General features: G+C 70.0%; 116 protein-coding genes and 1 tRNA gene (2 of these 117 running past the window's edge). 78 read left to right on the top strand and 39 right to left on the bottom strand.

The window, feature by feature from the left end:
- On the bottom strand, positions 1–1,194 hold the 5' portion of the coding sequence (locus tag ASF76_RS02285) for an NAD(P)-binding domain-containing protein (RefSeq protein ID WP_327037545.1). Its footprint begins 168 nt before the window's first position; 1,194 of the gene's 1,362 nt are visible here — the first part of the coding sequence; it begins with the start codon at positions 1,192–1,194; the stop codon falls past the left edge of the window.
- Between the two features lie 41 nt (positions 1,195–1,235).
- Here ASF76_RS02285 and ASF76_RS02280 point away from each other — a divergent pair, with 41 nt between their 5' ends.
- The gene (locus tag ASF76_RS02280) at positions 1,236–1,586 is read left to right on the top strand and encodes an ArsR/SmtB family transcription factor (RefSeq protein ID WP_055952295.1); all 351 of its coding nucleotides are present in this window, start codon (positions 1,236–1,238) and stop codon (positions 1,584–1,586) included.
- Here the strand turns inward: ASF76_RS02280 and ASF76_RS16920 are convergent.
- The 3 genes from ASF76_RS16920 to ASF76_RS02265 are packed head-to-tail and all read right to left on the bottom strand — an operon-like array spanning position 1,583 to position 4,886.
- Complete coding sequence (locus ASF76_RS16920; protein ID WP_156459083.1) at positions 1,583–3,544, bottom strand: DNA repair protein RecO C-terminal domain-containing protein; 1,962 nt, start codon at positions 3,542–3,544, stop codon at positions 1,583–1,585. The two genes, ASF76_RS02280 and ASF76_RS16920, sit on opposite strands and share 4 nt — an antisense overlap.
- Complete coding sequence (locus tag ASF76_RS02270; protein WP_055952290.1) at positions 3,541–3,867, bottom strand: helix-turn-helix domain-containing protein; 327 nt, start codon at positions 3,865–3,867, stop codon at positions 3,541–3,543. Before ASF76_RS02270 ends, ASF76_RS16920 begins: the two co-directional genes overlap by 4 nt.
- Positions 3,864–4,886, bottom strand: a complete 1,023-nt coding sequence (locus tag ASF76_RS02265) for a tyrosine-type recombinase/integrase (RefSeq protein WP_156459082.1) — start codon at positions 4,884–4,886, stop codon at positions 3,864–3,866. The genes ASF76_RS02270 and ASF76_RS02265 overlap by 4 nt, the downstream gene beginning before the upstream one ends.
- A 382-nt stretch (positions 4,887–5,268) precedes the next feature.
- Between ASF76_RS02265 and nrdH the strand changes: the two genes are divergently transcribed.
- The 5 genes from nrdH (at position 5,269) to ASF76_RS02240 (ending at position 7,477) form a co-directional block, all read left to right on the top strand.
- Positions 5,269–5,505 carry a glutaredoxin-like protein NrdH gene (gene nrdH / locus ASF76_RS02260; protein ID WP_055953359.1) on the top strand — a complete coding sequence of 79 codons (237 nt, stop codon included), beginning with the start codon at positions 5,269–5,271 and terminating at the stop codon, positions 5,503–5,505.
- Positions 5,502–5,696 (top strand): hypothetical protein, encoded by a 195-nt coding sequence (locus tag ASF76_RS02255; protein WP_055952287.1) that lies wholly within the window; start codon positions 5,502–5,504, stop codon positions 5,694–5,696. The genes nrdH and ASF76_RS02255 overlap by 4 nt, the downstream gene beginning before the upstream one ends.
- 154 nt (positions 5,697–5,850) lie before the next feature.
- Positions 5,851–6,237, top strand: coding sequence for a single-stranded DNA-binding protein (locus ASF76_RS02250; protein WP_055952285.1), 387 nt, complete (start codon positions 5,851–5,853; stop codon positions 6,235–6,237).
- A gap of 71 nt (positions 6,238–6,308) precedes the next feature.
- Positions 6,309–6,800 carry a hypothetical protein gene (locus tag ASF76_RS02245; protein ID WP_055952283.1) on the top strand — a complete coding sequence of 164 codons (492 nt, stop codon included), beginning with the start codon at positions 6,309–6,311 and terminating at the stop codon, positions 6,798–6,800.
- Positions 6,797–7,477, top strand: a complete 681-nt coding sequence (locus ASF76_RS02240) for a DUF6036 family nucleotidyltransferase (RefSeq protein WP_200936066.1) — start codon at positions 6,797–6,799, stop codon at positions 7,475–7,477. The genes ASF76_RS02245 and ASF76_RS02240 overlap by 4 nt, the downstream gene beginning before the upstream one ends.
- A 121-nt stretch (positions 7,478–7,598) precedes the next feature.
- Here the strand turns inward: ASF76_RS02240 and ASF76_RS02235 are convergent, their stop codons facing one another.
- The 6 genes from ASF76_RS02235 to ASF76_RS02210 form a co-directional block, all read right to left on the bottom strand.
- Entirely contained in the window at positions 7,599–8,147 is a 549-nt protein-coding gene (locus ASF76_RS02235) for a hypothetical protein (RefSeq protein ID WP_055952281.1), read from the bottom strand.
- Positions 8,148–8,255: 108 nt separating this feature from the next.
- A complete protein-coding gene (locus ASF76_RS02230; protein WP_156459081.1) occupies positions 8,256–9,077 on the bottom strand; it encodes a hypothetical protein in 822 nt (273 codons plus the stop codon).
- A gap of 133 nt (positions 9,078–9,210) precedes the next feature.
- Positions 9,211–10,017, bottom strand: a complete 807-nt coding sequence (locus tag ASF76_RS02225; RefSeq protein ID WP_156459080.1) for a hypothetical protein — start codon at positions 10,015–10,017, stop codon at positions 9,211–9,213.
- 657 nt (positions 10,018–10,674) lie between these two features.
- Positions 10,675–12,189, bottom strand: a complete 1,515-nt coding sequence (locus ASF76_RS02220; RefSeq protein ID WP_055952275.1) for a CoA-acylating methylmalonate-semialdehyde dehydrogenase — start codon at positions 12,187–12,189, stop codon at positions 10,675–10,677.
- Between the two features lie 197 nt (positions 12,190–12,386).
- On the bottom strand, positions 12,387–12,713 hold the full coding sequence (locus tag ASF76_RS02215; protein WP_055952272.1) for a hypothetical protein: 327 nt from the start codon (positions 12,711–12,713) through the stop codon (positions 12,387–12,389).
- A 120-nt stretch (positions 12,714–12,833) separates the two neighbouring features.
- Positions 12,834–13,343, bottom strand: coding sequence for a hypothetical protein (locus ASF76_RS02210; protein WP_055952269.1), 510 nt, complete (start codon positions 13,341–13,343; stop codon positions 12,834–12,836).
- Positions 13,344–13,509: 166 nt separating this feature from the next.
- Here ASF76_RS02210 and ASF76_RS02205 point away from each other — a divergent pair, with 166 nt between their 5' ends.
- From ASF76_RS02205 to rpsN, 11 genes are all read left to right on the top strand, one after another.
- Positions 13,510–14,538 (top strand): metal ABC transporter solute-binding protein, Zn/Mn family, encoded by a 1,029-nt coding sequence (locus ASF76_RS02205; protein ID WP_055952267.1) that lies wholly within the window; start codon positions 13,510–13,512, stop codon positions 14,536–14,538.
- A complete protein-coding gene (locus ASF76_RS02200) occupies positions 14,535–15,350 on the top strand; it encodes a metal ABC transporter ATP-binding protein (RefSeq protein ID WP_055952264.1) in 816 nt (271 codons plus the stop codon). The genes ASF76_RS02205 and ASF76_RS02200 overlap by 4 nt, the downstream gene beginning before the upstream one ends.
- A complete protein-coding gene (locus ASF76_RS02195; protein ID WP_055952263.1) occupies positions 15,347–16,207 on the top strand; it encodes a metal ABC transporter permease in 861 nt (286 codons plus the stop codon). Before ASF76_RS02200 ends, ASF76_RS02195 begins: the two co-directional genes overlap by 4 nt.
- 110 nt (positions 16,208–16,317) lie before the next feature.
- On the top strand, positions 16,318–16,731 hold the full coding sequence (locus ASF76_RS02190; RefSeq protein WP_055952261.1) for a Fur family transcriptional regulator: 414 nt from the start codon (positions 16,318–16,320) through the stop codon (positions 16,729–16,731).
- Positions 16,718–17,746, top strand: a complete 1,029-nt coding sequence (locus ASF76_RS02185) for a permease (RefSeq protein ID WP_055952259.1) — start codon at positions 16,718–16,720, stop codon at positions 17,744–17,746. Before ASF76_RS02190 ends, ASF76_RS02185 begins: the two co-directional genes overlap by 14 nt.
- Positions 17,739–18,596 carry a TIGR03943 family putative permease subunit gene (locus tag ASF76_RS02180; protein ID WP_055952256.1) on the top strand — a complete coding sequence of 286 codons (858 nt, stop codon included), beginning with the start codon at positions 17,739–17,741 and terminating at the stop codon, positions 18,594–18,596. The genes ASF76_RS02185 and ASF76_RS02180 overlap by 8 nt, the downstream gene beginning before the upstream one ends.
- Positions 18,586–19,992, top strand: a complete 1,407-nt coding sequence (locus ASF76_RS02175; RefSeq protein WP_055952253.1) for a hypothetical protein — start codon at positions 18,586–18,588, stop codon at positions 19,990–19,992. Before ASF76_RS02180 ends, ASF76_RS02175 begins: the two co-directional genes overlap by 11 nt.
- Complete coding sequence (locus tag ASF76_RS02170; protein WP_055952250.1) at positions 19,989–20,690, top strand: DNA-3-methyladenine glycosylase; 702 nt, start codon at positions 19,989–19,991, stop codon at positions 20,688–20,690. The genes ASF76_RS02175 and ASF76_RS02170 overlap by 4 nt, the downstream gene beginning before the upstream one ends.
- A 138-nt stretch (positions 20,691–20,828) precedes the next feature.
- The gene (gene rpmB, locus ASF76_RS02165) at positions 20,829–21,065 is read left to right on the top strand and encodes a 50S ribosomal protein L28 (protein ID WP_055832508.1); all 237 of its coding nucleotides are present in this window, start codon (positions 20,829–20,831) and stop codon (positions 21,063–21,065) included.
- On the top strand, positions 21,065–21,235 hold the full coding sequence (gene rpmG, locus ASF76_RS02160; protein ID WP_013584775.1) for a 50S ribosomal protein L33: 171 nt from the start codon (positions 21,065–21,067) through the stop codon (positions 21,233–21,235). Before rpmB ends, rpmG begins: the two co-directional genes overlap by 1 nt.
- A gap of 4 nt (positions 21,236–21,239) precedes the next feature.
- Positions 21,240–21,545, top strand: a complete 306-nt coding sequence (rpsN, locus tag ASF76_RS02155; protein ID WP_013584776.1) for a 30S ribosomal protein S14 — start codon at positions 21,240–21,242, stop codon at positions 21,543–21,545.
- Between the two features lie 123 nt (positions 21,546–21,668).
- Here the strand turns inward: rpsN and ASF76_RS02150 are convergent, their stop codons facing one another.
- Positions 21,669–23,120 carry a helix-turn-helix transcriptional regulator gene (locus ASF76_RS02150; protein WP_055952246.1) on the bottom strand — a complete coding sequence of 484 codons (1,452 nt, stop codon included), beginning with the start codon at positions 23,118–23,120 and terminating at the stop codon, positions 21,669–21,671.
- 443 nt (positions 23,121–23,563) lie between these two features.
- Here ASF76_RS02150 and ASF76_RS02145 point away from each other — a divergent pair, with 443 nt between their 5' ends.
- On the top strand, positions 23,564–23,851 hold the full coding sequence (locus tag ASF76_RS02145) for an HU family DNA-binding protein (protein WP_013584778.1): 288 nt from the start codon (positions 23,564–23,566) through the stop codon (positions 23,849–23,851).
- A 77-nt stretch (positions 23,852–23,928) separates the two neighbouring features.
- Positions 23,929–25,914: a cytochrome c oxidase assembly protein gene (locus ASF76_RS02140; protein ID WP_055952244.1), complete on the top strand. Its 1,986-nt coding sequence runs from the start codon at positions 23,929–23,931 to the stop codon at positions 25,912–25,914.
- Between the two features lie 218 nt (positions 25,915–26,132).
- On the opposite strand, the gene ASF76_RS02135 is transcribed toward ASF76_RS02140, so the two are convergent.
- Both ASF76_RS02135 and ASF76_RS02130 read right to left on the bottom strand, forming a co-directional pair.
- Positions 26,133–27,212, bottom strand: coding sequence for a hypothetical protein (locus tag ASF76_RS02135; RefSeq protein ID WP_055952240.1), 1,080 nt, complete (start codon positions 27,210–27,212; stop codon positions 26,133–26,135).
- Between the two features lie 91 nt (positions 27,213–27,303).
- The gene (locus ASF76_RS02130; protein ID WP_055952237.1) at positions 27,304–28,137 is read right to left on the bottom strand and encodes an NAD(P)/FAD-dependent oxidoreductase; all 834 of its coding nucleotides are present in this window, start codon (positions 28,135–28,137) and stop codon (positions 27,304–27,306) included.
- A gap of 51 nt (positions 28,138–28,188) precedes the next feature.
- Between ASF76_RS02130 and ASF76_RS02125 the strand changes: the two genes are divergently transcribed.
- Together ASF76_RS02125 and ASF76_RS02120 are read left to right on the top strand one after the other, a co-directional pair.
- Positions 28,189–28,662, top strand: coding sequence for a MerR family transcriptional regulator (locus tag ASF76_RS02125; protein ID WP_055952233.1), 474 nt, complete (start codon positions 28,189–28,191; stop codon positions 28,660–28,662).
- A 9-nt stretch (positions 28,663–28,671) separates the two neighbouring features.
- Positions 28,672–30,054 (top strand): ATP-dependent DNA helicase, encoded by a 1,383-nt coding sequence (locus ASF76_RS02120; RefSeq protein ID WP_055952230.1) that lies wholly within the window; start codon positions 28,672–28,674, stop codon positions 30,052–30,054.
- 91 nt (positions 30,055–30,145) lie between these two features.
- On the opposite strand, the gene ASF76_RS02115 is transcribed toward ASF76_RS02120, so the two are convergent.
- The gene (locus ASF76_RS02115) at positions 30,146–30,799 is read right to left on the bottom strand and encodes a biliverdin-producing heme oxygenase (protein WP_055952227.1); all 654 of its coding nucleotides are present in this window, start codon (positions 30,797–30,799) and stop codon (positions 30,146–30,148) included.
- A 183-nt stretch (positions 30,800–30,982) separates the two neighbouring features.
- On the opposite strand from ASF76_RS02115, the gene ASF76_RS02110 reads away from it, so the two are divergent.
- From ASF76_RS02110 to ASF76_RS02090, 5 genes are all read left to right on the top strand, one after another.
- The gene (locus tag ASF76_RS02110; protein WP_055952224.1) at positions 30,983–32,254 is read left to right on the top strand and encodes a serine hydrolase domain-containing protein; all 1,272 of its coding nucleotides are present in this window, start codon (positions 30,983–30,985) and stop codon (positions 32,252–32,254) included.
- Positions 32,251–33,159 carry an EamA family transporter gene (locus ASF76_RS02105; protein ID WP_055952221.1) on the top strand — a complete coding sequence of 303 codons (909 nt, stop codon included), beginning with the start codon at positions 32,251–32,253 and terminating at the stop codon, positions 33,157–33,159. The genes ASF76_RS02110 and ASF76_RS02105 overlap by 4 nt, the downstream gene beginning before the upstream one ends.
- 137 nt (positions 33,160–33,296) lie before the next feature.
- Positions 33,297–33,629 (top strand): DUF3140 domain-containing protein, encoded by a 333-nt coding sequence (locus tag ASF76_RS02100; RefSeq protein WP_055952217.1) that lies wholly within the window; start codon positions 33,297–33,299, stop codon positions 33,627–33,629.
- Between the two features lie 46 nt (positions 33,630–33,675).
- Positions 33,676–34,674, top strand: coding sequence for a magnesium/cobalt transporter CorA (gene corA, locus ASF76_RS02095; protein ID WP_055952212.1), 999 nt, complete (start codon positions 33,676–33,678; stop codon positions 34,672–34,674).
- Positions 34,675–34,747: 73 nt separating this feature from the next.
- Positions 34,748–36,256: an amino acid permease gene (locus ASF76_RS02090; RefSeq protein ID WP_055952209.1), complete on the top strand. Its 1,509-nt coding sequence runs from the start codon at positions 34,748–34,750 to the stop codon at positions 36,254–36,256.
- Between the two features lie 349 nt (positions 36,257–36,605).
- On the opposite strand, the gene ASF76_RS02085 is transcribed toward ASF76_RS02090, so the two are convergent.
- Together ASF76_RS02085 and ASF76_RS02080 are read right to left on the bottom strand one after the other, a co-directional pair.
- Positions 36,606–37,778 carry a 4-hydroxybenzoate 3-monooxygenase gene (locus tag ASF76_RS02085; protein ID WP_055952206.1) on the bottom strand — a complete coding sequence of 391 codons (1,173 nt, stop codon included), beginning with the start codon at positions 37,776–37,778 and terminating at the stop codon, positions 36,606–36,608.
- A 209-nt stretch (positions 37,779–37,987) separates the two neighbouring features.
- Positions 37,988–38,740, bottom strand: a complete 753-nt coding sequence (locus tag ASF76_RS02080; protein WP_055953355.1) for an IclR family transcriptional regulator — start codon at positions 38,738–38,740, stop codon at positions 37,988–37,990.
- Positions 38,741–38,830: 90 nt separating this feature from the next.
- Between ASF76_RS02080 and pcaH the strand changes: the two genes are divergently transcribed.
- Genes pcaH through ASF76_RS02050 form a run of 6 tightly spaced genes read left to right on the top strand, consistent with a single transcriptional unit; the run spans position 38,831 to position 43,639 of the window.
- On the top strand, positions 38,831–39,640 hold the full coding sequence (gene pcaH / locus ASF76_RS02075; RefSeq protein ID WP_055952203.1) for a protocatechuate 3,4-dioxygenase subunit beta: 810 nt from the start codon (positions 38,831–38,833) through the stop codon (positions 39,638–39,640).
- Complete coding sequence (gene pcaG / locus ASF76_RS02070) at positions 39,637–40,194, top strand: protocatechuate 3,4-dioxygenase subunit alpha (protein ID WP_200936065.1); 558 nt, start codon at positions 39,637–39,639, stop codon at positions 40,192–40,194. The genes pcaH and pcaG overlap by 4 nt, the downstream gene beginning before the upstream one ends.
- Positions 40,184–41,605 carry a lyase family protein gene (locus ASF76_RS02065; protein WP_055952200.1) on the top strand — a complete coding sequence of 474 codons (1,422 nt, stop codon included), beginning with the start codon at positions 40,184–40,186 and terminating at the stop codon, positions 41,603–41,605. Before pcaG ends, ASF76_RS02065 begins: the two co-directional genes overlap by 11 nt.
- Positions 41,602–42,384 (top strand): alpha/beta fold hydrolase, encoded by a 783-nt coding sequence (locus ASF76_RS02060; protein WP_055952197.1) that lies wholly within the window; start codon positions 41,602–41,604, stop codon positions 42,382–42,384. The genes ASF76_RS02065 and ASF76_RS02060 overlap by 4 nt, the downstream gene beginning before the upstream one ends.
- Complete coding sequence (pcaC, locus tag ASF76_RS02055; RefSeq protein WP_235561212.1) at positions 42,384–42,851, top strand: 4-carboxymuconolactone decarboxylase; 468 nt, start codon at positions 42,384–42,386, stop codon at positions 42,849–42,851. The genes ASF76_RS02060 and pcaC overlap by 1 nt, the downstream gene beginning before the upstream one ends.
- Positions 42,852–42,871: 20 nt before the next feature.
- Positions 42,872–43,639 carry an IclR family transcriptional regulator domain-containing protein gene (locus ASF76_RS02050; protein ID WP_055952193.1) on the top strand — a complete coding sequence of 256 codons (768 nt, stop codon included), beginning with the start codon at positions 42,872–42,874 and terminating at the stop codon, positions 43,637–43,639.
- 8 nt (positions 43,640–43,647) lie between these two features.
- Here the strand turns inward: ASF76_RS02050 and ASF76_RS02045 are convergent, their stop codons facing one another.
- Positions 43,648–44,175, bottom strand: a complete 528-nt coding sequence (locus ASF76_RS02045; protein WP_235561211.1) for a MarR family winged helix-turn-helix transcriptional regulator — start codon at positions 44,173–44,175, stop codon at positions 43,648–43,650.
- A 59-nt stretch (positions 44,176–44,234) separates the two neighbouring features.
- On the opposite strand from ASF76_RS02045, the gene ASF76_RS02040 reads away from it, so the two are divergent.
- The 6 genes from ASF76_RS02040 to ASF76_RS02015 all read left to right on the top strand — a co-directional run bounded on the left by ASF76_RS02040 (position 44,235) and on the right by ASF76_RS02015 (position 51,358).
- On the top strand, positions 44,235–45,443 hold the full coding sequence (locus ASF76_RS02040) for an FAD-dependent monooxygenase (protein WP_235561210.1): 1,209 nt from the start codon (positions 44,235–44,237) through the stop codon (positions 45,441–45,443).
- 85 nt (positions 45,444–45,528) lie between these two features.
- Entirely contained in the window at positions 45,529–46,272 is a 744-nt protein-coding gene (locus ASF76_RS02035; RefSeq protein ID WP_055952189.1) for a 3-oxoacid CoA-transferase subunit A, read from the top strand.
- Positions 46,273–46,348: 76 nt separating this feature from the next.
- Positions 46,349–46,987 carry a 3-oxoacid CoA-transferase subunit B gene (locus tag ASF76_RS02030; RefSeq protein ID WP_055952186.1) on the top strand — a complete coding sequence of 213 codons (639 nt, stop codon included), beginning with the start codon at positions 46,349–46,351 and terminating at the stop codon, positions 46,985–46,987.
- Between the two features lie 3 nt (positions 46,988–46,990).
- Positions 46,991–48,157, top strand: a complete 1,167-nt coding sequence (locus tag ASF76_RS02025; RefSeq protein WP_055952183.1) for a thiolase family protein — start codon at positions 46,991–46,993, stop codon at positions 48,155–48,157.
- Positions 48,158–48,505: 348 nt separating this feature from the next.
- The gene (locus ASF76_RS02020; RefSeq protein WP_055952179.1) at positions 48,506–49,807 is read left to right on the top strand and encodes a C-glycoside deglycosidase beta subunit domain-containing protein; all 1,302 of its coding nucleotides are present in this window, start codon (positions 48,506–48,508) and stop codon (positions 49,805–49,807) included.
- Positions 49,808–49,879: 72 nt separating this feature from the next.
- Complete coding sequence (locus ASF76_RS02015) at positions 49,880–51,358, top strand: C-glycoside deglycosidase beta subunit domain-containing protein (RefSeq protein WP_055952178.1); 1,479 nt, start codon at positions 49,880–49,882, stop codon at positions 51,356–51,358.
- Between the two features lie 179 nt (positions 51,359–51,537).
- Here ASF76_RS02015 and ASF76_RS02010 read toward each other — a convergent pair whose 3' ends face one another.
- Positions 51,538–52,476 (bottom strand): LysR family transcriptional regulator, encoded by a 939-nt coding sequence (locus ASF76_RS02010; protein ID WP_055952175.1) that lies wholly within the window; start codon positions 52,474–52,476, stop codon positions 51,538–51,540.
- Positions 52,477–52,703: 227 nt separating this feature from the next.
- On the opposite strand from ASF76_RS02010, the gene ASF76_RS02005 reads away from it, so the two are divergent.
- The 15 genes from ASF76_RS02005 to ASF76_RS01935 all read left to right on the top strand — a co-directional run bounded on the left by ASF76_RS02005 (position 52,704) and on the right by ASF76_RS01935 (position 66,024).
- A complete protein-coding gene (locus ASF76_RS02005; protein ID WP_055952171.1) occupies positions 52,704–53,996 on the top strand; it encodes an ABC transporter substrate-binding protein in 1,293 nt (430 codons plus the stop codon).
- A 72-nt stretch (positions 53,997–54,068) separates the two neighbouring features.
- Positions 54,069–55,046, top strand: coding sequence for a carbohydrate ABC transporter permease (locus ASF76_RS02000; RefSeq protein WP_082484794.1), 978 nt, complete (start codon positions 54,069–54,071; stop codon positions 55,044–55,046).
- A 1-nt stretch (position 55,047) separates the two neighbouring features.
- Entirely contained in the window at positions 55,048–55,884 is an 837-nt protein-coding gene (locus ASF76_RS01995; RefSeq protein WP_055952168.1) for a carbohydrate ABC transporter permease, read from the top strand.
- Positions 55,885–56,002: 118 nt separating this feature from the next.
- On the top strand, positions 56,003–56,797 hold the full coding sequence (locus tag ASF76_RS01990) for a TIM barrel protein (protein ID WP_055952165.1): 795 nt from the start codon (positions 56,003–56,005) through the stop codon (positions 56,795–56,797).
- Positions 56,794–58,341: a GMC oxidoreductase gene (locus ASF76_RS01985; protein WP_055952163.1), complete on the top strand. Its 1,548-nt coding sequence runs from the start codon at positions 56,794–56,796 to the stop codon at positions 58,339–58,341. Before ASF76_RS01990 ends, ASF76_RS01985 begins: the two co-directional genes overlap by 4 nt.
- Positions 58,342–58,429: 88 nt before the next feature.
- Positions 58,430–58,837, top strand: coding sequence for a C-glycoside deglycosidase beta subunit domain-containing protein (locus ASF76_RS01980; RefSeq protein WP_055952160.1), 408 nt, complete (start codon positions 58,430–58,432; stop codon positions 58,835–58,837).
- Complete coding sequence (locus ASF76_RS01975) at positions 58,834–59,955, top strand: sugar phosphate isomerase/epimerase family protein (protein WP_055952157.1); 1,122 nt, start codon at positions 58,834–58,836, stop codon at positions 59,953–59,955. Before ASF76_RS01980 ends, ASF76_RS01975 begins: the two co-directional genes overlap by 4 nt.
- Before the next feature lie 114 nt (positions 59,956–60,069).
- Positions 60,070–61,125 (top strand): sugar phosphate isomerase/epimerase family protein, encoded by a 1,056-nt coding sequence (locus ASF76_RS01970; RefSeq protein ID WP_055952154.1) that lies wholly within the window; start codon positions 60,070–60,072, stop codon positions 61,123–61,125.
- Positions 61,122–61,907: a nuclear transport factor 2 family protein gene (locus ASF76_RS01965; protein ID WP_055952151.1), complete on the top strand. Its 786-nt coding sequence runs from the start codon at positions 61,122–61,124 to the stop codon at positions 61,905–61,907. The genes ASF76_RS01970 and ASF76_RS01965 overlap by 4 nt, the downstream gene beginning before the upstream one ends.
- Before the next feature lie 8 nt (positions 61,908–61,915).
- Complete coding sequence (locus ASF76_RS01960) at positions 61,916–62,332, top strand: C-glycoside deglycosidase beta subunit domain-containing protein (RefSeq protein WP_055952148.1); 417 nt, start codon at positions 61,916–61,918, stop codon at positions 62,330–62,332.
- Positions 62,329–63,525 (top strand): Gfo/Idh/MocA family protein, encoded by a 1,197-nt coding sequence (locus ASF76_RS01955; RefSeq protein WP_156459079.1) that lies wholly within the window; start codon positions 62,329–62,331, stop codon positions 63,523–63,525. Before ASF76_RS01960 ends, ASF76_RS01955 begins: the two co-directional genes overlap by 4 nt.
- Before the next feature lie 14 nt (positions 63,526–63,539).
- The gene (locus tag ASF76_RS01950; protein WP_055952145.1) at positions 63,540–64,544 is read left to right on the top strand and encodes a sugar phosphate isomerase/epimerase family protein; all 1,005 of its coding nucleotides are present in this window, start codon (positions 63,540–63,542) and stop codon (positions 64,542–64,544) included.
- A gap of 1 nt (position 64,545) precedes the next feature.
- Positions 64,546–65,418 carry a ThuA domain-containing protein gene (locus ASF76_RS01945; RefSeq protein ID WP_055952141.1) on the top strand — a complete coding sequence of 291 codons (873 nt, stop codon included), beginning with the start codon at positions 64,546–64,548 and terminating at the stop codon, positions 65,416–65,418.
- An 85-nt stretch (positions 65,419–65,503) separates the two neighbouring features.
- Positions 65,504–65,767 carry a type II toxin-antitoxin system Phd/YefM family antitoxin gene (locus ASF76_RS01940; RefSeq protein WP_055952139.1) on the top strand — a complete coding sequence of 88 codons (264 nt, stop codon included), beginning with the start codon at positions 65,504–65,506 and terminating at the stop codon, positions 65,765–65,767.
- Positions 65,764–66,024, top strand: coding sequence for a type II toxin-antitoxin system RelE family toxin (locus ASF76_RS01935; RefSeq protein WP_055952136.1), 261 nt, complete (start codon positions 65,764–65,766; stop codon positions 66,022–66,024). The genes ASF76_RS01940 and ASF76_RS01935 overlap by 4 nt, the downstream gene beginning before the upstream one ends.
- 91 nt (positions 66,025–66,115) lie before the next feature.
- Here ASF76_RS01935 and ASF76_RS01930 read toward each other — a convergent pair whose 3' ends face one another.
- The 3 genes from ASF76_RS01930 to ASF76_RS01920 all read right to left on the bottom strand — a co-directional run bounded on the left by ASF76_RS01930 (position 66,116) and on the right by ASF76_RS01920 (position 68,858).
- Positions 66,116–67,090 (bottom strand): hypothetical protein, encoded by a 975-nt coding sequence (locus ASF76_RS01930; protein ID WP_055952133.1) that lies wholly within the window; start codon positions 67,088–67,090, stop codon positions 66,116–66,118.
- Positions 67,087–67,506: a hypothetical protein gene (locus ASF76_RS01925; protein ID WP_055952131.1), complete on the bottom strand. Its 420-nt coding sequence runs from the start codon at positions 67,504–67,506 to the stop codon at positions 67,087–67,089. The genes ASF76_RS01930 and ASF76_RS01925 overlap by 4 nt, the downstream gene beginning before the upstream one ends.
- A gap of 83 nt (positions 67,507–67,589) precedes the next feature.
- Positions 67,590–68,858, bottom strand: coding sequence for an ROK family protein (locus tag ASF76_RS01920; RefSeq protein WP_055952127.1), 1,269 nt, complete (start codon positions 68,856–68,858; stop codon positions 67,590–67,592).
- Between the two features lie 110 nt (positions 68,859–68,968).
- On the opposite strand from ASF76_RS01920, the gene ASF76_RS01915 reads away from it, so the two are divergent.
- From ASF76_RS01915 to ASF76_RS01840, 16 genes are all read left to right on the top strand, one after another.
- Positions 68,969–70,015 (top strand): Gfo/Idh/MocA family protein, encoded by a 1,047-nt coding sequence (locus ASF76_RS01915; protein WP_055952124.1) that lies wholly within the window; start codon positions 68,969–68,971, stop codon positions 70,013–70,015.
- Positions 70,012–70,746 carry a hypothetical protein gene (locus ASF76_RS01910; RefSeq protein WP_055952121.1) on the top strand — a complete coding sequence of 245 codons (735 nt, stop codon included), beginning with the start codon at positions 70,012–70,014 and terminating at the stop codon, positions 70,744–70,746. The genes ASF76_RS01915 and ASF76_RS01910 overlap by 4 nt, the downstream gene beginning before the upstream one ends.
- Positions 70,747–70,851: 105 nt before the next feature.
- Positions 70,852–71,868 (top strand): VOC family protein, encoded by a 1,017-nt coding sequence (locus tag ASF76_RS01905; protein ID WP_055952117.1) that lies wholly within the window; start codon positions 70,852–70,854, stop codon positions 71,866–71,868.
- A gap of 5 nt (positions 71,869–71,873) precedes the next feature.
- Positions 71,874–72,818: a fumarylacetoacetate hydrolase family protein gene (locus ASF76_RS01900; protein WP_055953338.1), complete on the top strand. Its 945-nt coding sequence runs from the start codon at positions 71,874–71,876 to the stop codon at positions 72,816–72,818.
- A gap of 113 nt (positions 72,819–72,931) precedes the next feature.
- Positions 72,932–73,867 (top strand): cyclase family protein, encoded by a 936-nt coding sequence (locus ASF76_RS01895; RefSeq protein WP_055953335.1) that lies wholly within the window; start codon positions 72,932–72,934, stop codon positions 73,865–73,867.
- A gap of 33 nt (positions 73,868–73,900) precedes the next feature.
- Positions 73,901–75,034, top strand: a complete 1,134-nt coding sequence (locus ASF76_RS01890) for an FAD-dependent monooxygenase (protein ID WP_055952114.1) — start codon at positions 73,901–73,903, stop codon at positions 75,032–75,034.
- The gene (locus tag ASF76_RS01885; RefSeq protein WP_055952111.1) at positions 75,031–76,056 is read left to right on the top strand and encodes an amidohydrolase family protein; all 1,026 of its coding nucleotides are present in this window, start codon (positions 75,031–75,033) and stop codon (positions 76,054–76,056) included. Before ASF76_RS01890 ends, ASF76_RS01885 begins: the two co-directional genes overlap by 4 nt.
- On the top strand, positions 76,053–77,024 hold the full coding sequence (locus tag ASF76_RS01880; protein ID WP_055952108.1) for a fumarylacetoacetate hydrolase family protein: 972 nt from the start codon (positions 76,053–76,055) through the stop codon (positions 77,022–77,024). Before ASF76_RS01885 ends, ASF76_RS01880 begins: the two co-directional genes overlap by 4 nt.
- A 441-nt stretch (positions 77,025–77,465) precedes the next feature.
- On the top strand, positions 77,466–78,824 hold the full coding sequence (locus tag ASF76_RS01875) for a hypothetical protein (protein ID WP_055952105.1): 1,359 nt from the start codon (positions 77,466–77,468) through the stop codon (positions 78,822–78,824).
- A 210-nt stretch (positions 78,825–79,034) separates the two neighbouring features.
- Positions 79,035–80,534, top strand: a complete 1,500-nt coding sequence (locus ASF76_RS01870; protein WP_055952102.1) for an MDR family MFS transporter — start codon at positions 79,035–79,037, stop codon at positions 80,532–80,534.
- Positions 80,535–80,550: 16 nt separating this feature from the next.
- Complete coding sequence (locus ASF76_RS01865; protein WP_055952100.1) at positions 80,551–82,164, top strand: GMC oxidoreductase; 1,614 nt, start codon at positions 80,551–80,553, stop codon at positions 82,162–82,164.
- A 79-nt stretch (positions 82,165–82,243) separates the two neighbouring features.
- Positions 82,244–82,633 (top strand): ester cyclase, encoded by a 390-nt coding sequence (locus ASF76_RS01860; protein WP_055952097.1) that lies wholly within the window; start codon positions 82,244–82,246, stop codon positions 82,631–82,633.
- A 216-nt stretch (positions 82,634–82,849) separates the two neighbouring features.
- Complete coding sequence (locus ASF76_RS01855) at positions 82,850–83,137, top strand: hypothetical protein (protein ID WP_055952094.1); 288 nt, start codon at positions 82,850–82,852, stop codon at positions 83,135–83,137.
- Positions 83,134–83,571 carry a BLUF domain-containing protein gene (locus tag ASF76_RS01850; RefSeq protein WP_055952091.1) on the top strand — a complete coding sequence of 146 codons (438 nt, stop codon included), beginning with the start codon at positions 83,134–83,136 and terminating at the stop codon, positions 83,569–83,571. The genes ASF76_RS01855 and ASF76_RS01850 overlap by 4 nt, the downstream gene beginning before the upstream one ends.
- Positions 83,572–83,594: 23 nt before the next feature.
- A complete protein-coding gene (locus ASF76_RS01845; protein WP_055952090.1) occupies positions 83,595–84,296 on the top strand; it encodes an alpha/beta fold hydrolase in 702 nt (233 codons plus the stop codon).
- A 179-nt stretch (positions 84,297–84,475) separates the two neighbouring features.
- On the top strand, positions 84,476–85,135 hold the full coding sequence (locus tag ASF76_RS01840; protein WP_055952086.1) for a Pr6Pr family membrane protein: 660 nt from the start codon (positions 84,476–84,478) through the stop codon (positions 85,133–85,135).
- On the opposite strand, the gene ASF76_RS01835 is transcribed toward ASF76_RS01840, so the two are convergent.
- The 3 genes from ASF76_RS01835 to ASF76_RS01825 form a co-directional block, all read right to left on the bottom strand.
- A complete protein-coding gene (locus tag ASF76_RS01835; protein WP_055952083.1) occupies positions 85,092–85,676 on the bottom strand; it encodes a dihydrofolate reductase family protein in 585 nt (194 codons plus the stop codon). The genes ASF76_RS01840 and ASF76_RS01835 overlap by 44 nt on opposite strands.
- 127 nt (positions 85,677–85,803) lie before the next feature.
- Entirely contained in the window at positions 85,804–86,508 is a 705-nt protein-coding gene (locus tag ASF76_RS01830) for an SGNH/GDSL hydrolase family protein (protein WP_055952080.1), read from the bottom strand.
- A gap of 206 nt (positions 86,509–86,714) precedes the next feature.
- Positions 86,715–87,293, bottom strand: a complete 579-nt coding sequence (locus tag ASF76_RS01825) for a YdeI/OmpD-associated family protein (protein ID WP_055952075.1) — start codon at positions 87,291–87,293, stop codon at positions 86,715–86,717.
- Positions 87,294–87,418: 125 nt separating this feature from the next.
- Between ASF76_RS01825 and ASF76_RS01820 the strand changes: the two genes are divergently transcribed.
- Complete coding sequence (locus ASF76_RS01820) at positions 87,419–87,781, top strand: hypothetical protein (RefSeq protein ID WP_055952072.1); 363 nt, start codon at positions 87,419–87,421, stop codon at positions 87,779–87,781.
- A 264-nt stretch (positions 87,782–88,045) separates the two neighbouring features.
- On the top strand, positions 88,046–88,807 hold the full coding sequence (locus tag ASF76_RS01815; RefSeq protein WP_055952069.1) for an SDR family NAD(P)-dependent oxidoreductase: 762 nt from the start codon (positions 88,046–88,048) through the stop codon (positions 88,805–88,807).
- 75 nt (positions 88,808–88,882) lie between these two features.
- On the opposite strand, the gene ASF76_RS01810 is transcribed toward ASF76_RS01815, so the two are convergent.
- The gene (locus ASF76_RS01810) at positions 88,883–89,089 is read right to left on the bottom strand and encodes a hypothetical protein (protein ID WP_055952066.1); all 207 of its coding nucleotides are present in this window, start codon (positions 89,087–89,089) and stop codon (positions 88,883–88,885) included.
- Positions 89,090–89,403: 314 nt separating this feature from the next.
- Positions 89,404–89,474, bottom strand: a tRNA-Gly gene (locus ASF76_RS01805).
- A 276-nt stretch (positions 89,475–89,750) separates the two neighbouring features.
- Between ASF76_RS01805 and dcd the strand changes: the two genes are divergently transcribed.
- The gene (gene dcd, locus ASF76_RS01800) at positions 89,751–90,356 is read left to right on the top strand and encodes a dCTP deaminase (RefSeq protein WP_055952062.1); all 606 of its coding nucleotides are present in this window, start codon (positions 89,751–89,753) and stop codon (positions 90,354–90,356) included.
- A 177-nt stretch (positions 90,357–90,533) separates the two neighbouring features.
- On the opposite strand, the gene ASF76_RS01795 is transcribed toward dcd, so the two are convergent.
- From ASF76_RS01795 to ASF76_RS01740, 12 genes are all read right to left on the bottom strand, one after another.
- Complete coding sequence (locus ASF76_RS01795) at positions 90,534–91,478, bottom strand: NAD(P)/FAD-dependent oxidoreductase (protein WP_055952060.1); 945 nt, start codon at positions 91,476–91,478, stop codon at positions 90,534–90,536.
- Entirely contained in the window at positions 91,471–91,794 is a 324-nt protein-coding gene (fdxA, locus tag ASF76_RS01790) for a ferredoxin (RefSeq protein ID WP_055952057.1), read from the bottom strand. Before fdxA ends, ASF76_RS01795 begins: the two co-directional genes overlap by 8 nt.
- Positions 91,791–93,167 carry an FAD-dependent oxidoreductase gene (locus ASF76_RS01785; RefSeq protein ID WP_055952054.1) on the bottom strand — a complete coding sequence of 459 codons (1,377 nt, stop codon included), beginning with the start codon at positions 93,165–93,167 and terminating at the stop codon, positions 91,791–91,793. The genes fdxA and ASF76_RS01785 overlap by 4 nt, the downstream gene beginning before the upstream one ends.
- Positions 93,164–94,168, bottom strand: coding sequence for a uroporphyrinogen-III C-methyltransferase (gene cobA, locus ASF76_RS01780; protein WP_235561209.1), 1,005 nt, complete (start codon positions 94,166–94,168; stop codon positions 93,164–93,166). The genes ASF76_RS01785 and cobA overlap by 4 nt, the downstream gene beginning before the upstream one ends.
- Positions 94,165–95,055: an ABC transporter permease gene (locus ASF76_RS01775; RefSeq protein ID WP_055952050.1), complete on the bottom strand. Its 891-nt coding sequence runs from the start codon at positions 95,053–95,055 to the stop codon at positions 94,165–94,167. Before ASF76_RS01775 ends, cobA begins: the two co-directional genes overlap by 4 nt.
- Positions 95,045–95,824, bottom strand: a complete 780-nt coding sequence (locus ASF76_RS01770) for an ABC transporter ATP-binding protein (protein ID WP_055952047.1) — start codon at positions 95,822–95,824, stop codon at positions 95,045–95,047. Before ASF76_RS01770 ends, ASF76_RS01775 begins: the two co-directional genes overlap by 11 nt.
- A 1-nt stretch (position 95,825) precedes the next feature.
- Positions 95,826–96,896, bottom strand: a complete 1,071-nt coding sequence (locus ASF76_RS01765; protein ID WP_442922747.1) for an ABC transporter substrate-binding protein — start codon at positions 96,894–96,896, stop codon at positions 95,826–95,828.
- Positions 96,897–97,009: 113 nt separating this feature from the next.
- Positions 97,010–98,341: a sulfate adenylyltransferase subunit 1 gene (locus ASF76_RS01760; protein WP_055952044.1), complete on the bottom strand. Its 1,332-nt coding sequence runs from the start codon at positions 98,339–98,341 to the stop codon at positions 97,010–97,012.
- Positions 98,341–99,258 (bottom strand): sulfate adenylyltransferase subunit CysD, encoded by a 918-nt coding sequence (gene cysD, locus ASF76_RS01755; protein ID WP_308220490.1) that lies wholly within the window; start codon positions 99,256–99,258, stop codon positions 98,341–98,343. Before cysD ends, ASF76_RS01760 begins: the two co-directional genes overlap by 1 nt.
- Positions 99,255–99,998, bottom strand: a complete 744-nt coding sequence (locus ASF76_RS01750; protein WP_055952038.1) for a phosphoadenylyl-sulfate reductase — start codon at positions 99,996–99,998, stop codon at positions 99,255–99,257. Before ASF76_RS01750 ends, cysD begins: the two co-directional genes overlap by 4 nt.
- Positions 99,995–101,710: a nitrite/sulfite reductase gene (locus ASF76_RS01745; protein ID WP_082484793.1), complete on the bottom strand. Its 1,716-nt coding sequence runs from the start codon at positions 101,708–101,710 to the stop codon at positions 99,995–99,997. Before ASF76_RS01745 ends, ASF76_RS01750 begins: the two co-directional genes overlap by 4 nt.
- Before the next feature lie 223 nt (positions 101,711–101,933).
- Positions 101,934–102,758, bottom strand: a complete 825-nt coding sequence (locus ASF76_RS01740) for a hypothetical protein (RefSeq protein ID WP_055952032.1) — start codon at positions 102,756–102,758, stop codon at positions 101,934–101,936.
- A gap of 105 nt (positions 102,759–102,863) precedes the next feature.
- Here ASF76_RS01740 and ASF76_RS17385 point away from each other — a divergent pair, with 105 nt between their 5' ends.
- Entirely contained in the window at positions 102,864–103,370 is a 507-nt protein-coding gene (locus ASF76_RS17385) for a MarR family winged helix-turn-helix transcriptional regulator (RefSeq protein ID WP_082484792.1), read from the top strand.
- A 194-nt stretch (positions 103,371–103,564) separates the two neighbouring features.
- Here ASF76_RS17385 and ASF76_RS01730 read toward each other — a convergent pair whose 3' ends face one another.
- Complete coding sequence (locus ASF76_RS01730; protein WP_055953327.1) at positions 103,565–104,935, bottom strand: MFS transporter; 1,371 nt, start codon at positions 104,933–104,935, stop codon at positions 103,565–103,567.
- A 128-nt stretch (positions 104,936–105,063) separates the two neighbouring features.
- Here ASF76_RS01730 and ASF76_RS01725 point away from each other — a divergent pair, with 128 nt between their 5' ends.
- The 5 genes from ASF76_RS01725 to ASF76_RS01705 form a co-directional block, all read left to right on the top strand.
- On the top strand, positions 105,064–106,839 hold the full coding sequence (locus ASF76_RS01725; RefSeq protein ID WP_055952029.1) for a DEAD/DEAH box helicase: 1,776 nt from the start codon (positions 105,064–105,066) through the stop codon (positions 106,837–106,839).
- Positions 106,840–107,335: 496 nt separating this feature from the next.
- Positions 107,336–109,210 (top strand): molecular chaperone DnaK, encoded by a 1,875-nt coding sequence (gene dnaK, locus ASF76_RS01720; protein WP_055952026.1) that lies wholly within the window; start codon positions 107,336–107,338, stop codon positions 109,208–109,210.
- A 9-nt stretch (positions 109,211–109,219) separates the two neighbouring features.
- A complete protein-coding gene (locus tag ASF76_RS01715) occupies positions 109,220–109,837 on the top strand; it encodes a nucleotide exchange factor GrpE (protein WP_055952023.1) in 618 nt (205 codons plus the stop codon).
- 11 nt (positions 109,838–109,848) lie between these two features.
- A complete protein-coding gene (locus ASF76_RS01710; RefSeq protein ID WP_055952019.1) occupies positions 109,849–110,829 on the top strand; it encodes a DnaJ C-terminal domain-containing protein in 981 nt (326 codons plus the stop codon).
- Positions 110,830–110,907: 78 nt separating this feature from the next.
- Positions 110,908–110,987: the 5' portion of a heat shock protein transcriptional repressor HspR gene (locus ASF76_RS01705; protein ID WP_055952016.1), read on the top strand. Its footprint extends 358 nt past the window's final position; 80 of the gene's 438 nt are visible here — the first part of the coding sequence; it begins with the start codon at positions 110,908–110,910; the stop codon falls past the right edge of the window.

Here is a 110,987-nt window from a genome sequence, read left to right as displayed (position 1 = left end):
GGACTTCATCCCGACCAGGAAGAACCCCGGCTCCGGGTGAGTGAGTTCACGGAACCCGTGCGGTTCGACCGTGCCGCAGGAGTGCACGTTCGGATCGATCAACGGCGCCAACCGGCGCGGGGCTTCCACGATCTCATCAAGCTCGAGCCGGACCTCGCGGAGCATGTCGAGGTTCGGACGGAACCCCGTCGCGTTCACCACCACGTCCGTCACGTGCTGCGCCGGATCGCCCCGACGGGTCCCGAGCAGGCGGATGCCAGCGTCTTCGGCAGCGACGCTCGAGATCTCGAAGCCGTCAATGAGCTGGACCTGCCCGTCTGCGACGAGCCGGTCCACGCGTGAGCCGAGCTGTGCGCGGCCTTCGAGCTCGTCTTCAGGTGAGGAGGAGACCCGGACGGCGGAGGTGTTGCGGATCAGCCAGCTGACCGCGGTGCCGGGCTCATCGCGGGCCAGGCGTGTGAGGGCGATCAGGGTGTTCGCCGCGGAATGCCCTGCGCCGACCACCGTGGTGTGCCGGCCGGCGAACCGCGCCCGGTCAGCGCCCAGCACGTCAGGAAGCGCATGCACGATGCGGTCCGTGACCCCGTCCGCGCCGATCGGGGGAAGGCCGGAGGAGGCTAGCGGGTTCGGGGTCGTGTAAGTCCCGGACGCGTCGATCACCGCCCGCCCGGTGATGTCTTCGACGGTGCCGTCCGCGTGCTGGAGGCGCAACAGGAACGGGGCTTGCGCGCGGCCGGCGGTGCGGGTGCGATCCATCCCCTCACGGGTCACCGCGACCACGGTCTCCCCGAATCGGATGCGTGACGCGATCTGCTCCAGCCGCGCGAGAGGGACGAGGTAGTCCTCGACGAGCTCGGCGCCCGTGGGCGCGACGTCCGGGTTGGGCGCAGCCCAGCCGGTGGCCTCGAGGAGTCGCTGCGCGGCCGGATCAATCAGGTGCCGCCACGGGGAGAACAAGCGGGTGTGACCCCAAAGTCGGACGGAGGCGGCGACCTGGTCGCTGGCCTCCAGGATGAGGAAATCGATGCCTCGCTCAACGAGGTTCGCGGCCGCAGCGAGACCGATCGGTCCGGCGCCGATGATCACCACGGGCAGCGTCGCGAGCCGGTCATTGGTCACGGTGCGGGGAGTCAGATCCAGCAGTGTCACGACGAAACCTCCAAGATATCGATGAGCGTCGATGCCCAGTATCACCGCATCTATCGACCGCTGTCAATATCGACTAGCATCGATGCATGGTCACCATGCTCGAGGTCAGAGACGTCTCCGCCGTGGCGTGCTGTGCGCCGTTGGTTCGTGAGCCGCTCACCCAGTCTGATGCGGAGCAGCTTGCGCAGACGTTGAAGGCTTTGGCTGATCCCGCCCGTCTCCGACTGCTATCGATCGTCGCGGCCAGTGCGGACCAGGAAGCCTGCGTGTGTGACCTGATCGAGCCGGTCGGGCTGTCGCAGCCGACCGTGTCGCATCATCTGAAGGTCCTCACGGAGGCGGGGTTCCTCACTCGCTCCAAGCGCGGCACGTGGGCGTATTACCGTCTCGTGCCCGCTGCCCTGGAGCGAGTGACCGGGGTGCTGGCCAGCGCCTAGTCGAGCCGCAATGCCGGGTATTGCGAGTACGCGGCCGCCGCAACGACCTGCCATCGCGCGGCGACGTTGACCGAGATCCCGGTCAGGTCTGCCAGCGGCCCCACGGGCATCGTGGCGGCGAGGTTGACCAGCGCTGCTCCCCGAAGCGCGACGACGCTGCAGCCCAGCTGCTGCAGGTCTTTGACGAAGCTGCTGTAGTCGGTGTGCGTGCCGGCGCGCAGTTTCGAGGGGAAGAGCCAGTCGGACTCGATGTCCCATCGGCGTGGCTCGTCCAATTGCCGTCGGATCAGCGCGGGGAGCGGATTGCGGAGCTGGAACGGGCTCTTGCCGATCTGTAGGGTCATGCGGTGCCCGGTGTCATCGATCATCGAGCGGGTGAGTTTCGCAGTGGTCGAACTGGGGCGGCCTGTCGTTCCGGCGATGAGGCCGCAAATGCGTGCGCGAAGGGGGATGGTCTCATCGGTCTCGAACCGGGTCATCCAATCTCGGTAGATGTGCATCGGGTAGCTGGTCGAGGGGTCAGCCCATTTGGCGGGAACGGGCCTGATGCGTGTCGCGTGCCCTGATTCTGCTGCCCAGCGCAGGAAGTTCCGCAGGTGCTCTCGTTCCCGCGGGTGATCCTCGAGGTAGTAGTCGAGCACGCTCTGAGGGGCATCAAGCAGCGCGACGTTTTGCGCATGCAGGTGGGCGAGGAAGCGGTGCGCTGACCGGCAGATCCGTCGAGCGCGGACGAACGTGCCGTCGGTGAGGCCATTGCGTCGGATCATCAGGCGTGTGCGGGCGGTGACGTCCCAACGGCAGAACGGGTTGAGGAGCTGGGAGATCTCCTCAGGCTGACCGGGGAGGAAGCGGTCGAGCCAAAGATTGAACCCCGCCCAGCCGTCATCTCGCGGGGTCAGTGCTCCGACGTCGACGAGGGCGTGGCGCAGCAACGACGCAGCCTGAGTGACGGGGTGCTCGTCCAGCGCATCATGGGTGAGCGCGATCTCTTCTCGCAGGATCTGGGCGAGGATCCCGGCGGAGGCGCTGCGCTTAGGCCAGAGCACCATCGATTTCGGCTCCGGATGGTGCAGGAGCCGAACCCGCAGCGGCTCGAGCGCGACCCGACGTGCCGGGGTGCCGTCCGCGAACAGTTCATTGACCGCCAAACGTGCGGCGCAGGGGTAGCAGCGTTTCCCGTGTCGGATGCCCTCGGATCCGCATTCGACGCAGACGAACGAGGAGACCCTGCCGGCGCAGCTCGAGCAGGCCAGTGTGCCGTCATCGGCGACGGAGGCGACTAGGGTCACCGTGTTGCAGCGCGGGCATGCCCGATTGGTGTTGCGGATGATGGAGAAGCACTGATCGCAGGTCGCTCCGCCGGTGAATCTCACCTTCACCCGCTTCGTGAGTCCGCAGTGCACGCACGGCTCGACCTTGCCGGGTGCGCATTCCGGGCAAAGCGGTCCAGCGTCGGTGCGGGTGTGAACGAGGCGAACGTTGTGGCAGGCCAGGCACGTCTTCCTCGCGTCGTCGTGTCGCCGCCTGCAGGTGTTGCAGAGGCTCACCCCGCCACGACTCAGGCTGATCGGCCGGACCCGACCGCATTCGTCGCAACGGCGTGTGTAGGTCTCCTTCGCGCAGTTCGCGCACGCTCGGACGCCGTCGTGGAGGGTTTGGACGAGGAGCTTCTCTTCGCCGCAGCGCGCGCACCTGGGCAGCTTGACGTTGTAGCCGAGCTCGTGGATCGTGCGCAGCAGGACTTGGACCTGTCGCGGCATCTGCGGGTCGGCGTCCTCAGCGACGCGGGCTGTCGTGGTCCGCAGATACCGGGCGAGATGCGCCATCCCTTGCCCGGTCGGTGCAAGCGCGACGAGCAACTCCGTCAGCGCGCGCTCACCAATCAAGGCCCATGGGGTGCCCTGGGCAAGCAGGATCCCGAGGGATGCGGAAAGCGCGTGGCTATGCCCGACCGTCACTCCTTGCCGGGGCGCTTGATCTGCGCCGGGACGGGGCGCAACGATCCGATGCCCGTCACCATGCCGCCGCCGGCCGTCTTGACCTGCTTGACGGCGACTTCCTCGAAAGTGATCAGGTCGTTCGGTGTGCAGGCGAGGATCTCGCAGAGCGCGTCCAGAACCTCCATGTTCAGTCGCTGCGGCGGGGACGTCACCAGTCGATAGACCTGCTCACGAGATAGCGACACCCCACGCTCCGCGAGCAGCGGGACGAGTTCAGTGGTCTTGTAGAGGCCCTGGTCGGCGAGCTTGCGACGGAGGTGCCATTCGAATTTGCGGGTCATGCGATCGCTTCCTTTCCGAGCACGCGGTTCAGGGCTTCCTGGAAGATCCGGTTCTTGTAGTCATCGCTCACGGACGTGTATATCGCGGTGGTCGATGAGTGGTGGTGTCCGACTTGCTCTTGAACGAACCGTTCCGCGTAGCCGAACTCGATCAGGTGTGTGACGTAGGAATGCCGCAAGCTGTGCAGCGTCAGCGCCGGGTCAAGGCCGGCGCCGTTGCGGATCTTCGCGAATCGGACGTCGACGTTCCGGGTTGTCACCCGGTCGTGGCGTTCGCTCAACCAGAGGGCCGCATGATTGCCGGGATCCAGACGTGGTCTGACGACCTCGACCCAGTGCTTCAGTCCCTCGGTCGCCCAGGCAAACTCCGGGCAGGCCAGGATCGTGCGTCGCCGCGGCGGGGACCCTTTCATCGCTTTCCCGTAGCGGACCTGGACCTTGCCATATGGGCCCCAGTCGGGCATGAACGGGTTGGGCCGCAGGTCGTTCAGGTCGACCATCACCGCTTCTCGCCGCCGCAATCCGAATGCGTAGACGGTCTTGAAGAACTGTGCGTCGCGCAGCGCCGGAAGAGCGCCCTTCTTCCGACTGTCGAGCAAGTCGTGCGCGACCTGGTCGGCGTGAGCGAAGAACGCTTCGAGCTCGTCGTAGCCGAATGGGCGACGGGTTGGTCGAGCCTCGAACTCGGCGAGATGCGCGAACGTGTTCCAGGGGTGACAGATCTGCGTCGGGACTTCCCCGAAGCGCTCGAGGCAGATCTCGTGCCAGTCATAAGCCGGGTTGGCGAGGTAGCCGCAGAAGCTCTTGATCGTGTGCTGGTAGCCGCGGATCGTCGAGTGCGCCAGCGGGCGCGGCCCCGACAACAGGGACGAGGTGTAGTCCTCGATGTCCTGCGGCTTCCACGTCCACGGATACTCGCCCACGAAGTTGTGGAACCGTCGCACGCCCCACTCACGCACCTCGATCGTCGACGCGGCCAGCCCTCGCGATCTCATCGACACCGCGAAGCCGTGCAGCATGTCTTGAAAAGTCGTCCGGGCCGGGTCTAGCAGAGCGACCGGCGCGATCGCGGTCGGACGACCTGTCACAGTCGATTCCCGTTCGATGCATTAGAAGCAACAATCACGACACTGAAAGTATCACACCGTCACTAGGCGCATCGTATTGCGGGTCGAGTCACCCTTTTCCGCGGCGAGCAGGGCATGATCGCGAGGCCGGAAGTATTTGCCCGGCTATCAGTGCAATTGAGAACTGGCATCCTGTGGAGCACACCAAGTAGATGCTCCCCTTCATCGGAATTGGCGCACGATCGGCCCGGCTGTGATGCTTCGCACCCTCTCAGCACGGCCTGGAAACCGCGGGATCGCAGGCGGGGAGCGGCGTCCGCGGATGTGGCACCTGATGCAACAGTTCTTGCTTGTCTACTCGAAGCCGTCGTGCGTGCAGTGCACGGCGACCTATCGCGCGCTCGACGCGAAGGGCATCGAGTACACCGTCGTGGACCTCACCACCAACCCCGCAGCGCTCGAATATGTAATGGACGAGCTGGGCTACTCCGCCGCTCCCATCGTCGTGGCAAGCGATCAAGACCACTGGTCGGGGTTTCGTCCCGACCTCATCGACAAGCACGCCGCATGAGCGAGCACGACACAACCAGCGACGACTACCGGGCCGGATATCTCGCCGGATACACCGACCGGCAGGGGGAGGTGGACCGGTTGGAGAACGACGCCGACCGGTTCTACCGCGCCGCCTACGGCGAGGAACGCCGCATCCCCGGGCACTACGTCACACGCGCCGAGCTCGAGCAAGAGGCGATCGCTGACTGAGCCGCCGGTGGAAATCACCCGCCGCGACGCGCTCGCCTCCTGGGGCCTCGACGTTCCTGAGGATGACGCTGCACCAACCCCCGAGACCGATCCGAGGACCGGCATCCCGTCGACGTCGACCAGGCGCACGAACCGCACGAGCAGGAGACAACAGATGAGCACCAGGACCATCACCGGCAACCTCGCCGTCGACCCCGAGGCCGTGCAGGCAGGCCGCGTGCAGATCGTGAAGCTGCGCGTCATCGAGAACACCGGCGAATACCGCTCGGGGGAGTGGACCCCCCACGAGGCCCCGACAACGCACTTCGTGGAAGCGAAGTTCGAACTCGGCGAGCACGTGCTCGCATCCCTCCACAAAGGTGACGCGGTCATCGTCGTCGGATACGAGCGCACCGTGGCCTGGGGCGAAGGGGAAGACCGCCGCCACGGCCGCGTCCTCGAAGCCGATGCAATCGGCCCCGACCTCTCCCGCGCGACCGCCGTCGTCACCCGTTCGCAGCGGACGCCGCAGCGCAGCGCCTCATTAGCAACCGACACGTGACAGGGCGTCCGCGATGCCCTGGAGTCTTTGCGGCTGCACTGCGAGAATGGGAGACAAGGAGAGGGGGAGAGATGGCTTTTCAAGGAACGGTGCTTTCGGTCGACGCATTGCTCGAGCGTGCTCAGGCTGCGCCTGAGCCTGCTCCCGTCTCTGCTGTGGGGTTGCGTCACAGTGCCGCGGACAACGCCGCTCGCTGTTCCGAACTGGTCGCCGCGGGGGAAGACTCCGCTGAAAGCTGGCGGTTCGGGATCCTGCAGACCCTCGACGATTACACGTCGACGCTCCGCCGCGGGGGACCCCAGCTCGCTGCCCGCGTCTTCGAGCGCGAACCGCAGCGCACGGGATCTGTCGATGTGGATGCCGCGTTCGCGGCTCTCGCCGACTTCCTCTCCGAGCGGGACGGGTGGATCGCCCCCCAGTGGGCTGCTGATCCAACGCGGACCGCGCGGCAGTGGTTCCCTGCTGTTCCGAGCATCTTCCGTGCTGAGGCCCAGGCGGTGAGCCCGCGCGCGTTCCGTCGGCGTGGGATCTTCATCACCAGCTCCTCGCTCGCTCGCGCATGACGCGCGAGGGCGAGGAGCTCACCGCTGATCGTCTCCAGGTGCTCCTACGGGAGCTGTCGGACAGCCTGCAATCCCGGGGTCTGACGGCGCAGCTGTTCATCGTGGGCGGCGCGGCGATGGCGCTCGGGTACGACCGACAGCGGTTGACCCGCGACGTGGACGCCGTGTTCGAACCGGCCCCAGAGGTGCGGCAGATCGCGGCCGAGATCGGCGAACGCCACGGCCTCGAGCCAGATTGGCTCAACGACGGCGCGAAAGGGTTCATGCCCCGCCCGGATGGCAATTCGCGCGTGGTCTTCGAGTCGGAGTCTCTCTACGTACAGGTGCCATCGCCCGAGTTCCTGCTGGCGATGAAGCTCCACGCGTCCCGAGATGACCGCGACTTCAACGACGCGGCCACGCTGTTCAACGAGGCGGGCTACACCGACCCCCAGCAAGCGATCGACCTGCTCGATCGCAGCTACCCGCCGCAGATGCTCCAAGCCAAGCACCGCTACGTCGTCGACGACGTGGCCCATCGCGCCAAAGCTCTCCGACACCTATCGGCGGAGAAACCGCGCCACCCACGCACATTGAGCGAGCGGATCGAGGAACGCGTGAACGCCTTACGCGAGCAGTCGGCTGAGGAGCATGAGGCTCGCCAAGATCGCGGGCCGGAATCACACCGCCGCCGCTGACCGCTCACTCAGGCGCAGCGCTGACGCTGATACGCCACCTCGCAACGGCCCGTCGAACATCCCGAGATTCACCCGTCCTTCGCGGCCCGTACGCCCACGTCAGGGGTCTGGTACCTCGCTCTCACAGGAGCTGGGCGAGCACCAGCAGGAGAAGGGGAACGACGATGCCAATCCCGGCTGAAACCATCGCGGAAATGGCCCCGAACAACGTGAGGGAGGCGAAAAATCGGGGCCAGAACTCGGCGCCTTTCACCCGTTGCATCCCGTACCCGGTGGCGGTGCACACGGCGGCGATCATCACCACGATCGGGACGACCGGTTGGGCAACGGATGTGGCCACCTGGGGAAAGATGAGGAAGAGGAAGAACCACCCGGTCGACATGTTCCCGTACGCGACGACGGACATCACGATCCACGCGAAGTTGAAGATCGAGTAGCCCTTCAGCCACGTCCAGCGTTCGCCCACCACGACCGGGCGGTGCTTGTCCTCCGGGGCGGTATTCCCGGCATCCGACGATGTCGTAACCGCGCCGGCTGCGGCGTCCATCGTCGCCTTCGCCTGCGCGACGGCTCGACGGTGCTCAGCGGTCGCCTTGTTCAGCTCGGACGGTGGACCTTCCCACACGAAATCGCAGGTGGACTTTCCGCAACGGATCGACAGCACACTCACACGCCCCACATTGACGGATCCGCCCGGGGCAGTTGAGGCGTCGGAGGCAGGGTGAAGAAATCCTTGTGCCGGCTGAGCTGTGGGGTTTGCTGCGAGTCGACCGGACGCTTACCGCAAGCGGTCTGGAGGGGAGGGGATGAGGGGGCTGCCGCCCACGCCAGCCGCCGGCTGAGGACCGTTTTCCAAGCGCACGATGAGGCCGGCTAGATCCGCGAGATCCACCGAGGCCAACAAGCGCACGTTGTCCGCGATCGCCGTGGCCTCGGCTTCACTCCAGACCGGAATGGAGGGGTGAGACTTCCTGGCCTCTTCTTGCGCTGTTCGTATCCTCTCGGAGAGTTCCAGTGCGCGGTCGATATTCACCAGCTTCTGCGCTTTGAGCTCCTCCCGTTTGAGTTCGTTGTCCAAGATCAAAGCCTCGACACGTACAAACTTCTCCTGCACAGTCAGTTCGAGGGTTGAATCTTCGATGACCCGCTGAATATTCTCTCGGGCTGCTTGCTCCGTGAGCAGCTGCTTGCGCGCCTTTCCCAGCCGGAAGGCATCGATGAACGAGGCAACCGCCTGTGCGACGGGTCTGGCCAACTTGCCGGATGTCACGATGTCGACAGGGTTCGAATAGGTGATCGATCTGATGGTTAGGACGTCCTCGCGCACGATCGACAGGGCTAAGTGAGGCGGCCGCAATATCCAGGAGTGTTCTAGCGGCGAGTAGCGCGCGCTTCGCCGCGATGCGTCCTCATCGAGCAGGTTCGTGAATTGAAGAGCCTTCGTCGACGCCAAGACGCCAAGCGCAACTACATCGATGCCAGCCATCAGGGTGGCAAGTGCGTTCTCCGCCGGAAGGTTAGGAGAAGTGTTCCCTGTCACGCGGAACGTGGACGCCTGGTCGACGGCGCGGAGTACTGGTGGTGTGGTCAGTGTGCGCATCGGCCTATCATGCCCGGCTTCGGATGTAGACCGCTCTGCGGCGTGTGTCCGGTTAGGTATTGGTGGCCGAATTTGCGGGCCGCGCTGCAGGATCGGTGTTGCACGATGCGCGCCTAGTCCAGTAGAAGGCGATTTATCTCATATCGCTGTCGAAGAACGGCTTGAGAGGTGAGTCCATGTCGTCCATAAGCACCTGAGCAAATTTCTCGCTGGCGCTGAAGAACTCCTGCGCGTTCAGTACCGGTGTGCGAGCCCAGTCAATGGGATCTCCCGTCGGGTGCACCCGAGCAAACCTGGGGAACGTAAGGGGCGCCAGCGTTGCGTCAACGTACTGTGCTGTGACGTCATCGAGCGAGACGACAGATTGGAGGAGAAGGCGGCGAACCTGGATTGTTGTCAACAGCATGTCTAGGTCTGAACCCCCGGCGGTGGTAGCTACAGTTCGGATACGAACACTTCGCATCCACGGGTGTTCCGTCCAATAGATGGGCGCTGCGTACGTCCAGCTCCCCGTGGGGTGGCCGCTCATCGCCGCTTGAAACACCGGACTGTGCGGTTGCAGCTGGACGCTCGGGTCGTTCTGAAACTGGCGCATCAGGGCTGTCTTCGTCGTCCAGCGCGCGAGCGTGTTCCGCTGTTCGGGAGTGAACTCCAAGTACTGCCCACCTATCAATCGGAGGAGATCTGATTCGACCTCGTTCTCGAGATCGTTCATCCACCCGTTGTTACAATCGGCGCAGACCACCTTCACGGTGGAGCCATAAGGGAGTCCACGCGATTCGATGTCGCGCTCCGTCTGACCGTCTTCTCCGCGATGGGAGACGGTCAACACCTTCGGGCCCACCTTCCCGTCGAACGTCTTGTTGAACTTATTTCTGAGGATGTGTTCCTTCGTCATAGCCGCCGTGACTCCACAGAAAGCGCACTGCTTCTTTGTCACAATCGATCCCCTAGCGTCTCCGGCGGCGGTGCAGGACCCTCAACGTATCGGTCGGTTGGGGGGCTCGAATAGGGTCGCGCGGGCACCTCAGCGCCGAGGCGCGCGCAGACATGAGTCTCGCGGTCCCGCTTGATGCTCGTTGCCGACGGGATTGGAGTCTTCGCTCTACCGGTCTTCGTGATGGGTGTCATCGCAGGGTTGCTATGCCGAGTCGAGCGTCGCGAGACCCCGGCGCCCGCGGTGTCCGGAAGGGGATCGCTATGCGGGCTGCTCCGCTGGCCCGACCGAAGGGACTCGACGTCCGCGAAATCCCGGCGTGCGCCACGTCCCGCATAGGGGTCCGAAAGCTCGTGCCGGATTAGCCAGCTCATGTGGGGCATCTAGCGCCCAATCTGCTTACAAGGCTTGGCGGAAGCGTTTTTGAGGCGGTACTCGGCGGGCGGCCTCATCGGTCGACCACTGATCCGAGATGGTCCAGGACGCAATAGTTGGCTATCCGCTCACACGCCACGCGCCCGCACGGCGTGATTCCGCGCGGCACGGGGGCGGATTGCGCAACCCGTCCGTCGGACCCGCATGCGCGATGACGAACGACGGATGCCACGGCCCCGACGCCGTGGAAGCGTTGGGGCCGTGGCATCCGGTGGGCGACCGCGGTCAGCTGTTCTGGGGGAAGCCGAGGTTGATGCCGCCGTGGGTGGCGGGGTCGAGCCAGCGGCTGGTGACGGCCTTCTCGCGGGTGAAGAAGTCGAAGCCGTGCACGCCATACGCTTTCGCGTCGCCGAACAGCGACTTCTTCCATCCGCCGAACGAGTGGTACGCCACCGGCACCGGAATCGGCACGTTGATGCCGATCATGCCGACCTGCACCTCGTTCTGGAAGCGGCGGGCGGCGCCTCCGTCGTTGGTGAAGATGGCGGTGCCGTTACCGAACTCGCCGCTGTTGATGAGCGCGAGGCCCTCGTCGTAGGAGGCGACCCGCACGACCGAGAGCACCGGCCCGAAGATTTCCTCGGTGTACGCGCGGGATGACGTGGGCACGGCATCCAAGAGCGTGGGGCCGAAGAAGAAGCCGTCCTCGTGACCGTCGACGGTGTATCCGCGGCCGTCGACGACGACCTTCGCGCCGTCGGTTTCGGCGATGTCGACGTAGGAGGAGACCTTGTCGCGGTGCTGTCCGCTGATCAGCGGGCCCATGTCGGGTTCGTCGGTGGCGGCGCCATTGCCGATGCGCAGCTTCTGGATGCGCTCGGTGACCTTCGCGATGAGCTCGTCGGCGACGGGCTCGACGGCCAGGACCACGCTGATGGCCATGCAGCGCTCGCCTGCGGCGCCGAAGCCGGCGTTGACGGCCGAGTCGGCGACGAGGTCGAGGTCGGCATCCGGGAGCACCAGCATGTGGTTCTTCGCGCCACCGAGGGCCTGCACGCGCTTGCCGTTCTTCGCGGCGGTCTCGTAGATGTACTGAGCGATGGGGGTCGAGCCGACGAACGAGATCGACTGCACGACGGGGCTGTTCAGCAGTCCGTCGACGGCGACCTTGTCGCCCTGCAGCACCGTGAAGGCGCCCTCGGGAAGACCGGCCTCCTTCCACAGCTGCGCGAGCCAGAGGGAGGCCGAGGGGTCTTTCTCGCTGGGCTTGAGCACCACTGCGTTGCCGGCGGCGAGGGCGATCGGGAAGAACCACATCGGCACCATCGCCGGGAAGTTGAACGGGCTGATGACACCGACCACCCCGAGCGGCTGCTTCAGCGAGTAGACATCGACACCGTTCGAGGCGTTCTCGCTGAAGGCGCCCTTGAGGAGGTGGGGGAACCCGGTGGCGAGCTCCACGACCTCCTGACCGCGGGCGATCTCGCCCATGGCATCCGATCGCACCTTGCCGTGCTCGGACGTGAGGATCTCAGCCAGCTCGCCCTTCCGGGAGTTCAGCAGCTCTCGAAAGGCGAACAGCACGCCCTGACGCTTGGCGATCGAGTACTGGCTCCACACCGCGAACCCGCGTTCGGCCGAGGCGATGGCCGCGTCGACCTCCGCCTCGTCGGCCAGCGCCACATGCGCCTGCACGGCACCGGTGGCGGGGTTGTAGACGGGCGCGGTGCGGCCGGATGCCGAGGGGGCGGCGGCGCCGTCGAACCAGTGCGCGATGACGGGGAGGTCGGTATCGGTCATGGCTCCCAGTAAACGGCTCGAATCGCGCGCCCGCTCCTGCCAAATTGGACAACTAGGCGGGCCTGGGGTGCCAGATCGGCGGGCTGGCGTCCGGCTGGTGCCCCACCTCTTGTCGAACGGCGACCACGGCGCAGCGTCCCCGGCTGCGTGAGCGCCCCACATCCACTCGGGGCATCGTTCGCTGGACGGCTGGGACCTTAGTCCTCGGTGTGAAGCGCGACGGTGAACGTCGAACCTTTCGGCGTGAAGTCGCCGGCAAGACGGATGAGCTTGCGGTAATCGGCCCAACCGTGCGCGCTCGTCTCGGCGCGGTCCGCGGTCTCTACGAAGAGCTCGAACCGGCGGCCCTCCCTCACCTCGTCCACCCATTCGAGCACCTCCGCGACCGACCTTGCCCCGGTGATCCGCTGCGGGTCGTGTCGTGCGGCTTCGCCGACGTCGTCACCGGTCCAGAAGCAGACCCAGAAGATCGATGGGTCCTCTCTTTGCGCATCGAAGTACGACTCATCCCATTCGGCGTGCATTCGACCTCCTCACTTCACCGAGGGTCGCACGCAGGCCTTCGTTACGAATGCGCGCTCCCATCGTGCGCGTGCGCGTTCCTCACGCCGCGTGGCGTCTCGGTGATCGTCCTCTTCGTGGTTTCAGGAGGTGGGCGTATGGCGGACGCGGTGCCAGTACGCCGCCTCGGCGCTGGTCTGAACGAGAATGCGGCCGGGTGCGGGCGGCGCCGGCCAGAACTGCAGGAGGTACGAATCTCCCGCCTCGTCGCTGTGCTTCGCTTCGCCGAACGCCTGGACGCAATAACGAACGCGATAGTCACCGCGCGGGAGCGGGAACGGGAAGCAGTTGCCGCCCATCATTCCGATGAGGACCGCCTCGTCGAAACGCGTCGCGAAGGAGACGTCCACGACCTCGTCCCACCTCGGGTCCACGGCGGGCTCCGAACCGTGCAGCTCGATGCGGAATGGCAGATATCCCGTATGCGTGCCCGTCGTGAGCTCGAGCACTCCCGGGATGCTGGCTCCGCACAGGCCGTTGCTCTCATCGGCCCAAGGCGCGTCGACGTCGCTGCGGTCCGCATCCTCGTCCGTGGTGACCGACGCCGAGCCGTAGAACACGTCGACGTTGGGCACGTCCAGCAGAATTCGCACCCACGGAGGCTATCGGCGGATAGGGGAGACGACGCCGTGCGCGGGGTGGCCGGTGCGGTACTCGGGCGGTCGCGCCGCCGACGCGGTGACGCATCAGCGGCGCCGGCGGGAATGATGGAGCCCTGCTGAGTTTGAGAACGATTATCACGAGCGATACGATGTCCGCATGACCCGCCGCCTCCTCGCCCCCGTCGCCCTCGGGGCTGTCTCCGTTCTCGCGCTCGCCGGTTGCGCCGGCGGTGCCCCCGCCTCAACGGGCTCCGGCGCCGCCGACGGTGACAAGGTCGCCGTCGTGGCATCCACCGATGTCTACGGCTCGATCGCCGAGGCGATCGGCGGCGACTTCGTCGAGGTCACCTCGGTCATCACCTCGTCGTCGCAGGATCCGCACGAGTACGAGGCAAGCGCGCAAGACCAGCTCACGCTGAAGAACGCCGGCCTCGTCATCGAGAACGGCGGCGGCTACGACTCGTTCATGGAGTCGCTCATCGACGCCAGCGGAACGACCGCCCCCGTCATCACGGCCGTGGAGTTCAACCACGACTACCCGGGTGCCGCCTCGCACGACGAGGCGCACGCCGACGAGGCGAGCCCGTCAGCCAGCGAGAGCGCCGATGCGCACGCCGAGGGCGAGACCCACACCGAGGGCGACGGACACGACCACATCGAGGGCTTCAACGAGCACGTCTGGTACGACCCGCACACCGTCGAAGACCTCGCGAAGGACATCGCCGAGCACCTCGGCGAACTCGCTCCCGACCACGCGGCCGACTTCGCGGCCAATGCCGACGCCTTCGTCGAGCAGATCGCGGGTCTCGAGGACTCCCTCGGCCAGATCGAGGCGAAGGATGCCGGGGCGAAGGTGTTCGTGACGGAGCCGGTGCCCGTGTACCTGATCGACGCGGCCGGGCTCGACAACGCGACCCCGAACGAGTTCAGCGAGTCGGTCGAGGAAGGCCAGGACGTGCCGCCCGCCACCCTGCTGGAGGCGCTGCAGCTCCTCGACTCGGGGGATATCCGCGTCATGATCGTCAACCCGCAGACCGGCGGCGCCGAGACCACGCAGGTCGAAGACGAGGCGAAGGCGAAGAACATTCCGGTGATCGAGTTCACCGAAACGCTGCCCGAGGGTCAGACTTACATCTCGTGGATGCAGAGCAACATCACGGCGCTGTCCGACGCGCTGACGGCGTGAGCGCGGCGGCACCGCTGCGCATCCGCGGCGCTGCCCTGGAGCGGGGCGGCGAGGTGCTGTGGTCGGGGCTCGACCTCGAGGTCGCCCCCGGCGAGCTCGTCGCGGTGCTCGGGCCCAGCGGCTCGGGCAAGACGACGCTGCTGCGCGCCATCCTCGGCCTCGAGCGCCTCAGTGCCGGGTCGATCGAGGCGCTCGGCACGCCGGTGCGTCGTGCGGGCAATCGCCGCATCGGCTACATCCCCCAGCAGCGACCACTGCCCCGCGAGACGCCGCTGCGTGGACGCGACATCGTGGGCCTCGGCGTCGACGGGCATCGCCTCGGCCTGCCGCTGTCGCGCAAGAAGGACCGCGCGCGCATCGACGACCTCCTCGAGGCCGTGGGCGCCGCGGAGTTCGGCGACCGGCCGGTCGGGCTGCTCTCGGGCGGGGAGCAGCAACGGCTCCGCGTGGGCCAGGCCCTCGCCGACGACCCCGCCCTGCTGCTGTGCGACGAGCCGCTGACGAGCCTCGACCTGGCCAACCAGCAGGCCGTCGTCCGTCTCATCGACCGGCACCGACGCGAGCGCGACGCCGCGGTGCTGCTGGTGACGCACGACATCAACCCGGTGCTCTCGCGCGTGGACCGCATCCTCTACATCGCGAACGGCCGCTTCACCCTCGGCACCCCCGACGAGGTGCTGACCACCGAGACGCTGAGCGCCCTGTACGGCGCTCCCGTCTACGTCGTGCGCGCGGGCGGACAGCTCATCGTCGTCGGAGCACCGGATGCCGACGAGTCCCACCACCATCACCACGACGAGGACGACGCATGAACTGGTCCGACGTCGGCGACGCCCTCTTCGGCGGGGTGAGCCAGTACGGCGCCATCCTCGAGCTCGTGCAGAACTCCGTCTACGCCGGTGCCGTGCTGGGCCTGGTGGGCGGACTCATCGGCGTCTTCGTGATGCAGCGCGACATGGCCTTCGCCGTGCACGGCATCAGCGAGCTCTCGTTCGCGGGCGCCGCGGTGGCGCTGCTCATCGGCGTCGACGTCGTGTCGGGCTCGATCGTCGGTTCGCTCATCGCCGCGGCCCTCATCGGGGTGCTCGGGGCGCGGGCGCGGGACCGCAACTCCATCATCGGCGTGCTCATGCCGTTCGGTCTGGGTGTCGGCATCCTGTGCCTGTCGCTGTACAACGGCCGCAGCGCCACCCGGTTCAGCCTGCTGACCGGCCAGATCGTCTCGGTACAGAGCGAACAGCTCGGCTGGCTCGTCGTCATCGGTGTCGCGGTGCTGGCCGCCCTCCTGCTGATCTGGCGCCCGCTGCGCTTCGACTCGCTCGACCCGCAGTCCGCGGCCGCTCGGGGCGTGCCCACGACCGCGGTCTCGTTGGCGTTCATGCTGCTGCTCGGGCTGATCGTCGCCGTGGCCGTGCACATCATCGGCGCACTTCTCGTGATGGCGTTGCTCGTGACCCCCGCCGCCGCGGCGATGCGCGTGGCATCCGGCCCGCTCTCGGTGCCCCTGCTCGCGGCGCTGTTCGGCTTCGTCTCGGCGGTGGGCGGGGTGCTTCTCGCCGTCGCCGGGACGCTGCCGGTGAGCCCCTACATCACGACCATCTCGTTCGCGATCTACCTGGTCTGCCGGGTGGTCGGCGCGCGGCGCGATCGCACCACTCGCGCGCTCTGACGGTGCCCGCCGGGGCGCGTCCCACGGCGCGGTCGGGCGCGACCCCTCACGCCGGTACGCCTCGCCCGACCCCCAGCCGATTCACCGATCGCCTCGCTAGACTCGCCGGCATGGTCCAGCGCAACACGTGGCAGCGCGAGCGCGTTCGCGAAGCCCTGTCGGGAGCCGGCGGCTTCGTCAGCGCGCAGGCTCTGCACGCCACCCTGCGCGACGAGAACACCGGCATCGGCCTGGCCACCGTGTACCGCACGCTCGCCGGTCTCGCGGCCAAGGGAGACGCCGACTCCCTGCAGAGCCCCGAGGGCGAGAACCTCTTCCGTGCGTGCGAGACCCGCGGACACCACCACCACTTGATCTGCCGTTCGTGCGGCAAGGCGGTCGAGATCGCCGCGACCGACGTCGAGGACTGGGCGAAGCGCACCGCCGCCCAGCACGGGTTCAGCGAAGCCGAGCACGTCGTCGACATCTTCGGCATCTGCACCGATTGCGCCCGCGCCCGGGCTCGCGAGCGTGGCGACGAGTAGTCGCACCGCGGCGCCCTCGCCCCCGCGCACGGGCGCCTCCCGCACCCTCGTCGCGCTCGGCCTGGGTGTCGTCGTGGTCACCGCGCTGTTCCTCGTCGACGCGTTCGCGCCCACGTTCTTCGCACAGCCTCTGCCGACCCGGGCTCAAGACGGGCTGACGCTCGCGCTGAGCGTGCTCATCGAGTCGCTGCCGTTCGTGGTGCTGGGCGTGGTGCTGTCGATCATCGTGCAGGTGTGGGTGCCGCCGGGGGCGATCGAGAGATGGATGCCGCGCGCGCCCTGGGCGCGCCGGGCGGTGCTGTCGCTGCTGGGGATGTTCATCCCCGTCTGCGAGTGCGGCAACGTGCCCTTCGCCCGCGGCCTGCTCATGCGCGGGTTCGGCGTCTCCGACACCCTGACCTTCCTGGTGGCGGCTCCGATCGTGAACCCGATCGTCATCATCTCCACGCACGCGGCGTTCGGATTCAGCGACGGCATCCTGGTCGCGCGCCTGATCGGCGGATACCTCGTGGCCAACCTCATCGGGTGGCTGTACAGCCGGCATCCGGATCCCGACAAGCTGCTCACCGAGCGCTTCCTCGCGACGTGCGAGATCGTGGTGCAGGAGCGCGGCAGCCGCGGTCGGCGCACTCTGGCCCAGTTCGTCGTGGAGCTGCGGTCGGTGATGCCGGCGCTCATCATCGGGTCGCTGCTGGCGGGGGCGGTGCAGGTGCTCGTCCCGCGGAGCGCCCTGCTGGCGATCGGCTCCGATCCGGCGCTCTCGATCGCCGCCATGATGCTGCTGGCGATCGTGGTGTCGCTGTGCTCGAACGTCGACGCGTTCTTCGCGCTGTCGTTCGCCTCGACCTTCACGCCCGGCTCGCTCGTCGCCTTCCTCGTGGTCGGACCCATCATCGACCTGAAGATGATGGCGCTGCTGCGCACGACCTTCACCACACGGGTCCTCGTCGGGATGACGGTGGTCGTGGTGCTGTTCGCCTTCGCCCTCGGAACGGTGGTGAACCTCCTTGTCTAGATCGGGTGCCCTCGCCACGCGTTGGCTCGGCGTCGGGCTCGCGGCCTGCCTGTCGATCACGACGATCACGCTGTGGATCACCGGCCGCATGTCGCTGTACATCAACCCCGACTCCGCGTGGTTCGCCGTCGGCATGTCGGTCGTCCTGCTCGTCGGTGCGATCGCCTCGTTCGCGCTGCCTCTCGGAGCCGAGGCCGACCACGGACACGACCATGAGCACGGCCACGCCCCCGCCGCGGCATCCGCCCGCCGCGAGGCGTTCGCCCACGCCGATCACGAGCACGCCGATCCTCTCGACGACCACGATCACGCAGCGCACGACCAACTCGCCGCGCGTCCGCGCCTGACCCCCGGTGGCATCGCGGCCTTCACCGGCGGTGTGCTCGCCTCGGGCGCCGTGATCGCGGTGCTGCTGACGCCGGCGGCGTCGCTGTCGACCGAACTCGCCGTCTCGCGCGACGTGGGGGCGCCGCCCTTGTTCGCGGGTTCCGACGTCATCACGCTTGCGGCTTCCGGAGACACCACGCAGTTCGGCATCGGGGACTGGTCGGCCGTATTCGCCCACGCCACCAACCCCGAGACCTTCGACGGCAAGCCCGTGACGCTCACCGGATTCATCACCCCGGGCGGCGACGGCGCGAGCTTCGACCTCACGCGCCTCGTCATCACCCACTGCGTGATCGACGCGCAGACGGCGCGCCTCCCGATCGCCGCATCGGTCGACGCCCCTGCGACGGGCCAGTGGGTGACCGTCACGGGCACGGTGCGCTCGAGCGGCGACGGCAGGCTCGAGGTGCAGGCCGAGCAGGTGGCATCCATCGACGAACCGGCGGACCCCTATGAGTACTGACTCGCGCCGATCGCGTTCGCGTGCGCGCCGCGGTCGGGGGTTCGCGGTCGCCTTCGCCGCCGTGCTCGTCGGCCTCGTGGTCGTCGGCGGGATCGGCGGGGTTGTCGCGGTGGCGCAGGGGCCCCGCGTCACCGACGTGCAGGTCGATCCCGCGGCCGCGGTTGCGGCATCCGGATCCCGCGTGATCCTGACCACCACGCAGTCGCTCGAGACCGTCGACGCCTCGCAGGTGTCGGTGGAGCCGGCGACGCCGTTCACCGTCGACACCGCGGGGCGAAGCGTCGGCGTTCGCTTCACCCTGCCGCTGCGTGACGACACCGACTACCGCATCACGGTCGACGGGGTGAGCGGCCTGGGCGCCGGGCCCTCGTCGACACTGACCGAGACCTTCCGCACGCCGCCGTTGCAGGCGTACCTGATGCAGCGCGGCACCCCCGAGGGCGACACGATCTTCCGTACCGACCTGAAGGGCGAGGCGGGGTTGCCGGTCTTCGTGCATCCGCACATCGAAGACTTCCGCGCCACCGCGAACCACCTCGTGATCTCGGTGCGCGACGGCGACACCGCCCGGGTGATCGTCACCGATTCCGACGGGCAGAACGCCCGCGACGTCGCACTCCCCGGCCCCGGGTTCGTCAGCAATCTGCAGTCGGCCGACCGCGGCGAGCGGGTCGGATTCACCTTCTCGGATGCCGACCTGGGGGCCGCCGGAGGGCGCGAGAGTCGACTGTTCACGATGTCGGCCGCCGATGACGCGCCCCCCACCGACGTGGGCTTGAACGGCGGCGACGCACGCATCGCCGACTACCGGTTCGTGCCCGACACCGACAGCATGCTGGTGCTCACGTTCGATTCGCGCCTGCTCCTCACCGACGCCGAGGGCGGCAACGCGGCGCCGCTCGGCAGCGCGGTGTCGATCGACGGCATCGCCCGCGGCTCGTCGGTCGCGATCGTCGAGCGCCTCGAGGGCCTGCGCGAGGTCGACCTGACCGACGGGTCTGAGCGGCCCCTCGTACAACCCGTCGACCCGCCGGGCCTCGCCGGGCGAGCCACCCCGGTGCCCGGAACGGATGCGGGCACGATCCGCTCGTTCGCCGACATCAGCGCCGACGGGGTCTCGCGCTCGACCACCGTGGCGCACGTCGACACCGGCGGTGCGGTGCGGCCGATGCTCGAGGTCCCCGGCTCCGACACGGTGCTGCAGACGTGCGTCTCGCCGAGCGGCCGGTACGCGGCGGTGCTCATCGCCCCGCGGGCGGTCGACAACCCCTTCGACCGTTATCAACTGCCCCTCCCCGAACGGCTGCTGACCCATCTGGTGGAGGTCGACACCGGTCAGGAGGTCGTCGCCCTCCAGGGCTTCGACCTGTCGTGGTGCCAGGTGCCCCCGCAGTGACGCGTCCGGCGACGCGCGACGACCTGTCGGGGCTGCCCGTCGAGGTCGCACCGCGGCTGCTGGGCGCACTGCTGGAGACCGTCGTGGGCGGCGAACGCGTGGTCGCGCGACTGACCGAGGTCGAGGCCTATCACGGGCGCGGCACGGGCGACCGGCCCGATCCCGGGTCGCACGCGCGCATGGGGCCGACCGTGCGCAACGCCACCATGTGGGGCGAGCCGGGGCACCTGTACGTGTACCTCAGCCATGGCATCCACTCCTGCGTCAACGTCGTCTGCGGGCCCGAGGGTGTCGCCGGCGGTGTGCTGCTGCGCGGCGGCGAGATCACCGAGGGGGCCGACATCGCCGAGCGGCGGCGACTCGAGCGGCTCGGTGCCGTGCGGTCGCAGCGCGACCTCGCGCGCGGGCCGGGGCGATTCGGCGACGCGGTGGGACTGCGGCATCCGGTGCACGACGGGATCGACGCGATCACGGGATCCGCACGGGCGGGTGCGGCGGCGCGATTGCTGCTGCCGACGGAGCCTCCCGGCCGGATCGCCACCGGACCGAGGGTCGGCGTCGCGGGGGTAGCGGGGACCGCCGCATTCCCGTGGCGCTTCTGGATCGAGGGGGATGCCACGGTCTCGGCGTTCCGCTGGGGGCGAGGCGCCGCCGAGGAGGCGGCCCGTCAAGGCGACACGCCGCCCGTGCTAGACTGACCCCTTGTCTGCGCGCACTCCAGCACGCAGTTCGCATCCCATCTCCTGAACGTGGCCTTTCGCCGTGCTCAGACGGGGTGCAGACAAGGGATCTTGGGTGGCACCGTCCGGTGTCACGGTACAGAAGGAGACATCACCATGGCAGCAGTGTGCCAGGTGACTGGAGCGGTTCCCGGCTTCGGTCACAACATCTCGCACTCGCACCGCCGGACGAAGCGCCGCTTCGACCCGAACGTGCAGAAGAAGACCTACTTCGTTCCGTCGCTGGGTCGCAACATCAAGCTCAACGTTTCGGCGAAGGGCATCAAGGTCATCGACGCTCGCGGCATCGAGTCCGTCGTCCGTGACCTGCAGGCGAAGGGCGTGAAGCTGTAATGGCGAAGAAGGCTCAGGACGTACGTCCGATCATCAAGCTGCGTTCGACCGCGGGCACGGGGTACACCTACGTGACGCGCAAGAACCGCCGCAACAACCCCGACCGCATCGTGCTGAAGAAGTACGACCCCGTGGTCCGCAAGCACGTCGACTTCCGAGAGGAGCGCTAAGCACATGGCTAAGAAGAGCAAGATCGCGCGCAACGAGCAGCGCAAGGTCGTCGTCGAGCGCTACGCCGCGAAGCGCGCCGAGCTGAAGAAGACCCTGGTCGACCCGACCGCGACCGACGAGGCCCGCGAGGCCGCTCGCGTGGGGCTGCAGAAGCTCCCCCGCAACGCGTCGCCCGCGCGCGTGCGCAGCCGCGACGTCATCGACGGTCGCCCCCGTGGTGTCCTTACGAAGTTCGGCGTCTCGCGCGTCCGCTTCCGTGACATGGCCCACCGTGGCGAGCTGCCCGGCGTGACCAAGTCGAGCTGGTAAGCACCAGACGTCCGTACGAAGGGGCGGGGATTCCGAAAGGGGTCCCCGCCCCTTCGTCATCACCGTCCACGGAGGGCGGGAGTCCCGAAAGGGGTTTCCGCCCTTCGGTGTCTCCGCGTCGTCTCAGGCGTCGGCGCCGGTGAGCATTTCCACGGCCTCGGCGCGGCCGGCGACACCGAGCTTCTGGTAGATCGAGCGCACCTGGGTCTTGACCGTGTTGAGCGAGACGCCGCGTTCGCGTGCGATGTCCGGCAGGCTCAGTGACCGCAGCAGCAGTTCGGCGGTGGCGTTCTCGGTCGGGGTCAGTCGGGCCACCGTGAGCGGAGAGCGCGCCTCGGCATCCGGTGTCGCCACGCGCGCGAGCGCCGCGTGCAGGTACGGCAGCACGTCGGCGAGCTCGGGGTCCTCGCGGGCGGCGGTGTCCATGAGCGCTCGGGTCTCCTCGTGCGGGAGCATGAGGAACGGCGTCGCCGAGCAGCCGGTGCGCACGATGAGGCGGAGCGCGGTCTCCATGCTCTGGTGCGCCCGCCGGGTGAAGCCCATGCGGTTCAACGCGAGAGCGCGTCGCACGAGTAGAGGAGTCAGGGTCCGCAGGCAGTGATCGGCTTCGGATGCCACGCACGCGTCGGTCTCGAGCAGCAGCTCGCGATCGCGCCCGAGGCGCAGCAGGGCGGCGGAGCGCTGCATCGAGAAGCAGATGCCGTGGCCCTCCGGGGTTTCGCAGGGTTCGAGGGTCGACAGAGCCTCGCGGTACTCGCCCTGCGCGACAAGGATGTCGGACACGACGCTCACCAGGAAGTGCCGCATCATGCGGTGACTACTGAGTCGTCGACTGCCGTGCAGAAGCCGTCGGCCCTCGGCGCGACCCGCTCCGAGATCGCGGCGGAACATCATCGCCATCACCTCGATCGCGCGCGCGGCGTATCCCCAGTACGGGTCGTCGGGCTGTACGCGGCGCATCTCCGATGCGGCGTCGAGCAGGCGTCCGACGTCGAGCCGGGAGGAGGCGATGAGCGCCTCTGCGAGCAGGAGCAGGTAAGCGGTCTCGGGTGCCTCCCAGCCACGGGCGCCGAACAGCTCTGTGGCCGCGGCGCGGGCGGTCTCGGCCGTGAGGTATTCGCCGTTGAGGGCGTGGCCGAGGGCGCTCACCGACAGGGCCCGATAACGCGTCTCGTCGGTGTCGGCGAACAGGAGCGCCTCGGCGCCGAACCGCGCGCCCGCCTGGGGCCAACCGATGGCGTTGCAGTACTCGCCGATGCTCGCGCAGAGCTGCGACCGTGCCCCGGACGACAGCGAGGCCGGCCTGTTCAGACGGACATCGTCGAAGTAGCGTGCAACGACGGCGGCTCCCTCCGCGAGGGCGTCGCGCCGGGCGCGGGCGGCCAGGAGCGCCGCGAGGGACAGAGCCGCCGCATCGGTCCACACCACCGGTGTTTCGGGGAGCTCCGCCTCGGCGAGCAGGGCGAGGTGGCGCGCAGTGGGGACGCCGTGGCCGGGGAGGAGGCGCAGTGCCGTCGTCGCGGCGGCGCTGCGAAGCGCGGCGCGTGCCTCTATCGAGGCGGGCGTTCCCGGCATGGCCCCTCCTAGGTGAATACCGTCAGCGGGTGAGTTCTTTCGGGCTTCGGGTGCCCTCGAACTGGTGCGGCACATCATAGTTCTGTTGTGTTGCGTCAAGAATCGGCGAGAGCGGAGGTGTGGAGAACGCCCGGCGGACTCCGTCCAGAATCGCCCGCCGACCCCTCCGTCTTAACCCGGTCGGTGCGGTGCGCCGACCGTGCACTCGGGCCGTGCGCCCGGTGACCGTCGCGGCGATGCACGTGACGGATCAGGGGTCGCTTCGGCCCCATCCGCACCGTGCGCACCACGACACGCGGTGGAGAACGGGTCGAAATCGGTCAGAATCCGCGTAATTCCGCGGTTCGGTTGATACTGTCGAGGCGGTCTCCCGACCACCGAGGAGGATTCCTCCTCGTCCGAGTAACGAGAGACGGCTTTCGCCGCCGTCTGGAGGACACCACATGGCCGACAAGTCCATCACCAAGACCGAGCTCGTCGCGAGCATCGCCAGCGCGACCGGGCAGAGCCAGTCCGCCGTGTCGGGCGTGCTCGACTCCCTCTTCTCCACCGTCTCCGAGGCGGTCGCCAAGGGCAGCAAGGTCTCGATCCCCGGCTGGATCGCCTTCGAGCAGGTCGCCACGTCGGCTCGCACGGGCCGCAACCCGCAGACGGGCGAGGAGATCTCGATCCCCGCCGGCAAGCGCGTCAAGGTCACCGCGGGCTCCAAGCTCAAGGCCGCCGTCAAGTAAGACGACGCCGAACCATCGAGGGGGGATGCCCAGCGGCATCCCCCCTCCGTCGTTCCCGCGCGACGTAGGCTGGACGCGTGAATCCCCGACTTCTGCGCGTCGCGGGACCCGTCATCCTGGTCGTGGTCTCGATCGTCGCCGTCGTCGCCGGTCTCGCCTTCGGCGGCGGAGCGGCCCCCGGACGCCTGGCCGACGCCGGCCCCGTGGTGCGCTGGGGTCTGCCGATCGCCACGACGGTGGTCAACCTCGCCGCGGCCACCATGGTCGGCTCGCTGGTGCTGGCGCTGTTCGCGTTGCCCGCGGGGGAGCGGCCGTTCGAGATCGCTCTCGACACCGCCTCGATCGGCGCCGCCGTCTTCACCGTCGGTGCAGCCACGACGGGGTACATGACGTTTCTGAACGTCCTGAACGCCACCCCCACGCTCGACGCCGTCTTCGGGCAGCAGCTCGGGCGCTTCCTCGTCGAGAGCCCACCGGGGCAGGCCTGGCTGATCACCACGATCGCCGGGGCGGTGCTCACGGTGCTCACCTTCGCCGTGCGCTCATGGATCCCGACGCTCATCGTGGCGATCCTCGCCCTCGCCTCGCTCATCCCGATGGGCACGCAGGGTCACGCCGGCACCGAAGCCAGTCATGACGCCGCGGTCACCGCGCTCGTGCTGCACATCATCGCCGCGGCGGCCTGGCTCGGCGGGCTCATCCTGCTGGTCGTCGTCAGGCCCGCGATGTCGCGCGGACAGCTGCAGACCACTCTGCTGCGGTACTCCTCGATCGCGCTCGTGGCGTTCATCGTGGTCGCGATCTCGGGCACCGTACGCGCGTCGATCAGCCTGGTGGACGTGCAGAACCTCTGGTCGGCGTACGGCGCGCTCGTGCTCGTCAAGGTCGTCGCGCTCGTCGCCATGGGAGTGCTCGGCGCCTGGTACCGACGCCGCCTCATCTCGCGCATGGCCGACGAGCCGGGGTCCGCGCGCTTCTGGGGCGTCATCGCCCTCGAGCTCGTCTTCATGGGTGTCGCGAGCGGTGTCGCCGCGGCGCTCGCGCGCACGCCCCCGCCCACTGAGGCGGCTCTGATCGGCAGCTCGCCGGCCGAGGTGCTGACGGGCGCGCCGCTGCCGCCCGAGTTGACCCTCGAACGCTGGTTCACGGCGTGGAACATCGACCTGCTGTGGGCGCTGATCGTCGCCTTCGGTCTGTTCTTCTACCTCGCCGGCGTCTGGCGCCTGCTCCGCCGGGGCGACTCGTGGCCGATCCACCGCACGGTGCTGTGGTGCCTGGGCATGTTCGGGGTGTTCTGGGTCACGTCGGGTCCGATCAACGTCTATCAGGACTACCTGTTCAGCATGCACATGATCGGGCACATGCTGCTGTCGATGGCCATCCCGCTGATGCTGGTCTCCGGGGCACCCGTCTCGCTCGCCGCCCGCGCGATCCGCAAGCGCGACGACGGCACGCGCGGCGGGCGCGAGTGGATCCTGTGGGCGGTGCACAACCCGATCGCGAAGGTGCTGACGAACCCGTACGTCGCCGCGGGCCTGTTCATCGGCTCGCTCTGGGCGTTCTATTACACCGACCTGTTCCGGTGGTCGCTGTACGACCACGTCGGCCACATCTGGATGGTCGCGCACTTCCTCGTCACCGGGTACCTGTTCGTGCTCAGCCTCATCGGCATCGATCCGGTGCCCTTCCGCCTGGCCTATCCGATGCGCCTGCTGGTGCTCATCGCGATCATGGCGATGCACGCGTTCTTCGGCATCGCGATCATGATGAACTCCGGTCTGATGGTGGCGGAGTGGTTCGGCGCGATGGGCCGCACCTGGGGCGCGACGCCCCTCGAGGACCAGTACGTCGGCGGCGGCGTGGCCTGGTCGGTGGGCGAGATCCCCACGCTCATCCTCGCCATCACGGTGGCGATCCAGTGGAGCCGCAGCGACGAGCGGCACCAGAAACGCCGTGACCGTCACGTCGACCGTGTCGGCGACCTTGAGCTCGACGCGTACAACGAAGAGCTGGCGCGACTGGCCGACCGCGACGCGCGGGTCGCCGCTCGCGGCCGCGCCTGAGCGAGGATCGTCCGGGCGGTACGGAGTGTGTCGGGCTGCGGTGGGTCGGGCCGTGCTGGGCCGTGCTGTGCCGGACCGTCCCCTGCCGTGCACAACGGCGGGGCGAGTGGGTGACACGCCGTGCGGAGGGTGGCGCGGGGCGGCGTGTCACGGGAGCGGGCCGCGGTTGTGCCCTTGGCATCCGCCCGTCGCGCCAGCCGGACGAACCGTCCTTAGCGTCAGTCGGACGACCCGCCGACCAGGATGGATGCCGAACCGTCGGGCTGCACGGTGATCTGACCGTCGACGCTGAAGTCGACGTCGTCTTCGACCGTGCGGACGCTGCCGTCGAAGATCGACCGGATGTCGACCTCGATGTGGGCGACCGCCTTGGCCGACGGGATGCGCCATCCGGCACCGTCGGGCTCGACGGTCACCTGCGGCTGCTGCACGATCGACCACGAGGGGGCGTCGTCGATGCGGTTGCGCACGGTGAACCCGAACGGGCAGCCCGTGGGCTGCAGAACCTTCTGTTCGGCGCAGGCCGTGAGGAAGTCCTCGACCCGCTGCTGCACGACCCCGAGGAACTCCTTCGTCGGCTGCGCCTGCACGTCGACGGGGATGCCGGCCAGAGGCGCGTCGGCGAGCACGGCGACGCCGGGGGTCGATGAGATGGCCGTGTCGACGGCGACGGAGTACAGCCCGGGTGAGAAGACCAGCAGGGGAAGCGGAGCGGTCGGGTCGACGTCGGTGCCGTCGATCGACACCTGCCGTTTGTCGACCTCGAACCCATTGACCGCGAAACGCATCGACCCCTGGACCGACAGGTCCATCACCGACAACGGGCTGCGGGCGAAGCGCCAGCGGGGCAGGAGCGCGCCGCCGGTGTCGCGCTGCACGTCGAACGTGGTCGTCCCGGTGTACCCCCCGACGGAATAGCTCGCGGTGACGCGCGTGCGGTCGCCGTCGACGCTCTCGCCGGTGATGACGGCATCCGTCACCGCCTGGAGCGATTCGGGGCGCAGAAGTGCCTCGGATGACGTGGCGGGCAGGCCCGCGGCCTCGAGCTCGGCGGAGTCGACGGCGACGCCGGGGATGGCGAGGGCTTCGGCGGCTCGACGCTCCTGCAGCAGCTCGAGGTAGTGCAGCACGAAGGCGCGGGGGCTGTAGAACTCGCGGTAGAGCGAGGCGGCGCCCGCGCCGAGAGCGGCGGCCAGCAGGATGCCGATGAGGACCATCGCGGGGATCTCGAACCGACGGCGCCGACGCGCACCGCGGACCCCCTCGGGCGTCGCGGGGCCCCCGCCGGCGTTGCTCACGCACCCAGTCTAAGAAACGCACCTGCGCAGACGCCGCGCGGCGCCCCGCGAGGTCGCACACGCGCGATCTCCCGCGGGCCGCACGGTGACGTCAGACGGCGACGAGAGAATGCACGATGGTGACGGCGGCGAGCTGCCCTCCGGCGATCGCCGCTGCGAGCGAGAACATGGGGCCGGGAAGGCGGTCGGGCTGGGCGAGGTCGCCCACCGCGTAGACGCCCTCGACGCTCGTGCGGCCGAACGGATCGGTGCGCACGGCGCCCGATTCCTGACGCTCGAGACCGAGCGCGTCGACGATCTCTCCGCGCACGGTCCACGTGGGTGCGACGAACGCGCCCGCCACCTCCCGGGAGGAGCCGTCGACGAGTTCCAGGCGCAGTCCGTCGGTCGTGCCCGTGACCGCCCGCACGTCGGCGGGCGCCACGACGAAGACCTCGGATGCCACCGGCTCGAGCATGAGGGCGAGAGCTGCGACATGCGGCGACGCGTTGACGACGGCGACGGGTCGGCCCGCGAACTCGTGCCCGTGGCAGAACGGGCAGTTGGCGACGGTGTCGCCCCAGCGCTCCGCGAGTCCCGGGATCGGGGGGAGCTCGTCGGCGACGCCGGTCGCGAGGATGACCGCGTGCGTGCGGAGCCGTCGGCCGTCCACGGTGACCGTCAGACCGTCATCGTCACGGAAGACCTCGGTGACGGCGGCATCCCGGACCTCGACGCTGCCGTAGGCCGCGATCTCGGAGCGCCCGATCCGACGCAGCTCGGCGGGGTCGCGACCGTCGTTGGTCAGCAAATTGTGGGCGTGACGGACGGTCTCGTTCCGATACGAGCCCGAGTCGACCAGCAGGGTGCGCCGGTGCATGCGCCCGAGGGTGAGGGCCGCCTGCAGGCCCGCGGGCCCGCCTCCGATGATGATCGCGTCGTACACGATGGACTCCTTCCGCTTGTGTTCTCGTCCATCGTGTGACTTCATGTCGACATGAAGTCAAGCGGGGAGTCCATCGGCGAGGCGGCGGCGCGATTCGGGCTCGACACCCACGTGCTGCGCTACTGGGAAGACGAGGGTCTGCTGCGGCCCGTCCGCGACGGTGCGGGCCGGCGCCGGTACGGCGACGACGACGCCGTGCGGATCGCGGTGATCCTGCGCAACAAGGCGGCGGGGCTCTCTCTCGAGCAGATCCGGGTGCTGCTCGACGACGACGCCCCCGACCGACACCGGGTGCTCGAGGAGCACGTCGCCGAGCTCGACCGCCGCGCCGCCGACATCGCGCAGGCGCGCGCGATGACCGAGCATGCGCTGCGGTGCCGCTCGCACGACATCACCCAGTGCCCGCGGTTCCGCAGCCACGTCGCCGACGTGCTCTCGGGCGAAGCGCGCTGGCTGCTCCTGCACACCGAGCCGGCGGGCGGTCCCGTCGGCACTCCGCCGCCCGCCGGCGACGGTGCGAACTAGCATGGGCCGGTGACCACGCCGCCCCTCTCCGCCGAACAGCAGGCGCTGTTCCGGCTGATCGAGGACACGCGCGAGCACGTCTTCGTCACGGGCCGCGCCGGCACGGGCAAGTCCACGCTGCTGCAGCACCTGGCGTACAACACCAAGAAACAGATCGCCGTGTGCGCGCCGACGGGGGTGGCCGCCCTCAACGTCGAGGGGCAGACGATCCACTCGCTCTTCCGCCTGCCCATCGGGCTCATCGCGAACGGCGACATCGACCAGAACGACGCGACTCGAAGGCTCCTCAACGCCATCGACACCCTGGTGATCGATGAGATCTCGATGGTCAACGCCGACCTGATGGATGCCATCGACCGCTCGCTCCGTCAGGCTCGCGGCCGCCGTTCCGAGCCGTTCGGTGGCACGCAGGTCGTGATGTTCGGCGATCCGTACCAGCTGGCGCCGGTGCCGCCCCGCGGCGACGAGGCGCGCTACATCGCCGACCACTACCGCTCGTTCTGGTTCTTCGATGCGAAGGTCTGGTCGGGTGAGGCCGCGAGCGACGGACTCATCGACATCGGCCGGCACGGGGCCGACCTGCACGTCAACGAGCTCGTCGAGATCCACCGGCAGTCCGACCCCGGCTTCAAGACGCTGCTCAACGCGGTGCGGTACGGACGCGTCACGGCCGAGATGGCCGGCATCCTGAACACCGCCGGAGCGCGCACGCCCCCGCATCCGGCCGACGGCGAGCATCCGATCATCACCCTCGCCACCCGCAACGACCGCGTGAACACGATCAACCGTCGCCACCTCGAGGAGCTCGTCGGCCGCACGCAGACGGCCGCCGCCGAGATCTCGGGCGACTTCGGCCGCGGCGAGGCGAACTACCCCGCCGAGATGGAGCTCACGCTCAAGGTCGGGGCGCAGGTGATGTTCCTCCGCAACGACGGCGCGCAGTTCGGCGAGGCCCCTCGGTGGGTCAACGGCACGATCGGTACGGTCACCCGCATCGCCGGCGACAGCGTGCGGGTCGAGGTCGACGGCATCCAGCACGATGTGGAGCCGGCGGTGTGGGAGAGGTACCGCTACGCCTACGACCCGGGTACGAAGAACCTCTCGCGCGAGATCGTCGCCGAGTTCACCCAGTTCCCCCTGCGCCTGGCGTGGGCGGTCACGATCCACAAGTCGCAGGGCAAGACGTACGACCGCGCGGTCGTCGACCTGGGCTCGGGGGCTTTCGCGCCGGGGCAGACCTACGTCGCCCTCAGCCGTCTCACCTCCCTCGACGGCCTCTACCTGACGCGCCCGTTGCGCCCCGGCGACATCCGGGTCGACGAAGACGTCCGCCGCTTCATGAAACAGGCGTGGCTCGCCCGGCAGGACGCGGCGGCGGCGCGGCAGGCGTAGCCCCGCGCGGCACACCGGGCAGGACGTGGCGGCTGCTCTGCATCAGACGTCGCCCCGTGCGCGCGGCGCGGTGGCCGGCGGTCGCGATCGGTCACGCGACCTGGTCGGCCTTCGCGCGGGTCAGGTCGGCGAACAGCTCCGTGGTGAACCGGTACGCGACGAGCACCTCGGCGATGACCCTTTCCTTCTCGGCGTCATCCCAGGGGGCGGCGTCGAGCTGATCGCGGTAGACGCTCTTGAACGCCTTCGGGTCGGCGATGTCGCCGAAGAGCAGGAAGCCGATGCCGTTGGTCTCGAAGCCGAAGCGGCGCTGCATGAGCCGACCGATTGACGGCCCGCCGGAGAGGTCGCCGAGGAAGCGCGTGTAGTGGTGCGCGACGAACCCTCCCGGCCACGTCGCGGCCACCCGGCGGATGCGCGACACGTAGGCCTGAGTGGTGGGCAACGGTCGGATCTCGCTCTGCCAGTGCGGGCCGATCAGAAAGGAGAGGTCGGCTTCGAGAGCGGGCAGTCGCGAGAGCTTGTCGCTGAGGAAGACGGATGCCACCGGGTCGGTGCGCATGCGCGCCGACGCTTCTTCGAGGGCGGCGTAGAGGAACCAGTGCTGGGCGATGAGCGCGATGTAGTCGTCGCGGGTGCCGGCACCGGTGAGCAGGTCGGTCATGAAGCCGTCGCACTCGCGCGGAGAGTGCGCGCTGCTGGAGCGCTCGCGCAGGGCCGCGGAGAACGGGAGGACGACGTTCATGCGGCCATCATACGCAAACGGTTAGGTTTACCTAACCCCTAGATTCCCGCGCGTACACGGCAAGGCGCAGTCGTGATGCAGACGTGACGGGCCGCTCGCGCAAGCGGCGGTTCCGCTCAGGCGCCATGTGTTTGAATGCATCGGGAGCGCGCTTCGTCGCGCTCGGAAACACTGGGGGTCCACATGGCGAGATGGCGTCGTTCCGCTGCCATCGCGACGGCGGGCGCGGGAGTGCTCCTCGTTCTGTTGAGCGGTTGCACGGGCCCGGGCACGGTGTCGATCGATGTCCCCGCTCAGGTCGACGCCCCCCTCCCCGATGCCACGGCGACCGAGATGCGCGACGCCGTCGCCGCGGCCATCACCGCCACCGGTGCCACCGGGGCCGTCGTCGGCGTCTGGGCGCCCTGGAGCGGCAGCTGGGTGTCGGGCGTGGGTACCCAGAGCCCCGGTGGAGCGGAGGTGACCGCCGACCTGCAGTTCCGCGCGGCCGACGTCACCGGCGCCATGACCTGCGACGCGCTGTACGGCCTCGCCGCAGACGGCAAGCTGTCGCTCGACGACTCGATCACCGATTGGGTGAGCAGCGTGCCCGGCTACGAGGCCATCACACTGCGTCAGCTGTGCGACGGCACCTCGGGGCTCGCCTCGTACACGCAGAGCCTCGACTTCCTGACGTGGACCAATCCCGGGCGCATCTGGAACGCTCGCGAACTGATGGCGTATGGCATTTCGAAGCCGCGATTGAACGACCCCGGAGTGCAATTCGCGTCGTCGCCGACGAACTTCCTCGTCGCAGGTCTCGCCGTCGAGCGGGCGACCGGTCAATCGCTCGCCGACGTCATCACGGAGCGCGTGATCCAGCCCCTCGGTCTCGACTCCACGTCGATGCCCTCGTCTGCTGCCGCCGCTCCCGGCACGGCTCCACTCACGGGGCACTGGTCGCAGCCGAACGCCGAGGGCGTGTACGACTGTGCGCAGCCGGGTGAGTTCACGACGATGTCGGCGAGCTACGGCGCCGCCGCCTCGGGGGCCGTCACCGACATCCGCGACCTCGGGCGCTACGCGCAGGCGCTGGCCACCGATGCGCTCCTGCCCGACGGCAGCGACCGTTTCGCCAATCCGGTGCCGGTCGCTTCCGACCAGCCCACGTGGTTCACCGCTGCGGGCGGCGCCTATCAGGCGGGGTCGCTGATCGGACAGTTCGGCTCGACGCCCGGCTACATCGTCGGAGCCTTCGCCGACCCCGCGACCGGGATGTCGGTCGCGGTCGCGCTGAACAACTCGGCGGGCAACGAGAACACGGGAGCCTGGCTCGCGTGGCAGCTCGCGGCGATCGCCTCCAAGGCGCCGGCCGCTCAGGGCCAGACCATCCCCGAGGCGGGGCTGCCCTGGACGGCCGACCAGATGCGCGAGAACATCGCCGCCAACGCGATCTGCTCGCCCCCCGCGGGATGACCCCACGCGGCGGACAGGGGTCGGCTGCGGCCCTGGTCCTCGTGGGCCTGGCGTGCCAGGAGGTCGGCGCCTCCTTCGCCGTGATGCTGTTCCCGGAGACGGGGCCCCTCGGCATCGTCATGTTGCGGCTGGTGTTCTCGGCGCTCCTGTTGCTGCTCATCGCCCGCCCGAGCCTGCGCGGCCACACGGGGTACGCGTGGCGTTCCGTCGTCGGGTTCGGTGTGGTGCTGGCATCCATGAACGGTCTGTTCTACCTCGCACTGGCGCGGCTGCCGCTCGGGGTCACGGTCACGATCGAGGTGCTCGGGCCGCTGACCCTGTCGATCCTGACCGCGACGGGGATCGCGCGCTGGCTGTGGGCGGGACTCGCGCTGGCGGGCGTCGTCGCCCTCGGGGCCGGCGGGTGGGACCGGCTCGACCTGCTCGGCGTCGTGTTCGCCCTGGGTGCGGCGGTGAGTTGGGCGTTGTACATCCTCGCGTCGGCGCGTGTGGGCCGTGAGTTCCCGCGGCTCGACGGGCTCGCGCTGGCGATGACCGTGGGTGCCGTCATCGCGCTGCCCTTCGGGATCTGGCAGGCAGGTCCCGCGCTGCTGCGCGTCGACCTGCTCGCGCTGGGAGCGGCGGTCGCGCTGCTGTCGTCGACCATTCCCTACGCCCTGGAGCTCGTCGCGCTCCGGCGCCTGCCCGCCTCGGCGTTCGCGATCCTGATGAGCCTGGGGCCGGCGACGGCGTCGATCGCGGGCTTCCTGCTGCTCGGTCAGCACCTGTCGTGGCTCGAGATCGCGGGCATCGGCCTGGTCATCGCCGCGAGCATCGGCGCGGTGTTGGCCGCCGCCCGCCGCGGCACGGCTGCACGGCATCCGGGGCCCGACGCCGACGAGCCGCTGAGCGAGCCCGTCGGCTGAACGTATGCCACGGGGGCGGCATCCGGGACCTGACGCGGACGAGCCGCTGAGCGAGCCCGTCGGTTGAGCGGATGCCACCGGGGCGGCATCCACGCAAGGGGGCGTCGCGGCCGCGCGGCGATGGCGAGGATGGCGGCATGAGCGATGACGACGATCAGACCCGCGAGGACTTCGACGGCGCGGTCAACATGACCGCGAGCGAGCTGAAGAAGTGGCTCGACACCGACGAGTCGAAGTCGGTGGGGCAGAAGAAGGACGGAAACGGGGAGTCGACCGGTCACTCGAGCGGGCGTCACATCGTGCGCATCCTCGAGAAGAAGAAGGCCGACCTCACCGACGACGACTACGCCCACATGAGGAAGGTCGTCGGTTACGTCAAGCGCCACAGCGCACAGAAGCCGAAAGGCGACACCACCGACACCGACTGGCGCTACTCGCTCATGAACTGGGGCAACGACCCCGAGAAGTAACCCGCGCGTCGGCCTCAGGCATAGGCGGCGGGGGTACAACGGAGTCATGCCCATCATCGACAGCGCGGTGTACGTCAGCGGTCGTCGCATCGAGAACCCCTCGAGCCTCGACCAGACCTTCGAATACATGGAGGCGCACGGGGGGATGGCGTGGATCGGACTGCTGCGCCCCTCGACCGAGGAGCTCGAGCGCGTCGCTGCCGAGTTCTCGCTGCACCCGCTCGCGGTCGAGGACGCCCTCGCGGGGCACCAGCGGGCGAAGCTCGAACGCTACGGCGACAACCTCTTCGCGGTGCTGCGCCCGGCGCGCTACATCGACGAGACGGAGACGGTCGAGTTCGGCGAGCTGCACGTCTTCATCGGCGCCGACTACGTCGTCACCGTGCGTCACGCCGAGGTCCCCGATCTCGCCCGCGTGCGTCACCGCCTCGAAGGGAACCCCGACCTGCTCGCGCGCGGCCCCGAGGCCGTGCTCTACGCGATCCTCGACGAGGTGGTCGACCAGTACGACCCCGTCGCGCGGGGCCTGCAGAACGACGTCGACGAGATCGAGGACGGCTTGTTCAGCTCGGGCGGTGCCGACCTGACGCAGCGGATCTATCAGCTCGCCCGCGAGGTCATCCACTTCCAGCGGGCGACCGAGCCGCTGCGGGACATGCTCGACTCCCTGCTGCGCGGCGCGGACAAGTACGGGGTCGACATCGAGCTGCAGCGCTCGCTCCGCGACGTGCTCGACCACGTTCTTCGCCAGTGCGAGAAACTGACGGCGCTGCGCGCGATCCTCGACAACGCGCTCACCGTCAACGCCACCCTGGTCACGCGTCGGCAGACTGAGACCTCGCTCGAGCAGAACGAGCAGGTGAAGAAGATCTCGGGCTGGGCGGCCATCCTGTTCGGACCGTCCCTGGTCGGCGCGATCTACGGCATGAACTTCCGGAACATGCCCGAACTCGAATGGCAGTTCGGCTATCCGATGGCGATCGCGCTCATGGTGGCCGTGTCGGGCGGACTGTGGCTGACGTTCAAGCGGAAGAAGTGGCTCTGAGCCTTGGCATCCGGATGCCGCCCATCTCGGCGCGCTTGCTGGACAGGCGGTGCGCGAAACGAATGATGGGTACGTGAACGACTCCACTCCGGGCTCGGGCGACGCACCCGAGCCGACCCACACCTCGACCGTCGACCTCGAGGACAGCGGCTACCACAAGGGTCTGTCGTCCCGTCAGGTGCAGATGATCGCCATCGGCGGCGCGATCGGCACGGGACTGTTCCTGGGCGCCGGAGGCCGTCTCGCCGAGGCCGGTCCCGCGATCGTCGTCTCGTACGCCGTGTGCGGCGTGTTCGCCTTCTTCATCCTGCGCGCGCTCGGTGAGCTGGTGCTGCACCGGCCGAGCTCGGGGTCGTTCGTGTCGTACGCGCGCGAGTTCTTCGGTGAGAAGGCGGCCTTCGTCTCGGGCTGGTTCTACTGGATCAACTGGGCGATGACGACCATCGTCGACATCACCGCGGCCGCGGTGTACATGAACTTCTTCGGCAAGTACGTGCCGTGGATCGGCGCGGTGCCCCAGTGGGCGTGGGCGCTCATCGCGCTCGTCGTGGTGCTCGCGGTCAACCTGGTGTCGGTCAAGGTGTTCGGCGAGCTCGAGTTCTGGTTCGCGCTCATCAAGGTCGCAGCCCTCGTGGCGTTCCTGCTCGTGGGCATCTCCCTCGTCGTATTCGGCACTCCCAACGGCTCACCCGTCGGGTTCACGCTCATCGCCGACAACGGCGGGTTCCTGCCGAACGGCATCCTCCCCGCCATCCTTCTCATGCAGGGCGTCGTCTTCGCGTACGCGTCGATCGAGCTGATCGGCACCGCCGCCGGCGAGACGAAGAACCCCGAGAAGGTCATGCCGCGGGCCATCAACTCCGTGGTGGTGCGTGTGGCGGTTTTCTACGTCGGCTCGGTGCTGCTGCTCTCTCTGCTGCTGCCCTTCACCGCCTACTCGGCCGGTGAGAGCCCGTTCGTGACGTTCTTCGCCTCGATCGGCGTTCCAGGAGTCGACATCATCATGAACATGGTCGTGTTGACCGCGGCGCTGTCGTCGCTGAACGCGGGGCTGTACTCGACGGGGCGCATCCTCCGGTCGATGGCCATCGCGGGGTCCGCGCCGCGGTTCGCCGCCCGCATGAACAAGGCGGGCGTGCCGTACGGCGGCATCGCAATCACCGCGACCGTGGCGCTGCTGGGCGTCGTGCTGAACTTCTTCGTCCCCGCCGAGGCATTCGAGACGGTGTTGAGCGTGGCGTCGGTCGGCATCATCTCGACGTGGGCGACGATCATCATCTGCCAGATGCGCCTGAAGCAGCTGGCCGACCGCGGAGAGCTCGTGCGGCCGTCGTTCCGCCTGTTCGGGGCGCCGTACACCAACTGGGTCACGCTGGTGTTCCTCGCCGGCGTCCTCGTGCTCGTCTTCGTCGACTCCCCGGCGACGCTGGTGGCCACCGTCATCGCGGTGATCGGCATCGTGATCGGCTGGTGCGCCTGCCGCGGGCGCATCGCCGAACTCGCCGCGGAGCGCGAGGGCTACACGGGTACGCACCCGGTGGTGCCGAGCCCGTTCCCGAAGGCGCCCGGCGCGAAGGACTGAGTCCCCAGGCGGCCCGGCCCTCACGGACGGCGTGCGGTCGCGCAGGGTTCGCCCGCGGTGTGGGGCGGGCTCCGCCGTTCGGGGCGTGATCCTTCCGCCTCGACAGCCCGATTGCGCCCCGAATCGGCTGCGCCCAGCTGATGAGGGGGGCGAAGGCCCGCGCGCGATGCGCGGTGTCGTGGCCGGATGCCGCGAGTCTCTTGGGTTTCGGGGCAGTTTCCGCTGTTCGGGGCGTGATTCTTCCGCCCCGACGGGCCGATTGCGCCCCAAACGGGCTGCGCCCCGGGCGTTTCCGCCCCAAGGGGCCGATGACGCCCCGAACCGGCTGCGCCCCCGGGGCGACGGCTGGTCAGGCGTCGAGCGGCCAGCCGCAGTACGCCTCGGCGAGGTAGGCGCGGCCGTGCTCCGACTCCACGACGGAGCGCAGCTCGCCGAGCTGACGTCGACGGTCGAAGTCGGTGGCATCCGGGGTCACGTGCAGCATGTTCGTCATCCACCACGAGAAGTGCTGCGCCTTCCAGATGCGGCGGCTCGCCGTGTCGGGGTAGGCGTCGAGCAGGCGCTCATCGCTCTCGAGCAGGAACGCCCTCAGGGCGGCCGCGAGCAGGCGCACGTCGGCGATTGCGAGGTTCATCCCCTTCGCACCGGTGGGCGGCACGGTGTGCGCGGCGTCGCCGACGAGAGCGACTCGGCCCCGGCGCAGTTCGTTGGCGACGAAGCTGCGGAAGCGCAGCACGTCGCGCTGGAAGATCGGCCCCTCCCGCAGCGTGGTGCCGGGCACGCGCTTCTGCAGTTCGTCCCAGAGCTGCGCCTCGCTGAAGGCGGCGGTGTCGGTGTCGGGATCGCACTGGAAGTACATCCGCTGCACGGTCGCCGACCGCTGGCTGACAAGGGCGAACCCATCGGGGGAGTTGCTGTAGATCAGCTCCTCGCTGCTGGGCGGGGCCTCGCACAGGATGCCGAACCAGGCGAAGGGGTACTCGCGGAAGGAGCCGTTGCGCGAGCCTGCCACGGCTGCCCGCGCGACGCTGCGGGACCCGTCGGAACCGACGACGAAATCCGCCTCGATCTCGACGGGGACCCCGTCGGCATCGCGCGCGTGCACCCGGGGGTGATCCCCGTCTTCGACACCATCGGCGGTGACGCCGAAACGGAGGTCCTGCCCGGCGGCGAGGCGCGCGGCGATCAGGTCTTTCAGCACCTCGTGCTGCGGGTACAGCCAGACGGCGCGACCGACGGACTCGGCGAAGTCGATGCGGTGACCCTCGCCGTCGAAGCGCAGTTCGATGCCGTCGTGGCGATGCCCGACGGTGCGGGCGCGCGAGGCGGGCCCGATCGTGTCGAGCAATTCGACCGTGCCCTGCTCCAGGATGCCGGCGCGGATGGTGCTCTCGATCTCGTCGCGCGTGCGCTGGTCGATGACGACCGATTCGATGCCGGCCTGGGCCAGCAGGTGCGAGAGCATCAGCCCTGCGGGGCCGGCGCCGATGATGGCGACGCGGGTGCGAACGGTGGTGGTCATGGCGTCTCCCTCGACGGCGGCTGTGGTCGATGCTGCCTTGCCGCCCTCGGCGCGAGGCCAAGACTCTCATTGATCGGGATGTCGTGGCATTCCATCCCGGGGTGCGCATTGCTGTCGAGTGTCCGGGAAACGCCGCTTCGGTGCGAGATGTTGCGGCGTTTCCTGGACGCTCAACGGAGGGAGGGGGAGGGGGGGGGAAGGAGCGGGGGTCACCGGCGGTAGCCCAGGGCTCGCTCCGTGTCGCGGGCCGCACGGTGCAGTTCGACGAGCGCGAACTGCGTCTCCGCATCGCGTGGAAGCACGACCGACAGCGCCGCGATGACGGCGCCCGTCTCATCGCGCACGGGCACCGCGACACCGGTGGAGACCTGGTCGACGGTGCCGGGGGCGACCACTCGGCCGAGGGTGCGGATCTCAGCCAGGGCGCGCCGGAGTGCGGCGGGGTCGACGATGGTCTCGGGGGTGACGGCGGCGAGCGGGCGCGCGAGCACCCGCTCCTGCAGGTCGTGCGGGGCGAAGGCGAGCAGGACCAGCCCCGATGACGAGGCGTGCACGGGCAGGCGCCCGGCGACCCGCGTGATGTTCGCGCCGGAGTCGGGCGCGCTGAGCCGCTCGAGGAAGAGCGCCTCGTCGTGCTCGAGGATCGCGAGCTGGGTGTGCTCCCGCACACGCTGCTGCACCCGTTCCATGTACGGCAGCGCGGCCTGACGCAGCCGCAGCGCGTGCGACGACCGCGTCGCCAGCTCCCAGAGCCGCATCCCCACACGCACCCGTCGCTCGTCGTCGCGCTCGAGCAGCCCGGCATCCACCAGCTCTCCCACGATCCGGTGCGCCGACGAGCTCGGCAGGCCCGCTCGGCGGCCGATGTCGGCCGTCGTCTGGGCGGTGCGCGTGGGGGTGAAGGTCTCGAGGATGCGCACCAGTCGATCGGTGACCGAGTCGCCGGAGGGGGAGTTCGCCATGGGGTCAGGATGCCACGACTCCCATTGTTCGGGAACGATCTGCCGCACCGTCGCGCGGTGTCGGACGATGGAGGCGTCGAAGGAGACTCCATGTCGAACCCCGCCGCCGCACCCGAGACGCTGCTCGCCGCCCCCGACCAGGCGATGCAGAGCCAGATCGTCGACGAGATCCGCGCCCGCCATGCCGAGCTCGACGCGCGGGAGGCCGCCGGCGAGGACGTCGCCGCCACCGCTCACGACTTCCCCGCGTACCGCTCGAGTGTGCTGCGGCATCCCACCAAGAACCCCAAACTCGTCGACCCCGAGACGATCGAGCTGCTCTCGCCCGCGTTCGGGCAGCGCGACGTCGCCGCGATCGAGTCCGACCTCACGCTGCAGCACGCCGGCGAACCGCTGGGGGAGCGCATGAGCGTGCAGGGGCGCCTGCTCGACTCGTGGGGCAGGCCGGTGGCGAACCAGCTCATCGAGATCTGGCAGGCCAACGCCGCCGGGCGCTACATCCACCAGCGCGACCAGCACCCCGCCCCGCTCGATCCGAACTTCACCGGCGCCGGGCGCGCGGTCACGAACGAGAACGGCGAGTACCGCTTCACCACGATCAAACCCGGACCCTACCCCTGGAAGAACCACCGCAACGCGTGGCGTCCGGCGCACATCCACTTCTCGGTGTTCGGCTCGTCGTTCACCCAGCGACTCGTGACGCAGATGTACTTCCCGGGCGACCCGCTGTTCGCGCTCGACCCGATCTACAACACCATTCACCGGCAGAAGGACCGCGACGCGCTCGTCGGCGTCTACGACCACGATCTGACCTCGCCCGAGTGGGCGACGGGCTACCGCTTCGACATCGTCGTCGACGGGCCGGATGCCACGTACTTCGAGCAGGAGGGCGACGAGTGATCCCCGCCAAGACCCACCGCGCGACCCCCGGCCAGACGGTCGGGCCGTTCTTCGCCTACGGGCTGGAGTACCCGAAGCAGCATGAGGTCGCCTTCCCGCACTCGCCCGGGGCGATCGTGCTCGGCGGCACCGTGTACGACGGGGCGGGCGCACCGGTGCCCGACGCGCTGATCGAGATCTGGGGAGCGGATGCCGACGGCTCGGTGCCCCGGGCGCGCGGCGCGTTCCGCCGCGACGACCACACGTTCACCGGCTTCGGTCGCGCGTTCACCGACGACGAGGGGCACTTCGAGTTCTGGACGCGCGAGCCCGGTGGCATCCGGGGGCGGGCGGGGTTCTACGCGGCGGTCGTCTTCGCGCGGGGCCTGCCCGACAAGCTGCACACGCGCATCTACGTGCCGGGGGATGATGCGGCGCTCGCCGCCGACCCGCTGCTGTCGACACTGACGTCCGAGGAGCGCGCTACCCTCGTCGCGACGCGTGCCGCCGACGGCGGGCTGCGGCACGACATCCGGCTGCAGGGCGCGAGAGAGACGGTGTTCCTTGCCTTCTGAGCCCCTCGACCGAGGACTCCTCACGCCGGTCGCGGTCGGCCACGACGCGCTCGTGTCGGACGCCTCCGTGCTCGACGCGCTCGTGCGGGCCGAGGGTGCCCTCGTGGCGGCCTACGTCGCGCGGGGTGTCGCACCGCGTGAGGCGGGCACGGCGATCGATCACGCCTTCGGCCTCGACGAGAAGGGCGGTTCGCCGTCGACGACGCTCGACGTCGACGCGCTCGTCACGGCGTCGGTCGGGGGCGGGAACCCCGTCATTCCGCTCGTGGGAATGCTGAAGGAACGGGTGCCCGCCGCGCACCGCGCGTGGGTCCACCGCGGGGCGACGAGTCAGGACATTCTCGACACCGCCCTCATGGTGGTCGCGCAGCGCGCGGTGGAGCAGGTGCGCGGCTCCCTGGGACACGCGGCCCCGCGGCTGCGACAGCTCGCCCTGCGTCATGCCGACGACGTCGCGGCCGCGCGCACGCTCACGCAGCACGCGGTGCCCACGACGGTGGGTGCACGGGCGGCGACGTGGGCGCAGGGGATCGAGCGGGCGGCGTCCCGTCTCGACGCGCTCGTCTTCCCGGCGCAGCTCGGCGGCGCCGGTGGCACGCTCGCCTCGTTCGTGGAGATCACCGGATCCGCGGATGCCGCGGCTGCTCTGCCCGCGGCCTTCGCCCGGGCGGCGTCGCTCGACGTGCCCGAGGCGCCGTGGCACGTCAACCGCTGGCCGGTGACCGAGCTCGGCGACGCGCTCGTGCAGGCGCTCGACGCGCTGGGCAAGTTCGCGGCCGACGTGGCGACGCTGAGCCGCACCGAGATCGGCGAGGTGTCGGAGGGCGTGGGCGGTGGATCGTCGGCCATGCCGCAGAAGCAGAACCCCGCCGAGGCGGTGCTGATCCGCTCCGCGGCCCTTCGCGCGCCGCAACTGGGCGCGACCCTGCACCTCGCGGCATCCCTCGCCGTCGACGAACGTCCCGATGGGGCCTGGCACGCCGAGTGGCCGACGTTGCGCGATCTTCTGCGGCTCGCGCTGGGCGCGTCGTGGCACGCCTCCTCGCTCGCGGCGCACCTGCGGGTGGACGCCGCGGCCGCCGCGCGCAACGCCGGAGCAACCGGCGGACGCCTCGTGAGCGAGCGCCTGCGCGGTGTTCTCGTGCCGCTCATCGGCGCCGAGCGCTTCGCCGACCTGCTCGCCGGCGACGACGACCTCGCCGTCGCACTGCGGGCACTGCCCGAGGCCGACGGTCTCGACGTCGACGCGCTGCTCGACCCCGCCTCGTACGTGGGGCTCGCGCCGCGGCTGGCTCGCGCGACCACCGGGGCTCCGGATGCCGCAGGGTCGCAGCCGGGCGCCGACGGCGCCGAAGCCGATCGCCGAGACCGCACGGCATCCGACGGGAACGGACACGGGGTGGACGAATGAGTGCGACATCGCTGATCTCCCTGACGGCGCCGGTCGGGCCGGAGGGCGCGCCGCTCGTCGTGCTCGGGCCCTCGCTCGGCACCTCGACGATCCTGTGGGACGACGTCGTGCCGCTGCTCGCCGACGACTACCGCGTCTCGGCCTGGGACCTCCCGGGTCACGGTGCAGGCCCCGTCGCCCGCGAGACGTTCTCGGTCGCCGACCTCGCGGATGCCGTGGCGGCTGCGGTGACCGACGAGATCTTCTTCTACGCGGGCGTCTCGCTCGGCGGCGCGACGGGGTTGGAGCTCACCCTGCGGCACGGCGATCGGCTGCGGGCCGCGGCCATCGTGGCATCCGGAGCTCAGCTCGGCGACCCCGCCGCGTGGGCCGATCGTGCCGCTCAGGCGCGGGCGCAGAGTACCTCGAGCCTCATCGTCGCCTCGGCGCAGCGCTGGTTCGCGCCCGACTCGATCGCGCGGCGCCCCGACCTGACCGGGCGTCTGCTGCACGCGCTGCAGGATGCCGACGATGACAGCTACGCCCGCTGCTGCGAGGCGCTCGCCGCCTACGACGTGCGCTCCTCCCTGGGCGAGATCGCCGTGCCGGTGCTCGCCGCGTGGGGCGCGTTCGATGCCGTCGCGCCCGAGGCCAAGGCCCTCGAGATCGCCGAGGGGGTGCGCGATGGCCGGGTGGCGCGCATCGACGAGGCCGGTCATCTGCCCCCCGCCGAGCAACCCGAGGCCGTGGCGGCACTGCTGCGGTCGTTCTTCGCATCCGCTTCTCGAGAGGACGCCTGATGCCCACCGATCAGCAACGCCACGAGCAGGGCATGGCCGTGCGCCGCGCCGTGCTGTCGGACGCCCACGTCGACCGCGCCGTCGCGGCGACCACCGACCTGACCGCTGACTGGCAGGACTTCATCACCCGGGTGGCCTGGGGCGACATCTGGTCGCGACCCGGTCTCGACCGCCGGTCGCGCTCGATCGCCGTGCTCAGCTCGCTCATCGCGCACGGGCACCACGAGGAACTCGCGATGCACCTGCGGGCGGCCCTGCGCAACGGTCTGAGCGTCGACGAGATCCGCGAGGTGATCCTGCAGGCGGCGATCTACTCCGGGGTGCCGGCGGCCAACACGGCGTTCCGGATCGCGACGGAGGTGTTCGCACAGGACGCCCCTGTGCCGGACGGGCAGGGCGAGGACGCGCCCGACGGCGAGGTGCCGGGCGGTGGCGTGCAGGGCGGGGGCGTGCCGAGCCGCGGGTGACCGGCGGATAGGGTGAGCCGGTGAGTGAGAGCGCGGAACCGGAGTTCGTCCAGTCGCTCGCGCGCGGTCTCGCGGTGATCCGGGCGTTCGACGCCGACCACGCGACGTTGACCCTCAGCGACGTGTCGCGAAGGGCCGACCTTCCCCGGGCCGCGGCGCGACGGTTCCTGCAGACCCTCCAGACCCTCGGCTACGTGCGCAGTGACGGGCGCGACTTCGCCCTCACGCCGCGGGTGCTCGAGCTGGGCTTCAGCTACCTATCGGCGCTGTCGTTGCCGGCCATCGCGCAGCCGCACCTCGAGCGGCTGTCGAGGGACATCGACGAGAGCGTCTCGGCGGCGGTGCGAGACGGCCACGACATCGTCTACGTCGCCCGCGTCCCCACGCGGCGCATCATGAGCGTGGGCATCACGATCGGCACGCGCTTCCCGGCGTACGCCACGAGCATGGGCCGCGTGCTGCTGGCCGCCGAGCCCTCGGATCGCGTCGCGGAACTGATCGCAGCCGCGCGACCCGAGGCGCTGACTTCGCGCACTCGGACCGACGTCGACGTGCTGACGGCCGAGCTCGTCCGCATCCGCGCGCAGGGATGGGCCCTCGTCGACGAGGAGCTCGAACAGGGGCTGCGCTCGCTCGCGGTGCCCGTCCACGGGCGCGACGGGAGCGTCGTGGCCGCCGTCAACGTGTCGGCGAGCGCGCGCGGCGACGTCGACGAGTGGCGCGACAGGTGCCTGCCGCCGCTGACGGCGGCGGCTTCGGCCATCGATGCGGAGCTCCGCCTGGTCTGAGCGCAGCGTCAGCGCGGGGGCGGGTTCGCGGCTTCGAGGGCGTGGTCGTACACGCCGATGAGCCGGTCGAGGAAGTGCTGCACGGTGGCGCGCTCCGCGGCATCCATGTCGTCGACCACGCGTTCGACGCCGTCGATCAACGGCGCGACGAGGTCGCGCGCGCGGTCGCGGGACTGATCGACGGCCGTGACGACGAGCTTGCGCCCGTCGTGGGGGTGACGTTCGCGGTGGATGTGCCCGGCGTTCTCGAGGCGGTGCAGCACCAGCGTCATCGCGGCGGTCGAGATGCCCAGGCGCCGGGCCAGTTCGGTGGGGGTGGCCGCACCGGCGGAGATGAGGTGGTCCATCGCCTCGAGTCCGGGGGCGTCGACGGCGAGCGTGGCGGCGACGTGTCGCTCGAACTGCTGCTGGCGCAGGGTGACGCGCTGCACGCGCGCGCGGATGTCGTCGTCGCCCATCGGGGCTTCGGTGCGACGCGCGCGTTCGCGTTCGCGGCGGTCGTCGCGTGCGTCGGGGGAGTCTTCGAGCGCGGGCACGTCGTCATGATAGTCGTGTAGATTGCCAATCTCATTGATTATCAACGAAACGGGGAAAGATGGCGATCTCTCATCGACGGGTGCTGATCTGCGGGGCGAGCATCGCGGGCCCGGCCCTGGCGTACTGGCTGAACCGGTACGGCTACGAGACGGTGATCGTCGAGCGTGCTCGAGGCCTCCGCACAGGCGGACAGAACGTCGACGTGCGCGGAGCCGGACGAGAGGTGCTGCGGCGAATGGACCTCGAGTCCGCGGTGCGCGCGGCGACCACGGGGGAGGTGGGCACACGGTTCGTCGGACGTGACGGGCGGACCGTGGCGGAGTTCCCCGCGGGCCGCGGCGACTCCGACGGCGCCACCGCCGAGCTTGAGATCTTGCGCGGAGACCTCGCCGAGCTACTCGTCGAGCGCACCGCCGGGCGCACCGAGTACCGCTTCGGTGACCGGGTCACTGGGGTGGACCAGGATGCCGACGGAGTCGTCGTGCGTTTCGAGCGGGCGCGCGAGGAGCGGTTCGCACTCGTCATCGCCGCCGACGGGATCGGTTCGCGAACGCGCGGGCTGGTCTTCGGTGATGAGCCGCAGATCCGCTCGCTGGGGCTCGAGACGACGTACGGCACGATCCCCCGCACCGCCGCGGACGACGACTGGTGGCGTTGGTACTCCGCGCCGGGCGGCCGGTCGATCACCCTGCGGCCCGATCCGCACGGCACGATCCGCGCGACGATGTCGGTGGTCACCGACCGCGAGCGCCCACGGACGGACCGCGGCGATGTCGACGCGCAGCGCCGCCGCTTGCGCGAGACCTTCGCCGATGCCGGCTGGGAGGCGGCGCGCGTGCTCGACGGCTTCGACCGCGCGGAGGAGCTGTACACCGACGCGATCGGTCAGGTGCGGGCTCCCCGCTGGTCGAACGGTCGGGTCGCGCTGGTGGGAGACGCCGCGTACTGCGCCTCGCCGGTCAGCGGCATGGGGACGAGCCTCGCCCTCGCCGGGGCCTACGTGCTGGCGGGCGAGCTCGCAGCCCACGTCGACCACCGCGACGCGTTCCGCGGATACGAGCGCGTGATGCGGCCCTACGTCGCCCAGGCGCAGAGCCTTCCCCCGGGCACCCCGCGGCTGGCGAATCCGACCTCGCGTCTCGGCGTCGGGGTGTTCCGCGGGGTGCTGTGGGTGGCATCCACCCCTGTCGTCGCGCGTCTCGCGAGTGGTCTGTTCACCCCTCCGGCGGATGCCGTCGAGCTCCCGGACTACGCGCACCTGGAGTGATCGCGGGTCTTGCCCTAGCCGGCGGTCGGCGATAAAGTGTGCGTAAAGCGAACGAACGTTCGCAGAGCGAACACAGGAAGCCTCCATGATCGATAAGACCGTTCCCGACCTCGTGGCGGCCGTCGCCGGCATCCGCGACGGGGCCACCGTCATGATCGGCGGCTTCGGACGCGCCGGTCAGCCCGTCGAACTCATCGACGCCCTCATCGCGCAGGGCGCCCGCGACCTCACCGTGGTCAACAACAACGCCGGCAACGGCGACATGGGTCTGGCCGCCCTGCTCGCGGCCGGCCAGGTGCGCAAGATGATCTGCTCGTTCCCCCGCCAGAGCGACTCGTGGGTGTTCGACGGGCTGTACCGCGAGGGCAAGGTCGAGCTCGAGCTCGTTCCGCAGGGCAACCTCGCCGAGCGCATCCGCGCCGCGGGCGCCGGTGTCGGCGGCTTCTTCACCCCCACCGGTTTCGGCACGCAGCTGGCGGAAGGCAAGGAGACACGGCGCATCGACGGGCGCGACTACGTGCTGGAGTATCCGATCCGTGCCGACGTGGCGCTCATCAGCGCCCGGGCAGCCGACCGGTGGGGCAACCTCGTCTACCGCGAGACGGCGCGCAACTTCGGCCCCATCATGGCCGCCGCCGCGGCGACCACCGTCGTGCAGGTCGACGAGATCGTGCCGCTCGGCGGGCTCGACCCCGAGGCCGTCGTCACCCCGGGGCTCTACGTCGACCGCGTCGTCGCGGTCGGTGAGCGTCCCTGGCTGCGCGACGGCGAGTTCGTGGGCGGGGTCGACATCGAGGGCCGGCCTCTCGCCGACGAGGACGCATCGTGAGCGCCCCCGCCCAGACGGCCCGCGCCATCGGCCCGGCGCCCGACACCGACGCACGCACCGACGAAGGGGCACCGCAGTGACCACCCGCATCGCCCGCGCTGAGCTCGCCGCCCGCGTGGCATCCGACATCCCCGAAGGCGCCGTGGTGAACCTCGGCATCGGGGCCCCGACCCTCGTCGCCGACTACCTGCCCGAAGGGCTCGAGATCGTGCTGCACACCGAGAACGGCATGCTCGGCATGGGTCCCGCGCCCGAGCGCGGACGTGTCGACCCCGACCTCATCAACGCCGGCAAGCAGCCGGTCACCGCCCTCGCGGGAGCCGCGTACTTCCACCACGCCGACTCATTCGCGATGATGCGCGGCGGCCACCTCGACGTGTGCGTGCTGGGGGCGTTCCAGGTGTCGGCGGGCGGCGACCTCGCCAACTGGTCGACGGGGGAGCCCGGGGCGATCCCCGCGGTCGGCGGGGCGATGGACCTCGCGATCGGGGCGAAGGACGTCTACGTCATGACCGACCTGCTCACCAAGGGCGGCGATCCCAAGCTCGTGGAGGCGTGCAGCTACCCGCTGACCGGGGTCGGCTGCGTCTCCCGCGTGTACACCGACCACGGCGTCTTCGACGTCACCCCCGACGGCTTCCGTGTGCGCGAGCTGTTCGGTGACAACACGCACGCCGAGATCGAGTCCCTGCTCGGTCTGAGCCTGGAGGCCTGAGACATGCCCGCATCCTTCGTCTACGACGCCGTCCGCACCCCCTTCGCCCGGCACGGCAAGGCCTTCGCCGACGTGCGCCCCGATGATCTCGCCGCGACCGTCATGGCATCCGTCGTCGAACGCACCGGGATCGACCCCGCGCGCATCGAGGACGTCATCTTCGGCGACGCCAACCAGGCCGGCGAAGACAACCGCAACGTCGCGCGTTTCGGCGCCCTGCTGGCGGGCTTTCCTTCGTCGGTACCCGGCACGACCATCAACCGCCTGTGCGGATCGTCTCTGGATGCCGTGATCCAGGGCTCGCGCGCGATCGAGGCCGGAGACGCCGACGTGATCCTCGCCGGCGGTGTCGAGTCGATGACCCGCGCGCCCTTCGTGGTCGAGAAGAGCCCCCGGCCCTTCCCCGCGGCGAACCAGACGATGTGGAACACCTCGATCGGCTGGCGCATGACCAACCCGCGCCTGAGGAAGGACTGGACGATCTCGAACGGCGAGAGCGCCGAGAAGCTCGCCGAAATCTACGACATCTCGCGCGAGGAGCAGGACGCCTTCGCCGCCCGCAGCCACCGCCTCGCCGCCGCCGCCTGGGCCGCGGGTCGATTCGACGACGAGATCGTGCAGGTCGAGGGCCACGTGCTGGCCCGTGACGAGGGTATTCGCGACGACTCCACCGCCGAGGTGCTCGCGGGCCTGCGTCCGGCGTTCCGCGCGGGCGGCTCGGTGACCGCGGGCAACTCCTCGCCCATCAACGATGGGGCTTCGGCGGTACTGCTGGGTTCCGAGGGCGCGCTGGATGCCGAGCCCCTCGCCCGCATCGCCGGTCGCGCCGCGTTCGGCAACGACCCCGACGTGTTCGGCGTCGCCCCCGTCGAGGCGGCCAACCGCGCGCTCGCTCGCGCCGGCCGGACGTGGGCGGATGTGTCGTTCGTCGAGCTCAACGAGGCGTTCGCGTCTCAGACACTGGCGTGCGCGAAGCTGTGGACCGAGCTCGACCCGGCGCTCCTCAACGAGGCCGGCGGCGCGATCGCGATCGGGCACCCGCTCGGCGCCTCGGGCGGGCGCATCATCGCGCGCGCCGCGCACGAGCTGAAGCGCCGCGGCGGCGGTGTGGCCGTGACCGCGATCTGCATCGGGGTGGGCCAGGGGCTCGCGGTGGTGCTGGAGCGCTGACGCGGCGGCGGTGAGGTCGTGGCGATGAGGCCATGTCCCACTTTTGGCTGTGTGGGAGCGCTCCAAGCCGCCACTTGTGGGACATGCTCCATGTGTAAGTGGGACGAGGGGCCGCGGCGGTGCCCTGGCCGCTGCGTCCGGCCGTGACCGTGTCCCACTTGTGGCTGTGTGGGAGCGCTCCGAGCCGCCACTTGTGGGACATGCACTGTGCATAAGTGGGACCAGGGGGCTTCGGTAGGCCCGGGGGCGAGTGTCGAGGCGGGCTGATGTGCGGCATCAGAACGCCTTATGTCTGAATGAGGCAAAAGCGGGGTAGCGTCGGAGCGACACCACAGAGAGTGAGCGACGATGCTTCTCGAGAGAGATCTCATCCAGTCCGTCGGCTTCCGCAACGTCCGGGAGAGCGGCGAGATCACCGGCTTCCAGTTCCGCGTGCGGATGCCGTCCTACCGGGGCATGGCGGCCTCGCTGATCGACGGCATCGGCGTGAGCATCCCGGGTCTGGTCGACGTGGCATCCGACGTGCCGCTGTGGACCCTGCAGGGCCGGCAGTACACGCTCGCCGAGCTGTGGGACGGCGACGGCGTTCGGTGGCCGCTCGAGGACGCGGCGATCATCACCGTGCCACTGCCCGGCGGCCTGCCCGACGGCACGCACGAGCTGTCGATCGATCTGCGCCTGCGCATGTCGTACATCCCCGAGGAGCACCAGCCGAGCCGGTACCGCGTCACGAAGTACGTCACGCTCGCGCCCGAGGCATCCGGTGCCCCCTTCCGCTACGGCGTCTCGCTGTACAGCTACATGGGCGACTACGGCACGGTGATGGACCTCGAGACCGCGCTCGCCTCGATAGCCGACCTCGGGGCGACGGGCGTGGAGATCCTCGGCGAGGGACACGTGCCGAACTACCCGAACCCCTCGCAGGAGTGGGTCGACGACTGGTTCGCGCTCCTCGAGAAGTACGGCCTCGAGCCCACCAACTACGGCTCGTGGATCGACACCCGCCTGCACTCCAGCGGCCCGAACGGCCGCGACATGACGGTGGAAGAGGGGGCGGCCGCCCTGCAACGCGATCTGCGCCTCGCCCAGCGCCTGGGCTTCCGGTTCGTGCGGCCCAAGATCGGTGTGGTCTCCAGCGACCTCATCCCGCACCCGATCTGGACCGCGGTCGTCGAAGCCTCGCTGCCCCTGGCCGAAGAGCTCGACGTGATCATCTGTCCCGAGATCCACTCGCCGACCCCCATCAAGCACGAGGTCGTCGACGACTACATCGCCCTCATCCGCCGCACCGGCACGAAGCACTTCGGCCTGCTGCTCGACACCGGCATCTTCCAGGACCGCCCGATCCCGCTCAAGCCCGGCGAACTGCCAGGGCAGCGCCCGGCCTTCCTCGACGGCATCCACGTCGATCCCGCCGACGTCTTCGACGTGATCGAGAACGTGGTGTTCATCCAGGCGAAGTTCCACGACATCGACGAGCAGCTCGACGACAAGCAGATCCCCTGGGAGCCCGTGCTCAAGGCGCTGAAGGACGCGGGGTACACCGGGTACCTCTCCAGCGAGTACGAGGGAGAGCGCGAACCCTGGCGCAGCATCGAACAGGTCCGCCGCCAGCACTCGCTGATGCGTCAGATCGCCGATCGCATCTGAGCCGGCCTGTAACCGGCCACCCCGCCCGACGCGCATCCACCGCACCCGCGCCACCGCACTGAGGAGACCCCCATGCCCAACGGCCTCATCCACGACGACAGCCTGCGCGCGCACCCCGACGGGCTCGCCCTGCGCCTGACCATCCCCTGGTACCGCAGCCTCTGGTTGTCATCGGTGACGACCCTCGCCCTCACCGTCGACGGAGAGCAGGTGGATGCCGACGACCTCCGGGTCGCATTCGGTGACACCTCCTACCGGCTCGACGAACTGCCCGAACAGAGCGAACGGCTCTGGTTCCTGCAGGAGCACCCGCTGCTGATCGCGCGCCGCGCTACCCCGGTCGCCCTCGGCGAGACGCACGACGTCGTGCTGCACGGCGAGCTGCGCCTGCCCTACATGCAGATCGCGCCCGGCCAGGACGGCGGTCCCGGGATGTACGTGCCGAACGTCGTGCACGACGTGAAGACCCTCACCGTCGTCGACGCGGATGCCGGGACCCCCGCGCTCGTGTCGGACGTGACGCCGCCGTCCCCGGCGAGCGACGACGACCCGTTCCAGCTGGGTCTGACGCTGTACTCGGCGAGCGCCGAGTTCCGCGCGGGGTACTTCGACTTCGATGGTCTGCTCGACCGCGTCGCGGAGCTGGGGATCGGCCCCGGCATCGAGATCGTGGCATCCCAGATGGTGCCGACCTACCCGGTGGTCGGCGACGACTTCGTGCGCACGTGGCGGGCGGCCTTCGACCGGCACGGGTTCGTCGCGAGCTCGTTCGGCGCGAACCTCGACATGGGGCGGCGGCGCGATCGCGACATGACCCCCGACGAGGAGTTCGCGTTCTCGACGCTCATGTTCGAGGGGGCGAAGAAGCTGGGCTTCCCGCTCGTTCGCATCCAGAGCGCGAAGCCCGAGCTGCTGCGGCGGTTGCTCCCCCTCGCCGAAGACCTCGAGCTGAAGCTCGCCTACGAGATCCACGCGCCGATGGGGCCGAACGCGGAGCCCGTCCTGCGGGTCCGTGAGACGTACGCCGAGCTCGATTCGCCCCTGCTGGGCTTCGTGGCCGACTTCTCCTCGACCATGCACGCGATGTCGCCGACCCTGCTGCGTGCCGTGCGGCGCGCGGGCCTGGACGACGAGGCGGTAGCGAAGCTGCAGGAGATCTGGGCGACGGATGCCACGATGCGCGAGCGCCAGCAGGAGTTCCTCGGCTACCTGCGCGGCCGCGACTTCGACCCGGGTCGCCTGGGGTCGTTCGCGCACCTGGCCTTCAACATGCACGGCCACGTCGACCCGCGGGAGTGGGCCGACATCATGCCGCAGATCCTGCACGTGCACGCGAAGTTCTACGACATCGACGACAGCGGTCAGGAGCCGGCGATCGACTATCCCGAGCTCGTGCGCGTGTTCGTCGAGGGCGGGTACCGCGGCTTCTGGTCGAGCGAATGGGAGGGCCACGCCTTCGCCGAACTCGGCGAGGTCGACCCCCTGCTGCTCGTGCGCCGCCAGCACGACCTCATCCGGACGTCGATGCGGGCGGTGACGGCGGCCGTCTGAGCACACCGCGGGGTGCGGCGTGCGTGGGGGCTCGCCGCGCCCCGTCGGTGGGGCGACCCCGGCCGCGCGCAAAGTCAGCGATTCGCGCATCCTCAGCCGGAACGGCCGGGATGCCACGGAGGTTGTGCTCATCGCTGAGGGAGCGACCCGCGGCACGCGGCCGCGGGTCCGGGCGCCGGCTAGGCGGGGGCGTGCCCGGCGGCGATGACGCGGCCGGCCTCGGCGAACAGGCCGCGCATCCACTCGTGCTCAGGATCGCGGGTGTGCGAGGGATGCCACCACAGTGCACTCACGAGGGGCGTCGCGGCGAACGGCAGGGGCACGACCCGGATGCCGCCGATGCGCAGCAGGTGCGGGGCGAGGGCCGACTGCACGAGCCCGACGCGACGGGTTCCGCTGACGAAGTGTCCGACCGAGAGGAAGCTCTCGAGCACCACCTCGATGTGCGGTTCGACGCCGAGCTGCTGGATCTGACGGGCGGCCGAGGTGAAGGCCGACCGCGACTGGAACGTGAGCACCCACGGCATGTCGGCGAGGTTCTGCATCGTCAGCGCATCGCCGACGTCGCCGTTGTCGGCCGAGACGACCGCGAACCAGTCGTCCTGCCAGAGGTCGAGGTAGGGCAGCCCCGAGACGGGGCCGTGCGGGATGACCATGCCGTCGGCTGAGCGCAGCCGGTTCGTCGCGTCTTCGACGATGCCGGGGTTGTGCAGCATGTAGCGGAACCGCACGCCGGGCGCCCTCTCGGCGGCCAGTTGCGAGACGATCGTGCCGACGGTGACGAAGCCGTAGTCCGATCCGTAGATCGAGAACTCGCGGGTGGACTCCGCGGGCGACCACGACGCCTGGCTCTCGAACACGCGGCGGGCGGCTTCGAGCGCCGTCGTCGTGTGCTCGGTGAGTCGGACGGCGAACGGCGTCAGTTCGTAGGTGTTGCCGCGTCGGGCCAGGATCTGATCGTCGAAGTGGGTGCGCAGGCGCGCCAGCGATGCGCTGAGGGCGGGCTGGCTCAGGTGCAGCCGTTCCGCCGCGCGGGTGACGCTGCGCTCGGTGAGCAGGGCGTCGAGGGCGACCAGGAGGTTCAGGTCGAGGCGCGAGAGCGTCGCATGATCGGTCACCAAGTCGTGATCCTTCGCTCGGGGAAGCTGTGGGCCGATCGTATCAACCGCATCTATGCCCGGGCTAGGCCGCATATCCACGAGCGATGGGGCAGCGGCCGCCTCGCCTTATGCGCCACATCGTGAAGACTTATGTGCGTTTTCTACGCATCGCGCGGATACTGAGTCACACAGCACAGGCGCTCCCACCGAAGGGCTCGCCGACAACGTCGTCAGAAAGGCTGGCCATGACTCAGCATCGCCGCGTCACGCGGATCGCAGGTCTCCTCGCTCTTCCCGCCACCGCCGCTCTCGTCCTCGCCGGGTGCTCCGGCGGGGGAACGGGCGGCGCCGCGGAGGGCGATTCCGAATCGTTCACGTTCACCTTCGCCACCTCCAACAACCTCGAGAGCCCCTACGAGACGCTCGCCAAGGAGTACATGGCGGCGAACCCCGGTGTGACCATCACCACCAACCCCACGCCCAACGACAAGTACGGCGAGACCATCCGCACGCAGCTCCAGGCCGGCAACGCCTCCGACGTCGTGCAGACCACGCCCGGATCGGGCGACGCCCGCGGCCTCATCCCCCTCGCCGAGGCCGGCTTCCTCGAGCCCCTCGGCGACACGGCCACCTCGCTCGTGCCCTCCGGCAGCGAACCGCTGTTCGAGGTCGACGGCAAGACCTACGGTCAGCCCCTCGACTTCACCATCGCCGCCGTCGTCGCCAGCATGGGGACCGCCGGCATGAACGGCATCACCGAGTGGCCGACGACCATGGATGACTTCTACGCGGACTGCGCGGCCCTCGCGGGCCAGGGCAAATCGATGCTCGCCCTCGCCGGTGCCGCCGGTCCCAACGCGGGCCTGACCGCCCAGGGCATCGCCGCGACCCGCGTGTACGCCTCCGACCCCGAGTTCAACACCGAGCGCGCCGCGGGCGAGACGACCTTCGCCGACAGCGAGGGCTGGGCCGACGCGCTCCAGACCATCGTCGACCTGAAGGACGCCGGCTGCTTCCAGCCCGGTGCCGAGGGCGGCGGCTTCGACGCCATCACCAACGGCCTCGCGCAGGGCACCTCCGTCGGCAGCTTCATCCCGTCGGGCTCGGCGGTCGAGATCGCCACGGCGGCCCCGCCGGAGGCCGACTTCAAGGTGCAGCCCTTCCCGGCGGCCGACGGCGGCGAGCCCTACGTGCTGGCGAGCTCGAACTACACGATCTCCATCAACGCGAAGTCGACAAAGAAGGATGCCGCGACGAAGTTCGTCGACTGGCTGGCGACGCCCGAGGCGCAGCAGAAGTACTACGAGGCCTCGGGTCTGCTCCCCATCTCGGAGTACAAGAACCTCGACCTCAGCGACACGATCTACTCCGAGGTCGTCACCGACATCTCGAACGGTTCGTACACGACGCTGCCCAACAACGTCTGGCCCAACCCGGCCGTCTACGAGGCGCTGCAGGTGGGCGTCCAGGGTCTGCTGACCGGCCAGACCAGCATCGACCAGGTGCTTCAGAACATGGATTCGGCCTGGGGCAACTGACAGATTCCGCCGCCCGGGACGTCGAGACCCGGGCGGCGGAGCCGCACCCCGATCGAGGATGACGAGGATCTGATGAGCACCACCTTCCGAAGCGGCGACATCGCCGCCACCGAGACCGAACGCGTGGTCCTGCCCGGCCGCGGCGGTCGCCGCCGCCGCACCGCACCCGCACCGCGGCGAAAGGGTCTGCTGCAGTTCGGCTACTGGTGGTGGGCCCTTCCCGGGGTGCTCTTCGTCATCGGCATCCACTACGTCGCCACCAGCATCGGCGGCTTCTTCTCCTTCACGAACTGGACGGGCATCGGAGCCTTCGACCTCGTCGGGCTCGACAACTTCGTGCGCATCTTCCAGGACCCCACCAAGATCGGCGCCCTGTGGAACACCCTGTTCCTGGCGTTCGGCGCGGTGATCCTCAGCAACGTCTTGGGCCTCGGCGTGGCGCTGGGCCTGAATCGGGGGCTGAAGAGCCGCTACATCCTGCGGACCCTCTTCTTCATGCCGGTGGTGCTGAGCCCCCTGGCCACCTCCTACATCTGGAAGTTCATCTTCGACTACAACGGCCCGCTCAACATCGTGCTGCGGGGGATGGGCCTCGACTCGGTGGCGCGGGCCTGGATCGCCGACCCCACGTGGGCGATCTGGACGATCCTCGTCGTGCTGGTGTGGCAGAACATCGGCTTCGCGATGGTCATCTACATGGCGGGACTCGCGGCCGTGCCGGTCGAGATCGAGGAGGCCGCGGCGATCGACGGCGCGAACCTCCGCCAGCGCTTCTGGCACGTGACGCTTCCCTCGATCCGCCCCGCCGTCGCGATCGCGACCACCCTGGGTCTCGTCAACGGCCTGCGCGTGTTCGACCAGATCATGGCGCTCACCGGCGGAGGGCCCGCCGCGGCGACCGAGACCCTCGCCACGCAGGTCTACAAGCAGTCGTTCGCGCTCGGCAACTTCGGCTACGGCGCGGCGCTCGCGCTGCTGCTGACCCTCATCATCCTGGTCTTCGCCGTCGTGCAGCAGCGTCTGACCAACGGCCGCTCGGAGGAGAACTGACATGTTCCGCTACACCAAGCTCACGGGCCTGCGGGAATTCCTGTTCTGGATCGCCGCGCTCGTGTTCCTGCTCCCCTTCTACTTCCTCGTCACCACGTCGCTGAAGTCCGACCGCGAGGTCATCACGTCGTCGACGCTCGCGCCTCCCGCCGCCCCCGACTTCGGCAACTTCGTCAAGGTGCTCACCGCGACCGGTAACTCCAATGTCGTGATGGGCCTGGTCAACAGCACCATCATCACCGCGGGCAGCATCGTGCTCATGGTGCTGCTGGGCTCCCTCACCGGCTACGTCATCGCCCGCAGCACGCGGCGCTGGAGCCGCGTGGTGTACTACCTGTTCCTCGTCGCCATCGTGCTGCCGACCCAGCTGGGCACTGTCCCGCTCTACATCGGTGCCCGTGCGCTCGGCCTCACCGGATCGGCGTGGGGCATGATCATCCTCTACACCGGCATGCTGCTGCCGCTGTCGATCTTCCTGTACGCGGGTTTCTTCCGCGGGCTCGGCACCGAGTACGAGGAGGCCGCGACCATCGACGGCGCGAGCCGCACGCAGATCTTCTTCCGCATCGTCCTGCCGCTGATGTCGCCGGCGACGGGAACCGTTGCGATCCTCGCCGGACTCATCGTCTGGAACGACTTCTTCACATCGCTGATCTTCCTCGGCGGATCGGCGAACCAGACCCTGCCGGTGGCCATGTACTACTACATCGGCTCCCTCGTGTCGGCCTGGAACCAGATCTTCGCGATCGTCATCGTCTCGATGATCCCGATCCTCGCCTTCTACCTCTTCGCCCAGAAGCGCTTCATCCAGGGCTTCGCCGGCGGCTTGAAGGGCTGACGCCTTCTCATCACGGAGGCCGGACCACCGGCCTCCCGGGCTGAGCCCACCCCGATGGATGCCGCGGAGCGCGGCATCCGCGGATCGTCGCGCCCCCCACCCCTCGAAAGGACACCTCGTGTACCAGCTCGCCCCCAACATCGAACTCCTCTTCTCCGAAGCCGGCGACTACCACGACCGCGTGCGCGCAGCGGCGGCGGCGGGCTTCGACGCCGTGGAGATGTGGGGTCCGACCGGCGTCGACGCACCCGCGACGCCGAAGGACCTCCCCGCCCTCAAGGCGGCGCTGCAGGAGACCGGCGTGCAGCTCACCGCGCAGCTGGCTGAGCCCCGCACGCAGTTCATGATCCCGCCGTGGGATCACTCGGAGTTCTTCCGCAAGCTGGACGAGGGCGTCGAGATCGCCCGCGACCTCGACTGCCCGCGCCTGGTCGTGGGAAGCGGCACGGGCTTCGGCGGGTGGAAGCGCCAGGTGCAGCTCGACAAGCTCGTCGAGATCTACCAGAAGGCGATCGCGCAGATCGACGGGTCGGGGATCGGTCTCGTGCTCGAGCCGGTCAACGTGCGCGTTGACCACCCCGGTTCGCTGCTCGACCGCACGGCCGAGGCCGTCTACGTCGCCCGGGGCGTCGCCTCGCCGCAGTTCGGGGTGCTGTACGACATCTACCACTCGGCCGTCGAGGGTGAGGACATGGAGGCCGAGCTGGCCGGCGCCGGCGATCTCATCCACTACGTGCAGCTGGCCGACGCCCCCGGCCGCGGAGAGCCCGGGACGGGTGAGCTCGATTGGACCGAGCGCTTCCGCCTGCTGCGTGACGCCGGCTACGACGGCCCGGTGGGCCTGGAGTACTACCCGACCACCGCGTCGGAGGCCTCGGTCGCCCACGTCGTCGAGATCGCACGCGCCGCATGAACGCCCGGCGGTACCCGCACTCGGTCGACGTCGTCATCGTCGGTAGCGGCCCCACGGGTGCGGCCTACGCGCGCATCCTCTCGGAGCGTGCGCCCGGCGCGACCATCGCGATGTTCGAGGTCGGCCCGACGGTGTCGGACCCTCCCGGCGCGCACGTGAAGAACATCGCCGACCCCGCCGAGCGCGCCCGCGCGCAGATGGCGTCGGAGGGCCCCGGCGAGCGGGGCGCGAAGGTCGCCAACCCGGGCGCGGCGAAGGCGGGGGTGCGCGGGGCGCGCCCCGGCACCTTCCTGCTCGAGGACGGGTACGCCTTCGACGGCGAAGACGGGATGCCGGTCGCGGCGATGTCGAGCAACGTCGGCGGCATGTCGGCGCACTGGACGGGCGCATGCCCGCGTCCGAACGACAGCGAGCGCATCACCTTCCTGCCCGACCTCGACGAGCTGCTCGCCGAGGGGGAGCGACTGCTCGGGGTGCGCACCGACGCGTTCGACGGCGCGCCCTTCGGGGCGATCGTGCGCGAGCGACTGTCGGCCGCCGTCGACGAGGGTCGAATCGAGGCGACCCGGGTGCAACGGATGCCGTTGGCCGCCCACCGTCGCGACGACGGCCGTCTGGTGTGGTCGGGGTCCGACGTGGTGCTCGGCGACGTGACGCGCGACAATCCCGGGTTCTCGCTGATCGACGAATCCCTCGTGACAGCGGTCCTGCGCGACGCGGGCCGCGCCGCGGGTGTCCGCGTGCGCGACCTGCGCTCAGGCGGAGAGCACGAGGTCGCGGCCCGATTCGTGGTGGTCGCCGCCGACGCGCTGCGCACCCCGCAACTGTTGTGGGCGTCGGGCGTGCGTTCCCCCGCGCTCGGTCGCTACCTGAACGACCAGGCGCAGATCGTCTTCGCGGCGCGTCTGCGCGACATGCCGCCCCTCGACGCCGATGCGCCCGCGACGGGTCTGGCCGAGTACAGCGGCGTGAGCTGGGTGCCGTTCACCGAGGGAATGCCCTTCCACGGTCAGATCATGCAGCTGGACGCCTCGCCCATCCCGCTCGCCGAGGACGATCCCGTCGTGCCCGGCTCGATCGTGGGGCTCGGTCTCTTCTGCGCGAAGGACCTGCAGGCCGACGACCGTGTCGCCTTCGACGACGAGCACGTCGACGGCTACGGGATGCCGGCCCCGCGCATCCACTACACGTTCACCGCCCGCGACCACGCGGTCATGGAGCGGGCGCGGCAGGAGATCGTGCGCCTCGGTGAGGCGGTCGGCGATCCGCTCGACAGTCGTCCGTTCACCCTGCCGCCGGGGTCGTCGCTGCATTACCAGGGCTCGACCCGGATGGGTGTCGTCGACGACGGGACGAGCGTGTGCGACGTCGACAGCGAGGTGTGGGGCGTCCCGGATCTCTTCGTCGCCGGCAACGGGGTCATCCCGACCTCGACCGCGTGCAATCCCACGCTGACGTCGGTCGCACTGGCGGTGCGGGGGGCGCGGAAGATTGCGGCGGTGCTGTCGCGGGAGCAGGTCGCCACCGAATCCATAGCGGTCTGATTCTTGCTTATGCAGGAAAAAGACATTAGTGTGTAGGAATCAAGACAAAGAGGTCTGCGGCTGAGGCCGCACCGACGAGGAGGTCATCGTGATCCCGGATCGCATCATCGAGCAGGGGACGCTCACCGCCCACGGCGGACGCGCGTCGGTGGAGGTGCGCCTGCCCTGGTACCGGGCGCTGCCGGCATCCTGCATCTCAGGGGCGAAGCTGACCGTCGACGGCGTCGAGGCGCCCGCCGACTCCCTGCGCTGGGGCATGAACGGCGAGGAGCTCACCTTCGCCGAGATGAAGACGAACATCGAGCAGTGGTGGTTCCCCACCGACTCGGCGGTGCTGTCGGGAGAGGTCCCGGTGGATGCCGGGGAGCACGAGGTGCGCGTCGACCTCGAGCTCTACATCCCGTACATCATCATCGCCGACGACCAGGTGCTGCACATCGAGGAGCACGACACCAAGAAGATGACCGTCCGCCAGGTCGAGGAGGCCCGCGCATGACCCTTCGACAGGCTCAGGGACCGGACAAAGGAACGCCCATCCAGGGCGTCACCCTCTACAGCTTCACCCGCGCCTTCCACGGCCGCGAGTACGACCTCGACCAGTTGATCCGCAAGACCGCGGCCGAGGGCTTCGGACCGGGACTGGAGATCATCGGATTCTCGAGCTTCCGCGGCTTCCCCGACATCGACGACCACTTCGCCGGACACTTCAACGACCTGGTCGACGAGGTCGGGCTCGTGCGCACCTCGCTCGCGGTCAACGCCGACATCGGCCTGCGTCCCGACAAGCTGATGGACCAGGACGAGCTCCTCGCGTACATGCGCAAGCAGATCGCGGCGGCGGCGAAACTCGGCTTCCCCATCGCCCGCGTGCAGATCTCGATCACGCCCGATTCGATGGAGGCCCTGGCCCCCATCGCCGAGGAGTACGGCGTCACGCTCGCCCTCGAGGTGCACGCCGATCAGTACGCCTCCCACCCGCGCATCCTGGCGCTGCGCGATCGCTACGACAAGGTCGGCTCGCCCTTCCTCGGCTTCACGATGGACTGGGGCGCGACGGTCTCGGGCTTCGCCCCCTCGCTCATCGAGGCCTACCGCCGTCGCGGCGCGTCGGAGGAACTGCTGGCCGCCGTCGTGCGGCTGTGGGACGACTTCTACGAGCAGGGCCCGCCCGCCGACCAGGCCGATCACGGTCAGCGCTTCGGCCGCTTCATCGGCCTCGCGCACCAGCACGGCCGCCCCGACCTCGGCATCGACTTCGGCATCAACGGCACGGGCCTGTTCGGTCCGGCGCGCGTGGACGACTGGCTCGAGATCATGCCGTGGGTCAAGCACGTGCACGGCAAGTTCTTCGGCATCGACGAGAACGGGAACGAGCCCTCGGTGCCCGTCGCCGACCTCATCACGCTGCTCGTCGAGAACGGCTACAGCGGCGCCGTCTCGAGCGAGTACGAGGGCTGGCACTGGAACCACTGGCAGAGCCCCTTCGAGATCATCCGCGGAGAGCAGGCCATCCAGCGCACGGCGGCCGAGGCCGCCGGATCCCGAATGATCACGGATGCAGCGAGCGCACGCCGCGCTCTGAACACCCACCTCGCGCACGCCGTGCGCGCCTGACCCTTCGACAAGCTCAGGGACCCCCTTCGACAAGCTCAGGGACCCCGCGGCCGAGGTGGCTGAGCCCGTCGAAGCCACCGGGACCACTTCCACACACAAGACCCAAGGACCGAAATGACGAACGACACCGGCATCGCCGGAACCGGCATCAAGCTCGGCACCACGCTCTACTCGATGACGAGCGAGTTCGCCGCCGGCCTCTACACCCCCGAGACCCTCATCAAAGAGGTGCACGACCAGGGCATAGGCCCGGGTGTGGAGTTCAACTTCGCGCAGCTGCTGCGCTCGTACCCCGATGTCGACGCGGAGTTCGTGAAGCTCTGGTTCGACTCGCTCGAGAAGTACGGTCTCGAGGCCAGCGCCGTCGGGACCAACCTCGACATGGGCCGCCTCAAGAGCCGCGACATGACGCTCGACGAGGAGCACGACTTCCTCGCCCGTCAGCTCAAGGCCGCGCACACCCTCGGCTTCAAGAAGATCGTCATCCGCTCGCACGGCAAGGAACTGCTGCGCAGCCTCCTCCCGCTCGCCGAGAAGTACGACCAGAAGCTCGGCTACGAGATTCACGCGCCGTCGGGTCCGAACGACCCCAAGGTGCTCGAGATGCGCGAGATGTACGACGAGCTGCAGTCGGACCGCCTCGGCTTCACCGCCGACTTCTCGTCGACCATGCACTCGCTCTCGCCCACCTTGCTGCGCACTCTCGGGCAGATGGGCATGGACGAGAAGCACTTCCCGGTCATGGAGGAGATCTGGCACGAGCCGACCCCGATGCACGAGCGCAACCAGAAGTTCGAGGACTACCTGTCGGGTGAGGGCGTCGACTTCCTGCGCTTCGGGCCCTTCACGCGTCTCGCGTTCAACATGCACGGTCTCGTCGCTCCCGAGGAGTGGCTCGACATCATGCCGCAGATCTTCCACGTGCACGCGAAGTTCTACGACATCGGCGCCGACGGCGAAGAGCCCGCCATGGACATCCCGCGCATCGTGAAGCAGTTCGTGATCGGCGGCTACGAGGGCTACCTCTCCAGCGAGTGGGAGGGCCACGCCTTCAGCGACCTCGGTGAGAGCGACCCCGTCGACCTCGTCAAGAAACAGCACGCGCTCATGCGTCAGGCGATCGAGGACACGGTCGCCCAGCGCGCCGAGACGACCGGGGCGGCGCGATGAGCACGCCCGTGACGGCAGCGGCATCCGTCTCCGACCTCGTCGCCGAGGTCGCACGCCTGCGCGAACAGGTCGAGGCCGCGCACGCCCTCGCGCAGCGCGCCGAGGACCGCGGGCAGGTCGAGAACCTCTTCAACCGCTACATGTACCTGCACAACGCCTTCGAAGACGAGCAGATCATCCCGTTGTGGGTGAAGGAGGGCACGGAGGGGATTCGCGCCCGCTACACCAACGCCGGGCAGTACACGACGTGGCAGAGCGTCACCGACTACCACCGCGGCCGCCCGCACCCCGAGGGCAAGCTCATCCTGCACGCCACCACCACCCCGGTGATCGAGGTCGCCGCCGACGGCGAGACGGCCAAGGGCGTCTGGATGATGGCCGGCACCGAGTCGGGGCTGACCGACCCGAGGGTCGCCGAGGCCTTCCCCGACATGTACTCGCCCGACGAGGTGCTCGGCAAGAAGGTCTGGGCGCACTGGGTCTGGTGCAAGTACGCCATCGACTTCCGCAAGCAGGACGGCGAGTGGAGGTTCTGGAAGTTCCGCTGCTACGAGCTCGCCCGCGCCCCGTTCGAAGAGAACTGGGTGAGCTTCGGCGTGAAGAACCAGGGCGCCTTCGACCTCGACCTCATGTACTTCGGCGACGACGGCAAGCCCGTCTTCATGCCGCCGGCCGACGAGCCGGTGCCCTCGAAGAACCACCCCTACAGCCCCGAGACCACGCAGAAGCTCGAGCCCGTGCCGCCCGTGCCGCACGACCGCTTCACCGACACCTTCGCCTAGGAGCCATCATGGCCACTCACAACTCCCTCTTCGCCGAGAAGGACGTCCGTCGCACCGACGACGGTCTCGCGGTCTCGGTGCAGCTGCCCTGGTACCGGAGCCTTTGGCTGTCGGCCGTCGACGACGTCGCCGTCACCGTGAACGGCGCCACCGTGCCGAAGGACGACATCCGCTTCTCGCTCGAGGGGCGCGAGTACCGCGTCGAGGAACTGCCCGAGCAGTCCGAGACGCTGTGGTTTGTCGCCGATCGCCCCGACGTGCTGATCCATCTCGACGCCCCGCCCGCCGCCGGCGAGACGATCACCGTCGAGGTCGTGCTGACCATGCGCCTGCTCTACATGCAGATCATGCCCGGCGCCGACGGCGGACCCGGTCGCTACGTCACGAACCGCGTGCCGGTCGAGCGCGAACTGGTCCTGGCATGACCACTGCCCGGCCGCTGCGCGTGGCCATGATCGGCTACGGCTTCATGGGAGCCGCCCACTCCGTGGGGTGGCGCCAGGCTCCGCGCATGTTCGACCTGCCGCGCGCGGTCGAGATGACCGTCGTGGTCGGTCGGAACGCGGATGCCGTGGCCGCGGCCGCCGGAAAATGGGGCTGGGCCGAGTCGGCCACCGACTGGCGCGAGATCGTCGCGCGCGACGACATCGACATCGTCGACATCGTCACGCCGGGCGAATCGCACGCCGAGATCGCGATCGCCGCCCTCGAGGCCGGTAAGCACGTGCTCTGCGAGAAGCCGTTGGCCAACACCGTGGCCGAGGCCGAGGCGATGGCCGAGGCCGCCGAACGCGCCCGCGCGCGTGGCATCCGTTCGATGGTGGGGTTCACCTATCGCCGTGTGCCGGCCGTCACGCTGCTGCGCGACATGATCGCCGAGGGTGCCGTCGGCACCGTGCAGCAGGTGCGCGCGGCGTACCGGCAGGACTGGCTCGTCGATCCCGAGATGCCGCTCATGTGGCGTCTGCAGAAGGAGCACGCCGGTTCCGGGGCGCTCGGCGACATCGGTGCGCACATCATCGACATGACGCAGTTCGTCACCGGTCTCGGCGTCGAGCGGGTCTCGGGCACGGTCGACACGATCGTCACGGAGCGTCCGCTGCCGAGCGACGGGTCGATGGGCCTGGCCAAGGCCGCCGGTGCGTCCGAGAAGGGCGCCGTCACGGTCGACGACGTCGCGATCTTCACCGGCCGCCTCGCCAACGGCGCCCTCGCGTCGTTCGAGGCCACGCGTTTCGCCACCGGCCGCAAGAACGCGCTCACCATCGAGGTGTCGGGTGACCGCGGCGCGCTCGCGTTCGACCTCGAAGATCTCAACAGCCTGCGTTTCTACGACCGCACCGCTCCCGAGGGGCGCCAGGGCTTCACCCAGGTGCTCGTCACCGAGCCGCAGCATCCGTACGTCTCGGCGTGGTGGCCCGCCGGCCACATGCTCGGCTACGAGCACGGCTTCACCCACCAGGTCGTCGACCTCGTCGGCGCGATCGACGCCGGCACCAACCCGCACCCCTCGTTCGAAGAGGGCCTGCGCGTGCAGCGCGTGCTCGACGCCGTCGAACGCAGCAGCGCCGCCGAGTCCGCGTGGACGCGCGTGGGCGCCCCCGTTCCCGCACTCTGAGAAGGATCACCGTCATGGCCCGCCCCATCACCCTGTTCACCGGCCAGTGGGCCGACCTGCCCTTCGAAGAGGTGGCGCGCCTCGCCGGGGAGTGGGGCTATGACGGCCTCGAGATCGCCTGCTGGGGCGACCACATCGACGTTTCCCGGTGGGACGACGACGCCTACGTGCAGTCGCGACTCGACGTGCTCGAGAAGAACGGTCTGAAGGTCTGGGCCATCTCCAACCACCTCGTCGGCCAGGCCGTCTGCGACGACCCCATCGACGAGCGGCACCACGACATCGTGCCCTCCCGCGTGTGGGGAGACGGGGATGCCGAGGGCGTGCGCAGCCGCGCGGCCGAAGAGCTCAAGGACACCGCGCGGTTCGCCGCGAAGCTCGGGGTGAAGACCGTGACCGGCTTCACCGGGTCGAGCATCTGGAAGTACGTCGCGATGTTCCCGCCCGCCTCCGACGCCATGATCGCGCGGGGGTATGCGGACTTCGCTGCCCGTTGGCATCCGATCCTCGACGTCTTCGAGGAGGTCGGCGTGCGCTTCGCGCTCGAGGTGCACCCCTCCGAGATCGCGTACGACTACTGGACGGCGAAGAAGACCCTCGAGGCCATCGGCCACCGCCCGAGTTTCGGCTTCAACTTCGACCCGTCGCACTTCGTCTGGCAGCAGCTCGACTCGGTCGCGTTCGTGCTCGACTTCGCCGACCACATCTTCCACGTGCACTGCAAGGAATCCACGACGAACCTCGACGGACGCAACGGCGTGCTCGGCTCGCACCTGTCGTGGGACAACCCCCGCCGCGGGTGGACCTTCGTCTCCACCGGCCATGGAGATGTGCCGTGGGAGCCGCTCTTCCGCGCGCTCAACGCCATCGGCTACGACGGCCCGACGAGCGTGGAGTGGGAGGACGCCGGGATGGACCGCCTGATCGGGGGTCCCGAGGCCCTCGCCTTCGTGCGCAAGCTCGGCGAGATCACGCCTCCCCACCAGCTCTTCGACGCCGCCTTCTCCCGCAAGGACTGACATGACCGACGTTCTGAACGTGCTCATCCTCTCGGGGCACATGACCATCGAGCACGACAACGCCCACCGGAGCTTCCGCCTGCACAACCAATGGATCACGACGCTGCTGGAGGACACGGGACGCTTCACCGTCCGCGTGGTGGAAGACCCGCGGGGCCTCCCGGCGAGCGTCATCGACAAGTACGACGTGCTCATCGTCATCTTCGAGGGCCGCGACGGCTACCACGACATGGCGACCGGTTTCGGGGCCGAGACGGATGCCGCGATCCTGCGGTTCGTGCACGACGAGGGCAAGGGCATCGTGTGGTTCCACGGCTCCGCCGCGCAGGAGGACCGCTGGGGCTACCCCGAGGAGTACAACGTCATGCGCGGAGCCAAGCTCAGCGCGTGGGAGACGGGCCTGCGCCCCCGGCCGTGGGGCGAGGCGCAGCTGCACACGACCGAGCCGCGGCATCCGATCACCGAGGGCATCAACGCCACGTGGACGGTGACCGGCGACGACATCCTCGTCGGTGTGCAGATGTACGAGGGCGCGCAGGTGCTGCTGACGACCTTCGACGACCTCGAGGCGTACGAGAGGGCACCGATCTGGCCCATGCCGCACTACCCGGTCGACATCCCGGAGGGCGGCATCGCGGCGCTCCCCGGCATCAACACCGAACAGCCGCTCGCCTGGATCAACGAGTACGGCTCGGGCCGTTCGTTCACGATCACGATCGGCCACGACATCGACACGTTCCGCCGCATCGAGTTCATCCGCCTGTTCCCTCGTGGCGTCGAGTGGGCGGCGACCGGCGAGGTCTCGCTGACGGGGCCCGACCGTCGCGGCGACCGCCGCATCAACCCCTGGCCGTACTACAACGGCGAGGGGTAACGCGCTTCCACCCCGGCCGCTGCCCGCGACACGGGCATGCCATGGCAACTGTGTACACAATGACGTTTGTTGCTATGATGGGTACATGGACACCGTCACGACCGAGCTCTCCACGCGTGAGCTTCGCAGCCAGCTCTCCGACGTTCTCGGTCGTGCGATGTACGCCGGTGAACGCATTGGCGTGACGCGCAACGGCAAGCTCGCAGCCGTCGTTGTCAGTGTCGCCGATATCGAGGCCCTCGAAGAGTTCGAGATGGCTCAAGACGTTGCCGCTTATCGTCAGGCGAAGAACGACGACGACGGTGCCCGCATAACGCTCGATGAGCTGCGGGCCGATCTCGCTTCGTGACCTACCGCGTCGAATTCACCACGGCAGCCGCTCGCCAGATCAAAAAACTGCCGCGGCCCGCGCGTGACCGGGTGGTGGAAGCGATCGGCGGCCTCCGGGACGACCCCCGTCCGACCGGTGCGAAGAAGCTGGTGGGCGAGCAAAGCGCCTGGCGTGTCCGTGTCGGCGACTACCGGGTGATCTACGACGTGCTCGACGGCGAACTGATCGTCACGGTCGTCCGGGCCGGGCACCGTCGAGAGGTCTACGACCGCTGAACAGCCGTCATCCGGCCTCGAGCGACGCTTCATGCCAGGTGGTGTAGCCGTCGGAACGGGGAAGACGGAAGGCAGCGCCATCGTCGGCGGCTCACGCGCCGGCCAGCGCCTCGCGCGCGACCGCCAGGTGCCGCTCCGTCATCTGCCACGGGTCGTCGTCGAGCCACTCCTGCCCGCCCCACTCGCTGCAGAGCGTGCCGGTGAAGCCCGCGGTGCGCAGGGCCGCCCCCACGTCGCGGATCGGTCGGGTGACCCGGCCGTCGGCGTCGTCGAGGTCCCAGAACTTCAGGTGCGCCGCTCCGATCAGGGGGAGGACGGATGCCAGATCGTCGATGCCCGAGCGACCGAAGCGCACGAGCAGGTTCATGTACAGCGTGTGCACCGGCCCCGGCACCCCGCCCGTGCGCAGCAGGTCGACGACGGCGTCCTGGGTCGCCGGGTCGCGCCACTCGTCGCGGAGGCGCCGCAGGAGATCCGCGGGGATGCCGCCGCGCTCGAGTTGGTCGAGGTAGGTCACCGGGAGCGCGGGCATGAGCATGCTGATGTCGAGCAGCAGGCGCACGCGCGGAGTGTCGAGCTCGCCGATGCGGTCGTAGGCCGCCGCGCGCGCCGCGGGCGTCTCGTGGCCCTGGGCCTCCTCGTAGAGCACGATGTCGAGTTCCTCCAGCAGGGGGAGGATCTCATCGAGCAGCGCGCCGGCCTGACCGATCGGCAGGCGTACGCCCGCCGCTCCGGCGGAGGCCGCCGCGCGCAGCTGCGGTTCGAGGAACGCCCGGCGATCGGCATCCGTCCGCCGTCGACCGCGGTCGAACTCGTCGATGCTGACGCCCACGATGCTGACCCGACCGCCCGCCGCGGCGAGGTCGTCGCGGAACACCTCGACGGGGCCGGCCGGCGGGGCCGGAAAACCGCGCCACATCTGCCCCAGCTCGATCTCGATGGCGCGTGCGGTGCCGCGCTCGACCAGCGAGAGCGCCAGGTCGGGAGCGCTCCGCTCGGCGCGGATCACCTCGGGGGTGAGGTTGAAGGCGCTGGCAGAGAGCGTCCAGCCCGCGGGGAGGCTCACGCTGCGCTCCGGACATCTTGCGAGACGCCCGCGGCCGCCGCGCCCACCCCGAGCGTCCGGTGGAACGAGAACGGCAGGCGCAGGGGCTGGTCGGGCCCGCCGGGCAGGTAGGGGATCTCGAGCCGGAACGACACCTCCACCTCGTGGATGCCGGGGGTCACGGCATCCGGGATCTCCAGCACCACTCGATCCTGCAGGTACCACCAGGTGTCCTCGGCGGCGAGCTCGGCGGGGGCCACCCGCCGCGAGTCGATGAGGACGAGGGGCTCGTGCCGTCGTCCGTCGAGGTGCACGACGGGCTCGAGCAGGCTCGCCAACGGGAGCGAGCGGATCCACGGCAGCGAGAGGCGCACCTCGGTGGCGGTGGAGGTGGCGGTGACGCGCAGGGCGTCGTCGCGCAGGGCGGAGAGAGTCATGGCGGGCACGTCCTCGTGTCACAGCGCACCCCACGGCGCGCTTCCGCTCACAACCTATCGACTAATGTCTAAATAGGAAGAAGTCAACCGCTCAGGCCGTGCACCGCGGCCACCGTGGGTCGACCCTCGCTGAACCAGCGCGGCAGGCTCACCTCGAACAACTGCTCCTGCGCGAGGTCGACGCCCCCGCGCACCGGCTCGCGGGTGTCGTTCTCGCTCGTCTTGATGACGAGGTCGCGCGTGGCCAGCGGCAGCGACAGCTCGTAGACGCGGTGGCGGATCTCGGCCAGGAACAGCTCCCCGGCCGACGCGATCGCTCCACCGATGACGATCACGCTGGGGTTGAACATGTTGACCAGCGCGGCCACGGCCTCGCCGACCTGACGCGCACCGGCTCGCACGAGCGAGATGGCGAGGGGGTCGCCGCGCTCGGCGGAGCGGGCGATGTCTTCGGGGGTCAGGTCTCTTCCGGATGCCACGATCTCGGCGAGCGCTCCCGTTGCGCCGCCCCCGATCGCGGCGCGCGCGTCGCGCACGAGCGCCCACCCCCCGGCGACGGCCTCGAGGCAGCCGGTCTTGCCGCAGCGGCAGATCTGCGTCGCGCCGGGCACCCGGACGTGGCCCATGTCGCCCGCGGCGCCGTTCGCGCCGCGATGAAGGCGTCCGCGTGAGACGAGTCCCGCGCCGATCCCCGTGCCGACCTTGCAGTAGATGAGGTCGACGCCCTCGTCGCGGCGGCGGGCGCGCTCGCCGGCCGCGAGGAGGTTCACGTCGTTGTCGACCCAGACGGGGGCGTCGTAGCGCTGCTCGAACGCGGTCCGCACGTCGTACCCGTTCCACCCGGGCATGATCGGCGGGGCGACCGGACGACCGGTGTCGAAGTCGACGGGCCCGGGCAGTCCCACCACGATCGCCCACACGGGACTGCCGTCGCCGGCGGCGAGCAGGTCGTCGACCATCGCGGTGGCGGCGTCGAGGGTCTCTTCGGGTCCGCGCGCGATGTCCCACGCGCGGTGGGCCTCGTCGAGGATCTCCCCGTCGAGGTCGGTGACACCGACGTGCACGTGCAGTCCCCCGAGTGCGCACACGACGATGCGCCCCTGCTCGGAGCGGAAGCGCAGCGTGCGGGGTGCGCGTCCACCCGACGACGGGGCGTATTCGGCGTCCTCGAGGAAGCCCATCTCGACGGCGCGGTCGACGCGCTGGGCGACGACCCCGCGTCCGAGCCCGGTGACGCGGCCGATCTCGGGGCGCGTGACGGCCTCGCCGAGGCGAACCATGTTGACGATGCGCAGCAGGCTCGTGACTTCGTCGGTCTGCGCGCCGAAGCGGAGGGTGGACACGTTGGCCATGCGTTGATCTTCACACAAGAGCGCGCTTCCCCTGACGGAATCGTCTGGTCTATGGTTCATTAGTTCCTGACTTCAGTGCATTTCGCGCTGAAGTGGGCGAGGGGGCCGGGATGACGTGGGGCGTGGGCATCATCGGATCGGGGCCGGGCGTTGCGGCGCTGCACGCGCCCACGCTCGCGCGCACGGACGGCGACTTCCGCCTGGTGCACGTCAGCGACGCCGGGAGCGCTCGGGCCGCGGTGATCGCGGAACGCTTCGGCGCCCGTGCATCGGCCGGGGTCGAGACGCTCCTCGCCGACCCGGACGTCGACGTCGTCGCCGTCTGCAGCCCGCCGCCGCTGCACGCCGAGCACGTGCGCGCGAGCCTGGCAGCGGGGCGGCGGGCGATCTTCTGCGAGAAACCGCTGGCCGACACTGCCGAGGAGGCCGAACGCCTCGTCGCCGAGTGCGCCGCGGTCGGAGCGCTTCTGGTCGTTGGCACGAACCACCTCTTCGACCCCGCCTGGGCGCGGGCCACGCACCACCTCAGCGCCCTGGACGGCCGCATCTCGGCCGTGACGGTGACGCTGTGCCTCTCGCCGAACGACCGGTACCACGCGCTCACGATGGGGGAGCCGCTTCCCCCCGGTGCGGCCCCGAAGAGGCCGCCGCTCGACCTCGACGACCCCGTGCAGAGCGCCGCCCTGGTGCGTCAGCTCGTCGCGGGACTCGGCGTGCACGACCTCCCGCTCGTGCGCGACCTCGTCCCCTCCGCCCCCGAGCTGGTCTGGGCGCGGGCGGTGGCCCCGATCGGGTTCGACCTGGCGCTGCGGGCGAACGACGCCCTGGTGCGCTTCACGGCGGTGATGCTGCCGGAGGGGGCCGATTCGTTGTGGCGCGTCACCGTCTCCACGGCGAGCGCGCGCATAGAGGTGGAGTTCCCGCCGCCCTTCGTGCACGTGGGCGGCGCCCGCACCACCGTCCGAGACGCGGCGGGGGTGCAGACGATCTACCCGATCGACCGGCACGACGGGTACGAGAGGGAGTGGCGGGCGCTCGCGGCCCTGCTGCGCGGCGAGGCGGCGATGGAGTACGACGAGCTCCGGGCGGACGCGGCTTTCGTGACGGCGATCGCCGATGCCGCGGCCGCGGCGGTCAGGTCGGGGGTAGCGCGATGACCGTGCGGGGTGTGCAGACCGATGCGGCCGCGTATCGGGCCGCGGTGGCGGAGCTCGCGCCGCGAGTGCGGCTGGGCGCGGGCCCCGGGGCCGTGCGGGTGATCGACGGCCGCGGCGCCTGGTGGGAGCGCCTCGAGGGTGCCGCCGGCTACGTCATCGACGAGCCCGACCCCGTCTCGCCCGAGGTGCACGCTCTTCTCGGTGCCCTCGACGCGCCGGTCGTGGTGATGCGCCGCCGCGTTCGCCCCGACATCGTCGACGATGCGCGGGGCGAACCCGTCGAGCCGCGGCACGTCGTGGTCGACGCCTGGGGTGGGCGGACCGACGCCGCCGCCCTTCTCCGCGACGCGGTGGGATGGGCGCGGGTGCTCGCCTCCGGCCCGCTGTCGATCGTCACGCGGGTCGATACGGCGGCGGCGACCGCGATCGCCCTGCGGGGACCGGGTGGGGTCGGCGCGAGCGTCACCCGCACGGTCGGGGGCGGAGTGGGCGGCGCGCTCGCCGCCACCGCTCTCGGGGCGCGCCGCGTCGAGGTGCGCGTGGACTCCGCATCGCCGCTGTGCGAGGTGGCGTTCGACGACGAGGACGGGCGGCGGATCCGACCCGTCCGGCGTGAGTCGCCCGAACGCCTCGCCCTGCGACGGATCCTGGAGGCGTTGCGCGTGGGCGCCGAGCCGACGGACCTGGCGGACCTCGCACGAGACGACGGGATCGTCTACGCGGGCGGATAAGTCACGCCGATGTTCGGCATCCACAGGATCGGGTTCCCTGATATCCACTTAGGTCGGATAGTGGAAGAAGAGTCGGAACGACCCGATTCACCGAAAGGATCGAAGATGATCAAGCTTCTCTCTCATCTGTCGTTCGTCGCGATCACGACTCCTGATGTCGAGGCGTCGGTGGACTTCTACGTCAACCAGGTGGGCCTCACCGAGGTCGCTCGCGAAGACGACCGTGTGTACCTCCGCTGCTGGGGCGACTACTACGCCTACTCCCTGGTCGTGGCGAAGGGCGACGAGCCCTCCCTCGAGACGATGGCCTGGCGGACGTCGTCGGCCGAAGCCCTGGAGGAGGCGGCCAAGCGCGTGCAGGCCGCCGGCATCGAGGGCGAATGGTTCGAGGGCCGCGGCATCGGCCGGGCGTTCCGCTTTACCGGTCCCCAGGGCCACGACATGACCCTGCACTGGGATGTCGAGCGTCACCGTGCTGAGCCGCACACCGCCTCGATCTACCCCGACCGTCCCGAGAAGCGCAGCCCCATCGCCGGCGCCCCGCGCCAGCTCGACCACGTCACCGTCGCGGCCCGCGACGTCGACGCGTTCGTGCAGTGGTACGTCGACACGCTCGGCTTCCGCTTCATGGCCCGCACGGTGCTCGACGAGGCACCCATCTCGGTGTTCTCCGTGCTCACGACCAACGAGAAGTCGCACGACCTCGGCGTGGTGCTCGACGGCTCGAGCCGCGCCGGCCGCATCAACCACTACGCCTTCTGGGTCGACACGCGCGAGGAGCTCCTCATCGCCGCCGACACGCTCATGGAGAACGGCGTGCCGATCGAGTACGGCCCCAACATCCACGGCATCGGCGAGCAGACGTTCCTCTACTACCGCGAGCCCTCGAGCCTGCGCATCGAGCTGAACACGGGCGGATACCGCAACTACGTGCCCGACTGGGAAGCCAACACGTGGAAGCCCTCGCTCGGCTCGAACAACATGTACCGCAACGGCGCCATGCCGATGTCGATGACCGAGTCGTTCCCGCCCGCCGACGGCCCCAGCGCCACCGAAGAGGGTGTGCCCGACGAGATCAAGGACGCCCTGCTCAACCCGTACGCCGTGCAGGGTCGGGGCTGACCGTGATGACCGCCCCCTACGCTCTCGCCCGTTTCCGCGACGGGGATGCCGTGCACGTCGGTCTCGTGGCCGGCGACCGCATCCGTGCGCTGACCGCCGACGAGCTCGGGGGCGGTCTGAACGCCTTCCTCGCCGCCCCCGACTGGGAGCGGATCGCCGCCCTCGTCGAGGCCCCGGGGGAGTGGCATCCCGTGTCGGATGTCACCCTCACGGCGCCCGTCGAGCCGCGGCAGGTGCTGCAGACCGGCGCCAACTACCGCCAGCACGTGATCGAACTGGTGGCCGCGGGCCTGACGCAGAACACCGACCGCACGCCCGAGGAGGCGCGTGCCTTCGCCGCCGACATGATGGACGAGCGCGCCCGCAGCGGCGAGCCGTACTTCTTCATCGGGCTCACCGCGTGCGTCGTCGGCGACGACGTGCCGCTGGTGCTCCCGGCGTACAGCGAGGTGCACGACTGGGAATTGGAGCTGGCCGTCGTCATCGGCCGCGAGGCGTTCCGCGTCTCGCGCGAGGCCGCGCTCGATCACGTCGCCGGCTACACGATGGTCAACGACGTCACCACGCGCGACCTCGTCTTCCGCAAAGACATGAAGGAGATCGGCACCGACTGGTACCGGGCCAAGAACGCGCCCGGCTTCCTGCCGACCGGTCCGCTGCTCGTGCCCGCTCACTTCGTCGACCCCGCAGACACCCCGGTGCGCCTCGAACTCAACGGACAGGTGATGCAGGATGCCTCGACGTCCGATCTGCTGTTCGACGTGCCGGCGCTCGTCTCGGCGGCGTCGCAGACCCACCCCCTGCTTCCCGGCGACCTGCTGCTGACCGGCAGCCCCGCCGGCAACGGGCAGCACTGGAAGAGGTTCCTGCGCGACGGCGACGTCATGACCGGGACCATCGGGGCGCTCGGCACGCAGGTCGTGCGGTGCGTGGGGGAGGCGGCGTCGTGACCCTTCGACAGGCTCAGGGGCCGGATGCGGCGCACGGATCGGATGCCACGGCCCAGCGAGGCGTTCCGTCCGAGGACCCCGCCGACCTCGACCGGCAGAACCCCGAGGCCGAGATCGCGCTGCGCGCCGAGGCGTTCCGCAACTGGGGACGCTGGGGCGAGGACGACGTGCTCGGCACCCTCAACTTCATCGACGCCGGCAAACGGCGGGCGGCGGCCGCGCTCGTGCGCGACGGCGTCTCGATCTCGCTCTCGCAGCGCTTCGACACCGACGGCCCGCAGAAGGGGTGGCGGAGGCGGACCAACCCGGTGCACACGATGACCGACACGGGAACGGATGCCGAGAGAGGCAACCAGGGCTTCCCGCACGGCATCGGCGGTGCCGACGACGTCATCGCCATGCCCCTGCAGTGCTCGACGCAGTGGGACGGCCTCGGCCACATCTTCGACCACGGCTACGCCTGGAACGGCCGCCGCGCGGGCGATGTCGTCACCAGCGACGGCGACCTCGTCACGGGTATCGAGCACGCGGCCGACGTCGTCGTCTCGCGCGGTGTCCTTCTCGACCTCGGCCGACACCTCGCCCCCGACTCCGGCGAGCTCGCCGACGGTTACGCGATCACCGCCGACGACCTCGACGCGTGCGCCGCGGCACAGGGCGTGGAGGTGGGGCGTGGCGACATCGTCCTCGTGCGCACCGGCCACTACACGCGCGCGCACCGCGAGGGCTGGGGCGACTACGCCGGCGGACCCGCACCGGGGCTCTCGCTCACCACCGCAGGATGGCTGCACCGCACCGAGATCGCCGCCATCGCGACCGACACCTGGGGCTTCGAGGTGCGTCCGAACGAGTTCGACGTGCCGGCGTTCCAGCCCCTGCACCAGGTCGTCATCCCGAACATGGGTCTCACGATCGGCGAGATGTGGAACCTCGACGCGCTCGCCGACGCCTGCATCGACAGGCGACGCTGGGACTTCCTGCTCTCGGCGCCTCCGCTGCCGATCACCGGGGCCGTCGGGTCGCCGGTGAACCCCCTGGCCCTGCTCTAGTCCACCCCCGTCCCAGAACAGAGAGGTTCTGACATGACCGCCGTTCAGAAAGTCGCGATCGCCGGAGCCGGCGTCGCAGGCCTCGCCACCGCCATCTTCCTCAGCAAGGCCGGCGTAGAGGTCGACCTCTACGACGCCCAGCCCGCGCTGTCCACCCGCGGTTCGGGCATCACGCTGCAGGGCAACGCCCTGCGCGTCTTCGACGAGCTCGGGGTCTGGGACGAGGTCGCCGCTGCCGGAAAAGCCTTCGAGGGGCTGAACCTGCGTGCCCCCGGCCCCGGCGCGCCCGTCGTCGCCGCCCTCCCCGACCTCAAGACCGGCGGCCCCGACTACCCCTCCACGATGGGCATGTCGCGTCCCGACCTCGCCCGCATCCTGCTGGCCGCAGCCGAGGCGAACGGCGCGCGCGTGCACTTCGGCCGCCGCGTCACCGCCGTCTCGGAGACCCCCGACGGCGTCACGATCGAGGTCGACGGCGAGCCGGCGGGCACGTTCGATCTGCTGGTCGGCGCCGATGGCCTGCACTCGGCCGTGCGCGAGATGATCGGCATCCATGTCACCCCCGAGCAGACCGGCATGGGGATCTGGCGCACGTTCGTCTCGCTCCCGCCCGACGTCGACCGCAGCGAGCTGTACTACGGCGGTCCGATGTACATCGCCGGTTACACGCCCACCGGCGACGACACCATGTACGCGTTCCTCGTCGAGGCGGCCCAGGACCGCTCGCACGTCTCGTCCGAGGAGGCCCGCCGGATCATGGTCGAGCAGTCCCGCGCCTACGACGGTCCGTGGAACCACATCCGCGCCGACATCGAGGCCGGTGCCGACGCCAACTACACCTGGTTCACGCGGCACCTCGTCGACGCCCCGTGGAACCGCGGCCGCGCCGTGGTCATCGGCGACGCCGCGCACAGCTGCCCGCCGACCATCGCGCAGGGCGCGGCCCAGGGCCTCGAGGACGCGGCCGTGCTCAGCGAGCTCCTCGTGAACCGGGATGCCGTCGACCAGGCGCTCTGGGACGCGTTCCACGAGCGGCGCGTGGCGCGCGCGGCCGCCATCGTCGACGCCTCGGTGCAGCTCGGCCAGTGGCAGCTCGACGGCGTCCGCGACGCCGACATGGGTGGACTCATGTTCGGGGTCGCGCAGCTCACGGCGGCCCGCGCATGAGCACTCCGACGCAGGGTGAGGTCACCGACGTCCACGCCCACCTGCTCATGCCCGGCCTGCACGCGGAGGTGGAGCGCCGCGTCCCCGAAGAGGTGCAGGCCGCGGCCGACCTCGAGCTGCGGCGCAACGGCCTCGCGAGCCTCCAGGCGTCGGGGCGCATGATCGGTGAGCGGTTCCCGCGCCTGACCGACGTGCGTGCGCGGCTCGAAGCCATGGACGCCCAGGGCGTGGACCGGCAGTGGGTGAGCCCCTCGCCGAACCACTTCTATCCGTGGGCGAACGAGGGTCTCGCGACCTGGGCCTCGGGGGAAGCGAACCGCCTCATCGCCGAGCACGTCGCCCAGGCCCCCGACCGTCTCGTCGGGCTCGGGGTCGTGCCGCTGCAGCACCCGCACCTCGTCGTCGACGCGCTCGATGACGCCGTGCTCGGCCGAGGGCTCGCGGGCGTGGAGATCTCCTCCTTCGCGGGCGAGGTCGAACTCAGCGACGAGCGACTCGAGCCCTTCTGGGCGCGGGCGGCCGAACTGCGCGCCGTGGTATTCCTGCACCCCTTCGGCTGCTCGCTCGACGAGCGGCTCGACCGCTTCTACCTGTCGAACACGGTCGGCCAGCCGACCGAGAACGCCGTCGCGCTGTCGCACCTCATCTTCGCGGGCGTGCTCGACCGGCATCCGGGACTCCGCCTCGTCGCCGCGCACGGGGGCGGGTACCTGCCGACCGCGATCGGCCGCTCCGACCGGGCCTGGAAGGTGCGCCCCGAGGCGCGCGGCTGCGCCCATGCGCCCTCGACCTACCTGACCAGGATCTGGTTCGACACCGTCGTGCACGACGAGCGCGCCCTGCGCTGGCTCGTGGAGGTCGCCGGCGCCGACCGGGTTTTGCTGGGCAGCGACTTCCCGTTCGACATGGGTCTCGACGACCCGGTCGCGTTCGTGCGGGGCGCGGGACTGGCGGAGAGCCACGTGACCGGCATCCTGGGAGCCAACGCCGCCGAGCTGCTGCGCACCCGGGTGCACGCGTGAGGATCGCGCGCTGGGTCGACGGCGCCGACGTGGGCGAGGGGTTCGTCGACGGCTCCGAGGTCGTGCCGTTCCCCAACGGGCTGCGGGTGGCCGAGGTTCTCGCGCAGGGGCTCCCGGCGGCGTCGGCGCTGTTCGCCCGCCGCGAGCGTGCGGCGGCGAGGCCGCTCGACGCGGTACGCCTGCTCGCGCCGCTCGTGCCCGCCTCCATCCGCGATTTCGTCGCCTTCGAGGAGCACGTCGAGGGCGTGAGCGCCTCGGTCGACGGCAAGAGCGAGGTCGTTCCCGAGTGGTACGAGGCGCCGACGTTCTACTTCACCAATCCGCACACCGTGCGGGCGACCGGTGAGGTCGTGGCCATCCCCGAGACCCAGCGCCTCGACGTCGAGCTGGAGCTCGCCGTGGTCATCGGCGCGGTGCCCGGCTCCGACGGCGAGAATCTGGATGCCGCAGCCGCGGCATCCCACATCTTCGGGTACACCGTCATGAACGACTGGTCGGCACGAGACCTGCAGTCGCGCGAGATGAAGGTGCGCCTGGGCCCCGCCAAGGGCAAGGATTTCGCGATGACCCTGGGCCCGTGGATCGTGACGGCCGACGAGCTGGAGCCGTATCTCGACGACGACGGCTTCCTGGCCGTCCGCGCCGAGCTGTTCGTCAACGGCGAGCTCATCGGGCACGACCTCGTGTCGAACATGGGCTGGCCCTTCCCTGAGCTGGTCGCCTACGCCGCTCGGAACTCGGTCGTGGTCCCGGGTGACGTGCTCGGCTCGGGCACGGTCGGAAACGGGGGCTGCCTCGGCGAGCTGTGGGGCCGTCGCGGCGCCCTCGACCCGCGACCCCTCGAACCCGGCGACGAGGTACGGCTGGTGATCGAGGGCGTCGGCGAGGTCGTCAACGTGGTCGGCCCGCGCGTGGCGGCACCGCCGGTCGCGCGGGCGCGCACCCGGTCGCGGGCGCGGTCGCGATAAGCACCCCCGGTCTCCCCGGCAGGCACTGCCCGCCCGTGGCGTGTGCCGCCTCGCCCGGCTGCGTCCGGACCCTCCGGCGTCGACGATGCGAAGCCATCGTCAAGGTTCTCCGAGTTTTCCGTGAGCATCGGGAGAAGGGACCTCCGCCGACGTCTTGAGGTGCTGTTCCGGCGCTTACTCTCGCTGAGCCGTGAGTCGAAGATCCGTCGTTCGCTGCGGCAGGGAAGAACCGGGCCGCGTCGGCGGATCGCTCAGCGGACGCTGACGCTCACGTCGACGGCGCCGAGGCCGTTTCGTCATGCGGCCTCGATGCGTCGCGCCCGAGCGCAACCGGCGGCCGTTATGAGGAGCAGGCGTGAGGAATTTCGGATCGACGGTCGAGACGCGCGTGGGGGACCACGTCGCGCGGGGAGTGCAGGTCGCACCACTCGGCGGACGCGCATGAGCGGGCTGCGGAACCTCGGGTACGACGACCTCCTCAATTGCTTCATGGTCGGGCCCCTCGTCGGCCTCACCCCGGAGCGGGCGCTCACCGCGTTGGAGGACGTGCTGCGTTCTCCCCGCGGTGCGGTGTTGCACCGCGTACGCACCCGCGGTCGGCGGTGGCGGCGCGTCAACGAGAGCGCCGCCCTCGTGGCGGCTGCGCGCTCCGTCGAGCGGGTGGAACCGGCCCTCGACCGCTCGGCCCTGGCCACCCTCGTGCTGGAAAGACAGTTCCGACCCGGAGAGTTGCCGGTGCGGCTGTTCGTCGCGGACGGGATGCTCGCGATGGAGTTCTCGCACAGCCTGTTCGACGGCACCGGCGCGACATTCGTGGTGAATCTGGTGTTGGAGAAGCTCGGCGCCCCCGGAGCGGACACCCGCGCCGCCCTGCCGTGGGCGAAGACGCCCCTGCGCGCGGCGATGAAGAAGTTCGGGCTGCAGGGGGTGAGCGGCATCCGGTCCGCTCGAGAGATCTTCCGCACGCGGAACGCGCAGACCGAGACCGGCTATCAGCTCTCGCGCACACTGACCAAGGCCGAGTCGATCGAGCGGACACGGATGGTGTCGATGGTCCTCCCCGCCGACCTGGTGCGCATGATCGCAAACACACCCGAGAAGGCCGACGAGGGAAAGCGCCCGGCGCGCCCGCCGCTGTCCGTGAAATCCGCGAGCCTGGTTCTGCGGTGCCTCCGCGACAGCCTCCGGCAGGATGCCGACTTCCGTGTGGTGGTCCCCGTCGACGCCCGTCGCTGGGTGGAGAAGGGGGTCGCCGTCGAGGGGAACTTCGCGCCGTCCCTGCCCATGGGGCGCCTGCTGGTCGACGACTGGAGTGCGACCGCCCTGGCCGAGCGCATCTCGGCCGTGAGCAAGTCGGGGACGCCCGTCGCCTGGTTGCTCGCCACCGCGCTCAGCACGCTGAAGAACACCGTTCGGCATCCCGGTGCCGCTCGGCGCTTGCGGGGCGCCACGCCACGGGTGCCCCTCGAGATCCACGTCTCGCTGACGACGACCGAGGTCGCCGTCGCCGAGACGCTGATGCCACGCGTGGACGACGACACCTTCGTCGGGGGGATGGCGGCGCACCTGCGCCTGCCGCTGGGGGTGTGGGCGGAGATCGCCCCCGTCCGGGACTGCCTGCACGTCGTCGTCCGCGACGAGACGGGGCTGTTCGACCTCGAGGGGTTCGAACAACGACTGCGGGAGGTGATCGCGGGAGGCCGCCGTCGCGACCACGTCGCTCACGCCTCAGTACCCGGTCATTCTTCTCGGGCAGCGAGCAACGCCCGGTCACCCATCCGGTCCACGATCCGGTCCTGACATCGGCGGACCGTGACCAGGGAGGCGGGCGCGGGCCGGAGGTTGCCGCGCGTGTCGGGTTGATGTCGCGGCATCCGTAATGTTGAAAACCGACATAAGTCGGGTATGATGGAACCGACGTCGGGGCCCATCGGGTCCGTTCGCCCGGTGAGGAAGCCGGAGCGGCACATCCGGTCGCGTCGATCGCCCGGTCGTACGGGCGCCCCGCCGATGACTCTCTCTCCTGCCCGCGTTCGCATCCTCGTCGCGGCCCTGCTCACGGTGTCGTTCCTCGGCGCCCTCGACCACACCGTCGTCTCGACCTCCCTCGCCACGATCGCGGGCGATCTCGGCGCGCTCGAGCACATGAGCTGGATCATGGTCGGCTACACGCTGGCCGCGACCGCGATGCTGCCCGTGCTGGGCAAGCTCGGCGACATCGTCGGGCCGCGTCGCGTGTTCCTCGTGTCGATCGTGGCCTTCCTCGTCGCTTCCCTGCTGTGCGGCTTCGCGCCCGACCTCGGCTGGCTGATCGCCGCCCGCGTCCTGCAGGGCCTCGGCTCGGCCGGCATCCAGCTCATGTCGCAGACGATCATCGCGCGCGTCACCAGCCCCCGACAGCGTCCGCGCTACATGGCGATCATCGGCGCCGCGTTCCCCGTCGCCATCGTCGTGGGGCCCGTCGTCGGCGGTCTCATCACCGACTACTGGGGCTGGTCGTGGGTGTTCTGGATCAACATCCCCGTGGGTCTCGTGGCCCTCTCGCTCGCGCTGATCGCCCTCCCGCGCCTCCCCGGCGGCGCGCACCCGCGGTTCGACATCCCCGGCTCGGTGGTCTTCACCGGAGCCCTCCTCGCGCTCGTGCTGGCCGTGACCTGGATCGGCGACGAGGCGCTCCGGCCCGTGGCATTCGCCTGCGCGGCGGTGGCGATCGTCGGCATCCTGGCCCTCGTTCTCATCGAGCGGCGCGCGATCGAGCCGATCCTGCCGCCGCGGATCTTCCGCAACCGCACGATCCTGGCCTGCCTGGGGCTCTCGCTCATCATCGGGGCCGGGCTGTTCGCGGTCGTGGCGTACGTCCCCACGTACGTCCAGATGGCCTATCGCACCACCGCGACGGTGTCGGGACTGGTCCCCATCGCGACCGTGCTCGGCATGCTCGTGAGCAACCTGCTCACCGGGTGGCTCGTGAGCCGGTCCGGCCGCTACCGCGCCTACCCGATCATCGGCACCGCTCTCGGTGCGGTGGGTCTCGGCGTGATGGCCGCGCTCCCGGTGGGGGCGCCCCTGTGGGTGCCGATGGTCGTCATGGCGACCGTCGGCATCGGCACGGGGTCGTTCATGAACCTCATCTTCGCCGTCGTCCAGAGCGCCGCCGCGCGCTCCGACCTCGGCGCCGTCACGGCAACCACGAACCTCGTGCGCCAGGTCGGCTCGGCCGTCGGCACCGCGGTGATCGGCGGCGTCGTCGGGTTCGGCGTCGCAGCGAACCTCCCCGGTGGAGTGGATGCCGACACCCTGACCCCCGCGGCGGTGCGCGGCGCCTCCGCGGGTGTGCAGGCCGAGGTGGCCGCGGTCTACCACGACGTGTTCGCGCCCGTCTTCCTGGGGCTCGCGATCGTCTACGCCTGCGGCGTCGTCATCGCCCTCTCCCTGCCCGCGGGGCGCCTCTCCGACGAGACGACGGCCCCGCTTCCCACCCCGTCCGACGCTGACCGTCAGCCCGCCTGACCTCGAAGGAGAGACCATGTCCGACACCCCCACCATCGCCGTCGTCGGCAGTGGCCCCATCGGTTCCGCTTACGCCCGAGTGCTGCTGGAGTCGATCCCGCATGCGCGCGTGATCATGTTCGAGGCGGGACCGCAGGTCACCGAGCGCCCGGGCGAGAGCGTGCGCAACATCGCCGACCCCGATGAGAAAGCGCGCGCCCGCGAACGATCGCAGGGGCCGCAGGCCGGTGACTTCCGCGAGTCCCTCGGCATCCCGGCCGCCGCCGTCGTGGAGGGCATGTTCACCGCGCGCCAGGGCACGCACCTGCTCGACTTCGGCGCCGAGGGCTCCGCGCACGCGCCCACCTTCCCGGCCGCGGCCGCGGCGACCAACGTCGGCGGCCAGGGCTCGCACTGGACGTGCGCCATCCCGCGTCCCGCGTTCAGCGAGAAGCTCGACTTCATCGACGACGACGAGTGGGAGGACCTCGTCTCGACCGCCGAGGGACTGCTGCACCACCAGAGCGCCGCTTTCTCGGACTCACCGGTGGGGGCCGCGATCCGCACCCTTCTCGACCGCGAGTTCGGAGCCGAACTCCCCGAGGGCTACGGCGTCAGCACCCTGCCGGTCGCGGGTGATCCGCAGCCCGACGGGTCGATGCGCTGGGCCGGCGCCGACACGGTGCTGGGACCCCTCATCGAGCCGGGCACCGACGTCGCTGCGCGTTTCGAGCTGCGCGACCTCACCCTGGTGCGACGGATCGAGCTCGACGGCACCCACGTGCGCGGCGTCGTCGTCGAGGACCTGCGCACCCGCGACGAGTCCTTCGTGGCGGTGGACGCCCTAGTGGTCGCCGCCGACGCCTTCCGATCCCCGCAGCTGCTGTGGGCCTCCGGCATCCGTCCTGCGGCCCTGGGCCGCTACCTCACCGAGCACCACGTCGTCATCAGCACCGTCTCGCTGGACGCCGAGCGCATGGCTGCTCTCGTGACGGAGGACGAGTTGCGGAGCGAGCTGGCCCGTCGCGCGACCAACCCCGCCGACCCCGTCGCCGCGGTCAACCGCATCCCGTTCTCCGAGCCCGATCACCCGTACTCGGCGCAGATCATGTACGCCGAGAATCCGCCCTTCGCGCTCGACCCCGCCCACCCGGCAGCCGGCAACCGCTGGGGGTACGTCAACATGGGCTTCGGCGTGCGCAAGTTTCCGCGGGTCGAAGACGGCGTCACGTTCAGCGACGACGAGCTCGACTACCGCGGACTGCCGAACTTCACGATCGAGTACGCCCTCACCGAGCGGGAGGATGCCGAGATCGCCCAGGCCACCGAGCGCCTGCGACGTGCCGGGCACGCGCTCGGCACGTTCGTCGCCGACCCGCGGCTGCTGCCGAACGGTTCGAGCCTGCACTACATGGGCACGATGCGCGCCGGCACCGACCCCGAGACGTCGGTGGCCGACCCGTACTCACGGGTGTGGGGCTTCGACAACCTCCTCGTGGGTGGCAACGGCCTCATCCCGACCGCCAACACGATGAACCCGACGCTCACGAGTGTCGCGATCGCGGTGCGCGGTGCGCGTCGCCTCGCCGAGGAGTTGCGCGGCGGCGGTACGGCCGAGGCGGAGGTGGTCGCCGAGGCGGTGGGGGCGTAGGGGCCGCCGGGGCTCCGTCGGCGCTGCGCCGCGGTGCTGCCCGACGCCCCGCGCCCGTGGGGCCGCGGATAATGGGGGAGTGGAGCCCTGGGAGACGCGCGAGTGGTTCGGTGACGTCCTCGACGCGCTCAACCGGCACGACCTCGCGGATCTGCGGGGTTTCCTGCATCCCGCCGTCCGCCGGGCGCATCTGCCCGCCGGCGCCGACGCCTGGGTCGACGAGTACGCCGACCTCTTGCACGGGTTCCCCGACTGGCAGTGGAAGCGCATCCAGCTCCTCGTCGAAGACGACCGGCTCGCGGTGCACCTGCGCGGCGGCGGGACCCACACCGGCTCGTTCACCCACGTGGCGGCCACCCGTCGCCGCGTGAGCATCGCGTCGTTCGCGATGTACCGGGTGGAGCGGGGCCGCATCGTCGAGGCGAGCGGCACCGACGACGCCGCCCAGATCCGCGCGGCCATCGGCTGAACGGGCACGCCGTCTCGCGCGCGCGCCGCACCCGCGAGACGGCGTCTCGCCGACTAGGTCGGTTGCGGCGTGCGGCCGTTCCCTCGGCGTGGCGTCGTCTCGCGCCGGAAACGCGCTGGCGCGGCGCTGCCCGATCTGTCAAGGGCGGCTCGATGTCGGAGGCCCCCGGTACGTTCGCTCCTGCCCGGTTCCATCGCGGGTGTAAGGAGGGCGGCCATGGGGTCACCCGATCAGTACGGGGCGGGAGTCGTCTGGGCTCGCGTCGAAGAGGGCTTCCACGTCGGCAGTCGCACCGGCGTCTTCCTCGGCTACATCGACCGACAGCCCGACGGCGCCTTCCTGGCGCACGATGGCACCTCTCGCGTCGTCGGCCGGTTCGAGGCGTTGACCGAGGCGATGGTCGCGGTCACCAACGGTCAGCCCCCGCTCGACGGGCCGATCACCCTCGCGCAGGTGCGTGTCCCCGCGCCCCGGGCGTCCGACGACGGGAGCGCGGTCGCGTGAACTCACCCCTGACCTCCGTCTCGTACGTGAGCACGGCAGCCGACTCGTTCGACGACGCCGCACTCGCCGACCTGCTCGCGCAGAGCCGGGCATCCAATCACGACCACGACCTCACCGGCATGCTGCTGTACCGTCGCGGTCGCTTCTTCCAGGTGCTGGAAGGACCTCAGGATGCCGTCGACGAGCTCATGACGAAGATCCGGCGCGATCCGCGGCACGCTGAGGTGCGGGTGCTGCTGACCGAGCAGCTCGACGAGCGTCGATTTTCGGAATGGACGATGGGATACGAGCCCATCGGCGTCCCCACGACCCTGCCGCCCGAGGGCTTCCGCGACACGTTCGCCGACCTCGAGTCCGACGACGACGCAGCCGGCATCCGCGCCGTCCGCGAGTTGACGGTGTGGTTCCGCGCCCGCACCAGCGTCAACGCCTGAATCTTCGACACCCAAGGAGCATCATGTCCACGATCGTCCTCATCCCCGGCGCGATGCACGGCGCCTGGGTCTTCGAGCCGCTGATCGCCGCGCTCGCGTCCCGCGGGCTGTCGGCCACCGCGCTCGACCTGCCGAGCAGCTCCGCAGACACCGCCGATATCGGTTCGCTGACCGACGATGTCGAGGCCATCCGTTCGGCTGTCGCCGACATCGACGGCCCGGTGGTGCTCGCGGCGCACTCCTACGGCGGGGTCCCGGCCCGTGCGGCGGCCGCGGCGGCCGATTCCGTGCGCGGACTGGTGATGATCGCCGCGTTCTCTCTGCCCGTCGGAGCCTCTCTCCTCGATGCCCAGGGTGGCGAGTTCCCGCCCGGCTACGAGCGCTCCGCCGACGGCAAGGCCGTGAAGATCGGCAACATCGCCGAGACCATCTACTCGGGTGTCGACCCGGCCGTCGTCGAGACCGCGCTGACCCGCGTGGGGTGGCAGAGCGTCACGTCGTTCACGCAGCCCGCTCCGGCCGAGCCCGGCCCCGACGTGACGGTGACCTACGTCGTCGCCACCGAAGACAAGGCGCTCCCGCCCGAGCAGCAGCGGCAGTGGGCCGACGCCGCCGACGCGCAGGTGTCGGTGGCATCCGGCCACTCCCCGCACGTCTCGCACCCCGACGCGGTGGCGGATGCCATCGCCGAGACGGTGCGACGCGTCGAGGCGGCAACCTCCTGACGCCGGTCCCGCGGGAGCGTGAACCGCGGATGCTGTTGACCGAGCGGCTCGAACACCGGCGGTACCCGGAGCGAACGATGGGGCCCGAGCGTTTGGGCGCGCCCGAGAACCCCGCCGCTTCTGCCTGGTCGCCACGGGCGAGCGGGCGTTCGGTGACCCGCGCGCGGTAGCGTCGCCCGATGGCCCCTGCATCCGTTGCGGTCCCCGAGCCACCCCGCTCGACCGGTCGCACCCGTCCGCTCGTGCGCGTCGTCGTGGGTTCCGCTGCTCTGCTCGTCGTGTTTTACGCGTACGTTCTGCGGATCGCGGTAGGCGATGCGAATCCGTTCGACTTCTTCGGATACTTCACAAACCAGACGAGCTCGCTCACCGCGCTCGTGCTCATCGCCGTGGGCGCTCTCGCCCTCAACGGTCGCCGCCCTCCCCCGTGGCTCTCGGTGGCCTGGGGTGTGGGAGCGGCGTGCCTGATCGTCGTCGCCGTGGTCTACAACGCGCTGGTGCCGGGCACGGGTTCCGCCCCGGTGTGGGTCAGCGTCGCGCTGCACGTCGTGTTCCCAGCGTTGGTGCTGATCGACATCGTCTTCTCGCCGGATCGGCCGCGGCTCGCGTGGACGCAGTTGTGGTGGGTGCTGCCCTACCCCCTCGTGTGGATCACCGTCGTGCTACTGCGCGGGGCGACCGACGGGTGGGTGCCCTACGGCTTCCTCCTGCCCGAGCGGGGTCTGCCGTCACTCGCGCTGCACGTCGTCGGCATCCTGATGCTGCTGGTGGTCGCGGCGACGGCGGTGTGGGCGCTCAGCCGGCGGACGTGGCGGCGGTCGGCCGCACGTACTCGGTGATCGTGACGCCGGATGCGAAGGTCGCCGCACTCAGCGGGGTGAATGTCGTGGCGGCGCCGGTTACCCCGCCGAAAAGCGGGATGCCGCCACCGAGGACGACCGGGTTGCTCTTGATGATCAGACGATCGATCTCGGGCAGAAGGCTGCCGGCCAGCGAGCCTCCTCCGCAGAGGTAGATTCCGAGGCCGGGCTTCGCCTTGAGGGCGCGGACGGTCGCGAGCGCATCGCTCGTGTAACGAACACCCGAGGGTTCGTCCGTGCGATGAGTCGCGACGTACTCCGCAAGGTGGGAGTACGGGTTCGTAATCCCCGCGTCGAGGGCCACCGAATAGCTGTTCCACCCCTGAATGACGGTGTCGAATCGGGTCCTCGGGGGGTGAATGCCCAGGGCGTTGAGCACATGGGTCGGAAGAGCGTCGGCGAAGTCCGACACGACGGCCGCCATGTGGTCCCCCTCCGCCAGGAAGGCGTCGAAGGTGCCGTCAGGAGCGGCGATGAAGCCATCGATGGATGCTGCAACGTAGTAGGTCAGTTCCCGCATGAGGTCTCCGTTCGCGGCGTTGGGATGATTCTCGTGGCGTGCCGGGACGTGGTCATCGGTCGATTCTCGACCAGCCGACCACTCCCGTGCATCCTGCGATCGAGCTCGACGACTCCCTGCCCCGCGGTCACAGTGGCGGGTCGAGGGCGCAAAGCGCGGCATCCATCCGCTCCGCCATGTAGGCGTACCCCGTGTCGTTCGGGTGCAGGCCGTCGGAGGCCATCCAACTGTCGGACGAGTCGGCGTAGTGCCCGTCGAGCCAGTGGCTCGCGCCGTCGATGTGGTCCGCGTCGATGCGCTCTGCGGCGGCCTCGACCCACCCGGCGATGACGTCGACCGAGGCGGGCCGGTCGTCGGTGTACCAGAACGGTTCGACCACGATGATGCGCGCGTCGGGGAGCCCGTCTCGCAGGCGATCGAGGTCGCTGTCGATGGCGGTGTGGATCTCATCCGGGGCGCGGTCGTAGCTGAAGTTGTCGTTCAGTCCCATCGTGACGAACACGATGTCGGGGTCGTCGTCGATGATCAGCGCGGGGATGTCGTCGAGCCCGGGCCCCATCGAGGCGCGGCGGTTGACGAAACCCAGCCCGTTCTCGGAACGGTTGATCTCGCGCCAACCGCGCTCGGCCGACACGACCGTCGACCAGCGCTTCTCGGGCGAGCTCGCGCCCGTCCCGCGTGTGTAGGAGTCGCCGTAGAACGCCACGACCGGCGCGTCAGCGTCGAGAACGGGCGTCGGGGAGGGAGCTTCGGGGCTCGGGGTGGAACACGCGACGAGGCCCATGAGAAGGGATGCCACGGCTCCTAGGCCCAGCAGTCGTCGCGCGCGCATGTGCCCATTCTCGCTCCGTGGCTTATCGGTAGGGCCCGAGCGGTGCCCGGCCCGCGTCTCAGCCGCGGAAGCACCACCGCCCCTCGCTCGGAGCCGGGGTCGCTGCAATCCGTGAGGACGTCATGCCCCCGGTACTTCGCCGACCACCTCCAGAGAGCGACCTGTCGCGCGATACGCGTCGCGGGCCGCTGCAATCCGCGAGGACGTCATGCGCCCGGCCCCTCCCCGACCACTTCCAGCCGAGCGACCTGACGCGCGATCCGCGTCGCGCGCACGGTCTCGTTCGCGGCCGTGACCACGGGGTGCAGCACCGCGTACCGCTGCGTCTTGTTCAGGGCGCCGAACGCGCGCGCGGCCGTAGGTACGGCATCCAGGGCCGCCTGAAGATCCGGCGGGACCTCGATCGTCGCAGGACCGGCGTACGCGCGATCCCACCGCCCGTCGGCCTGGGCCTTCGCGATCTCGACGGCTCCGCGCGGGCGCATCCGCCCCTCATCGGCCAGGCGGGCGACGATGTCGACGTTGCGCGTCGACCACAGCGACCGAGAGCGGCGGGGCGTGAAGTGCTGCCAGAAGGTCGTGGCATCCCGTGACTGCCGGCGACCGTCGATCCATCCGCTGCAGAGAGCTTCTTCGAGCGCTTCGGCGTAGGTGAGCGTCGTGGGAGTGGTGGTGCCCTTCTTCGCGAGCACCACGCGTACGCCGTCGCTCACGCTCTCGTTCTCATCGAGCCACGCGCGCCAGCGTTCGACGTCGGCGACGATCAGTTCGGGGATGTCTGCCATGGATCGCGCTCCTCACGTCGTGTCTGAGACCGTAGCGAACCCCTCCGACATCCGGGCCCTACCCGAGCGATGGTCCGCGGGGCAAGCGGCCCCTCCCAGGTCGTCGCCGCCGCCACGATGGGGGGATGCGATCTGTGACCTATGCCGGTGAGACCGTGACCACGACCGACGATGTCGCCGAGGCGCTCGTGCAGCTGACGGCGTCGATCGCCGCCGACGGGCATGCCCAGGCGGTCAGCATCCCCATCGTCACCGCCACGGGCGAGACCGATCAGGCCGAGCTGGTCATCGGCGTCGGCAACGACGTGCTGAGTGCGCCGGCCCGCGACTGGACTGGCGACGAGCCCGACTTCGCGTGGGCCGCCGAGGAGCTCCGCCAGCATCAGCGTTTCCCGCACGCGCCCGCGATCGCGCAGGAGCAGACGCTCGCTTCCGACAACCCGGATGCCTTCTGGGACCCCGACCTCGACGGCTTCACCCGCGCCTGACCCGCGGTCCGTCGGTCTGGGGCGGGTTTCGCCGTTCGGGTGAAGGATTCGCGCCCCGAAGAGCGGAAGTCGCCCCAAATTGCACCCCGCATCCACCGGGGGAGCTCGTCAAGCGGGCCGCGGTCGGCGGGCGTCGACGTAACGTGAGGGCTCCACGGCGGGCGTGACCGGTTCATCACCCCGACGTGTGAGCCCCGGACAGTCCGGGCGGTGTCGCCGTTTCGCGTCGCCGCCCGGACGCTCAGGATGAACGAGGATGAGGCAATGCTGAACTCCCTCGTCACCGGCGCTTCCCGCGGTATCGGCCGGGCCATCGCCGTTGCCCTCAGCGAGCGCGGGGATCGCGTCGCCGTCCACTACGGCCGCGATCGGGATGCCGCGCACGAGACACTCGCGCTCCTGCATGGCGAGGGACATCTCGTCGTCGGCGGCGACCTCTCCGACCCGGCGACGGCGGAGCGCGTCGTGAGCGACGTCCTCGAGGCGTTCGGGCGGATCGACGTGCTCGTCAACAACGCCGCGATCGCGCCGAACGCGGCGACCTCGCATCCCATCTCCACCGTCGACTACGCCACCTGGCACCGCATCTGGGAGCAGATGGTCGACGTCGACCTGCGCGCCCCCGCGAACGTGACCTTCCTGGTCGCGCGGTCCCTCATCGAACGGGGACTCCCCGGGTCGATTGTGAACGTCGGTTCGCGAGGGGCATTCCGCGGAGAGCCGGAGTTCCCCGCCTACGGCGCCGCGAAAGCCGGCCTGCACGCGATGGGCCAGTCCCTCGCGGTCGCCCTCGCCCCGCACGGCATCGCCGTGACCAGTGTCGCGCCCGGTTTCGTCGGCACCGATCGGCAGCAGGAGAAGCTCTCCGGCGCGGCGGGTGACGGCATCCGGGATCAGAGCCCGTTCGGCCGCGTCGCGACCCCGGACGAAGTGGCGGATGCCGTGGCCTACCTCAGCTCGCCCCGCTCGCAGTGGGCGTCGGGCGCGATCCTCGACCTGAACGGCGCCTCGCACCTGCGCAGCTGAGCGGTGTGAAGCGCGGGCGGCGCGACGTCACGGACGTGCCACGAGGGCCCGTGCGCCCGGCGGCGAGGTCGGCGCTCACTCCTGGGGAGGAGCCGTGGGGCGGCGCCCGCGCATCTCGACGCCGAGGCGCACCCCTCCCACGATGACGAGCAGGAACCCCAGGGCGGCGAGGTTCCACCGCCAGAGCCCTTCGAGCCCGAATACGGATGAGGATGCGAACGCGAAGGTCGCGGCGATGAACAGCCAGACCGCGACCTGTGAGGGGTTTTCGGGTTTGGTCATGCCCCCACGGTAGGCAAAAGGTTGCCGCGTTCGCATCCGCCGCAGGACGGACATGGGCGTGCGCGGAGCCTCCGGCGGAGTGTGCCCACCCGCTGCGGGATCGGTTCCTACGGCACCCACGCGAAAGGTCCGCCACACCGGCTGCGCCGGCATGTCGGACCTTTGGAGGGGCTGACGGGAATCGTCCCCACCGCCCCTCCACACGTCGCTTCGCGACGCGCGGAGCCTCCGGCGGCGTGGGCCCACCCAAGGGTTCGCTTCACGGCGACATGAAAGCCCTCCCGGGCGGCCGATGGCCACCCGTGAGGGCTTTGAGGGGCTGACGGGAATCGAACCCGCGCTATCTGCTTGGGAAGCAGAAGTTCTGCCATTGAACTACAGCCCCGGATGCCCTGCGGCAACCCGGCCAGCATAACAGCGTCCGGCCCGCATCTCGTGGCATCCGGACATCCTTCGCCGAGACCGCATCCGTTCACCGAGGCCGCATGCGATTGCCGTCAAACCCGTGCGGTCTCGGCAAACGGATGCGTTCTCGAGGCGGGCGTGCCCGGCGGATGCAGTCTCGTAGCGGTGCGCGCCGCCGGCGAGCCCGATGTGGACGGCCGGGTCACCCGCCGACATGCGGGCGGCGCGGCCACCGACGCCGCCCTAGGCTGGGGCCGTGCTGCTCTCCGATCGCGACATCCGGGCCGAACTCGACGCGAAGCGCCTCGGCCTCGACCCCTACGACCCGGCCATGGTGCAGCCCTCGAGCGTCGACGTGCGGCTCGACCGGTACTTCCGGCTGTTCGACAACCACAAGTACCCCTTCATCGATCCGGCCGAAGACCAGCCCGAGCTCACCCGCCTGATTGAGGTCGCGCCCGACGAGCCGTTCATCCTTCACCCGGGTGAGTTCGCCCTCGGGTCGACCTATGAGCGAGTCAGCCTGCCCGACGACGTCGCCGCGCGGCTCGAGGGCAAGTCGTCGCTCGGTCGTCTCGGGCTGCTGACGCACTCGACGGCCGGCTTCATCGACCCGGGCTTCTCGGGACACGTCACCCTCGAGCTCTCGAACGTCGCGACCCTGCCCATCAAGCTCTGGCCGGGCATGAAGATCGGCCAGGTCTGCTACTTCCGCCTCACCTCGCCCGCCGAGAACCCCTACGGCTCCGGTCCGTACGGCAACCGGTATCAGGGCCAGCGCGGTCCCACCGCGTCGCGTTCGGCGCTGAACTTCCACCGCACTGACGTCGGCGCCACCGACGCGGGCTCGCTCGGCGGCTGACCGACGTCGCCCATTGACGCGGCGCCCTCCGGCGCCGAGATCACACCTCTTCGCCGAGGTCACCCGTGTTTGCGCGCAAACGCGTGTCGTCTCACGAAACGGGTGTGATCTCGCGGACGAGACCGGCGGATGCCGCCGCTCCGACCCACGCCACGCCGCCGACCTCACCCGCCCACGTCAGTGCGCCGTCCGCACGCCCAGCAGGTCCTGCACCAGCACCGCGGCTACCCGCGCACCCTGTCCGGCCGCAACGATGAGCTGCTGGGGACCCGGAGCCGCAGCATCCCCCGCCGCGTAGAGTCCCGGCACCGACGTACGGCCGGAGCGGTCCGTGACGAGGTGCCCGTCGGCGTCGCAGTCGGGGGTGAGCGGATCGAGGAAGTCGTGCGCGGCGTGCCACGTCGGCCGCACGAAGCCGCCCGCCACCGCGAGCGAGGAACCGTCGGCGAAGCGCACGGCGCCGACCTGTCCGCGCTCGCCCTCGAGGTCGGCGATCGCGCGCCTCTCGACGCGGATTCCGGATGCCACCAGCTCGGCCTCGTCCGCCGGCTCGATGACCGCGGCGCCGTTGGTGCACACCGTGAGCTGCGACGTCCAGCGGGTGAGCAGCCGCGCACGGTCGGCGAGGTCGGATGTCTCGCCGATCAGGGCCACCGGCCGGTCCTGCAACTCCCACCCGTCGCACGCGGCGCAGCTGAAGATCGACATGCCGTAGAACGACCGCAGGTTCGGCACGTCGGGCAGCGTCTCGCGCAGCCCCGTCGCCACCACGACCGTGCGGGCGGCGAGAATCGGGGATGCCGCCGCGGCACGACCCGTGAGCGTCGCGACGAAGCCGTCGGCATCCGCCTCGATCCGTGCGACGGCGGACCGATCCAAGATGCGCACCTCGTCGTAGGCGCGCAGCTCGTCGCGGGCGAGCTTGCGCAGTTCGATCGGTGAGATGCCGTCGCGGGTGAGGAACCCGTGCGAGCGAAGGGTCGCCGCGTTGCGGGGCCGGCCGGTGTCGACCACGACGACCGAGGCGCGGGCGCGGGCGAGGTTCAGCGCGGCCGACAGCCCCGCCGGACCTCCGCCGACGATGACAACGTCGGCGGTGAGACCCGGCACCGGTTCACTCATGCGCCTGCGGCGGCAGCTCCGCCACGACGGGGTGGTCTTTCGCGATCACGCCGACCTTCGCCGCTCCACCGGGGGAGCCGATGTCGTCGAAGAACTCGACATTCGCCTTGTAGTAGTCCGACCACTCCTCGGGCAGGTCGTCCTCGTAGTAGATCGCCTCGACGGGGCAGACCGGCTCGCACGCACCGCAGTCCACGCACTCGTCGGGGTGGATGTACAGCGACCGCTCGCCCTCGTAGATGCAGTCGACGGGGCACTCATCGATACAGGCGCGATCCTTCACGTCCACGCAGGGAAGGGCGATCACATAGGTCATGAGACGAAGGCCCCCGACCGCGACACGGAGACCTGCTCCTCGCGCGACACGACCTTGACCCGCTCGCGGGTGTGCTCGTGCGCGGCGCCGAGCGCGCGCTCGTGCGCGTCGAGCGTGCGCCAGCCCTCCCACGTGGTGAACTCCACGCCACGCTCGGCCAGAGCCTCGAGCACGTCGCCGTCGACCGTGGGGGCCGTCAGGGCGCCGGCCTCGATGTCGGAGACCAGGTGGGCGATGGTCTCCATGGCATCCGACTTCGTGTGCCCGATGAGACCCACAGGGCCGCGCTTGATCCACCCCGTCGCATACAGTCCCGATACGACCTCGGAGCCCTCCACGACCCGACCCTCGACGTTGGGCACGACGCCGCGCACGGCGTCGAACGGCGCACCGAGCACGGGGCTCGAGAAGTAGCCGACCGCGCGGTACACCTGCTGCACGGCGATCTCGCGGATCTCGCCGGTGCTGCGCACGGTGCCGTCGCCGACGGGTTCTGTGCGCTCGAAACGCAGGCCCTCGACGCGCTCGTCGCCGAGCACGGCGAGCGGGGAGTGGTAGAAGTGCAGGTGCAGGCGGCGGCTCGCGCCGGTCTGCTCCCGCGTGCGCCAGCTGTTGAGGACGCGCAGCATCACCTTGAGCTGGTTGTTGGACGCCTGGGCGGGGTCGGCATCGACGAAGTCCTCGTCGTGCACGACGATGTCGACGTTCGGCACCTCGCCGAGCTCGCGCAGCTCGATGGGCGTGAACTTGATGTCGGCGGGTCCGCGGCGACCGAACACATGCACATCGGTGACGGCGGAGGCCTCGAGGCCGTGCAGCACGTTGTCGGCGATCTCGGTCGAGCGCAGGTCGACGGCGTGCTTGGCGAGCACGCGGGCGATGTCGAGGGCGACGTTGCCGTTGCCGATCACAGCGACCTCGCGCTCGTCCAGCGGCCAGTCGCGGGGAACGTCGGGGTGGCCGTCGTACCAGGCGACGAAGTCGGCCGCGCCGTACGAGCCGGGCAGGTCGATGCCGGGGACGTCGAGCGGCGCATCGCGCAGGGCCCCGGTGGCGAGGATCACGGCGTCGTAGCGGGAGTGCAGCTCGTCGACCGCGATGTCGCGGCCCACCTCGACGTTGCCGATGAAGCGGGTGGAACCGGCGTCGAGCATCTCGTGCAGCGAGTCGACGATGCCCTTGATGCGCGGGTGGTCGGGCGCGACGCCGTAGCGGATGAGGCCGTAGGGCGCGGGCAGCGAGTCGAAGAGGTCGATCGCGACCGTGCCGCCGGCGTCGGTCACCGCGCGCGTGAGGATGTTGCCCGCGTAGATGCCGGCGGGGCCGGCACCGACGATCGCGACACGGAGCGAGGTGAGAGAAGACGAGGTCACAGCGAAGGGGCCTTTCGGGGAACGGCGAGGGGGTCGAAGGTGAGATCGAGGGATGCCAGGGCGGCGGGCGCGTAAGGACTGAGGCGCACGACGTCGCCGACGACCACGACGGCGGGGGAGCGCACCCCGCGCTCCGCGGCTTGGGCCGCGATGGTGGCGAGGGTGCCGACGGTGACGCGCTGGCGCGCGCCGAATCCATCCTCCACGATCGCGACGGGGCAGTCGCCGCCGCGCTCGCCGCGGGCGAGGGTCAGGGCCGACTGCGCGAGGGTGCCGACGCCCATGAGCAGCACCACGGTGTGGTCGCGTCCGCCGCCGAGGGGCAGGAGCTGGTCGTGGGCGGTCGCCACGGTGAAGCTCGTCGCCACCCCGCGGTGGGTGAGCGGGATGCCGGCGAGGGCGGGCACCGACACGGCGCTCGTGACGCCGGGCACCACGCGCACGTCGATGCCGGCCTCTTGGCACGCGAACAGTTCCTCGCCACCGCGGCCGAACACGTACGGGTCGCCGCCTTTGAGGCGCACGACGGTGCGACCGGACTGCGCCTCGCGCACCAGCAGGGCGTTGATGGCATCCTGCGGCACGGCGTGATGGCCGGGGAGCTTGCCGACGTCGATCACCTCGGCGACCAGGTGCACGCCCTCTGCTGCGAGGCCGTCGAGCACCCCGCGGGCGCCGAGACGGTCGGCGACGATGACGTCGGCGGACTCGAGGGCGCGCAGCCCCCGGAGGGTCAGCAGGCCCGCATCTCCCGGGCCCGCGCCGACGAGCCAGACGGTTCCGGATGCCGCGGCCCCGGCTGTCGGCGGAGCGCCGAGCTCCGTGGCATCCGGGGCGCCGAGCTCGACGGCATCCGCGCGAGCGGTGGTCGATGTCGGCGAGGCAGCAGCATCGGGTGCCGCGGCTTCCGCTCGCTCGCTCGCCGCGTCGGCGGGAACCGGCCCGATCGTCGCGCCGGCGCCGGAGGCCGCGGCATCCGCCGCCTCCGTCACCCCGCTCATCGCGCCCCGCCCGACAGCAGCAGGCCGCGACCGCGCAAAATGCGCCGCTCGATGGGGCCGAAGAAGGCCAGTTCGATCAGGATGCCGATCCCGAGGATGACGACGATCGTGGCGAGGACGCCGGCGAGGTCGGCGAGGTCGCGGGTCTGCTGAAGCATCGTGCCGAGACCGAAGCCGATCGTGCCGCCCGAGGTGATGATCTCGGCTGCCATCAGCGAGCGCCACGAGAACGCCCAGCCCTGCTTGAGCCCGGCGAAATAGCCGGGGAGGGCGGCGGGGAGGATGACCGAGGTCGCGAGCTGCCAGCGCGAGGCGCCCAGCACGGTGCCGACGCGCCGCAGCTGCGGCGGCACCTGATCGACACCGGCGATGAGGCCGTTGACGATCGAGGGGATCGCGCCCATCAGGATGACGAAGTAGGCCGTGGCATCCGTCAATCCGAACCAGATGATCGCGGCGGGCACCCACGCCACCGACGGCAGCACCTGCAGTCCCGAGATGATCGGGCCGACGGCGCGACGGATCGGGCGCACCTCGGCCAGCAGCAGACCGATGGGGGTGCCGATGACGATGGCGATGAGGAATCCCAGGACGCCGCGTTCGAGGCTCGTCAGCACGGCCTCCTGCAGCCGGCCGGTGTCCCAGGCATAGCTCAGTGCGCCGAGAACGTCGGCGGGGCTGGGGGCCTTGTCGGGGCGCGGGTCGGCGATGACGATGTAGAGCTGCCACGCGGCGACCAGAAGGACGACGAAGATGATCGGCGGCAGCACGCTCGACCAGAACGTGCGCCAGCGGCCGGCGCCCGCGTCGGTCGTGGTCTGCAGGTTGTCGAGGCCCGCCTCGAGGCTGCGGAGGTCGTCGGCCGTGGCCGTGGTGTCAGCGCGCATTGCGGCGGATCTCCTTGCGCAGTTCGTCGGTGATCTCGACCGACAGGGCGGCGACTTCGGGCGATTCGATGCGGCGGCCCTCTGTGCGCTCGATGCGCCACTCGTTGACGACGCGGCCGGGACGGCTGCCCAGCAGCACGACGCGCTCGCCGAGGCGGGCCGCCTCGCGCACGTTGTGGGTGACGAACACGATGGTGCGGCCGGTCGCGCGCCACACCCGCTCGAGCTCCTCGTGGAGCAGGTCGCGGGTGATGGCGTCGAGGGCGGCGAAGGGCTCGTCCATCAGCAGCACGGGCCGGTCCTGCGCGAGGGCGCGGGCGAGGGCCACGCGCTGCCGCATGCCACCCGAGAGCTCGTGCGGGCGCTTGTCGGCGGCATCCGCGAGGTTGACGGTGTCGAGCAGGGCGAGGGCCTCGTCGCGCCGACGGGCGCGCGGCACCCCGCGCAGGCGTAGGGCCAGCTCGACGTTGCGGCGCGCGCTCAGCCAGGGCATGAGGGCCGACTCCTGGAACATGACCGCCGAGCCCTCGGGGGGAGTCTCGATGCGTCCCGCGGTGGGGCGGTCGAGGCCGGCGATGAGGTTCAGCAGGGTCGACTTTCCGCAGCCGGATGCGCCGAGGAGGCACACGAACTCGCCCGGGGCGAAGTCGAGGGTGATGTCGTCGAGGACGACCGGGCCCGCACCGAAGCGCTTCGAGACGCCGTCGATGCGCACCGCCGGAGCGGTGGTGAGGGCGGGTGCCGGTGCGTCGGTGCGGGCCGTGGTCATGTCACTCCTCGCCGAGGCCGGCGGCCGAGACCTTCGCCGCGCCGCTGGTCGCGAGCTGCGCATTGAGCAGCCGCAGGTCGAACAGGCCCTCGATCGAGCCCTCCTTCTGCGTACCCGCCGCGACACCGTTCTCGACCAGCGTCTGGAAGGTGTCGGCGTGCGGGTCGACCGAGTACGTCACGTGCTCCAGCGCCCGCGCGATGACGGCGTCGGCGAGCGGCTTGCCCGTGTCGGCGGCGATCTGCGCGTTGATGACGGAGGCGGCCTCATCGGCGTTGTCGGCGATCCATTTCACGGATGCCTCGTGCCCGGCCAGCAGCTTCGACACCGTCTCGGGGTGCTGGTCGAGGAAGTCCTTGCGCACCAGCAGCACGGTGGTGGGGAACTGCCCGTCGGGCCACTCGTCGGCCTCGTCGACGAGCACCTTCGCGCCCGCGTCGATCACCAGGCGTGACACCCACGGCTCCGGCAGCCACGCGCCGTCGAGCTGTCCGTCCTTGAACAGCTGGAACGTCTGCGCGTTCTCGGTCGGGGTGATGGTGACGTCGCCGCCGCCCGAGGTGTCGGTCTCGAAGCCCTGCTCCTTCAGCCAGCCGCGCAGCGCCACGTCCTGCGTGTTGCCGAGCTGCGGGGTGGCGAGGGTCTTGCCCCTCAGGTCTTCCGCGCTGTCGATGCCGTCGCGCACCACGAGGGCGGCACCACCGGTGGCGGCGCCGGCGATGATGCGCGCCGACTCGCCGCGTGACTGGATGAACGTGTTGATCGAGGGGTTCGGTCCGATGTAGGTCGCGTCGATCGCGCCGGCCGAGAGCGCCTCGATGGCGGCGGGACCGGCGTTGAACACCTCGGTCGACAGCGTCGTGTCGCCGAGGGCGTCCTGCAACAGGCCCTCCTGCAGACCGACCAGTGCCGGCGCGTGGGTGACGTTGGCGAAGTAGCCGAGGCGGAGTTCGGCGGCCGGACCCTGGTCGGAACCCTCGGCCGAGGCGGCGGGTCCCGTGGCGCAGCCGGCCATCATGGCCGCAATCAGTCCCAGGGTTGTGATCGCGGTCGCGGTGCGCAGTGTCTTCACGGTTCGCCTCCTTCGTAGGCAGTAGGGCGTGCGCCGGTCGGCGCGGTGGGGCCCGCTGGATGGCGGGTCGGGTCGGGCGCGCCGTGCGGGCGCGCGGATGGGATCGGCGCCGGTCAGCGCACGATTCCGGCGGCGAGAGTCGCGCCGTCGGACGGATGGATGACGAGGAACGAGCCCTCGTGGCGGCTGTCGCGGTACGGCTCCAGCGGCAGGTCGGCGGCCAGGCGCAGGCGCGCGCGGCCGATGTCGTTCGTCTGCAGTCGGTCGGCGTCGACGTGGGTGAGGGCGTCGAGGTCGTACCGGGAATCGATGGATGCCACGATCGCCTGCACCGTGGCGGTGCCGTGCTTCACGAGGACGCGCGCGCCGGGCGTCAGGGGCCGCGCGTCGAGCTGGAAGAGCTCGACGTCGGCCTCGCGGCGGGCCGGGGGCAGCGTGCCCGCCGAGGCGATGACGGCGCCGCGGGCGGCATCCACGTCGTCGGCGAGTTCGAGCGACACGGACTGCGGGGCCACGGCGCTGTCGGCCGGAACACCCGCGACCCGGATGCCGCGTACCACCGTGCGAACGCCCGAGCTCGACACCTCGACCTCGTCGCCCACGCGCACGGCGCCGCGGGAGATGCGCCCGGCGACCGCGCGGTAGTCGCGCAGGGCCGTGGCGGTCTCGGGGTCGGCGGCGAGCTCCGGCGACAGCCCGCCCTGCGGACGGATGACCGACTGCACGGGCAGGCGCAGCGGCTCGGCGTCGCGGATGGCCTCGTCGGCCGAGGGGAGCGTCTCGAGCAGTTCGAGAAGCGCGGGGCCGTCGTACCAGGGCGTGCGGGTCGAGCGGTCGACGATGTTGTCGCCCTCGAGGGCCGACACGGGCAGCACGTGCAGGTCGTCGATCTCGAGCTCGGTCGCCACCGATCGCGCGTCGGCGGCGACGCGGGCGAACACCTCGGCCGAGAAGTCGACGAGGTCGATCTTGTTCACCGCGATGATCACGTGCGGCACGCGCAGCAGCGCGACCACGGCGAGGTGGCGGCGCGTCTGCTCGACCACGCCGGCGCGGGCGTCGACGAGTACGACGACGGCGTCGGCCGTCGTTGAGCCGGTGACCATGTTGCGCGTGTACTGCACGTGCCCGGGGCAGTCGGCGAGGATGAACGACCGCGTGCCGGTGGCGAAGTAGCGGTAGGCGACATCGATCGTGATGCCCTGCTCGCGCTCGGCGCGCAGGCCGTCGGTCAGCAGCGCGAAATCGAACGCGCCGTGCGCGAAGCCGCGGTCGGCCGAGGTGCGCGCGACCTGCTCGAGCTGGTCGGCGAGGATCGCCTTCGCGTCATGCAGCAGCCGACCCACGAGCGTGGACTTTCCGTCGTCGACGGAGCCCGCGGTGGCGAAGCGGAAGAGCGTCGGCTCGGTCGTTCGGACCGGCGCCTCGAGGGTGTCGAGCGACATCAGAAGTACCCGTCCTTTTTGCGATCCTCCATGGCCGCCTCGCTGAGGCGGTCGTCGGCGCGGGTGGCGCCGCGTTCGGTGATGGTGGTGCGTGCGACCTCGGCGACGATCGACGTCAGGTCTGCGGCATCCGATTCGACCGCTCCGGTGCAGCTCATGTCGCCGACGGTGCGGTAGCGGACGGTGCGCACCTCGACCCGCTCGTCCTCACGGGGAGGGGAGAACGGACCGACCGGATGCCACATGTCGCCCCGGCGATACACCTCGCGTTCGTGCGCGAAGTACAGCGGCGGCAGCGCGATGGCCTCGCGCTCGATGTAGCGCCAGATGTCGAGCTCGGTCCAGTTCGAGATCGGGAACGCGCGCACGTGCTGGCCGGGGGTGTGGCGACCGTTGTACAGGCTCCACAGTTCCGGCCGCTGGTTACGTGGGTCCCACTGCCCGAACTCGTCGCGCAGCGAGATGATGCGCTCCTTCGCCCGCGCCTTGTCCTCGTCGCGGCGGGCCCCGCCGAAGACGGCGTCATGGCGGCCGGCGGCGATGGCATCCAGCAGCGGCAGTGTCTGCAGCGGGTTGCGCGTGCCGTCGGAGCGCTCCTGCAGGCGGCCGTCGTCGATGTAGTCCTGCACGCGCGCGACCTCGAGGCGCAGGCCGAGGCGCTCGACCGTCTCGTCGCGGAACGCCAGCACCTCGGGGAAGTTGTGGCCCGTGTCGACGTGCAGCACGGGGAAGGGCACGCGGCCCGGCGCGAACGCCTTCGTCGCGAGGTGCAGCACCACGACGGAGTCCTTGCCGCCCGAGAACAGCAGCACGGGCCGCTCGAACTCGGCGACGACCTCGCGGATGACGTGGATCGCCTCGGCCTCGAGCAGGTCGAGGGTGGAGAGGGCAGTGGATGCCGTGGACACAGCGCTCATGTGTGCAACCCGCATTCGGTCTTCGACAGGCCCGCCCAGCGGCCGGACCGGGGATCTTCGCCCGGGGCGACCGGGCGCGTGCACGGCTCGCACCCGATGGAGGGGTAGCCGTGGGTGAGGAGGAGGTTGACCGGCACCTTCTGGTCGTTGGCGTACCCGATGAGGTCGTCGAAGCTCCACGCCGCGACCGGGTTCACCTTGACGAGGCCGTTGCGCTCGTCCCAGGTGACCAGCGGGGTGTTCGTGCGCGTGGGCGCCTCGTCGCGGCGGACGCCGGTGAACCACACCTCGTAGCCGCCGAGCGCTCCCTGCAGGGGGTCGACCTTGCGGCGGGCGCAGCACAATGCGGGGTCGCGCTCGTACAGGCGCGCGCCGAACTCGTCATCCTGTTCGGCGACCGTCTGCTCGGGCAGCACGTCGACGACGCGTACGTCGAGGGCGCGGTCGACCTCGTCGCGCGTGAAGTGGGTCTCGCGGAAGTGATAGCCGGTGTCGAGGAAGAGCACGTCGACGTTCGGCAGCTGCTCGGACACGAGGTGCGGCAGCGCGGCATCCGCCATCGAGCAGGCGACGGCCGCCGCTTCGGGCGCGAAGTGCCGGGCGACCCAGGCGATGACCTCGGCGGGGGTCGCCTCATCGGCCGCGAGGCTGCGGAGCTCTTCGTTGCCCTGTTCGGCGAGAGCTTCGAGCTCGGCGGCGCTGCGGCGCGCGGTGATGCGGGGGGCGAGCGACACGGTCACTGCAGGGCCTCCTCGTCGGCGCGGTGGGCCCACTGGGCGAAGGTCTCGTCGATGCCGGCGTCGCGGTCGTCGAGGAAGCGGTGCACGACCCGGTCCACGTAGTCGGCGATGCCGTCGGCGGCGACCTTGAGGCCGCGGACCGTGCGACCGAGGCCGGCCTCGTCGCGGTCCTGGGAGGCGAGCCCTCCGCCGAGGTGCACCTGGTAGCCGGGCACCTGCTCGCCGTCGATCGTGACGAGCTGACCCTTGAGGCCGATGTCGGCGGTCTGGATGCGTGCGCACGAGTTGGGGCAGCCGTTGACGTGCAGCGAGATGGGGTGCGGCAGGTCGAAGCCCGCGAGGCGCTCCTCGAGCTCGAGGACCGCGGCGGTGGCGTTGACCTTGGTCTCGACGATCGCGAGCTTGCAGAACTCGATGCCGGTGCACGCGATGGTGCCGCGGCGGATGAGACTCGGTCGTGCCTGCAGGCCGAGGTCGTCGAGACCGGCGACGAGCGACTCGACCCGGTCCTCGGGGATGTCGAGGATGACGACCTTCTGGTGCGGGGTCGTGCGCAGCCGCGTCGATCCGTGCTCCTCGATGAGGTCGGCGAGACGGGCGAGGGTGGTACCCGAGACGCGGCCGACGATGGGCGTCGCGCCGACGTAGAAGCGGCCGTCCTTCTGACGGTGGATGCCGACGTGGTCACCGGGGGCGGCGGGCTTGGGCAGCGTGGGACCGTCGGGCAGGGCGTAGCCGAGGTATTCGTCCTGCAGCACCTGACGGAACTTCTCGGTCCCCCATTCGGCGAGCAGGAACTTCAGGCGCGCCTTGTTGCGGAGACGCCGGTAGCCGTAGTCGCGGAAGATCTGCGCGACGCCGTGCCAGGCTTCGGCGACCCGCTCGGGTGCGACGAAGACACCCAGGCGCTCGCCGAGGCGCGGGGTGGTCGACAGGCCGCCACCGACCCACAGGTCGTACCCGATGCCGAGCTCGGGGTGCTCGACGGCGACGAACGCGACGTCGTTGATCTCGTGCACCACGTCGTGGTTGGGGTGGCCGGTGATGGCCGACTTGAACTTGCGCGGAAGGTTCGAGAGCGTCGGATCGCCGATGAAGCGGCTCGTGATCTCGTCGATCTGCGGCGTCGGGTCGATGAGCTCTTCGGCGGAGATCCCCGCGACGGGGGAGCCCAGCACGACGCGCGGCACGTCGCCGCACGCCTCGGTCGTGCCGAGCCCGACCGCTTCGAGCCGGCGCCAGATCTCGGGCATCGACTCGACCTCGACCCAGTGCAGCTGCACGTTCTGGCGGTCGGTGAGATCGGCGGTGTCGCGGCCGAACTCCTGCGAGATGCCGGCGATGACGCGCAGCTGCTCGGTGGTGAGCTGCCCGCCGTCGATGCGCACGCGGAGCATGAAGTACTCGTCTTCGAGCTCTTCGGGGCTCAGGGTGGCGGTGCGACCGCCGTCGATGCCGGGCTTGCGCTGGGTGTACAGGCCCCACACGCGGAACCGGCCGTGCAGATCGGTCGGGTCGATGGAGGAGAAGCCGCCCGCGGCGTAGATGTTCTCGATGCGCTCGCGCACGGCCAGACCGTCGTCGACCTGCTTCCACTCCTCGTTTCCGTTGAGAGGCGTGGTGCCGTCGATCTTCCATTGCCCGTTGGGCTTGGTCGACGGGCGCGGCGGCCGGGTGGCGGCGCGCGGTGGGGTGTGGCTGGTGGTCACGATGCGACTGTTCCTTCGCTGCGCCGGTGCGGCATACCGGCGGCATTCCCCCAGACGCTAGAGCGGGCTGCGGATGCCGGCCAATGAGTGCGTCTCAGAGCGTCGCGAAGTGACACGGGGCGTCACGTACGACCGCGGATGTTGCGTGATCAGCCGGAACGCAGTAGCTCGGGGTCCGCGACCGTGGTCCCGCACGGGGGCCTCGGCCGCGGACGCATCGCAGGACTCATGCCTGAGGCTCGGTGGCAGCGCCGCCCGCCTCGCGTCCGCGCTGGAAGCCGGCGTCGAAGCCGCGCTCGAACGCGCGTTCGTGGCCACGGCGGTGATCGTGGCGGGGTCCGCCGTCGCGACCGTGCTCGCCTCCGCGGTGCTCGCGTGCGGGGTGGCACCGCTCGTGCGCGCCGCGACCCTGCCCGTGTGACGGGCGGCCGAATTCGCGCGATCTGGACGCGTCACGTTCGCCCGGACCGGAGTCGGAAGCGGGGTGATCGCCGGGATGCGCCGGGTGGTGGGTGGAGGAGCCTGCGCCGCGCTCGCCCACGCGGAACCCGCGGTGCTCGTTCGGACCGAAGGCCCTGCGGGGGTCGGGGCCGAAGCCGTGTCGACCGACGCCGGGGATGACGCGGAAGCCGCCGCGGGGGCCGCGGCCGGTCGTCTCGGCGTCGTCGACGTCGAGGGTCGCCGCGAGCGCGTCGAGCGCCGCGGTCAGGTTCTCGAGCTGCTCGGCCGGCACGTCGGCCAGTAGCGCCGAGCGCTCGGCATCCACGCGGTCGAGGAGGGCGCGGCCCTCGTCGGTCAGCGACCACCCGTCGCCGTCGCGCACGATCCAGCCGCGGTCGGAGAGGGCGGTGACCCGCTTGCCGCCGCGTGCCAGGCGGTCGAGAACCCAGGGGGCGTCGATGCGTCCGTCGACGGCGCCGAGCAGCAGGAGGGTCTTGGGATGGATGCCGCTGTCGTGCAGCTGCGCGAACAGACGGTGGTGCAGCGCGTGGCCGGCCGTGATGAGGCGATGCGCGAGGGCGCGGGGATCAGAAGGTGTGGGGGTGTTCATGGGGTCCTTTCGTCGGCGGACGATCCGCCGGTGCATGTCATGTGACAACGAATGTACTGTGACATGTATTCCGAGTGCTTGTCAAGCGACATGTAAAATCCGGGTATGTCCACCGATGCCGCCGACGAGATCGCCGCAGCCCTCGCGCGCCTGCGCGGACGGCGCCCGCGTCCTCCGTTCCCGCCCGAGGCGCACCACCACCCGCACGGTGGTCACGGGGGTCCGTGGGGCCGCGGCGCACCCCCGTGGGCCGACCCCGCCCACGGACGGTTCGGGGGGCCCGCGCGCCTGCGCATGCTCGACGCCCTCGTCGCGGCATCCGGATCGCTGTCGGTCGGCGAGATCGCCGACGCGGTAGGGGTCGATCAGCCGCGCGCATCACGCCTCGTGCAGCAGTCGGTCGAGCTGGGTCTCGTCGCGCGCGAGCCCGACCCCGACGACGCGCGCCGCACCCGCGTGCGGCTGACGCCCGAGGGACAGGGGCTCGTGTCGGGCTTCCGCGGACGTCGGCGGGATGCCGTGCGCTCCGCCCTCGAGTCGTTCAGCGACGGCGAGCGGACCGAATTCGCGCGCCTGCTGGCGAAATTCGCCGACGCCTGGCCACGCGACTGAGTCCGCGGCATCCGTCCCTCGGGGCCGTCATCCCGTCCCGCGACCGCGCCCGGGCGGGGCCAGCGACGCATAAACGCTGTTCGTGCGCATAAACACGCTGTGGGAGTGTCTCTGCGCACGAACGCTGTTTAAGCGTCGCCGTTTCTGCGGTGGGCGCGGCGCGCCGGTCGTCGGCGAACGGCGAACGCGCGCGGTCAGCGGATGACGGCGCCCTTCACCTTCACCGGCAGCATGAGCAGCAGCCCCGCGGCGAGGATCAGCACGATCCCCAGGATGCCGAGGCGCGTGTCACCCGTCACACCGACGAACAGCGCGAACAGGCCCGGCGCGAGGAAAGACACCGCGCGGCCGGTCGTGGCGTAGAGGCCGAACATCTCGCCCTCGCGGCCCTCCGGGGCCACCCGGGCCAGGAAAGAGCGACTGGCCGACTGCACCGGGCCGACGAAGAGGCCGAGGCCCAGTCCCACGAACCAGAAGCCGGTCTGCGACGTGCCGATGAAGAGCATCACGATGCCGAGCACGATGAGGCTGATCAGGGACGCCAGGATCACCCGCTTCGGCCCGAATCGGTCATCGAACCGCCCGGCGACGAAGGTGCTGACGCCGGCGACGACGTTCGCCGCGACGGCGAAGTACAGCACCTCGGTGGAGCTGAATCCGAACACCTGCGCCGCGATGATCGCCCCGAAGGTGAACACGCCCGCGAGACCGTCACGGAAGACGGCGCTGGCGACGAGGAACAGCAGCACCTGCGGGCTGTCGCGCCAGAGCGAGCGGAGCGTGCCCCACAGCAGGACGTAGGAGCGGAGGAAGCCGACGCGCACCCGGCGGTGCTGCGCCGGGATCTCGGGCACGCGCAGCAGCACCGGGATCGCGAACACGGCGTACCAGAGGGCGGACGCGAGCACGGCGAGCCGGATGTTCAGTCCGCCCTCCTCGGTGACGGCGAGCAGGCCCCCGGCATCCGGATCCCCGAAGCTCTGGATGAACAGCACCAGCAGCAGGAGCAGCAGTACGATGCCGCCGACGTATCCCATGCCCCAGCCGAAGCCCGAGACGCGGCCGATGTTCTCGCGCGTGGAGACCTGCGTGAGCATGGCATAGTAGTTGACGCTGGCGAACTCGAAGAAGACGTTGCCGACGGCGAGCAGCGTGGCCCCGAGCACGAGGTATCCCGGCGTGCCCTCGACGAACACCATCGCCGCCATCGCGAGCACGACCACACCGGTGTTCACGCCCAGCCAGAGTTTGCGCCGGCCCGTGCCGTCGGAGCGCTGCCCCAGCACCGGGGCGACGAGGGCGACCACGATGCCGGCGATCATCAGGGCGACGCCGACGGCACTGGCGTTGTCGGCGAGCGCGCGTACGAGGGCGGGATCGTCGGCGTTCCCGTTCGCCGCCGCGCGAACGGCCGGGTCGACGAAGAGCGAGCTCGCCAGGTAGGTGCTGAAGACGAAGGTCGTCACGACCGCGTTGAACGCGGCGGAACCCCAATCCCACAGGGCCCAGGCCAGCACGGGCCGGCGGGCGGATTCGGGGGGCGAAACGTTCGCCGGGGAGGGCATGTCGGTCACGCTAGGACCCTTCGGTGAACACCCGGTGGTGCCCGGGATCTCGCGGCGCCGGCGTCGGCGGGCGCGTTCAGGTTATCTCCACGCCCGCGCGCGGGCGTGGAGCCGACTACCGTGGAGTCATGGCATCCGAATCCCCCGTCGACTCCGCTGAGGCGGAGACCGCTCCCGCCCCCCTCACCTTCTCCGATCTGGGTCTGGATGCCAACGTGCTCAAGGCCCTCAAAGACGTCGGCTACGAGACCCCCTCCGCGATCCAGGCCGCGACCATTCCCGTGCTCCTGCAGGGCCGCGACGTCGTCGGTCTCGCGCAGACCGGTACCGGTAAGACCGCGGCCTTCGCGTTGCCCGTGCTGTCGCAGATGGAGACCGGGCACAAGAACCCCCAGGCCCTCGTTCTCGCCCCCACCCGCGAGCTCGCGTTGCAGGTGTGCGAGGCGTTCGAGAAGTACGCCGCGCACATCAAGGGCGTCTCGGTGCTCCCCGTCTACGGCGGTCAGGGCTACGGCCAGCAGCTGTCGGCGCTGCGCCGCGGCGTCGACATCGTCGTGGGTACGCCCGGTCGCATCATGGACCACCTCGACAAGGGCACCCTCGACCTGAGCGAGCTGAAGTACCTCGTGCTCGACGAGGCCGACGAGATGCTCAAGATGGGCTTCGCCGAAGACGTCGAGACGATCCTCGCCGACACCCCCAAGACGAAGCAGGTCGCCCTGTTCTCGGCGACCATGCCCGCGCAGATCCGTCGCATCTCGGCCCAGTACCTGAACGATCCCGAAGAGATCACGGTCAAGACCAAGACCGCGACCTCGACGAACATCTCACAGCGCTACCTGATCGTGTCGTACCAGCAGAAGATCGACGCCCTCACGCGCATCCTCGAGGTCGAGAACTTCGAGGGCATGATCGTCTTCACCCGTACCAAGAACGAGACCGAGACGGTCGCCGAAAAGCTCCGCGCCCGCGGGTACACCGCTGCCGCGATCAACGGCGACGTCGCCCAGGTGCAGCGCGAGCGCACGGTCAACCAGCTGAAGTCCGGCAAGCTCGACATCCTCGTCGCCACCGACGTCGCTGCCCGCGGTCTCGACGTGGATCGCATCAGCCACGTCGTCAACTACGACCTGCCGATCGACACCGAGTCGTACGTGCACCGCATCGGCCGCACCGGTCGCGCCGGCCGCACCGGTGACGCGATCAGCTTCGTCACCCCGCGCGAGCGCCGCATGCTCACCGCGATCGAGAAGGCCACGCGCCAGCCGCTGACCGAAATGTCGCTGCCGAGCGTCGACGACGTCAACGCCACCCGCCTCACCCGCTTCGACGACGCGATCACCACCGCCCTCGAAGACACCGCGGCGATCGCGACCTTCCGCGACGTCGTGGCCCACTACGTCGAGCACCACGACGTTCCCGAGGCCGACGTGGCCGCAGCGCTCGCCGTGGTCGCCCAGGGCGACACCCCGCTGCTGCTCGAGGCCGAGGCCTTCCGTCAGCAGCGCTTCGACACCGAGCGTCCCGCGCGTGACGGCGGGGGTCGCGACGGCGGGTCCCGCGACGGCGGGTCGCGTGAGGGTGGCCCTCGGCGCGACACCTCCGGCCGCTTCGCTACTTACCGCATCGCCGTCGGTCGTCGTCAGCGCGTCGAGCCCCGGCAGATCGTCGGCGCTCTCGCGAACGAGGGCGGGCTGCGTCGCAACGACTTCGGCGCGATCCAGATCCGCCAGGACTTCTCGCTCGTCGAGCTGCCCGTCGACCTGTCGAGCGACACGATCGGCCGCCTCGCCGACACCCGCATCTCGGGTCAGCTGATCGACCTGCGCCTCGACGGCGGCGGACGCTCCGCCAAGCGCAGCGACCGTCCCCAGCGCCGCGAGAGCGACCGCGACCGCGACTGACCCCGCGGCATCCGTTCGACGCCCCCGCTGACCTTCGGGTCGCGGGGGCGTCGTGCGTGCGCGGAGGCGACCCCCGTCGGTGGGCGGATACCTCGGTATCTCGACGCGCGGTAGCGATGCGGCAGCGCGACGATGAGGGGAGCCTCATGTGGCGGAAGGCGGCCGGGGCGGTGCGGTTGGGGCGCGAAATGTGCAGCGGGGCGTCCGGCGATCGCCCCGGTGCACATTGCGAGCCCCGACGCGGGCGGACTGCTCCTGCGTGAGACCGCGCGGCGAGCTCGCCGCACGCCGACGCCCTGCTCGCCGAGCGGCCGACGCCCCGGTCGGCCGCGCGCGCACGGCGCGGCATCCAGAAGTTGAGCCAATTCATATCAAGTCGCCTTGACCTCTCTGCGGGGCCGCGATAACCTTGAGTCATCGCGGCTCAACCCGCGAAGCAGACTTCGCATCAACCTCGAGTCGCGGCACCGCCCGGCTCACAAGCAAGGAGACACATATGCCCCGTGCAGTGGGAATCGACCTCGGTACGACCAACTCCGTCGTGAGCGTGCTCGAGGGTGGCGAGCCCAAGGTCATCGCCAACGCCGAGGGTTTCCGCACGACCCCCTCGGTCGTCGCCTACACGAAGGACGGCGAGGTGCTCGTCGGCGAGACCGCCAAGCGCCAGGCCGTCACCAACGTCGACCGCACCATCTCCAGCGTCAAGCGCCACATGGGCACGACCTGGGGCTTCGACGTCGACGGCAAGAAGTGGACGCCGCAGGAGATCTCGGCCCGCATCCTGCAGAAGCTCAAGCGTGACGCCGAGGAGTACCTCGGTGACAGCGTGGCGGATGCCGTCATCACGGTCCCCGCGTACTTCAACGACGCCGAGCGTCAGGCCACGAAGGAGGCCGGTGAGATCGCGGGCCTGAACGTCCTGCGCATCATCAACGAGCCGACCGCGGCTGCGCTGGCGTACGGCCTCGACAAGGGCAAGGAAGACGAGCTCATCCTGGTCTTCGACCTCGGTGGCGGAACGTTCGACGTGTCGCTGCTCGAGGTGGGCAAGGACGACGACTTCTCCACCATCCAGGTGCGCGCCACCTCCGGCGACAACCGCCTCGGTGGCGACGACTGGGACCAGCGTGTCGTCGAGTACCTCATCAAGCAGTTCAAGGACACCACCGGCGTCGACGTCTCGGGCGACAAGATCGCCCTGCAGCGTCTGAAGGAAGCGGCCGAGCAGGCGAAGAAGGAGCTGTCGTCGTCCACGTCGACGAGCATCAACCTCCCCTACCTGTCGCTGACCGACTCGGGCCCCGTCTCGCTGAGCGAGACCCTCACCCGTGCCAAGTTCGAGGACCTCACCAAGGACCTCCTCGACCGCACGCGCAAGCCCTTCTCCGACGTCATCCGCGAGGCCGGCGTCAAGGTCGACGACATCGCCCACGTGGTGCTCGTCGGCGGCTCGACCCGCATGCCCGCGGTCGCCGAGCTGGTGAAGAAGGAGACGGGTAAGGATGCCAACAAGGGCGTGAACCCCGACGAGGTCGTGGCCGTGGGCGCAGCCCTGCAGGCCGGTGTCCTCAAGGGCGAGCGCAAGGACGTCCTTCTCATCGACGTCACCCCCCTGAGCCTCGGTATCGAGACCAAGGGCGGCATCATGACCAAGCTCATCGAGCGCAACACGGCCATCCCGACCAAGCGCAGCGAGACCTTCACCACCGCCGACGACAACCAGCCGTCGGTCGCGATCCAGGTCTTCCAGGGCGAGCGCGAGTTCACCCGCGACAACAAGCCGCTCGGCACCTTCGAGCTCACCGGCATCGCCCCGGCTCCCCGCGGCATCCCGCAGGTGGAGGTCACCTTCGACATCGACGCGAACGGCATCGTGCACGTCTCGGCGAAGGACAAGGGCACCGGCAAGGAGCAGTCGATGACCATCACGGGCGGCTCGTCGCTGCCCAAGGAGGACATCGAGCGCATGGTGCGTGAGGCCGAGGAGAACGCGGCCGACGACAAGAAGCGCCGCGAGTCCGCCGAGACGCGCAACCAGGCTGAGACCCTGTCGTACTCGATCGACAAGCTCATCAAAGAGAACGACGACAAGCTCCCCGCCGAGGTCAAGACCGAGGTTCAGGGCGACGTCGACGCGCTCAAGACGGCTCTCGCCGGTGACGACGACGACGCGGTCAAGGCCGCGTTCGACAAGCTGAACGCCAGCCAGGGCAAGCTCGGCGAGGCCATCTACGCCTCGTCGCAGGCCGCGGGTCAGCCCGCCGACCCCAACGTGGGGCAGCCCGGAAACGGTGAGACGCCGAACCCCGAGGAAGACGTCATCGACGCCGAGGTCGTCGAAGACGACAAGCCCGAAGAAGAGAAGAAGTAAGCAGAGACCATGGCACACAAGGACGACGAACAGCCCACGGGCTCGGGCGCCGGTCCTGACGAGACGACGGGGCCGGAGGAGAACACCTCCGGCCCCGCGCCGTCGGGCGAGCGGTCCGAGACGCAGGACGTGGATGCCGATGGCCTGACCATCGACGACATCCTCGGCGCCGAGCAGACCCCCGAAGCCGCGGCAGAGGGAGCGGGCTCCGACAAGGAGGCCTCGCTGCTGATAGACCTCAAGCGCCTCCAGGCCGAGTACGCCAACTACCGTCGGCGCACCGAAGACCAGCGCGAGCGCGAGATCGAGCGGGCCAAGGGCGAAGCCGTGAAGGGCTTGCTGCCCGTCATGGACGACCTCGACCGAGCTGTCAAGCACGGCGACCTCGTCGAGGGCACGCCCTTCGCCGCCATCGGCGACAAGGTGCGCGCCGTTGCCGAGCGTCTCGGCGTGGTGTCGTACGGCGCCGTCGGCGACGTGTTCGACCCGCAGCAGCACGAGGCGATCTTCCAGGCGCCGACCCCCGGCGTGACCGAGACGACGATCCTGGAGGTCGTCGAAGTCGGCTATCGCCTCGGCTCGGTCGAGCTGCGGCCCGCGAAGGTCGTCGTCGCCGTGCCGGCCTAAGAGGAGGACCAATGGCGAGTCAGGACTGGTTCGACAAGGACTTCTACAAGGTCCTCGGTGTCGACAAGAGCGTCAGCGCGGCCGATCTGAAGAAGACGTACCGCAAGCTCGCGCGTCAGTACCACCCCGACTCGAACCCGGGAGACGCGAAGGCCGAGGCCAAGTTCAAGGAGATCAGCGAGGCCTACTCGGTCCTCAACGACCCCGAGCAGCGCGAGGAGTACGACCAGATCCGGGCCATGGGCTCGGGTGCGCGTTTCTCCGCTCCGGGGACGGGCGGCGGCGGGGGCTTCGACGATGTCTTCAGCCGGTTCGGTCAGGGCCGGGGTCAGCCGCAGCCCGGCTTCGAGGACATCTTCTCGATGTTCGATCAGCAGGGCGGCGGGTTCGGCTCCGGCCGGTTCGGTCAGACCACCGGCGGATTCCGTGGCTTCGGCGGCCCGCAGCGCGGTGCCGACGTCACGGCGCGGACGACGATCGACTTCGTCACGGCGGCCAAAGGCGAGACCATCACCCTCCAGGGCGAAGACAACGTGCCCTTCAAGGTGAAGATCCCGGCGGGCGTCTCCGACGGTCAGAAGATCCGTCTCCGGGGCCGTGGCCGCAGATCTCCCGACGGCGGGGAGACCGGAGACATCGTGGTGACCGTCGCGGTTCGCCCGCACCCGGTGTTCACGCGTGACGGCCTCAACCTGCGGGTGACGGTGCCGGTGACCTTCACCGAGGCAGCCCTTGGCGCGACCATCGAGGTCCCCACCCTCGGCGGCGACCCGGTGCGGCTCCGCGTCGCGCCCGGCACTCCGTCGGGGCGCGTCCTGCGCGTCAAGGGTCGCGGGATCGAGTCGACCAAGGGCTCCGGCGATCTGCTCGCCGAGGTGCAGGTTGCGGTTCCCGCGCATCTCGACGACGCCGCCCGCGAGGCCCTCGAGCGGTTCCAGGCACTCCAGCCGAAAGAGAACCCCCGCGCCGACCTGATGTCCAAAGCGCGGTAGAACTGCTAAACGGGAGGTCTCCGGCATCCGTGATCGCAGGATGCCGGGGACCCGCCGGAGCGACGGAGAGGAGACACCGTGCCCGAGAGGGAGATCGACGAAGACGCCCCCATCTTCGCCATCGCCGCCGCGGCGGAGCTGACGAACATGCACCCGCA

It is taken from the genome of Microbacterium sp. Leaf151 (assembly GCF_001424225.1).
In the GTDB taxonomy this organism is placed as follows: domain Bacteria; phylum Actinomycetota; class Actinomycetes; order Actinomycetales; family Microbacteriaceae; genus Microbacterium.
This window is presented reverse-complemented; position numbering and strand designations above follow the sequence as displayed.

Coding starts and splice junctions, on each gene's coding strand:
- ASF76_RS01830 (WP_055952080.1), bottom strand. CDS start 86,508: ATGCGCGCGCGACGACTGCTGGGCCTAGGAGCCGTGGCATCCCTTCTC.
- ASF76_RS02150 (WP_055952246.1), bottom strand. CDS start 23,120: ATGCCGGGAACGCCCGCCTCGATAGAGGCACGCGCCGCGCTTCGCAGC.
- rpmB (WP_055832508.1), top strand. CDS start 20,829: ATGGCAGCAGTGTGCCAGGTGACTGGAGCGGTTCCCGGCTTCGGTCAC.
- ASF76_RS02215 (WP_055952272.1), bottom strand. CDS start 12,713: ATGCACGCCGAATGGGATGAGTCGTACTTCGATGCGCAAAGAGAGGAC.
- ASF76_RS02195 (WP_055952263.1), top strand. CDS start 15,347: ATGAACTGGTCCGACGTCGGCGACGCCCTCTTCGGCGGGGTGAGCCAG.
- corA (WP_055952212.1), top strand. CDS start 33,676: ATGCCCATCATCGACAGCGCGGTGTACGTCAGCGGTCGTCGCATCGAG.
- ASF76_RS02025 (WP_055952183.1), top strand. CDS start 46,991: ATGCCCGCATCCTTCGTCTACGACGCCGTCCGCACCCCCTTCGCCCGG.
- rpmG (WP_013584775.1), top strand. CDS start 21,065: ATGGCGAAGAAGGCTCAGGACGTACGTCCGATCATCAAGCTGCGTTCG.
- ASF76_RS01870 (WP_055952102.1), top strand. CDS start 79,035: ATGACTCTCTCTCCTGCCCGCGTTCGCATCCTCGTCGCGGCCCTGCTC.
- ASF76_RS01915 (WP_055952124.1), top strand. CDS start 68,969: ATGACGTGGGGCGTGGGCATCATCGGATCGGGGCCGGGCGTTGCGGCG.
- ASF76_RS01845 (WP_055952090.1), top strand. CDS start 83,595: ATGTCCACGATCGTCCTCATCCCCGGCGCGATGCACGGCGCCTGGGTC.
- ASF76_RS02280 (WP_055952295.1), top strand. CDS start 1,236: ATGGTCACCATGCTCGAGGTCAGAGACGTCTCCGCCGTGGCGTGCTGT.
- ASF76_RS01955 (WP_156459079.1), top strand. CDS start 62,329: ATGACCACTGCCCGGCCGCTGCGCGTGGCCATGATCGGCTACGGCTTC.
- ASF76_RS02230 (WP_156459081.1), bottom strand. CDS start 9,077: ATGCGCACACTGACCACACCACCAGTACTCCGCGCCGTCGACCAGGCG.
- ASF76_RS01770 (WP_055952047.1), bottom strand. CDS start 95,824: ATGACCACGGCCCGCACCGACGCACCGGCACCCGCCCTCACCACCGCT.
- ASF76_RS01965 (WP_055952151.1), top strand. CDS start 61,122: ATGAGCACGCCCGTGACGGCAGCGGCATCCGTCTCCGACCTCGTCGCC.
- ASF76_RS01730 (WP_055953327.1), bottom strand. CDS start 104,935: ATGCCCTCCCCGGCGAACGTTTCGCCCCCCGAATCCGCCCGCCGGCCC.
- ASF76_RS01940 (WP_055952139.1), top strand. CDS start 65,504: ATGGACACCGTCACGACCGAGCTCTCCACGCGTGAGCTTCGCAGCCAG.
- ASF76_RS01950 (WP_055952145.1), top strand. CDS start 63,540: ATGGCCCGCCCCATCACCCTGTTCACCGGCCAGTGGGCCGACCTGCCC.
- ASF76_RS02020 (WP_055952179.1), top strand. CDS start 48,506: ATGCTTCTCGAGAGAGATCTCATCCAGTCCGTCGGCTTCCGCAACGTC.
- ASF76_RS02115 (WP_055952227.1), bottom strand. CDS start 30,799: ATGAACGTCGTCCTCCCGTTCTCCGCGGCCCTGCGCGAGCGCTCCAGC.
- ASF76_RS01900 (WP_055953338.1), top strand. CDS start 71,874: ATGACCGCCCCCTACGCTCTCGCCCGTTTCCGCGACGGGGATGCCGTG.
- ASF76_RS02270 (WP_055952290.1), bottom strand. CDS start 3,867: ATGACCCGCAAATTCGAATGGCACCTCCGTCGCAAGCTCGCCGACCAG.
- ASF76_RS02000 (WP_082484794.1), top strand. CDS start 54,069: ATGAGCACCACCTTCCGAAGCGGCGACATCGCCGCCACCGAGACCGAA.
- ASF76_RS01760 (WP_055952044.1), bottom strand. CDS start 98,341: ATGTCGCTCGACACCCTCGAGGCGCCGGTCCGAACGACCGAGCCGACG.
- ASF76_RS01825 (WP_055952075.1), bottom strand. CDS start 87,293: ATGGCAGACATCCCCGAACTGATCGTCGCCGACGTCGAACGCTGGCGC.
- ASF76_RS02245 (WP_055952283.1), top strand. CDS start 6,309: ATGGCTTTTCAAGGAACGGTGCTTTCGGTCGACGCATTGCTCGAGCGT.
- ASF76_RS01970 (WP_055952154.1), top strand. CDS start 60,070: ATGACGAACGACACCGGCATCGCCGGAACCGGCATCAAGCTCGGCACC.
- cysD (WP_308220490.1), bottom strand. CDS start 99,258: ATGAGCGCTGTGTCCACGGCATCCACTGCCCTCTCCACCCTCGACCTG.
- pcaC (WP_235561212.1), top strand. CDS start 42,384: ATGCCCACCGATCAGCAACGCCACGAGCAGGGCATGGCCGTGCGCCGC.
- ASF76_RS01905 (WP_055952117.1), top strand. CDS start 70,852: ATGATCAAGCTTCTCTCTCATCTGTCGTTCGTCGCGATCACGACTCCT.
- ASF76_RS01795 (WP_055952060.1), bottom strand. CDS start 91,478: ATGAGTGAACCGGTGCCGGGTCTCACCGCCGACGTTGTCATCGTCGGC.
- ASF76_RS02125 (WP_055952233.1), top strand. CDS start 28,189: ATGAAGTCAAGCGGGGAGTCCATCGGCGAGGCGGCGGCGCGATTCGGG.
- ASF76_RS01920 (WP_055952127.1), bottom strand. CDS start 68,858: ATGGCCAACGTGTCCACCCTCCGCTTCGGCGCGCAGACCGACGAAGTC.
- rpsN (WP_013584776.1), top strand. CDS start 21,240: ATGGCTAAGAAGAGCAAGATCGCGCGCAACGAGCAGCGCAAGGTCGTC.
- ASF76_RS01985 (WP_055952163.1), top strand. CDS start 56,794: ATGAACGCCCGGCGGTACCCGCACTCGGTCGACGTCGTCATCGTCGGT.
- ASF76_RS02175 (WP_055952253.1), top strand. CDS start 18,586: ATGAGTACTGACTCGCGCCGATCGCGTTCGCGTGCGCGCCGCGGTCGG.
- ASF76_RS01865 (WP_055952100.1), top strand. CDS start 80,551: ATGTCCGACACCCCCACCATCGCCGTCGTCGGCAGTGGCCCCATCGGT.
- ASF76_RS01740 (WP_055952032.1), bottom strand. CDS start 102,758: ATGAACACCCCCACACCTTCTGATCCCCGCGCCCTCGCGCATCGCCTC.
- ASF76_RS02110 (WP_055952224.1), top strand. CDS start 30,983: ATGGCGAGATGGCGTCGTTCCGCTGCCATCGCGACGGCGGGCGCGGGA.
- ASF76_RS02190 (WP_055952261.1), top strand. CDS start 16,318: ATGGTCCAGCGCAACACGTGGCAGCGCGAGCGCGTTCGCGAAGCCCTG.
- ASF76_RS01995 (WP_055952168.1), top strand. CDS start 55,048: ATGTTCCGCTACACCAAGCTCACGGGCCTGCGGGAATTCCTGTTCTGG.
- ASF76_RS02085 (WP_055952206.1), bottom strand. CDS start 37,778: ATGACCACCACCGTTCGCACCCGCGTCGCCATCATCGGCGCCGGCCCC.
- cobA (WP_235561209.1), bottom strand. CDS start 94,168: ATGAGCGGGGTGACGGAGGCGGCGGATGCCGCGGCCTCCGGCGCCGGC.
- ASF76_RS01885 (WP_055952111.1), top strand. CDS start 75,031: ATGAGCACTCCGACGCAGGGTGAGGTCACCGACGTCCACGCCCACCTG.
- ASF76_RS01715 (WP_055952023.1), top strand. CDS start 109,220: ATGGCACACAAGGACGACGAACAGCCCACGGGCTCGGGCGCCGGTCCT.
- pcaH (WP_055952203.1), top strand. CDS start 38,831: ATGTCGAACCCCGCCGCCGCACCCGAGACGCTGCTCGCCGCCCCCGAC.
- ASF76_RS02035 (WP_055952189.1), top strand. CDS start 45,529: ATGATCGATAAGACCGTTCCCGACCTCGTGGCGGCCGTCGCCGGCATC.
- ASF76_RS01710 (WP_055952019.1), top strand. CDS start 109,849: ATGGCGAGTCAGGACTGGTTCGACAAGGACTTCTACAAGGTCCTCGGT.
- ASF76_RS01910 (WP_055952121.1), top strand. CDS start 70,012: ATGACCGTGCGGGGTGTGCAGACCGATGCGGCCGCGTATCGGGCCGCG.
- ASF76_RS01945 (WP_055952141.1), top strand. CDS start 64,546: ATGACCGACGTTCTGAACGTGCTCATCCTCTCGGGGCACATGACCATC.
- ASF76_RS02060 (WP_055952197.1), top strand. CDS start 41,602: ATGAGTGCGACATCGCTGATCTCCCTGACGGCGCCGGTCGGGCCGGAG.
- ASF76_RS02080 (WP_055953355.1), bottom strand. CDS start 38,740: ATGGCGAACTCCCCCTCCGGCGACTCGGTCACCGATCGACTGGTGCGC.
- ASF76_RS02005 (WP_055952171.1), top strand. CDS start 52,704: ATGACTCAGCATCGCCGCGTCACGCGGATCGCAGGTCTCCTCGCTCTT.
- ASF76_RS01875 (WP_055952105.1), top strand. CDS start 77,466: ATGAGCGGGCTGCGGAACCTCGGGTACGACGACCTCCTCAATTGCTTC.
- ASF76_RS01820 (WP_055952072.1), top strand. CDS start 87,419: ATGCGATCTGTGACCTATGCCGGTGAGACCGTGACCACGACCGACGAT.
- ASF76_RS01855 (WP_055952094.1), top strand. CDS start 82,850: ATGGGGTCACCCGATCAGTACGGGGCGGGAGTCGTCTGGGCTCGCGTC.
- ASF76_RS01890 (WP_055952114.1), top strand. CDS start 73,901: ATGACCGCCGTTCAGAAAGTCGCGATCGCCGGAGCCGGCGTCGCAGGC.
- ASF76_RS02250 (WP_055952285.1), top strand. CDS start 5,851: ATGAGCACCAGGACCATCACCGGCAACCTCGCCGTCGACCCCGAGGCC.
- ASF76_RS02015 (WP_055952178.1), top strand. CDS start 49,880: ATGCCCAACGGCCTCATCCACGACGACAGCCTGCGCGCGCACCCCGAC.
- ASF76_RS01840 (WP_055952086.1), top strand. CDS start 84,476: ATGGCCCCTGCATCCGTTGCGGTCCCCGAGCCACCCCGCTCGACCGGT.
- ASF76_RS02265 (WP_156459082.1), bottom strand. CDS start 4,886: ATGCTGCACGGCTTCGCGGTGTCGATGAGATCGCGAGGGCTGGCCGCG.
- ASF76_RS02100 (WP_055952217.1), top strand. CDS start 33,297: ATGAGCGATGACGACGATCAGACCCGCGAGGACTTCGACGGCGCGGTC.
- ASF76_RS01960 (WP_055952148.1), top strand. CDS start 61,916: ATGGCCACTCACAACTCCCTCTTCGCCGAGAAGGACGTCCGTCGCACC.
- ASF76_RS02240 (WP_200936066.1), top strand. CDS start 6,797: ATGACGCGCGAGGGCGAGGAGCTCACCGCTGATCGTCTCCAGGTGCTC.
- ASF76_RS17385 (WP_082484792.1), top strand. CDS start 102,864: ATGTCCACCGATGCCGCCGACGAGATCGCCGCAGCCCTCGCGCGCCTG.
- ASF76_RS01775 (WP_055952050.1), bottom strand. CDS start 95,055: ATGCGCGCTGACACCACGGCCACGGCCGACGACCTCCGCAGCCTCGAG.
- ASF76_RS02040 (WP_235561210.1), top strand. CDS start 44,235: ATGGCGATCTCTCATCGACGGGTGCTGATCTGCGGGGCGAGCATCGCG.
- ASF76_RS01835 (WP_055952083.1), bottom strand. CDS start 85,676: ATGCGGGAACTGACCTACTACGTTGCAGCATCCATCGATGGCTTCATC.
- ASF76_RS02255 (WP_055952287.1), top strand. CDS start 5,502: ATGAGCGAGCACGACACAACCAGCGACGACTACCGGGCCGGATATCTC.
- ASF76_RS02220 (WP_055952275.1), bottom strand. CDS start 12,189: ATGACCGATACCGACCTCCCCGTCATCGCGCACTGGTTCGACGGCGCC.
- nrdH (WP_055953359.1), top strand. CDS start 5,269: ATGCAACAGTTCTTGCTTGTCTACTCGAAGCCGTCGTGCGTGCAGTGC.
- ASF76_RS01815 (WP_055952069.1), top strand. CDS start 88,046: ATGCTGAACTCCCTCGTCACCGGCGCTTCCCGCGGTATCGGCCGGGCC.
- ASF76_RS01975 (WP_055952157.1), top strand. CDS start 58,834: ATGACCCTTCGACAGGCTCAGGGACCGGACAAAGGAACGCCCATCCAG.
- ASF76_RS01810 (WP_055952066.1), bottom strand. CDS start 89,089: ATGACCAAACCCGAAAACCCCTCACAGGTCGCGGTCTGGCTGTTCATC.
- ASF76_RS02205 (WP_055952267.1), top strand. CDS start 13,510: ATGACCCGCCGCCTCCTCGCCCCCGTCGCCCTCGGGGCTGTCTCCGTT.
- dnaK (WP_055952026.1), top strand. CDS start 107,336: ATGCCCCGTGCAGTGGGAATCGACCTCGGTACGACCAACTCCGTCGTG.
- ASF76_RS02105 (WP_055952221.1), top strand. CDS start 32,251: ATGACCCCACGCGGCGGACAGGGGTCGGCTGCGGCCCTGGTCCTCGTG.
- ASF76_RS02145 (WP_013584778.1), top strand. CDS start 23,564: ATGGCCGACAAGTCCATCACCAAGACCGAGCTCGTCGCGAGCATCGCC.
- ASF76_RS01925 (WP_055952131.1), bottom strand. CDS start 67,506: ATGACTCTCTCCGCCCTGCGCGACGACGCCCTGCGCGTCACCGCCACC.
- ASF76_RS01725 (WP_055952029.1), top strand. CDS start 105,064: ATGGCATCCGAATCCCCCGTCGACTCCGCTGAGGCGGAGACCGCTCCC.
- fdxA (WP_055952057.1), bottom strand. CDS start 91,794: ATGACCTATGTGATCGCCCTTCCCTGCGTGGACGTGAAGGATCGCGCC.